Origin of the sequence: Georgenia sp. H159 (assembly GCF_035607575.1) — a bacterium.
GTDB lineage: Bacteria > Actinomycetota > Actinomycetes > Actinomycetales > Actinomycetaceae > Oceanitalea.
The window spans coordinates 115,344-228,752 of record NZ_JAYDZY010000003.1 but is presented as its reverse complement, the minus strand read 5'-3'; the positions used below and the strand labels follow the sequence as shown (position 1 = coordinate 228,752).

Below are 113,409 nucleotides of genomic sequence, written 5' to 3'. Positions count from 1 at the left end.
GCGCAGGTGCAGGATCTTGGCGCCGTGCGCCGCCATCTCCAGCGTTTCCTCACTGGTGATGTCGGTGATCTGGCGCGCCGTGGGGACGATGCGGGGGTCGGCCGTGAAGAGGCCGTCGACGTCGGTGTAGATCTCGCAGACGCTCGCGTCGAGCGCGGCGGCGAGTGCGACGGCGGTGGTGTCCGAGCCACCGCGACCGAGGGTGGTGACGTCCATGGTCTCGGTGACGCCCTGGAACCCCGCGACGATCGCGACGCCGCCGTCCTGGATGGTCCGGGCGATCCGCTCCGGAACGACCCCGACGATCGAGGCCTTGCCGTAGGCGGCGTCGGTGAGGACACCGGCCTGCTGCCCGGTGTACGAACGGGCGGGCACACCGAGCTCGGTGATGGCCATGGCGAGCAGCGACATCGAGATGCGTTCACCGGCGGTCAGCAGGATGTCGAGCTCACGCTCGGCCGGTGTCTCGGTGACCGATGCGGCGAGCTCGAGCAGCTCGTCGGTGGTGTCGCCCATGGCTGACACGACAACGACGACGTCGTTGCCGGCCTCCTTGGTCTCTACGATCCGTTTCGCGACGCGCTTGATACTGGCGGCGTCGGCGACGGACGAACCGCCGAACTTCTGTACGACAAGGGGCACGAGGGAAGCTCCGCTGGTTGGGAACAGGAGCCGGCCGCGAAGGCGCGGCCCCGAGAACGCAGAACAGTGTAGGCCCATCTCGGATGGTGGGCCCAGAGCTGTCCGCTCCGTGGGAGGCCCCCGTTCGGGTCCACTACCCGCTGAGCACGTCCCAGCCGAGCCGGGTGATGAGCGCCAGGACGACGACGAGGAACACCACCCGGATGAAGCCGCTGCCCTTGGCGACGGCCATCCGGGCACCGAGATAGCCACCGGCGAGGTTGGCCGCGCCGAGCGCCAGCCCGAGGCCCCACAGGACGGCGCCGTACGGGACGAAGAAGACGAGGGCACCGGCATTCGTCGCGAAGTTGACGATCTTCGCGATCGCCGACGCCGGGAGGAACGCGTAGCCGAGCACCGAGACGAGGCCGATGACGAGGAAGGTGCCGGTCCCCGGGCCGAGCAGCCCGTCGTAGGTGCCGATGCCCAGCCCGAGGGCCGCGGCGGCCAGGTGGTGTCGACGGCCCTCCCAGCGCAGGTCGGTCTGCGCGCCGAGCCGCGGCCGGGCGATGGTCCAGCCCGCGACGGCGAGCAGGACGACGAGGATGATCGGGGTGAAGAGCTCCGCCGGGATCTGGGCGGCGAGGGCGGCCCCACCGATGGCGCCGCCGAACGCGGTGAGCGCCATGGGTGCCGCCGTGCGGAGGTCCGGGCCGACGCGCCGGTAGTAGGTGAGTGCGCTGATCGAGGTGCCCATGATCGAGCCGAGCTTGTTCGTGGCCAGCGCCTGGACCGGGCTGATCCCCGGGACGAGCAGCAGCGCGGGCAGCTGGATGAGCCCGCCTCCGCCGACGACGGCGTCGACCCATCCGGCGCAGAACCCGGCGAGCAGGAGAAGCACGACGGTCAGGACGTCCAGCTCGAGCGGCACGCCCACATCCTGCCCCATCGCGCGGTGCGCGACGGCAGACGGCCGCCGGGCCGGTCAGTCGGCCCGGACCGAGGCGTCGGGTTGTGCCCGGCTCAGTCGGCCTCGGCGTGGAGCGCGTCGAACTGGGCGTCGGCGGCGACGTCGGCCGGCACGTCGAGACGCACGTGGGCGAGCACCGAGAGCAGCGCGCGCAGTGCGGCAGCCGCGCGGTCACCCCAGTTGGACAGGTAGGAGAACTGCCACCACCACAGGGCCTCGATGACGTTCCCGGCGCGGTGGTGCTGCAGCCCGCGGCGCAGTGCAAGAGCGACCTCGGCGAGATCCGCGGACAGGCTCCCGGTCACGGAGACGTTGTCGACGAGGGGGTCGGGCACCTCCCGGTACTCGTCGAGCCCGTCGAGGGCGTTGACCAGCCCGAGCCGGAGCGGGTCGGCGTCGGGCTCCTCACCGTCGTCGGGCTCGAAACGCTCCGGCGGGAGGACGTCGACGACGGCGCCCAGCCGTGCGCCCGCGGCCGTGAGGTCGGCGACCGCCAGCAGGAGCAGGGAGATCGATACGTCCGGGTGCGCACCCGAGGCCACCTGGGTGAGGCACTCGAGGAAGCGCTCGGACTCGGCCGCCATGGCGCCGGCGAGCGAGTGGAGGTCGGCGACCTCCTGCGCGACGGCCGACTCGTCGGTGTCAGGCATCGATCCTCCTACGTCCCTCGAAGGCACGGCCGAGCGTGATCTCGTCGGCATACTCCAGGTCCCCGCCGACGGGCAGCCCGGAGGCGAGCCGGGAGACCGGGATCCCCATGCCGCGCAGCATCCGTGCGAGGTAGGTGGCGGTGGCCTCGCCCTCGATGTTGGGGTCCGTGGCGAGGATGACCTCGGTGACGCTGCCGTCCGCCAGGCGGGTCATGAGCTCGCGGATGCGCAGGTTGTCCGGGCCGATGCCGTTGATCGGGTTGATGGCGCCGCCGAGCACGTGGTACTTCCCGCGGAACTCGCGAGTGCGTTCGATGGCGACGACGTCCTTGGCCTCCTCGACGACGCACAGCACGTCATCGCTGCGGCGCGTGTCGGTGCAGATGCGGCAGCGCTCGCCCTCGGAGACGTTGCCGCACACCTCGCAGAACCGGACCTTGCTCTTGACCTCGGTGAGCACGTGGGCGAGGCGCTCGACGTCGGCGGTGTCGGCCGACAGGACGTGGAACGCGATGCGCTGGGCGCTCTTGGGGCCGATCCCGGGGAGTCGCCCGAGTTCGTCGATGAGGTCCTGCACTGCGCCTTCGTACACGTGGCCAGCCTACGTCCCCCCACCGACACCCGGGCGCCAGGACCCGGCGTCCCTCCGCCCGTGTCCGGCGGGTTCCGCCGTCGCGGCCGGGACCGCCCGGGCTACTCCTCGGAGATGATCGTTCCGCCGAGCATCCGCTCGATCAGCGGAGCGCCGACCATGCCGGAGTTCTCGGCGTCGGGATCGTCCCTGCTGGGGGTGTCGTCGGCGAGGGCGACGCGCGCGACCGGAGGCTCGGGCGGCGTCCCGGCGCCGCGCGGTGCCATGTCACCCACTCCGGCCGCCGCCGGACCTGCCTCTGCCCGTCCGCCGGGCGGCTGGTGGGAGGGCGACGACGACGCGGCTCCCGGCGAGGCGGCCTCGGTCGGCGACGGCGCGGACTGCGTGGACCACGCCCCCGCTCCCGCTCCGGGCCCCGCAGCCGCCGGGCCCGCGTCCGCCGTGCTGGGCGTCGGTGCGCCTCCGGGCTGCCCGCCCGTCGGAGCCGGCCCGGGTGACCACCCGCCGGCGTCGCGCCCCGCCCCCGGGGCAGCGGTGAACCCACCCGCCGAGGAGCCGGTCCAGGCGTCCGCCGGCGTCTCCGAGGCGGCGTACGGCGCACCGCCCTGTCCGCCGCTCTCAGCCGCCTGGCTGAGCACGGGCTCGATCCGCAGCTGGACGCCGAGCGTCTCGAGGAGCGCTCGCTGCAACGGCTCGACGTGCGCACCGTTGCGGAAGGTGTGGGCGAGGCCGGAGGTCGCGAAGGCGAGGTGGAGCACTCCCCCGGACACCTCGCCGACCTGTGCGTTCTGCGAGACGAGTGCCCACGTCGAGCGCTTGAACTGGGCCAACGTCGCGAGCACCTCCGACCAGCGGCGACGGATGAGGTCGGCGTCGGCGCTCGGGGCCGGGGAGGTGGGCCGTGAGGGGGAGGCGGCCGGCTCCTGGGACCGGGGCCGCACCGGGCCGGCTGCCTCCGAGGCCCACGGCGCAGGCTCCTGCTCGGGCGCGCCGGGCTCGGACGGCAGGTCGGACACCCCCGACGGTGCGGACACGCCCTCGGCGGGTCGGCTCGGCGCCCCAACCTGCGCGGTGCGTCCGCCGTTCGGCGTCGGCGGCGCCGGAGTGTCGTCGACCGCCTCGTCCGCCTCCGTGACGTGAGCAGGCCGGGCAGTGTCCGCGGCGGTGGACGTCGGCGCACCGCCGGGTGCCGTGCCCTGCGCGGGCACGGTCGAGGCGCTGTCGGTCGCCGGGTCCGCCGGCGCGCTGACAGACGTCGCGTGGCCAGGGTGGGCCGAGTGGGCGTCCGCAGGTGCCGGCGTCGACGGTGTCGCGGCGCGCTCCCGGTCCGCCGGCGCCCCGCCCTCCGCCGCGGGTCGCTCGCCGGCTCCGGCATGCCCGGCGGGGGCCCGGCCGCCGGGCCCGGACGCCGCCGAGCCGCTCGCGCCGTGCGCCGACGCAGCTGGAGCAGCCGAGGCGGGTGACGTCTGCGGCCCTGCCGCCTGCGGAGCGGTACTCCCTCCGGACAGGTGCCGCTCGATGCGGTCGAGGCGGGCGGCGTGCCCACGGGCCGCGTCGTCGGCGCCGGGCAGGAGCAGCCGCGCGCACATCAGCTCGAGCTGGAGGCGGGGCGAGGTCGCGCCGCTCATCTCGGTCAGTGCGTCGTTGACGAGGTCGCCGGCCCGCGACAGCTCCGCCGGACCGAGCTGCTGCGACTGCACTCGCATCCGCTCGAACTGGTCCTTCGGCAGCGACCGCAGCACGGTCGCCGCGTGCTCGCCGGAGACCGCGATGACGACGAGGTCACGGATCCGCTCGAGAAGGTCCTCGGCGAACCGGCGCGGGTCGTGGCCGGAGTCGATGACCCGGTCGACGACCCGGAAGAGGCTGGCACCGTCACGTGCCGCGAGCGCATCGACGACGTCGTCGAGGAGGGTCGCGTGGGTGTAGCCGAGCAGGGCGACGGCCCGCTCGTAGCTGACCTCGCCGTCCTGCGCGCCGGCGATGAGCTGGTCGAGCACCGACAGGGAGTCGCGGACCGAGCCGCCGCCGGCGCGCACGACGAGAGGCAGCACCCCGGTGGCGACCGAGACGCCCTCGGCGGCGCACAGCTCCTCGAGGTAGGCCTGCAGCCGCTCGGGCGGCAGGAGCCGGAACGGGTAGTGGTGGGTCCGGGAACGGATGGTCCCGATGACCTTCTCGGGCTCCGTCGTCGCGAAGACGAACTTCACGTGCGCGGGCGGCTCCTCGACGAGCTTGAGCAGCGCGTTGAAGCCCTGGCTCGTGACCATGTGGGCCTCGTCGATGATGAAGACCTTGTAGCGGTCCCGCGCCGGGGCGAAGGCGGCCCGCTCCCGCAGCTCGCGTGCGTCGTCGACGCCTCCGTGCGACGCAGCGTCCATCTCGACGACGTCGAGCGAGCCCGCGCCGCCGCGTGCCAGCTCCACGCAGCTGGGGCAGGTGCCGCACGGGGTGTCGGTGGGGCCCTCGACGCAGTTGAGGCAGCGCGCGAAGATGCGCGCCGACGTCGTCTTCCCGCAGCCGCGTGGCCCGGAGAAGAGGTAGGCGTGGGTGATGCGGTCGGAGCGCAGCGCGGCCCGCAGCGGGTCGGTCACGTGTTCCTGCCCGATGACGTCCGCGAACGTCTCGGGGCGGTAGCGGCGGTACAGGGCGGTGCTCACCCGAAGAACTCTAGGCGCCTTCCGGCGGTGGCTGCGCCCCGTTGTGGACCGGACCCCGCGCCCGTGCCCCGGCATGCAAGGACCCCTCGCGCACCCGCCAGAGCTCACCTGCCCTTGCTGCCTTCCGGCCCTGGGGGAGTTCAGTGAGGTGACGCCGCACGAGGGGTCGGGGACAAGTCTAACGGACGACTGCGGTGGGTCCAGCGGCCTGCCGTCATCCGGAGGCCCAGGTGAGTGATGGCGCACATCGGCCGGTGCGCAGTTCGATCCGCGGCACGACCTCAGGTACCCTCGTCCCGCCAGGAGGATTCGCCTAGTGGCCTATGGCGCACGCTTGGAAAGCGTGTTGGGTTAACGCCCTCGGGGGTTCGAATCCCCCATCCTCCGCCGACCGAAGGGCCCGTGACCTGCGAGAGGTCACGGGCCCTTCGTGGCCGCCGGACGCTCCCCGTAGCGACGGCGTGACGCTCCCCGTAGCGCGGGCTCAGCCCTCGGCGTCGAAGCCCTCCCGTCGGCAGCGGGGTGACGGTCCACACGCGGACATCCCTGCCCGTCCCGTCGTGGTCCTTCTCGTGGACGCGGACGGCACCGTCCTGCGGCTCCTCGCCCGCCCCTCGATGGCAAGACCCGTGGCGATACCGGGTATGCCCTGCCCCTCGGTGGATGCGGCCCCTACTATCGGGGCGTGATCTTCAAGTCTGTTGGCGACGGCCGTCCCTACCCGGACCATGGCGTCGAGACCACCCGTGACTGGGCCGCGGTGGCACCGCGGCAGGTCCGCCTCGACGAGCTGGTCACCACCAAGAGCGAGCTCGACCTGCGCCACCTCCTGGCCGAGGACTCCACCTTCTACGGCGACCTCTTCGCCCACGTGGTGTCCTGGCGGGGGACCCTCTACCTCGAGGACGGCCTCCATCGCGCCCTGCGCGCGGCTCTCCAGCAGCGTCTCCACGTCCACGCGCGGGTGCTCGAGCTGGCGCCGGACGGCACGGTGGCCACCTCGCCGTTGTGAGCCCGCGCCGCACCGGCCGCCGTGGCTGGTTCCGCGTAGGCCCGGCTCAGCCATTACCTTTGCCCTGTGACGACTGACCCAGCAGAGGCCGAGCGCCGGCGCGCCGCCCGACGCCGCCACCTCCAGCAGCGGCAGACGCTCGTCTTCGGGATCCTCATCACCGCGATGCTCGCGGTCGCCCTCGTGGCCGCCGCCGTGTGGAGCAACGTCATCCCCTCGCCGTTCGCGCGCCCGTTCAGCTCACCGGAGCCGACCGAGGCAGCCACCGCCAACGCCCCGTGCCCACCGGCCGACGCGCTCCCGGCGCCGTTCAACGAGATCACCGCCAACGTGTTCAACGCGACCGACCAGACGGGCCTGGCTGCTCGGACCGCCAGCGGGCTCGCGCAGTTCGGCGTGGTCATCTCCCAGGAGGCGAACTACGGCGGCAGCTTCGAGGGGGTGGCGAACGTGGTCAGCGGACCGCGCGGGCTGCAGGCCGCCTACACCGTGGTCGAGCTGCTTCCCGGCGCCACCGTGACCCTCGACGGCCGGGACGACGCCACGATCGACGTCGTCCTCGGTGGTGCGTTCAGCGAGATCCCGGCTCCCGAGGCCGCGCCCGTCGACCCCGAGGTCCCGCTCACTCCCCCGCCCGGGTGCACCCCGGTGGAGGTCCCGGAGGACACCGGCGCCGAGCAGGAGGCACCCGTCGCCGAGGAGGCGACCGAGCGCTGACGCCCGTCGGCGGGCGCGCTCAGTCCGCGCGCCCGCCCGCGGTCGTGTCCGGCACCGAGGCCGGGCTCGCCGGCTCGAGGCTGGTGCCGCGCCACCGCGCCAGCGCCCGCATGACGTGGTAGACGCCCAGGGCGGCGGCGGTGCCGAGCGCGATGCCCTCGAAGCGCATGTCCCCCGCGACCCACGTGTAGTTCGCGATCCCGACGATGAGCGCGATCGCCGCCGTGGTGAGGTTGACGGGGTCGGAGAAGTTCACCCTGTTCTGCACCCAGATCCGGGCGCCGAGCACGCCGATCATCCCGTAGAGGACCGTGGCCGCACCACCGAGCACACCGGCGGGAATGGTGTTGATGAGCTCGCCGAACTTCGGCGACATGCTCAGCAGCAGGGCGACCGCTGCGGCCACCGCGTAGGCGGCCGTCGAGTACACCCGGGTCGCCGCCATGACGCCGATGTTCTCCGCGTACGTCGTCGTCCCGGAGCCACCGCCCGCCCCCGCCAGCGTCGTCGCGACACCGTCCGCGAACAGCGCCCGGCCGGTGACGTCGTCGAGGTTCTCGCCCGTCATCGCCGCGACCGACTTCACGTGCCCGATGTTCTCCGCGACGAGCACGATGACGACGGGGACGAACAGGCCCATGAGGGACAGGTCGAAGGTCGGCGCGGTGAACGTCGGCAGGCCGATCCAGTCGGCCTCGCCGACGTTCGTGAAGTCCACCTCGTCGCGCAGCACCGCCACGACGTACCCGGCGAGGACGCCGACGAGGATGGCGAGCCGTCCGAGGATCCCGCGGAACAGGACGGTGACCAGGACGACGACGGCGATGGTCGCCACGGCCGTCGTCGGGGCTGCGGACACGTTGTTCCACGCGCTCGGGGCGAGGTTGAAGCCGATCAGCGCGACGACCGTGCCGGTGACGATCGGTGGCATGACGACGTCGATCCACCGCGCGCCGGCGACGTGGACGAGCAGCCCCACGAGCGCGAGCAGCACCCCGGTGACGAGCACGCCGCCCAGCGCCGCGGGCATGCCCCCGACCTCGGTGGCCGCGCCGATCGGTGCGATGAAGGCGAAGCTGGACCCGAGGTAGCTGGGCACCCGGTTGCGGGTGATGAGGAGGAACAGGATCGTCCCGACCGCGGAGAAGAACAGGGTGGTCGCCGGCGGGAAGCCGGTGATGAGGGGGACGAGGAACGTCGCCCCGAACATCGCCACGACGTGCTGGGCGCCGATCCCGATCGTCCGCGGCCAGCTCAGCCGCTCACCGGGGGCGACCACCGACCCGGGCCCCACTCGTACGCCGTCGCCGTGCACCGTCCAGATCGCCATGCCCATGCCCTTCGCCGGTGGATCTCGCCGCCGCGCAGACTAGCGGCTGGAGGACCCCACCCGTGCCGCGTCCCAGCGTGCAATCCTTGGCGGGTGAGCGAGGACCAGTGGCGGGCCCCCGGCCGCGAGCGGTCGGCGCACGACGGCGCCGCGCCCGGGCCCTACCCGCCACCCCCCTCCCCCGCAGGGTCACCGTCCCCGTACCTGCCGCCGGACCCTGCCTCGCAGACCGCTCGCCCGGGCGCGTTCGCGACGAGTGACCGGCACCGTGCCCAGGTGCTCGGCGGCCAGGGCTACGACAGCCCGGCGTACCGCAACGACTCGGTCGCGGTCACCGCGATGGTGCTGGGTGTCGTCGGCGTCGTCGTCCCGGGCGTGTGCCTCGTCGCCGTCGCCCTCGGGCACCTCGCGCTGCGCCGGCTGCGCACCTCCTACGAGGGCGGCCGCGGCCTCGCGGTCGCCGCGCTGGTCCTGGGGTACGTCACGACCGCGATCTGGCTGTCCGTGCTCCTCGTCTTCCTCACTGCGCGGTCCTTCCTCTGACGCACCCGTCCGCGCGGGTTAGCCTGCCGCTCGTGAAGCCCTTCCTGCTGCTCGCCACCCGGTCCGAGGACGCGGCCGCCGACTCCGAGTACGCCTCGATGCTCGACCTCGGCGGGCTCGAGGAGCGCGAGCTGCACCGCGTCCGGCTCGAGGCACAGCCGCTGCCCGAGATCGACCTCGACGCCTACTCCGGCATCATCGTCGGTGGCAGCCCGTTCACCAGCTCGGTCCCCGACGAGCACAAGAGCGACACCCAGCGCCGGGTCGAGGCCGAGCTCAGCGGTCTCCTCGACGAGCTGTGGGCCAGGGACTTCCCCTTCTTCGGCGCCTGCTACGGCATCGGCACCCTCGCCCGGCACATCGGCGGGGTCATCGACGGCACCTACGCCGAGCGCATCGGCGCGCCGGCCGTCACCCTCACCGCCGCGGGCGCCGCCGACCCGGTGCTGGAGGGACTGCCGCCGACCTTCCACGCGTATGTCGGCCACAAGGAGGCGTGCACGCACCTCCCGGAGAACGCCGTCATCCTCGCCACCTCCGAGCACTGCCCCGTCCAGATGTTCCGAGTGCGCACCAACCTCTACGGCACACAGTTCCACCCCGAGCTCACCCTGGAGTCGCTCCTCGAGCGGATGGAGATCTACCGGCACTCCGGGTACTTCCGTCCCGAGGAGTACGACGACATCCGCAGCGAGGTGGCGGCGGCGGACGTCGGCCAGGTGGGCCGGATCCTGGGCAACTTCGTCCGGCGCTACGCGAGATGACGAAGGGCCCCGGCAGAGTCGCTGCCAGGGCCCTTCACGCGCGGTAGCGGTGGGATTTGAACCCACGGTGGCTATGAACCACACGGCATTTCGAGTGCCGCACCTTCGGCCGCTCGGACACGCTACCTCGGCGGTTCAGTGTAGCCACAGGCCTCCGGCCCACCCAAGCCGGCCGGTCCCCGCGCGGGTGTGGCCCTCGCCTCAGCCGCGCGGCCCGGTGCGGTCATCGCGGCGGGCGCCTCCCCGAGTGGCCGGGTGGGTCCGGGGTTAACCTCGGCTGCGTGGACCTCCCCCGCCCGCACATCGTGGCGCCGCCGGCACACGCCGTGACGCCCGAGCCCGCCGACGTCCCGGCGGCCCTCGCCCCCGTCGTCACCCTCCTCAGCGGAGCGACGACGGCGGCACTCACCGGCGCCGGCGTCTCCACCGACTCCGGGGTCCCGGACTACCGCAGCCCCGGGTCGCCGCCGCGCCGTCCGATGACCCACCAGCAGTTCCTCTCCGCGGAGTCGCACCGGCGGCACTACTGGGCCCGTAACCACCTGGGCTACCAGCAGATCCGCACCGTGCACCCCAACCCCGGCCACGAGGCCCTGGCGCGCATGGAGCACGACGGCCTCGTCAACGGCCTCATCACCCAGAACGTCGACCTGCTCCACCTCAGGGCCGGCTCGCGCAACGTCATCCACCTCCACGGGCGCTACGACCGGGTCGTGTGCCTGGACTGCGGGAACGTCATCTCGCGCAAGGAGCTCGACGTCATCCTCAGCGAGCTCAACCCGGGGTGGCGCGAGCAGCACGTCGCCGACGTCGAGCTCGCCCCCGACGCGGACGCGGCCCTGGAGAGCACCGCGGACTTCCGCGTCGCACCGTGCCCTCGGTGCGGCGGCGTCCTCATGCCCGACGTCGTGTTCTTCGGCGGCACCACACCCCGTGAACGGGTGGCCAGGGCGCGGGCCATCGTCGACGACGCGGACGCGCTGCTCGTCGCGGGCTCGTCGCTCGCGGTGATGTCCGGGCTGCGGTTCGTCCGGCAGGCCGCCAAGGCCGGCAAGCCGGTGGTCATCATCACCCGCGGACCGACCCGCGGGGACGACCTCGCGACGGCGAAGGTCGCGATGAGCACGACGGTCGCCCTGCCCTACCTCGCGGAGGTGCTCGAGTAGCCTCAGCGGCGCGCGGCGAAGAACTCCCGCAGCAGCGCGGCGGAACGCCCCGCCTCCACCCCGCCGACGACCTCGACCCGGTGGTTGAGCCGCGCGTCCCGCACGACGTCCCGGACCGACCCGCAGGCCCCGGCCTTGGGGTCCCACGCGCCCAGGACCACGCGCTCCAGCCGGGCCAGGACGACGGCGCCGGCGCACATGGTGCAGGGCTCGAGGGTGACGACGAGCGTGCAGCCCTCGAGCCGCGTGGTCCCCGCCGCGGCGGCCGCCGCACGCAGCGCCAGGATCTCCGCGTGGGCGGTGGGGTCGCCGTCGACCTCGCACCGGTTGTGGGCTCGCGCCAGCACCCGGCCGTCGGCGGAGAGCACGACGGCGCCCACCGGCACGTCACCACCCGAGGGGGCGTGCTCGGCGAGCGTCAGGGCGGTCTCCATCGCCGCTGTCCACGGAGCCATGACCTCCATCCTGCCCGGTGGCCCCGTCGGCACGGGTACGTTCTACCCATGCGCCTGCACGTCGCGGACCATCCGCTCATCGCCCACAAGCTCACCGTCCTGCGGGACGAACGCACCGAGTCGCCGACCTTCCGGCTGCTCGTCGAGGAGCTCGTCACGCTGCTCGCCTACGAGGCCACGCGGGAGGTGGCCACGGAGCAGATGGAGGTCCAGACACCGGTGGCCCGCACGACGGGCACCCACCTCGCCTCCCCGCGCCCCATCGTCGTGCCGATCCTGCGGGCCGGACTGGGCATGCTCGAGGGCATGACCCGCCTGCTCCCGACGGCGGAGGTGGGCTTCCTCGGCATGCAGCGCGACGAGCGCACACTCGAGGCCATCACCTACGCCAACCGGCTGCCGGACGACCTCAGCGGCCGCCAGGTGTTCGTGCTCGACCCCATGCTGGCGACCGGCAACACGCTCGTCGCCGCCATCGAGTACCTCCTCGCCCGCGGCGCCCGTGACGTCACGGCGATCTGCCTGCTCGTCGCACCGGAGGGCCTGCGGACGGTGGAGCGCACCGTCGGGAAGCGCGGCGAGGTGAAGATCGTCACGGCAGCCGTCGACGAGCGCCTCGACGAGAACTCCTACATCGTCCCCGGCCTGGGCGACGCGGGCGACCGCCTCTACGGCATCGTCGACTGACCCGGCGCGCGCGGCCCGGCGCCTCACTGGCCCCCGGGCCGCAGGTGATACGTCCCTGTCGATCATCGGTCGCCCCTTTCAGCACCTCGTGCTGAGCGAAAGGGACGACCCACCGACGCACGTCGGTCGCCGGACGCCCCGCAGCCATGCCCTCCTGTGACTGCTGTTACTTGTGTGACAGATGGTGCGCCTGAGGGCTAGAGTGCGTCCTGGATCGGACGACTTCGACGATCGCCGTACCCTCCCGTCGTCGAGGCCTCGCAAACCCGTGGGCTGGGGCGCGCTCGCGCAGGCGGTGAAGGAGCCGTAGCAGTGGCATCTGACGCAGCCGCGCGCCGAGCTGGTCGCACCATGCGCCGTCTCGGTGCCGTGGCCACCTCCTTCGCACTCACCGTCACCGTGCTGGCCAGCACCGTGACCGCCGCCCCGACGCTGCCCGGGTGGGTCCTGCTGCCGCTCGAGGCCAGCGGGATGCCGGCGCACCTCACCGGTCCGGTGGTGGTGACGACCGCGCCGGAGCGCGCCGAGGTCACCATCTCCATCGCCGACTACGCCGCCCAGCAGGAGGTCATCGCGGCGGCCGCCGCGGTGGGCAGCAAGACGCGGTCGGAGGCCGTCACGCGTGCCTCGCGCGGCGACCGGTCCAGCGAACCGCAGAAGGCCCAGCCGGTCGCACCGATCAACCAGGCCGCGACGCCGGTCTCGGTCCCGGACGGCAACGAGGACGTGCTGGTCCCCGACGACGGCGCGGAGCGCATCCCCGAGCCGGAGCCCACCACCGCTCCCGAACCGGACCCCGGGACCACCGAGGGCCCTCTTCCCGCGCCGGAGCCCGACGTCACGCCCGAGCCCGACACGAACGAGGCACTGGAGCCGGCGGACCCGGAGCCCGAGCCGACACCGGAGACCTCGCCGACACCTGAGCCGACACCCGAGGCGTCCCCGACACCGGAGCCGGAGCCGACCGAGGCCTCCCCGACCCCCGAGCCGCAGCCCACCCCCGAGCCGGAGCCGACGCCTCCACCGGCACCCGCGCCCACCCCGACGCCGACGCCGCCCCCCACCCCCGAGCCGGAGCCGACGCCTCCTCCGGTGCCCGCGCCCACCCCGACACCGGCACCCGCGCCCACCCCGACACCGGCACCCGCGCCCACGCCGACACCGACACCCACGCCGACACCGACACCGACGCCCCCGCCGTCATCGGGGACGTGTGACGTGTCGACCGCGCGGGGCACGCTGTTCTCGCTCATCAACTCCTACCGGGGCGCGAACGGTCGGGCGCCGCTGGAGTACAGCACCCACCTGCAGAACGTGGCGCAGGGCTGGGCGGACCAGCTGAGGACGATCGACCGGGTCCAGCACAACCCGAACTACCGCACGCAGGTCGGCTGGTCCCGCTCCAGCGAGCTCGTCGTACGCAACACCGGCGGGGCGAGCATGCAGTGCAACACCCTGCTCACCTGGATGCACACCTGGTGGACGAACTCCCCCAACCATTCACCGTGGATGCTCGACAGGGGCTACACCCACGTGGGCTACGGCTTCGTCTACAGCAACTCCGGGGTGCCCTACGCGGTGACGATCCTGGGCCGCAGCGGCTGACCTACCGCACGTGGAAGCCCTGCTCGCCCTGGGGGTCCTCGGTCCGCACGGAGACGTCGTCGACCCGTGCGGCCGGGGGCCCGCTGTAGAGCCACCGCAGCACGCCGTCCACGGCGCCCTCCTCGCCCTCGAGGACCACCTCGACGCTGCCGTCGGACCGGTTACGCACCCAGCCCGCCACACCCGCCTGCTCGGCCTGTGACGCGCAGGCCATCCGCATCCCCACTCCCTGCACCCGTCCCGTGACGGTCACGTAGCAGCGCCGCATCTCACTCCTCCTCGTTCAGTACCTCGAGGGTCTGGCTGACGACCCCGGCCATCCACCCACCGTCGGGCACCGCGGCGGGGTCCGACGCGGCGAACTGGGTGACGACGACGTACGTGTCACCGTCCGCCGACGTCGCATACCAGGAGCCCGCGAGCTCGCCGGGGGCGCTGCCGCCCTTGAAGCCGACGTAGTCCCACCCGTCGGGCACCTCGATCCCCGGGTTCAGCGCGAGGATGTCCCCGACGTCCTCCGTCTCGGCGTCCTGGAGCGCGACGTGGGCCCGGCACACGTCCTCCGCGGTGGCGAACCAGTCCAGGCCCTGTGGCCATGCGGCCTCCTGGACGAGCGCGGGGTCCACGTCGACGGCGCCGCCCGGCAGCTCCGTGAGGATCCGCTCCCGTTCGGCCATGTCCGCGTCGACCCACCGCTCCCGCAGCCCACGGTCGGTGAAGGCGAGCTGGAAGAGCTCGCGGGTGGTGACGAGGGGGGCGAGCAGGGCGGGGTCGTGGTGCCCGAGGCGCTCGACGGCGGCGAGCACCGCGTCGCGCCCGACGGCGTCGACGAGCAGGTCCGTCGCGGTGTTGTCGCTGATGGAGATCATGAGCTGCGCCGCCTCACGGACCGTGACCTCGTGCCCGGCGGGCTCCTCCTGGAGGATGCCTGAGGGCAGTGAGCGGAGGTCGTCGGTGAGGGTGAGGGTGTCGTCCCACGCGAGGGTGCCCTCGGCCACGGACGCGCGCACGGCGTCGAGGACGTAGAGCTTGACGATCGAGCCGATCGGCCTGGCGACGTCGGCCTCCCGGGCACGGACGGGCTCGCACGTCGCGCCGTCGGCGACGAGGAAGGAGGAGTCGACGCCGAGGTCGGCGAAGGCGTCGTCGAGGTCGGCGAGGGAGGTGACGTCGGGGACGGGCCGCGCAGCCTCGAAGAAGAGCGTGGTCATCCGCCCCTCGACGTCCGTGGCGACGTGCAGGAGGAACCGGTCGTCCGCGCCGGTGAGCGGCACCTGCGCGGCGTCCTCGGCCCCCTCGTAGCCCTCGACGACGTAGGGTCCGACCGCCCGGAGCTGGGCGAAGACGGCCTCGGCCTGGGCGGCGGGGACCTGTGCGAGGAAGGACTCGGCGAAGCGCTCCTCCGCCTCCTGCGGGGACGGCCCGTCGGTGGCGGCGAGCTGCTCGAGCACCCAGTCCGTCGCCTGACCCGCGCGTGTCTCGGGGACCGCCACGCCGGGCGCCAGGCTCACGGCCTCGCTGGGGGCCGCCGTCGTCGCAGTCGGCTCGGCCGTGCTCGGCGCCTCCGGCGCGCTGCTGCACCCCGCGAGCAGCAGGCTCGCGGCCAGCGCCGTCGTCACAGTCCGGTGCCGCATGGGGACCATCGTCGCAGCGTTGGGCGGTGGGCGGCCACCGGCCCTGCGATGATGCGGTCCATGCCCGACGACGTCCCCCGCCTCTCCCCGCCCGTCGCCGACGTCCTCGGCGAGCCGTGGGTCCAGCGCCGCATCGCCCTCGCACCGTCCCCCGACTACGGGGCCGAGCCGGAGGCGGTCCTCGTCCACCATCGTGAGACGACGACGAGCCGGCGTGCCGTGCTCTACCTCCACGGCTTCACCGACTACTTCTTCCAGACGGCGCACGCCGAGCGGTGGGCCGCCGCCGGTTTCGACTTCTACGCGCTCGACCTGCGGCTCAGCGGCCGAGCGATCGGCGAGCGGTCACGCCCTGGGGACGTGCGCGACCTGCGGCACCACGACGAGGAGATCGGGGTGGCGCTGGCCGCCATCCGGGCGGACGGGCACGAGCAGATCCTCCTCCTCGGGCACTCCACCGGCGGGCTCATCGCGGTGAGCTGGGCCGACCGCCACCCGGGCGAGGTCGACGCCATCGTGCTCAACAGCCCGTGGTTCGACCACAACGGGCCGTGGGTGGAGCGGGTGGTTCTCACCGCCCTCATCCGGGTGATCGCGCGCTGGCTCCCGAGCGTGGTCGTCGGGCACCTGGAGCCCCCGTACGGGCGCTACCTCCACGCCTCCACCGGAGGGACGTGGGACTACGACCTCGGCTGGAAGCCGTTCGAGGGCTTTCCCGCGCGGGCAGGGATGTCCGCCAGCGTGCGCAACGAGCACGCCCGGCTCGCCCACGGGCTCGCGGTGGACGTCCCGGTGCTGCTCTGCTGCTCGACCCGCTCGGCCTCGCCCTCCTCACCGACGGCCGAGGAGCTGCGCACCGCCGACTGCGTGCTCGACGTGCGGCACATGGTCGAGCGGGCGCCGCTGGTCGGCCCCGACGTCACGATCGTCCAGGTCGACGGCGGGATCCACGACCTCGCCCTGTCCCCGCAGCCTGCCCGCGACGCCTACGAGCAAGCGGTGATCGACTGGGCGACGGCGCGGCTGGCGGCCTCCCCGACGGGCGCGGCCTAGCGCCGGGAGCCTCGCCGTCCGGGCAGCCGCCCTGCCGGCTCGCTCCGGGGTGGCCGTGCCGGTGCACGTCGTCGGCGGGAGCGGACGAGTGCGACGGCGCGTCCTCGGCAGGAGCTTCGCCGGGAGAGTGCGCGAGGTCGCCCTCGTCGGGGTCGGACGCTGCGGCAGCGTCCCCGGCGGTCCGGACGTCGTCGACGGCGCGCTTGACCTCGAGGTCGACGGTGTCGCGCAGCATCGAGTTGCGCATGAGGACCGCCGCGACGAGCCCGACGAGCGCCAGCACGGCCATGATGACGAAGATGAGCGCGATGCCGTCGCCGTAGGCGCTGCGGACGATCGCCTCGACGTCGCCGGGGAGGGCAGCGACGTCCAGGTCGTCCGTCCCGCTGATGGCGTCGGGTGAGATGCCGGCAGCCGTGAGGCGGGATACGAGCAGGGCGGCGATGTGCGCGGAGAGGACCGCCCCGAGCACCTGGACGCCGATCGCCCCACCGAGGGAGCGGAAGAAGGCGACAGCGGAGCTCGCGGCTCCCATGTCCTTGAGCGCCACGGTGTTCTGCACGGCGAGGACGAGGTTCTGCATCGAGGCGCCCTGCCCGATGCCGACGAGGGCGAGGTAGGCCGCGACGAGCCAGAGCGGCGTCGCCACGCCGACGGTCGCCATGAGCATGACGCCGACGGCCTGCACGGTGATCCCGCCGACGACGTAGCGCTTCCACGTCCCGCGGTTGCTCACGAGGCGCCCGGAGATGGTCGAGGCGAGGAACACCCCGAGCATCATCGGGACCATGAGCAGCCCGGAGGCGGCGGGTCCGTAGCCGCGCCCGATCTGGAAGTACTGCCCGAGGAACACCGGGGCCGCGAACATCACGGTGCCGACGGCGAAGCTCGCCACGATGCTCAGCGCGGTGGTGCGCTCGGTGATGATCCACATCGGGACGACGGGCTCGGCCGCGCGGAGCTCGACGAGGACGAAGACGACCGTCCCGATGAGCGCGCCGCCGACCATGGCGGCGCTCTGCCAGGACACCCAGGCGAAGCTCGTGTTGACGAAGGACAGCCACAGGAGCAGGAGGGTGACCGACGAGACGATGAGGGCGGAGCCCCAGTAGTCGATCCGCGGCTTGCGCCGGGTGCTCGGTGGCACGTGGAGCCGGCGGTGCAGCACCCAGATCGCGATGATCGAGAAGGGGATCGCGCTCCAGTAGGTCCAGCGCCACCCGAGCCAGGGGGTGTCGACGATCAGCCCGCCGATGAGCGGGCCGGAGACGGTGGCGACGGCCATGACCGCGCCCATGTAGCCGTTGTACCGGCCGCGCTCACGCGGGGAGATGATCGAGGCGATCGTCGTCTGGACGAGCGCCATCTGGGCACCCATGCCCACGCCCTGGATCACCCGGTAGGCGATGAGGGTGTTGGCGCTCTGCGCCGAGCCGGCGAGCAGCGACCCGACGCTGAACAGGCCGATCGCCAGCAGCAGCAGCTTCTTCTTGTCGAAGAGGTCGGCGAGCTTGCCGAAGATCGGGGTGCTCGCCGTCGAGGCCAGCAGGGCCGCCGTGACGATCCAGGTGTACTGCAGCTGGGAGCCGCCCAGGTCGGCGATGATCACCGGAAGGGCGTTGCCGACGATGGTGCCGGAGAGCATGGCGACGAACAGCGCGAGCAGGAGACCGGTGAAGACCTTCATGACCTCGCGGTGCCTGGCCTCCTCCTCCGGGCTGCGGCGGTAGCCACCGAAGCGGCCGGACTGACCTTCGGCGAGGGCCATCAGCGGACCACCTCGTGGGTGGCGTCGAGGAAGCGGGCGACCGTTCCGAGCACCTCGGTGAGCTCGGCGACGTCAGCCTCGCTCCACTCGGCGAGGGCGGCCTCGAGGTGGCGGCGGCGCAGGCCGCGGACCTGCGCCAGCGCCTCCTCCCCCTGCGGGGTGAGGCGGACGAGGGCGGCACGCGCGTCCGCCGGGTCCTGGCGACGCTCGACGCTGCCGCTGTGCTCCAGCGGGCTCACGTGCCGGCTGACGACCGACGGGTCGACGAGGAGGTCCTCGGCGAGGTCGGCGATCCGGGACTCCCCCAGGCGCGAGATCGCGGCGAGGACGGCGACCTGCGCGGCGGGCAGACCGGACTCCCGGGAGAGCCGGACGGTGAGGTTGCGGTGCCGACGGACAAGGTCGGCCAGGGCGTCGATGAGGCCCTCGAAGGGGTCGTGCTGAGCTGCGGTCACGATGACCCACGCTAACACTTACATGCAGCATGCATCCTTCTGACCAGTGGTGACGTCGCGCACCGTGCTCCCGGGCACATCGTCAGCGGCGTCAGTGGTCGCGCAGGGCCTCGATGAGCTCGTCCTTGGTCATGCTCGACCGACCCTCGATGCCGACCTCCCGCGCCCGCTGCTGGAGCTCGTCGACCGTCCAGTCGTCGTAGGACCCGGACTGTCCGCCCTTCTCCCCAACCTCGCTGCGCGAGCTGTTGGCCGCAGCGTTGGCGATGCGGGCGGACTTCTCCTTGGAGTTGCCCTCGTCGCGCAGCGACTCGTAGAGCTCCTTGTCCTTGACGCTGGGACCGGGATCCTGCTTGCCGGGCATGGTGCCTCCTCCGTGTCGTCGTCGGGCTCCCAGGATGCGCCGCTCCTTGCACCCCCGCATCCGCACGGACGCTGGGGCGTCCACCCGTCGGTGGACCCGTCACCTCCACCCGGGAGCGGACGACGACGACGCAGGATCAGTCCGGGACCCGACGCGCCGCCGGCACGGTCTGCCGGACGCTGAGGCCATGACCGCACACGCCACCACCCCACCACCGCTCGCACCTGCGACGGTCGCCGTCCTCAGCACCCGCGGCCTCACCAAGACCTACGGGATGACGACGGCGCTCGCCGGCGTCGACCTCGACCTCCTCACCGGCCAGTCGGTCGCCATCATGGGAGCGTCCGGTTCCGGCAAGACGACGCTCCTCCACTGCCTCGCCGGCATCGTGCGGCCGAGCAGCGGACGCGTCGTCCTGTCCACCAGCCAGGGACCCATCGAGGTGAGCGCCCTTCCCGACGGGCAGCGCTCCCGCCTGCGTCGCGAGCGGCTCGGCTTCGTCTTCCAGGAGGGCCTGCTCATCCCAGAGCTCACCGCCGTGGAGAACGTCGCCATGGCGCTCATGCTCCGCGGGGTCGGACGTGCGGCCGCGGAGCACCACGCGGCGCTGTGGCTCCAGCACCTCGGGCTCGCGGGCATGGAGGACCGCCGGATCGGCCAGCTCTCCGGCGGCCAGGCCCAGCGCGTGGCCATCGCACGTGCCCAGGTGACAGGCGCGGAGGTCGTCTTCGCCGACGAGCCGACCGGAGCCCTGGACCACGACACTTCGCGCGACGTCATGCAGGCCCTGCTCCACGCGACCGTCGGGCGCACGCTGGTCGTCGTCACCCACGACGACGCCGTCGCCGCCCAGTGTGCGCGCGTCATCCGCCTCCGGGACGGGCGCATCGTCGGCGACACCGTGGAGCGGTCATGAGCACGACGACGCACCCGACCACCTCCCCGGGGGCCAGTCCCCCGCCCGCACCCGTGGGCCGGAACGGTTGGGTGGCGGTGCGGACGAGCTGGCTGCTCGCCCGCCGCGGCAGCGCCCGCTCCGCGGTGCTCCTCCTGCCCGTCGTCGCCTTCGCCGCGACGACGACGCTCCTGCTCGTCGTCCTCGGCGGCGCGCTGTCCTTCCTCCGGTGGGACGACGACCTGGCAGTGACCTACCAGCTCCTCGCGGCACTCGCCGTCGTCCTGCTCGTCGTGCCGCTCGCCTCCCTCGGCGGGGCCGCGGCACGCCTGTCCGCCCGGCGCCGGGACGACCGGCTCGCCACCCTGCGGCTGCTCGGCGCGAGCACGCCGACGGTCGCCCGGATGACCGTGCTCGAGGCGGCCGCCGTGGCCCTGACGGGCGCCGTCGTCGGCGTCGTCGGCTACCTGGTCACCGGCCCGTTCGTCCAGCTCATCCACTTCCGCGGGGAACCCATCGGTCGCGCGTTCTGGCTCGCGCCCGGGGCGGTGGCGGCCGCCGTGGCCGCGGTCGTGCTGCTCGCGGCGGTGAGCGCGGTCGTCGGGCTGCGGCAGGTGAGCATCTCGCCGCTGGGGGTGCGGCGCAGGCAGGACGTGCCGACGGTGGGGTGGGCGCGGGCCGTCGTCAGCGTCGTCGTCATCCTTGCCGCCGTGCTGGCGATGCAGGGCCAGTACGCCGACCTTGCCGTGGCCGTCGCGGTCGTCCTCGGCGCGTTCGGGGCGGCGCTGGGCGTCCTCAACCTCCTCGGGCCGTGGGTGGTGTCGGTCCTCGCGCGACGGCAGGTACGTCGCGCGGACCGGCCGGAGCGGCTGCTCGCCGCCCGCAGCATGGCGCAGTCGCCCAAGGCCGTGTGGCGCCAGGTCAGCGGCGTGGTCATGGCGTGCTTCGTCGCCGTCGTCGCCGGCAGCGGGGTCGCGACCATGGCGATGGCGGGTGACATGCCCAGCAAGAAAGACCAGCTGCTTCTCGTCGACGTGCAGACGGGGATCCTCATCACGGTCGTGGCCAGCTTCCTCATGGTCGCGGCGTCGGCCGGCGTCACGCAGGCCGCCGAGGTGATGGACCGTGCCGAGCTCTACCGCAGCCTTGACAGGCTCGGCATGCCCGAGGCGACGATGGTGGCAGCGCAGCGGCGCACGATCATGACTCCGCTCGTCGTCATCACGGCCATCTCGGTGACCCTGTCCGGCACGCTCGTGCTCCCGCTGGTCGGCGTCGCCGTCGTGACGGCTCCGGTGAGCGTCCTCCTGACGGCCGGGTGCATCGTCGCCGGGGTGCTGCTCGTCCGGCTCGGGGTGGCGACCTCGCGGACCGTGCTCCGGGGCGTGCTCGCGGAGGGACGGCCGTGATCCACCGTCTCGACACCGCCGAGCCGGGCACCCGCCGGGCACTTCTGCTGCTGCTGCTCTTCGTCCTGAGCTGTGCCGCCGTCGCGGCAGTCACGGCCGCCGGCCTCGGGACCGTCTGGCACGAGCTCTACTCCTGGGCCCTGCCCCAGGTCGTGGGTGACCAGCTCCCTTCCTGACGGCGGGCGACCGCCGGACCGCGACGGGGCCAGGCGTGTGGTCAGGGGCAACCGAGGATGGTCGCCAGCTCCTCCAGGTTCGTCGCGGTCACGTCGAACACGTCCGTCGGTCCGGGCGGGTCCCCGACCGGCCGCTCGACGTAGGCCGTCCGCATCCCGATGGCCTGCGCGCCGCGAAGGTCCCACGCGTGGGCGGCGACCATGAGCAGCCGGTCGGGTGAGGTGCCGGTGGCCGCGACCGCGAGCTCGTACACCTCGGGGCGTGGCTTGTAGCTCCGCACGTCCTCGGCGGACAGGACGAGGTGCCAACGCAGCCCGGCGTGGGCGTTGAGGCGGACCAGGGACGACCGGTCGGCATTGGACAGGCCGACCACCGGGAACCGTGCGGAGATGCGGTCCAGTGCCGCGACGGTGTCGGACCAGGGCTCCGGCCGCTGTGCAGCAGCAGCCAAGGCCCTGACGGCCTCGCCGTCGGTGACTCCGGCGGCCGCGGCGACGTGCGCGGCCGCCTCGAGGTCGACCGCGGTGGTCGCGGCGTACGGCCGGTGACCGGTGAGCATCTGCCGCTGCTGATCGTCGACGTGCGCCTGCCACACGGCCACGAGCTCGTCGGTCCGCGCGTCGTCGAGCCCTGCCGGCAGCGCTTCGACGGCGCGCCGGATGCCGTCGGGCTCGTCGACCATCGTCCCGAGGATGTCGAAGACGACGACGTCGACCTCACGTGCTGACATCACGGGGCGACAGCCTACCGACGGGCCTCGAGGCCCGCTGTCAGCTCGGGGACCGGCGGCAGACCGGTGGGCAGACCGTCGATGCTCACCCGGTTCTTCTGCTGCTGGTAGGCGCGGATCGTCTCGCGGTCACGGCTCTCCGCCCACGACTCCATGAGGGTGCGCTGGTCGACGAAGTCGTAGAGCGGGACTCCGAAGCCGCACGAGGTCTGCACGAGGTCGACGGCGACGTCGAACACGTTCCGGGCGCTGCCCATCGGCGGGAAGAGTGCCACCGCGTCCTCCCAGCCCTGGTCGCCCTCGTGGAGCGTGGTGGCCGTGCCGTACAGGCGCAGGATGAGCGGTTTGCCCGCGAAGGCACAGAACATCAGCGTCATCCTCGGGGAGTCGAGCAGGTGGGCCGCCGTCTCGTTCCCGCTCCCGGTCCCGTTGAGCCACAGCACCCGGTTCGCGCCGACCACGCGCAGCGAGTCCAGGCCCTTCGGGGAGACGTTGACCCTGCCGTCCCGTGCGGCGGTCCCGACGAAGAACATCTGCTGCTCCTCGATGAAGGCCCGGTGCCGGTCGGAGATGCTCTCGAACTGTCTCGCCATGGCGCCAGTGTTCCAGGTCGCGCGGGCCGGCTCGCCGGCTCCGGAGCTCCACGCGAGTCGAGCGTGTGACGTGGACGACGGAACCTCATCAGCCCGGACGTCGGGCCGATGGGGACAGGAGGGCCCCTCCGGGCCCCGTGCCTCGCCTTCGCGGTGGGCGACCACCTGGTGGATCGACCGGCGCGGGAGGGTCATCCACCCCACCTCGACCAGCCGGAGCTACGCGTGCATCACCACATCGGGCGAGCCGTCCTTGCTGTGCTCGCCACCGTCGGGCTGGTCGTGACCGGTGCCGGGGTGTCGGCGTCCGCCGCCTCCACGGACGGGTCCGGTGGTCCGCTGACCGACCGGCTCGACGTGCCGTTCTCGGCGAACGGGTACCGGTCGAGCTACCACGTCTTCGCGTCCGGTCTGGACTGGTCGAGGCCCGTGGGGCTGCTGGTGTACACCGACGGCTCCGGCGGCTACGGGATCGACAACCCGAACCACACCCACCTGCTCGACGCCGACGGCAGTGCGGGCCTCGTGGCGGTGGCCCGCAAGCACAACCTGCTGCTGGTGACGCCGGAGGCACCCGGGCCGAGCTGTGACGGCAGCGACAACTGCTGGTACGACGTCGTGCACGCAGCGGGCAAGGCGCGCTGGTCCTCCGCCCTCATCACCCACCTGCGGTCGCAGTACGACCTCGACCTCGACCGCGTGGTCGTGGGCGGCTACTCCTCCGGTGCGCAGTGGACCACCCGGTTCTTCCTGCCCGCGCACGGTGAGGCACACTCGGTCGACCTCGCAGTGGCCATCGCCTACGGCGGTGCACCGGTGTCGTCCCCGTCGTTCTCGGCCGCGTACCGGGCCGCGACGGTGGTGTCCTTCGACACCGGCACGGCGGACGAGGCGTACACCTCGAACGTGTGGGGCGCGCGTGGCGGGTTCGCCTGGTACACGAAGGCGGGCTTCGTCACCGACGCGAGCTGGCCGTCCCGCGTCGGGCACATCCGCGGTGGTCAGTTCGCCGGCATCATGGACCGCGAGATCACGCAGCACCTGCGTCCCGGCCCCACGTCCGCGGTGCGCTCGGAGCCGGTTCTGCTCGACGACGGCGGAGTCGGCGGGACAGGCGACGAGTACCACCTGACCGACGACGTCACGGGCCGCGCCACCTACATCTTCCGGTACGGCACCACGGCCGGCCGGAGCTACGTCGGCGACTGGGACGGCGACGGCAAGGACACCATCGCCAGCCGGGTGGGCCGGACCTTCTCCATCCGGGACACCAACGACGCGGGCGACCCGACCCGCGCGATCGACTACGGCCGCCCCGGTGACAAGGTGTACGTCGGCGACTGGGACGGGGACGGTGTGGACACCTTCGCCGTGCGCCGCGGCTCCGAGTACCACGTCAAGAACTCCGTGAGCGGCGGAGCGGCGGACCACGTGATCCACTACGGCCGGACGGGCGACGACATCCTCGTCGGGGACTGGGACGGGGACGGTGTGGACACCTTCGCCGTGCGCCGCGGCGCCGAGTACCACGTCAAGAACTCCCTCAGCGGCGGGGCCGCCGACCAGGTCGTCCACTACGGCCGGCCCGCTGACGACGTGTACGTCGGCGACTGGGACGCGGACGGCAGGGACACCCTGACCGTGCGCCGGGACCGCACGTACTACGTCAAGAACGCCATGAGCGGCGGGAACGCGGACGTCGTCGTGACGTACGGGCGCAGCGAGGACACCACTCTGGTCGGCGACTGGAACGGCGACGGCACGGACAGTCTCGGCATCCGGCGCTGAGCCGCGCGCTCATCTGGCGTTGGTCTGGGAGGTCGACTCGGTCGGGTCGAGGGCGGGCACGTCGGGGTGCGCCACCCGCACCGCGTCACGGGCGTCGAGCGTCACGGTCTGCTCGCTGGTGACGATGGTGACCTGCCCGCGGTCGTGGGAGACGTCGCGGACCTCGACCAGGTGCTCACCGGTCCGGTCGACGCCGACGAGGAAGTCGCCGGTGCGGACGGCGCGCGCGAGCCTGACGGCGCTGTCGTAGGTGTCCATCGGTCGTCACGCCCTGGTGGTGCGGCTCAGGACGGCGGTGACCTCGACCACGGTGCTCATGGTCCGGATCCCTTCGGCGTGGGTCGGGCTGCTGCTTCCTCTCGGTTCCACCTCGCTCAACTTTCCCAGACGCGGCACTCCGCGTCCTCTCGAGAGGCGGCCGTGGGCACCAACGAGAACGGCTCCACGCCGATCTTCACCGGTGTGGAGCCGTCTCGTCGCTGTCTCAACGAGCGCGCCCGGAGGGACTCGAACCCCCAACCTTCTGATCCGTAGTCAGATGCTCTATCCATTGAGCTACGGGCGCACGGTCCCGGAGGACCGACGTCGAGCATAGCCGCCCGAGGCCGACCGTGAAAATCCCGGGGGCGGTCCGCGCGGCGTGAGTTCTGCCACGTGGCCGCCGAGCACCCACGTGCGCGCAGGCGGCACGCCGACGCGTGCGCTCCTCAGCCGACCGTGAAGGACCGGGCGAGGGACCACCCGTCCCCCGACCGGAGGTAGACGATCCGCAGATGGTTCCGGTCGGGCGCCCCCTGCCAGAACTCCACCCTGGTCGGCCGGACGCGCCACAGGGTCCAGTCCCCCGGGGCGACCGAGGCCTGCGCCGCGGGGCTGCGCGCGTGCAGGTCCGCCTCGCTCTCCTCGCGCGTCGCCTGGACCACCGGTCCACGCACGCGGACCGCCCGGGCCTGCGGTTGCCACCAGAACGCCAGGGCGGCCTCGGGGGCCGCCGAGAGCTGGGCACCCTTCCTGCTCGACGCCGTCGTGGAGAAGGCCCAGCCCCGCTCGTCGACGTCCTTGAGGATGAGCGCCCGCGCGTCGGGTACCCCGTCGGCGTCGACGGTCGCGAGCGTCATGACGTGCGGCTCGGGCACCCCGGCGGCGACGGCGACCTCGAGCCAGCCGAGGAACAGGGCGACAGGGTCGTCGGGCAGTGGCTCCTCGACGGGCGGCGGGGTGCCGGTGAGCGCACGGAGCGTGCGGAGCCACGCACGGGTGGTGTCGGTCATGCGGCCATCGTCTCGCGCACGCGGCGCCGGCGCGCGGATCCTCAGCCCTGGAAGCGCAGGATGCGCTCGACGGCTTCCTCCACCGCCTGTGCGCCCGCCGCGAAGGACAGCCGCACGTACTCCTGGCCGTGGGCGCCGTCGAAGTCGACGCCGGGGACCAGGGCCACGCCCTCGGACTCCAGCAGGTCGGCGCACCACTGCAGCGACGAGGTGCCCGGCGGGAGACCCGCGTAGAGGTAGAAGGCGCCGTCGGCGGGCGCGACCGGCCCCCAGCCGAGCTCGGGAACCCGCTCGAGGAGCACGCGTCGCGTGGACCGCAGGTCGGCCACGCGCTCGTCGGCCTCGGCGTAGCTGGCCGCGGAGAAGGCGCCCAGCGCGGCGTGCTGCGCCGGTGCCGGCGGGCACAGCGCGACGTTGCCTGCCAGCGCGTCCACCGCCGTCGTCAGGTCTTCGGGCAGGAGGGCCCAGCCGAGGCGCCACCCGGTCATGCCCCAGTACTTGGAGAACGACGAGACGACGACGGCGGTCTCCGCGGCGCCCGGGACGTCCCAGGCACACACGCCGCGGGCGTCCGGGCCGGAGTGGTCGGGCGGGTACGTCACGCCGTGGTAGATCTCGTCGCTCACCAGGCGGACGTCGTGCGCCACGCACCAGCTCACCAGGCTCGTCATCCGGTCGCGGTCGATCATCGTGCCGGTGGGGTTGGCCGGGGAGGCGACCACGAGGCCGGCGACCCTCCCGTGCTCGGCCCGCACGGCGTCGAGCAGTGCAGGGGTCGGCTGGAACCCGACCTCCGCGCCGCAGTCGACCTCGACCACGCGGCAGCCGAGGGCGGTGAGGATGTTGCGGTAGGCCGGGTACCCGGGGCGGGCCAGGACGACGACGTCGCCCGGGTCGAAGGCGGCGAGGAACGCGAGCACGAACGCGCCCGAGGATCCGGTCGTCACCGCCACCCGCTCGGGTGGGACCTCCAGCCCGTACCAGGTGCGGTAGTGGCCGGCGATCGCCGCGCGCAGCGGGCGCAGACCCAGCGCGCTCGTGTACCCGAGGGCCCCGCCGGACCCGTGCGCCTCCACCGCGAGACGACGGACGTCCCGGGGCGCCCCACCGGAGGGCTCGCCCGCGCACAGCGAGATGACGTCACGGCCCTGCGCGCGGAGCTCGGCGACGCGGTCGAGGATCGACATGACCTGGAACGGGGGGACCGCCGACCGTGCCGACACCTTCACGAGGGCCTCCTGTTGGACGCTGCACCGGGCCGCAAGGGCCGTGCACCCGGCTCGAGAGCCGGGACGCACCGGTGGTCCAGCCTACGCGGCCCGGCCGGCGAGGGGTCAGACCCGGATCGTCGCGCCCCTCGGGAGGATCGGTCGAAGGGCGTAGCGGGAGTTGCCCCGGGCGGCGTGGAGCAGCGGGCTGGCGCCTCCCGCCGCTCCGGGCCGTCAGCGGCTCCCGGAGACGACAATGCCCGGACCGCGTGGGTCCGGGCTGTCGCCGATGTCCTGCGACATCACAGAGCGGAGACGGTGGGATTTGAACCCACGGACGGGTTGCCCCGTCACGGCCTTAGCAGGGCCGCGCACTAGACCAGACTATGCGACGTCTCCAAGGGTGGTACCGCGACAGGCTACCCGGTGGCGTGCGCCGAGCCAAAGCCACTGTGTCCAGTACCACCTCGGGTGACGACGGCGGACGGGGGGGTCCGCCGTCGTCGTCAGCGGTCGAAGGCCCAGTTGCGGTCGGTGAGCATGCGGGACAGCGCGAGCCCAGCGCCGATCCCCATGATGACGAACGTCGCCTCGACGCCGTTCCCGAGCGCCGCCGCGACCTCGCCCTCGTTGAGGTGGACGAGCGAGCGGTAGACCATGACGCCCGGCACCATGATGACGACGGCAGGGACGGACAACGTCACCCGCGAGGGTCGGCGACGGCGGGCCACGAGCGCCGCCAGCAGGCCGACGACGCACGCCGCCGCGAGCGACGCCGCCTGCGGCGCCACCCCCGCCTCGACGAGGTAGATCCGCGCGGGGTTGGCGACTCCGCCGATGAGGGCGGCGGTCGCGGCCGCGCGGGGCGAGGAGTTGAACAGCACCGCGAACCCGCCGGCGGCGACGGCGCTGGCCACCACCCGCAGGACGAGGAGGACCGGCCCGGCGAGCGCCGTCGTCGGCCTCCCGTCGAGCTCGAGCGCCGCCAGCCAGGTGACCGCCCACACGCTCATGCCCGCGGACAGCAGCGTGACGGTGACGTAGGCGAGCCGGGCCACACCGGCGGACAGGTCGAGACGGACGAGGTCGAGGACGCCGGTGACGAGCGGGAACCCGGGGACGAGGTAGAGGACGGCCGAGATGAGGCCCGCCTCGTGGGAGGTGTCGGCGCGGCCGAGCTCCTCGAGGCCGAGGACGATGCCGACGTAGACGGCACTCGAGAGTGCCGCCGCGAGTGCCGTCACGGCGAAGGTGTTGAGCTGCGCGTGCTGCAGCCGACGCCGGGCCGTCTGACCCAGGCCTGCGGCGACCAGCACCGCCGCGCACACGATCGGCCCGCCGTTGTTGAGGAACGCGAACGCGGCGCAGGCCAGCGCCACGGCGAGGACGTTGAGCACCGTGCCGTACCGCGGCGGTGTGCGCTCCACCCGGTCCAGGGCCTCCTCGAGGTCCGCGACGCCCGCGCCGGGACCGAGCTGGTTGACGACGCCGGCGATCCCGTCGATCCGGTCGGCGTTCACCCCGACCCGCCGCTGCTCGATGACCTCCGTGCGCACGCGCTCGCCGTCGTGGGCCGTCGTGGTGATCTCGGTGAGCGTCACCTGCGCGCGGTGGTGGTGCAGCCCGAGCGCGACGGCCGCCCGCCGCATCGAGTCCTTCACGCGGTAGGAGCCGGCCCCGGCCCCCAGGAGGAGGGATCCGAGGCGCAGCACTGCCGCCGACCGTCGGACGAGTGACTGGGTCTCCGGGGCGTCCTGCACGCCGACCATCATGCCCGGCCCGGAGCACCGTGCCCGGTTCCGTCCGTCCCGCGACCGCATGGGAGACTTCCCGGATGCGGCGCAACGACCTCCTCACGATCCTGCTCGTCATCGCGGTCGTCGTCCTCGCGTGGTGGCTCGTGGGAGCCCTCTTCTCGGCCGTGTGGCTCCTCGTGCGGCTCGTCGTCGTGCTCGTCGTGGCCGCGATCCTCTACGCGGTGCTGCGGTCGTGGCTCGGCGGGGACCGCCGCCGGCGCTGACACCCGCCCCCGGGTGCGGCCGGTGGGGCGCGCTGATAGGCATGGGGGATGAGACACGGGACACGTGTGTGCGCGATCCTCGCCCTGACCACGGGACTCGTCGTCGGCTGCACGAGCGCGGACGACGCGCCCGAGGACGCGGCCCCCACGAGCGAGGGCATCGTCACCGACCGCGAGCCCGACAACCCCGAGATGACACCGGGCGAGGACCAGTCCCCCCTCCCCATCCCGGGTGAGGACGGCGCCGCCAACGCGCTGAGCACCGCGGCCGAGGAGCTCGACGGCCAAGCCTTCGAGGTGGACCGCTCCGACGACGACGGCGAGGAGCTGTGGCAGGTGAGCGTCGCCGTCGGGCAGGAGCAGGTGGAGGTCTACGTGTCCCCGGACGGCAACGCCGTCGTCCGCGAGGGCGAGACCGAGGACCTGGACGACGAGGACCGGCGCCTGCTGGACGAGGTGGCTGTCGGGGCCTCCGAGGCGGCTCTCACCGCCGCCCAGGAGATGGGCGGGACGGTGGAGGAGCTCGACCTCGACGAGGACGACGGCACGGTCGTGTGGGACGTCGAGCTGCGCACCACGGACGGCGCCAGCACCGACGTCCGGGTGGACGCGGTCACCGGTGAGGTGCTCTGACCCGCGACTCGACGAGGGGACGACGACGATGCGCACGACGACCAGATCGACGACCGGCCTGGTGTGCCTCGGCGCAGCGGCGGCGCTCGTGGCCGGCCCACTGGCCGGCGGCGCGGTGGCGCAGACCGACGCCGGCTTCTTCCTCAACGACTCGTGGGACGGCACCGCCGAGCACGTGTTCGTGTACGGCAAGTTCACCGACGAGGTCCTCATCGGGGACTGGGACGGCGACGGCACGGACTCCATCACCGTCCGCCGCGGCAACGCGTTCTACGTGTCCAACGAGCCGCGGGGCGGCGTCGCCGAGCACGAGGTCGTCTACGGCCGCCCTGGTGACGTCGTGCTGGTCGGGGACTGGGACGGCGACGGCCGGGACACCCTGGCGGTGCGCAGGGGCGCGGAGTACCACGTGAGGAACGAGCTGGCCGGCGGGCCGGCGGACCAGGTGGTGACGTACGGCCGCGCCGGTGACCAGGTGGTCGTGGGCGACTGGGACGGCGACGGTGAGGACACCTTCGCGGTGCGTCGCGGATCGACGTACTACGTGAAGAACTCGATCGGGCCCGGCAGCGCCGACGAGGTGGTCGGCTACGGCCGGGCGGAGGACGTCACGCTGGCCGGTGACTGGGACGGCGACGGGGACGACACGTTCGCGGTCCGTCGGGGTGCGGCGTACTTCGTCAAGAACAGCATCGCCGCCGGGGACGCGGACCTGTCCCTCGTCTACGGCCGCGCCACCGACGAGGTCGTCGTCGGTGACTGGGACGGCGACGGGGACGACACCCTCGGGGTGCGGCGACTCCCGGCGTTCCGGGCCTCGGTCGTCGCGGTCACCGCCGCCGACCTCGGGGCGTCGTGGCGCCCGGGCTGCCCCGTGCCGCCGTCGGCGCTCCGCACCGTGGTGGCCACCCACTGGGACGACGACGGGAACGTGCGCACCGGGCGCGTGGTGGTGGCCGCCGCGCTCGCGGGCGACGTCGCCGCCATCCTCGAGGACCTCTACGACGCACGGTTCCCCATCCACCGGATGGTGCCGGTGGCCGAGTACGGCGCCGACGACGACGCGAGCATGGCGGCGAACAACACCAGCGCGTTCAACTGCCGCGCCGTCACCGGCGGCTCGTCCTACTCCGAGCACGCCTACGGCCGCGCGATCGACGTCAACCCGCTCGTCAACCCGTACGTCACGAGCACGACGGTGGCGCCGCCCGCCGGTGCCCCGTACACCGACCGGTCGCGCGACGCCGCCGGGATGATCCACGCCGGCGACAAGGTCGTGCGCGCCTTCGCGGCACGCGGCTGGAGCTGGGGCGGGGCCTGGAGCAGTCCCAAGGACTACCAGCACTTCTCCACCACCGGCCGCTGAGCCGGTCGAGGCACGTCGAGTCAGTGACCGACCGTGAAGCGCCGGCGCGGGTTCGCGCCCGACTCGATCTCGTCGACGTAGGCCGTGGCAAGGTCGGTGCCGGAGATCTCGGACGAGCCGTCCTCCTTGGTCACCAGGACGTCGCCGCCGGTGCGGTAGCTGCCGGTCGTCTCACCGGGCGCGAAGGAGCCGTAGAGCGCTGCCGGGCTGACGTAGAACCAGTCGAGGTCCTCGGGCGCCCCGCGCATGGCGTCGAGCACCGCGGCGTGCGCCGTCGCCTCGGGCCTCCACTCCTCACGGAAGTCGGGGGTGTCGAGCAGCCGCGGCCCACCCTCGGCGACGAGTGACGAGGCAGCGCCACCGACGAACGAGAGCCGGGCGCCGTGCCTCCGCGCGGCGTCGACGAGCGCCGGCACCCGCTCGACCATCGGCTCGCCGTCCACGTCCTCGGCCTTGAGCGCGACGACGAGCTGGTCGGCACCCTGCGCGGCGGCGTCCACGACGGCCGGGTCCGCCATCGAGCCCGTCCGGTACTCCACCCCGGCCAGCGGCTCGGTCGGTGCGGTGCGCGAGTAGGAGACGACCTCGTGGCCGCGTGCCACCGCCTCCCGCGCGATGTTGCCACCGGAGTAGCCGGTGCCGCCGAAGATCACGATGCGTGCCATTGAGTGCTCCTGAGGACGAGGGTCAGTTGAAGAGACAACAACGTACCCGTCCGGGTTGTTCCCCGACCTGCCGGTGGGAGACGTCCAGGCGTCGGGCGCCTGGCTGGACCTGGCGGAGGGCAAGGGATTCGAACCCTTGGTGGGTTGCCCCACAACGGTTTTCAAGACCGTCACATTCGGCCGCTCTGTCAGCCCTCCCAGCCGCGAGCCTCCCGGCGCACGGCGCGCCCAGTCTACGCAGCGCCGCACGCGGCGATGCGGTAGGCATGAGGGATGCGCGCCATCACCGTCACACCTGACCAGCGTCTCGAGCTCGGCGAGGTCCCCGACCCCGCGCCCGGGCACGGCGAGGTCGTCGTCGACGTCGCCGCCGCGGGGGTCAACCGGGCCGACCTGCTCCAGCGAGCGGGCCACTACCCTCCCCCGCCGGGCGCGAGCGACGTCATCGGGCTGGAGATCTCCGGCACCGTCCGGTCGGTGGGTGAGGGCGTCACGGGGTGGCAGGTCGGCGACCGGGTGTGCGCGCTGCTCGCGGGCGGTGGGTACGCGGAGCGGACCGTGGTGCCTGCCGGTCAGCTGCTGCCGGCGCCCTCACGGCTCGACCTCGTCGACGCCGCCGCGCTGCCCGAGGCCCTCTGCACGGCCTGGTCGAACCTCGTCGACGTCGGTCGCCTGTCCGCGGGCGAGACGGTCCTGGTCCACGGCGGCTCGGGCGGCGTCGGGTCGGTGGCGATCCAGCTCGGTCGTGCCCTCGGCGCCCGCGTCCTGACAACGGCACGCGGCACGGAGCGGGCGGCACGCTGCGAGGAGCTGGGCGCCGACGTCGCGATCGACTACCGAGGGGACGTGCCGGCCGCCGTCGCCGAGGCCACCGACGGCAGGGGCGTCGACGTCGTCCTCGACGTCCTCGGTGCCGGCGGGCTCGCCGACAACACCACGATGCTCGCGACCGGGGGACGGCTCGTCGTCATCGGGACCCAGCGTGGGCGCCGGGCCGAGCTCGACCTCCTGTCGCTCATGGCGAAGCGCGCGAGCGTCCACGGCACGACGCTGCGCAGCCGACCGCTGGAGGAGAAGGCACGGATCGTCGCCGCGGTGCGCGAGCACGTCTGGCCGATGCTCGAGGACGGGCGGGTGCGCGCCGTCGTCCACCAGCGCCTGCCGCTCGCGGACGCCCAGCGCGCCCACGAGCTCCTCGACTCCGGTGAGGTCTTCGGCAAGCTGCTGCTCGTCACGGGGTGAGCGGCGCACACACGTTCCAGCCGTCGGTGGAGTGGGGCCGCCTCCGCGCCTCGCTAGGGCATGGGGTGGCGGACGTCGAGGAGGCCGCGGGCCAGGGCGGGGGCGAGGGCCGGGGCCAGGGGTAGGCGCGGGACGAGCGTCGCCTGCAGCGCGTGGTAGGTGTCCGGTTTGCCGGGCCACGTCCGCGCACTGGGGGTGTTGGTGGCGTCCAGCTCGTGACGCCACGCACCGGGGCGCTCGATGAGGTGGGTGGCCGCGTAGTCCCAGGCACGCTGGTACCACTCGGCGTACTGCTCCTCCCCCGTGGCGGACTCGAGCGCCGCGGCGGCGGCCACCGCCTCGCACACCACCCAGTGCATCCGCTCGTGCACCACCGGCTCACCGGCGAAGTCCACGGTGTAGACGAAGCCGTCCTCGCCGTCGACGGCCCAGCCGTCGGCGACCGCCCGCGCGAAGAGCTCGCGGGCAGCCTCGAGCAGCCAGCCCTCGGTGCTCCTGCCCCGCGCCACGAGCCCCTCGCGCAGGTGCAGTGCCAGTCGGGCCCACTCCAGCCAGTGGCCCACGGTCGCGCCGAAGGGCCGGAACTGGTGGGCGCGGTCGTCGTCGTTGTAGTCGAGGAGCGGCTCCCAGGTCGCCGAGAAGTGCTCGGGGATCCGCCAGTCGTACTCGCGCGCGTACCCGTCGAGGACCCGGCGCGTGATGGTCAGCGCCCGGTCGAGCCACACGTCCTCACCCGTGACGTCCGCCGCGGCGAGGTAGGACTCCACCGTGTGCATGTTGGCGTTGACGCCGCGGTACGCCTCCGCCTCGGTGAACGCGCGGTCCCACGCCTCCAGCGCGGCGCCCTCGTCCTCCCGCCAGAACCGCTGCTCGCTGACCTGCAGTGCCTCGTCCAGCAGCTCACGTGCCCCGGGGCGGTCGGCCGCGGTCGCCGAGGACGTGGCCAGCACGACGAAGGCGTGCGCGTAGGCCTCCTTCGCGTCGTTCACCGGGCCGTCCGGCCCGACGGCGGAGAACCAGCCGCCGTGCTCGGTGTCGCGCAGGTGGGTGGCCAGCGCCCGCACACCGTGGTCCGCGAGCGAGCCCGCCCCCGGGATCCCGAGGAGCGCCCCGAGCGAGAAGCAGTGGGTCATCCGGCAGGTGATCCACAGCTCGACCGGGCGCGACGGGTCGAGCCGCCCCTCGGCGTCGAGGTAGCCGAAGCCCTGCGGGACGGCGGCTGCCCGGGCGAAGTCGAGCAGCGCGCGTGCCTCGTCCTCGAGCCAGCGCGCGTGTGAAGCGGTACCGAGCCAGGCCATCGTCGTCGTCCTCCTTGATCGCACGGCGCCAACGCTACCGGCACCCGTCCACCTGCCGGCCGCGCGCGGCCGGCGAGCGCGCCCGGTCCTCCCGCGAGTGCGCCGCCCAGGGGGCCCGGGCGGCGCACCGGCGGTCAGCCCTTGACCGAGCCCGCGAGGAGCCCGCGGACGAAGTACTTCTGCAGGGAGAGGAACACGACGATCGGCACGATTATCGAGACGAAGGCGCCCGCCGTCAGCAGGTGCCAGTCCTGGCCGCGGGAGCCGGCCATCTCGGCCAACCGGGCGGTGAGCGGCTGGACCGCGTTGTTCCCGCCCGTGAACGTCAGACCCACGAGCAGGTCGTTCCACACCCACAGGAACTGGAAGATCGCGAAGGACGCGATCGCCGGCACCAGCAGCGGGAGCATGACGCGGAGGAAGACGGTCGTGTGCCCGGCGCCGTCCACCCGGGCCGCCTCGATGAGCTCGCGAGGGATCTCCGACATGAAGTTGTGCAGGAGGAACGTCGCGAGCGGCATGGCGAAGCAGGCGTGGGCGAACCACACGGCGAGGTACGGGAAGGCCTCGCCGATGGCCGAGCCGGAGAAGATCCGCAGCAGCGGGATGAGCGCCATCTGCAGCGGCACGATCTGCAGGGCGAAGACGGCGATGAACACCGTGTCCCTCCCCCGCCACTGCAGCACCGAGAACGCGTAGGCCGCCATCGTCGCGACCACGAGCGGGATGACCGTCGCGGGCACGGTGATGACCACCGAGTTGACGAAGAAGTTCGACAGCGCGCCGGAGGAGGCCCGCCCGAACAGCACCTCCTGGTAGTTCTCCATCGTGAACGTCGGGTTGGTGAAGAACGTCCACCACCCGGAGGTGCGGATGTCCGACTCCGGCCGGACGGAGCTGAGGAGCATGCCGATGATGGGCACGGTCCACAGGAGGGCGATGACGATCGCGACGACGGAGCCGACCCGCGACGTGAGCATCGCCTTCGCCCGGCTCGACGACGAGCGTCGCGGAGCGATCGGGTCGGGCAGCGACCGCGCACGGCCGGGCTCGGCGATCGCCGGGTTGGCAGGTGTGACGCTCATGCTCCCCGTACCTCCCGGTTCTTGATCATCTGTCGCACGTTGAACACGACGATGGGGATGACGAGGATGAAGATGACGACGGCGAGCGCCGATCCGGTCCCCGCGTTGCCGAAGGTGAAGGACTGGTCGTACATCATGTTCGCCAGCACCTGGGTGTCGAACCGCGCACCGGTCATGGTCCGCGGGATGTCGAAGATCTTCAGCGTGGCGATCGTGATCGTCGTGACGACGACGACGAGGGTGGGCCGCACGCTCGGCACCGTGATGCTCCGGAACATCTGCCAGGCGCTGACGCCGTCGAGGCGGGCGGCCTCGACGATGTCCGCCGGGATGGCCTTGATCGCCGCCGACAGCAGCACCATGGCGAAACCGGCCTGGATCCAGATCATCACGGCGATGAGGAAGAAGGTGTTCCACGGCGAGTCCTGGAGGAACCGCAGCGGCTCGAAGCCCAGGCCCACGAGGATCGCGTTGAGCAGGCCGATCTGCTCCTGCGCGGCGCCGCGGTACTCGTAGACGAACTTCCAGATGATGCCGGCCCCGACGAAGGAGATGGCCATCGGCATGAAGAGCAGCGTCTTGGCGACCTTCTCGAAACGTGACTGGTCGATGATGATCGCGTAGAGCAGGCCGACACCGGTGGCGACGGTGGGCACGAGCACCACCCACCAGAAGGTGTTGATGAAGGCCTGCAGCGAGTCCGGGTTGGAGAAGACCCAGTCGTAGTTGGCGAAGCCGACCCACGTCTGGCTGGTGCGGTCCATGAACGACATCAGCGTCGTCCGGATCGCGGGGTAGATGAGGCCGACACCGAGAAGGGCCAGTGCCGGGCCGCCGAAGAACAGCACCATCCACCACGTCCGCGTGCGGCCGGCCACCCGGTCGGCGAGGCGGGCGAGGCCGAGGATCACTGCGATGACGACGAGGAAGACCACGACGGCCAGGATCATCTGGCCGAACTTGGAGTAGAGGAAGAAGTCCACGGTTATCAGCTCCCGTCAACGAGACCCGGGCGGGGACCCGGCAGTGCCGCGCCCCCGCCCGTGAGTCGTGGTCGTCAGCTCGCCGGCCAGGCGGCCTCGATGCCGTCGAGCACCGACTGGGTGTCGCTGCCGTTGATCCAGTCGACCATCCCGGTCCAGAACGCACCGGCGCCCACCTCGGAGGGCATGAGGTCCGAGCCGTCGAAGCGGACCACGGTCCCCTCCTGCTGGAACAGCTCGATGGCCTGGCGCAGCACGTCGGACGTCGCGAGCTCGGGGTCCACACCGAGGTTCGCCGACGTCACGCCGCCGATCTCGACGCGGGTGTTGGCCCAGTCCGCGGAGGACATGAACGTCTGGACGGCCTGGGTGGCCTCCCGGTCGTTGAACGCCGCGACGAACTCGCCACCGACGAGCAGCGGGACCTCACCGGCCGCCTCGCCCGGCAGCGGGAAGGCGAAGACGTCACCCTCGGGGCTGACGTCGGTCCCCTCGGGCCACTGCGCCTCGTAGAAGGAGGCCTGGCGGTGCAGGAAGCAGTTGCCCTCGAGGATCGGCAGGCCACCGTCGTTGAAGGACGTCGTCGCGATCGAGCGGGAGTCGCCGATGCCACCGTTGACGTAGTCGTCGTTCTTGAGGATCGCGCCGACGGCCTCGACGGCCTCGGCGATCTGCGGGTCGTTGAAGGGGATCTCGTGCGCGACCCACTGGTCGTAGACGTCGCCGCCGCCGGTCCGCAGGACGAGGTCCTCGATCCAGTCGGTGGCGGGCCAGCCGGTGGCGCCGCCGGACTCGATGCCGGCGCACCAGGGCTTGACCGTGTCGGAGCCGTGGTCCGCGGCGATCTGCTCGGTGAGGGCCATGAGGTCCTCCCACGTCTCGGGGATCTCGTAGCCGCTCTCCTCGAACAGCGACGGGGAGTACCAGACGAAGGACTTCACCGAGGAGAGCATCGGGGCGGCGTAGAACTCGCCGTCGACGGTGCCGTAGGCCTTCCAGTCCTCGGTCCAGCCCTCGTCGACGTTCGCCTCGACGGCGTCGGGTGCGGGCAGGACGTGTCCGTCGCGCACCATGCGCTCGAGCAGGCCGGGCTGCGGGATCGCCGCGAGGTCCGGAGCGTTGCCGCCCTCGGCCTGGACGACGAGCTGCTGCTCGAACTCACCGGAGCCGTTGTGGGTGACCTCGATGCCGGTGCACTCGGTGAACTCCTCGAAGGAGTCCTGCATCTGGTCGGCCTCGACCTCCCTGATCGAGGTGAAGAGGGTGACGCTCTCACCCTCGAAGGTGCCGTACTCCTCGAAGTCGGCGCAGTCGGTCTCGCTCGTGGCGTCGTCGCCACCACCGCCGCCCCCGCCGCCCCCGCCGCCGAGGTCGTCAGCGCCGCCACAGGCGGCCAGGACAAGAGCCAGGGCCGCGGCACCCGCCGCGAGCGTCCCGGCCCGTCGCTGCTTACGAATCCTCATCGATCTCCTCCACACCGTCGTCGGTAACGCGCACACCATGTGTCCGCCTCACCAATCAAGCGGTTGTTGGCGGTTTCTGCAAGGATTTCAGGCGCAACTGCGGTAACGATCTGGTCACGTGCGAAGGAGCGCCTGGAGGACCGGGACGACACCGTCCTCGTGGACGGACCCGGTGACGAGGTCCGCGGCGGCCCGGGTGACGTCGTCCGCGCCTCCCATGGCGACGCCCAGGCCTGCCCACCGGAGCATCTCGACGTCGTTGCGTCCGTCCCCCACCGCGACGGTGGCGCCCGCGGCGACACCGGTGCGCTCGCGCAGCATGTCCAGGGCGCTCGCCTTGGACACGCCGTCGGGCGCCAGGTCGAGCCAGGCGGTCCAGCCGACGGCGTAGGAGACCCCGTGCAGGCCCACCCGCTCGACGAGCGCGTGGAAGTCCTCGGCCGACAGGTGCGGTGCGCGCATCGTCACGCGACTCGCCGGCGCAGCGCACAGCTCCTCGAAGTCGACCACCGTCACCTCCCCGCTCAGCTCGCCGAGCGGGAAGGGGCTGCTCACCTTGAACCCGCGGCCGAGGTCCTCGACGGCGAACAGGCCGTCGGGCAGCTCCTCGCGCAGCAGCCGCAGCGCCGGCTCGGGGTCGAAGGTGACGACGTCGCTGATCTCGTAGCCGCCGTCGAGGTCGGGATCCAGCCGCAGGCACACGGCCCCGTTGGAGCAGACGGCCCAGCCGTGCCTGAGCCCGAGCTCCTCGAGGATCGGCACGACGGCGGACACCGACCGTCCGGTGGAGAGCACCACCCGCGCACCCGAGTCCCGCAGCGCACCGACGATCTCGCGCACCGCCGTCGTCATCCGCTGCTCGTGGTCGATGAGGGTGCCGTCGATGTCCAGGGCCACGAGCAGGTCCGGGCCCGCCGGCGGGAACGCGGCCGGCAGGTGCTCGCGGACGGAGTCGGCGGTGAGGGTCATCGGCCGTCCACCGGGGAGAGGACCTCCAGCCCTCCGAGGTAGGGACGCAGCCCCTCCGGGACGCGCACCGAGCCGTCCGGGAGCTGGTGGTTCTCCAGGATCGCGACCAGCCAGCGTGTCGTCGCGAGCGTGCCGTTGAGGGTGGCGACCGGCTCGTTGCCGGCCGACCCGCGGTGCCTGACGCCGAGGCGCCGGGCCTGGAACGTCGTGCAGTTCGAGGTCGACGTCACCTCCATGTAGCGCTGCTGGCTGGGCAGCCACGCCTCGCAGTCGAACTTGCGCGCCGCCGGCGCACCGAGGTCACCCGCGGCGACGTCGATGACGCGGTAGGGCAGCTCGACCTTCGCGAGCATCTCCTCCTCCCAGGCGAGCAGCCGCTCGTGCTCGTCCTGCGCGTCGTCCTGGGTGGTGTAGCTGAACATCTCCACCTTGTTGAACTGGTGGACGCGGATGATGCCGCGGGTGTCCTTGCCGTAGGAGCCGGCCTCCCGGCGGTAGCAGGTCGACCAGCCCGCGTAGCGCAGCGGCCCGTCCGACAGGTCGAGGATCTCGTCGGCGTGGTAGCCGGCGAGCGCCACCTCCGAGGTCCCGGTGAGGTACAGGTCGTCGGTGGGCAGGTGGTAGACCTCGTCGGCGTGGGCCCCGAGGAACCCGGTGCCGGCCATGACGCCGGGGGTGACGAGCGTCGGGGTGATCATCGGCGTGAAGCCGGCCGCGAGCGCCTGGTCCATCGCCGCGTTGAGCAGCGCGAGCTCGAGCCGGGCGCCGACGCCGGTGAGGAAGTAGAAGCGAGCCCCGGAGACCTTCGCGCCGCGCTTGACGTCGATGGCGGCGAGCCCCTCGCCGAGCTCGAGGTGGTCGCGCACCCGCTCGAGCTCACGGCGCTCCCCCTCGGTGCGCAGCACGACGAAGTCCTCCTCGCCGCCCGGCGGGACGCCGTCGATGACGACGTTGGACAGCTGACGCACGACGGCCTCGGCCTCCTCGGCGGCAGCGGCGGCGTCCCGCTCGGCCGCCTTCACCCGCTCGGCGAGCTCCTTCGCGCGGGCCAGCACGGCCGGCCGCTCGTCGGCTGCGGCCTTGCCGACGGACCGGCTGACCTCCTTCTGCTCCGAGCGGAGCTGCTCGAAGGCCGTGAGCGCGGACCGCCGACGCTCGTCGGCCACGAGCGCGCGGTCCACGAGCCCCGGGTCCTCGTTCCGGGCACGCTGGCTGGCACGGACGGCGTCGGGGTCCTCGCGCATGGCTCTGAGATCGATCACGCGTCCGAGCCTATCCGGGCCGGGGCCCCGCCTCATGTGAGCGGCACCGGTGCCCGTGCCCGGGCCACACCCCGTCGGAACCAGCCTCCACGTCCGGCCCCCACCGCGCACGGCCCCGCCCGCGGCGTGTCGTGCGCGTGTCGCCGACGTCGTGACGAGTTCCGCCCTCCGGCTGGCTAGTCTCTGGCGGATGAGGATTCGCCGTGCCCTCGCCCGGGCCTACTGGCGGGTGAGCCGCTGGTCGCCCGACCCGACACCACCGCCGCCCGGCAGCGGGATTCTCCTGGGGGTGCCGCACACGTCGAACTGGGACTTCGTCCTCATGCTCGCGCTGTCCTGGAACTGGGGTGTCAACGTCCGCTGGCTGGGGAAGAACAGCCTGTTCAAGGCGCCGTTCGGCCCGCTCATGCGGGCGCTCGGCGGCATCCCGGTGCACCGGGACAACCCGGCCGGTCTGGTCGACGAGCTCGTCAACCAGGTGCGCACGAGCGGGCCCAGCTACCTCGTCATCACCCCGGAGGGCAGCCGCTCGGCGCGGGAGTACTGGAAGTCGGGCTTCTACCGGATCGCCCGCGAGACCGGCATGACCGTCACCCTGGGCTACGTCGACCGGCGCGTCATGACCGCCGGCCTGGGCCCCACCCTGTCGATGACCGGTGACGTCAGGGCCGACTTGGACACGATCCGCGCCTTCTACGCCGGCAAGGTCGGCGTGCGGGGCGGCCCTGAGAGGATCCCGCGGCTCCACGCCGAGGACGCGTAGCCGGCGCCGCGTGCGCAGGTCGGGTGACCAGCCAGTACGGTTCGGGACGTGAGTTGGGAACAGTGGGTCGCCGTCATCGCGCTCGTCGTCGCCGTCGCCGGCCTGGTGCTGGGCCTGGTGGTGTGGCGCGCGCTCAAGCGGCGCACCCCGTCCTTCTCCCACGACGACCCCCCGACCGCGCGGGGTGACGGGCCCGTCGGCCCGCCCGCCGTCGTCTTCAACCCCTCCAAGGGCACCGACGGTGCTCGCCTGCGCAGCCTCGTGGCCGAGGTCGCCGCGGACTCCGGGCTTCCTGAGCCGCTGTGGCTGGAGACGACGGTCGAGGACCCCGGTGTCGGCCAGGTCCGCACCGCTCTGGAGCAGGGTGCGTCGGTGGTCATCGCGGCCGGCGGCGACGGGACCGTCCGGGCGGTCGCGGAGGGCCTCGCGGGCACCGAGGTCCCGATGGGCGTGCTGGCGCTCGGCACCGGCAACCTGCTGGCCCGCAACCTCGACCTCCCCCTCACCGGCTACCGCGACATGGTCACCACCGCCCTCACCGGCCGGGACCGGCCCATGGACCTCGGGTGGCTCCGGATCGACCGGCCACGGGCCGAGGAGGAGCCGCAGGACGACGTCTACCGCGAGGCCGCCGGCCGCAGAGAGGTGGCCCCCACCCCGGCCGAGGACAGCCAGGCGCCGGACGTCACGTCCGGTGAGGTGCCCGGCGCCGAGCTGGACGCCGAGCACGTCTTCCTCGTCATCGGCGGCATGGGGTTCGACGCGGAGATGGTCGGCGGCGCCGACGACGACCTCAAGGCCCGCATCGGGTGGATCGCCTACTTCGTCGGCGGGGCCAAGCACCTGCTGGGCCCCAAGATGAACGCCACCCTGGAGCTCGGCGAGTCCCGGGAGAGCTCCTCGTTCAACGCCCGCACGGTGCTCATCGCCAACTGCGGGCGGCTGCCCGGCGGGGTGGTCCTGTTCCCCGACGCCCAGCTCGACGACGGGTGGCTCGACGTCGCCGCCATCGACACCCGCGGCGGGATCATCGGCTGGGCCGACCTCCTGCGCAAGGTCGTGCTCCAGGGGCTCGGCGTGCGCCGCGACCCGCTGCCCTACAGCACCGGCAGCATCGAGTTCCGCCGCGCCCACACGCTGACGATCCGCACCGACGAGCCGCAGCACGTCCAGGTGGACGGCGACCTCCTCGGTGAGGCGTCCGTCGTGCACGCCCGCGTCCAGCACGGCGGGCTCGTCGTGCGGACCTGAGTCACACCCGCCCGGTGCGCAGCCCCTCCACCCAGGCGCGCGCGGCGACGAAGTCGGCGTCGTGGGTGCCGGGAGCCAGGTGCGGGGCGACGCGGTCCCACCGCGGGTAGGAGCCGAGGAACCGCACGAGCGGGCACACCCGGTGCAGGCCGATGAGCGTCGCCGCGACCCGTTCCTCCGCCACGTGCCCCTCGAGGTCCATCGAGAAGGAGTACCGGCCCAGGGAGTCCCCGATCGGCCGGGACTCGATGCGGGAGAGGTTGACCCCGCGGACAGCGAACTGGTCGAGCATGTGGAGCAGCGCACCGGCCTCGTTGTCGGGCAGGTGGACCATGAGCGTCGTCTTGTCCGCGCCCGTCGGCTCGGGCACCGCCCCGGGCCGCGCGACGACGACGAAGCGGGTGACCGCGTGGGGGTTGTCGGCCACCCCCTCGGCGAGCGTCTCCAGCCCGTAGCGCTCCGCCGACAGCGCCGAGCAGAGCGCGGCCTCGAAGCCGGCTCCCTCCCGGCCGCGCTCGGACAGGATCGCGGCACCAGCGGCGGTCGAGGTCGCCGGGACGTGGGCGACGCCGTCGAGCTCCCGCGCCACCCAGCCACGGCACTGTGCCCACGCGTGCGGGTGGGTCGCAATGGTCCTGACGTCCTCGCGTCGGGTGCCCGGCACGACCGCGAGCACGAACGCGACCGGCACGACGACCTCCCCGACGATGACGAGCGGCTCGGCGGAGGTGGCGAGCGTGTCCATGGTGACGTTGACCCCGCCCTCGACGGAGTTCTCCATCGGGACGACGGCGAAGTCGACCAGCCCGTCACGCAGCGCGTCGATCGCGCCGACGACGTCGGCCGCGGGCTCGGCGTGCACCTGCTCCGTCCCGACGAACGCCCGCAGCGCGGCCTCGGTGAAGGTCCCCTCGGGACCGAGGTAGGCGTAGCGGGCGGCAGGCTGGTCCGGCATCGGGTCTCTCCTCGTCGTGAGTGCGCGCGTGCGCACCGACCGAGCCTAGGCCAGATACGCCCGGCTCAGCCGCGCCACGTAGGCTGCCCGGGTGAGGCGTCGACGGAACACCGTGACCCGGGTCGGGTTCATCCTGCTGGCCGTCGCCCTCGTCGCCGCCCTCGTCCTCCCGCTCGCCGGCACCGCCTTCGGTGCCACCGAGGACGACGACGCCACCGCGGCCCGCGCCACGGGACCCGTCGTCCTGCTCGGGACGGGCGGGCTGCGCTGGGAGGACCTCTCCGCGGTCGCCACGCCGTCCCTGTGGGCGCTGGCCGAGGATGCCGGCGTGGCCAACATGGTCGTGCGCTCGGTCCGCTCCAGCACGTGCCCCGCGGACGGCTGGCTCGCCGTCTCCGCCGGGCGCCGTGCCGCGGACGTGCCCGCGGGCGGGTGCCGGCTCCTGGAGGACCCCGACGACGGCGCCGTGCCCGGCTGGTCCGACTACCTCAGCGCCGCGGCCGACGCCTCCTACGACGCCCGCCCGGGCACCCTGGGGGAGCTGCTCGCCGGAGCCGGTGTCCCCGCCCTCGCCGTCGGCCCCGGCGGCGCGATCGCCCTGTCCGACCCGTCCGGCGAGGTCGTCGGGGACTACGTGCCCCGGCCGGACGACCCCGAGCGGCTGGCGGAGGCGGTCCGGGAGCACGTCGGCGAGGCCCGGCTCGCCGTCGTCGACCTCGGCGTCGTCAGGGAGCGTGGCCACCCCCTGCTCCCGGCGAGCGACCCGCGCTTCGCCGGTCCCGAGGGCGACGAGCCGGTCAAGGGCACCACGGGGTGGCCCCTCCCGGGCCTCGACCGCACCGAGCAGGTCGCCGCCGTCGAGGCCCGGGCGGCCGCCGTGCTCGGCGCCCTGCCCGAGGGCTCGACGGTGCTGCTCGCGTCGCTCGCCGACTCGGGCCCCACCCCGGTCATGCAGGTGATGGCGGTGGACGCCGGTCGGGCCGGCATGCTCGAGAGCCGCTCCACCCGCCAGCCCGGAATGGTGCAGGCGACCGATGTCCTTCCGACGCTCCTCGACCACCTGCGGCTCGACGCGCCCACCGGCCTGGCCGGCGCCCCGATGACCACCGTGCCCGCCGGGAGCTCCGGCGCCGGCCGCATCGCCATGCTCATCGACGAGAACCGCCACGCCATGGCCGTGCGGCCGCTCACCGCGCCGTTCTTCTCCGGGCTCGTCCTCGTCAACCTCGGCCTCTACGCGATCGTCACGCTCGGGCTCAACCGGCGCCTGCTCGACCGTGCCGCGCGCTGGCTCGCCCGGCGCCGGTCCAGCGGCTGGACGGGTCTCGCCCGCGCCGCCCGTGCCATCGACCCCGACGCCGCGCTGCGGGTGCTGCGGGGTGTCGCGGTCACCGTCGCGGCACTACCCGTGGCGAGCTACCTCGCCAACCTGCTGCCCTGGTGGCGAACCGGGTCACCCGGTCTCGTCGTCTACACGGCCACCGTGGCCATCGCGGCGCTCGTCGCGGGCCTCGCCCTCGCCCGGCCCTGGCGGCGCCAGCTGCTCGCACCGGTCGGGGTGGTTGCCGGGCTCACGGCGCTCGTCCTGGCGGTCGACGTCGTCACCGGGGCCCGGCTCCAGCTGGCGGCGCTCATGGGCGTCCAGCCGCAGGTCGGCGGGCGGTTCTACGGCATCAACAACTCCTCCTTCGCGCTGTTCGCGGCCAGCACCCTGCTCGCCGCCAGCTGCCTCGTCGAGCCGCTCGTGCGCCGGGGACGACGACGGGTGGCGGCGCTCGTCGTCGGGCTCGTCGGCGTGGTCGTCACCGTCCTCAACGGGGCGCCCGGCATCGGCGCGGACTTCGGTGGCCCGCCGGCGCTGCTGCCGGCCTTCATCATCCTCGCGCTGCTCGCGCTAGGGGTCCGGATGACCTGGCGGCGCGTCGTCGTCGTCCTCGGGGCCGCCGCGGTCGTCGCGCTGTCCTTCTCGGTCATCGACTGGCTGCGTCCCCCGGCGGAGCGCAGCCACCTGGGGCGGTTCGTCGAGACCGTCCTCGACGGCGGCCTCGTCGACGTCGTGCTGCGCAAGCTCGGCCAGAACCTGGCGAACCTGTTCGGCTCGACCCTCACCTTCCTCGCCGTCGGCGGCATCGCGCTCGTCGTCCTCGTCCTCACGCAGCCGCTGCGGCGTGCCGCGCGCTCCGGTGACCACGCCGCGTACGGCTGGCTCGCCGACGGCTCCTCGCTACGCGGTCTGGACGCGGACGCGCGGATGCTGCGTCCGGCTCTGGTCGCCGTCGCGATCGCGCTCGGCATCGGCTTCGCCGTCAACGACTCCGGGATCGTCATCCCGGCGATCGGCATCGCCCTCACCGTGCCGCTGCTCATCGGCGTCATCGCCGGGTGGCTGCTGCGGCTGCGGACCGAGCGGCCCGTGCCTCAGCCGGAGGCGGTCGCCCGGTAGGGAGCGCCCGGCGCCTGCTGCGCCGGCCGGTCCCCGAGCTCCCGCAGGCTCACCCGCACGCCGCGTGCCCGGCGGACCGCCGCGGCGAGCGCCACGTCGCGGTACTGGGCCGCCCGGTGGAGCTGCCCGGAGAGGTCGTTCCTGCTCGGCCGGTGGCTGAGGTCGCAGGGCACCTCGACGAGCGTGAAGCCCTTGACGAGGAGGTCGATCGTCATGCCGGTCTCCACGCCCCAGCCGTTCGCGAGGGGCACCGCCGCCTCGAAGGCCTCCCTGGTGAGGCAGCGCTGCCCGGACAGCGGCTGGGTGGGCAACCATCCTGTCGCCCGCGCGATCGCGCTCCTCGCTCGGCCGACGACGATTCCGCGGCCGCCCGCGCCGGGCTGGGGCGGCAGCGCCGCGATGGCGCAGTCGGCGCGCCCGGACAGGACGGCGTCGACCAGTGGGGCGACGCCGACGGCGGTCTCGCCGAGGTCGGCGTCGAGGAAGAGCAGCAGGCGGGCCGGGCCGCCGGTGACGTCACGCATCGCGACGACGGACGCGCCGGTCTCCATCGCCGAGGCCTTGCCGCGGTTGACGGAGTGGCGCACGACGACGGCGCCCGCTGCACGCGCGATGTGCTGCGTGTCGTCGCTCGACCCGTCGTCGACGACGACGACGAGGTCGACGTGCGGGATGGCGCGGGCAGCCCTGACCGTCGCCGCGATCCGCGCGCTCTCGTCCTTGGCGGGGATGACAACGGCGACCCGCTGGTTCCTCGGGCGCCGGTTCACGCTCCGAGCCTAGCCATGGTCAGGGTTCTCTCGCAGGTCCACGGTGGGGGTGGCGGCGATCAGCGCAGGGTGACCTGGCGGGAGACGATGCCGGCGCGTGCCCGGCGGGCGTCGGCGTCCAGCGGGCCCTCCTCGGCAAGCGCGGCCTGGAGCCGCTCCTCGAAACGCGTGCAGGGCCCGGTCAGCTCGTCCGCCTCGGTCCCGGGCACCAGCTCCCAGACGGGAACGAGGATCCCGCTCGTGCGGAACGCCCCGACGAAGCGTGCACCGTCCTCGAGCTCGGACTCACGGCGCGAGTGCAGGCGCGCGATGGCGTCCAGGACGTCCTCCTGGGGCTCGGGCCGTGCCCAGCGCAGGAACTCGCGGCCCATGCGGCACCAGTAGGCGGAGTCCACGCCGTCGACCTTGACCGTCGGCACGATGCCCTCGCTCGACTGCTCGACGGCGGCGGCGACGTCGGCCTCCTTGTCCTGGTCGGGCGCGAGCCAGAAGCCGAAGTCGTCGTGGACGACCGGCTCGAACGGCACGGACAGGTCCAGCACGTCCTGCAGGCGCGGGCCGGGCTCGAGGATGCCGAGGTTGAGCACCGGCATGCCGGGCTCCGCCTCGAGGGCGAGGAGCAGAGCGGCGGCGACGTCGCGGCTGGCGTCACCGGACTTCGCGGCGGTCTGCAGCCCGACGAGGACCGTGCCGTCGTCGCGGTGCAGGGCCGGCCACAGGTCCGGCAGCATCGTGGCGACGACGACCTCGCGGCCGCCGTACTCCTCGGTCGTGCGGACCGTCGCGGTGGCGGCGGGGACGACCTCGCGCATCGCGACCCAGTCCGTCTCCCCCGGCAGCCCCTCGAAGGGGCGCTCGACGAAGGGAACCTCCACCCGCTTGGGACGCGGGGCCTCGGACTGACGCTTGCGGCTCTTCTTACCCATGGTCCGCAAGCCTATCGGTGACTCAGAGGAGCGTCGGCTCCCGGCCGCCGTCGGCCGTCATCGGCAGGCCCGCGGCGGTCCAGTCGCGCATGCCGCCGTCGAGGTTGCGGGCGGTGAACCCGGTGTGGTTGAGCCAGGCCGACGCGCGCTTGGACCGGCCGCCGGAGCGGCACACGACGAGCAGGTCCTCCTCGGGCAGCTCGTCGAGCCGGTCGGGCAGCTCGCCGAGCGGGATGTGCGTGGCGCCGGCGATGTGCCCGGCGTCCCACTCGTCCTGCTCGCGCACGTCCAGCACGGCGTGGCCGGGCGGGACCGGGCTGGTCTGGTCGAGGTCACGGACCGTGAGGTCCTCAGGCTGGTCGACGTCCTCCATGTCTCCACCGTAACCGCCACCCCCTTCGCGCCGACAGCGGAGTTGTTGCGCGCCCGGTCGGGCGGAATCGGACAATCGGCGGAAACAATCCCGCTGTCGGCGCCGGGGGTGTGCCCACCCGCCGACAGCGGAGTTGTTGCGCGCCCGGTCGGGCGGAATCGGACAATCGGCGGAAACAACCCCGCTGTCGGCGCCGGGGGTGTGCCCACCCGCCGACAGCGGAGTTGTTGCGCGCCCGGTCGGGCGGAATCGGACAATCGGCGGAAACAACCCCGCTGTCGGCGCCGGGGTGGGGGCGTCCATGCCCACCCGAGTGTTGGGGTACGCGGGACCACGCGGGCGACGCCGGAGAGTGGCAGGATCGAGACCATGCACGAGCGAGCCGGAACCCGCGCCCTGCCCGAGGACCTCATCGACGTCGACGCTGTCGTCTCGGCGTACTACGACCGCAGCCCAGATCTCGACGACCCCTCCCAGCAGGTCGTGTTCGGGACCTCGGGTCACCGCGGCTCGAGCCTCGACGGCGCGTTCAACGAGGCGCACATCGTCGCGACGACGGCGGCCATCGTCGAGTACCGCCGCGCGCAGGGCACCGACGGGCCGCTGTTCATCGGCCGCGACACCCATGCCCTGTCCGAACCGGCGTGGCGCACCGCCGTCGAGGTCCTCGCCGGCGCCGGCGTCGAGCTCCGGGTCGACGCCCGCGACTCCTGGACGCCGACCCCCGCCGTCTCCCACGCCATCCTCCTCGCCAACGGCTCCGGCACCGCCGCCGGCGTGCGTGTCAAGGGTCCGGGCCGCGCCGACGGGATCGTCGTCACGCCCTCGCACAACCCCCCGCGTGACGGCGGCTTCAAGTACAACCCGCCCCACGGCGGGCCGGCCGGCTCGGACGCGACGACGTGGATCGCCGCACGCGCGAACGAGCTGCTGCGCAGCGGCGTCGCGCAGGTGCCGCGCCTGCCGCTGGACCGGGCGCTGGCCGCCGAGACCACCCGCCGCCACGACTTCCTCTCCGCCTACGTCGACGACCTTGCCAGCGTCATCGACCTCGAGGCGATCGCGCGGGCCGGGGTGCGCATCGGCGCCGACCCGCTCGGTGGTGCGGCCGTCGAGTACTGGGGCGTCATCGGCGAGCGCTACGGCCTCGACCTCACCGTGGTCAACCCCGAGGTCGACCCGCGATGGTCGTTCATGACCCTCGACTGGGACGGCAAGATCCGGATGGACTGCTCCTCCCCGTCGGCCATGGCCTCGCTGCTCGGCATCATGCAGCCCGAGGACGGCGGCCCGGCGCCCTACGACATCGCGACGGGCAACGACGCCGACTCCGACCGTCACGGCATCGTCACGCCCGACGGCGGGCTGATGAACCCCAACCACTTCCTCGCCGTCGCGATCGACTACCTCTTCGCCCACCGTCCCGACTGGCCGGCTGCGGCGGCCGTCGGCAAGACGCTGGTCTCCTCGGCGCTCATCGACCGGGTGGCCGCGGGACTCGACAGGAGGCTGCTCGAGGTCCCGGTGGGCTTCAAGTACTTCGTCCCCGGGCTGCTCGACTCCTCGGTGGGCTTCGGTGGGGAGGAGTCGGCAGGCGCCTCGTTCCTGCGCCGCGACGGCTCGGTGTGGACGACCGACAAGGACGGCATCATCCTCGGGCTCCTCGCCTCGGAGGTCCTCGCGGTGACCGGGCGCAGCCCGAGCCAGCTGCACGAGGAGCAGGTCGAGCGCTACGGCGCCTCGGCCTACGCCCGCATCGATGCCCCCGCCACGCGCGAGCAGAAGGCCAAGCTCGCGGCGCTCAGCCCCGAGCAGGTCACCGCCACCACCCTGGCCGGTGAGGAGATCACCGCTCGCCTGGTGCGGGCACCGGGCAACGACGAGCCGATCGGCGGCCTGAAGGTCACCACCGAGAGCGCGTGGTTCGCGGCGCGTCCTTCCGGCACGGAGGACGTCTACAAGATCTACGCCGAGTCCTTCCGCGGCGAGGAGCACCTGGCCCAGGTCCAGGCCGAGGCCAAGGCCGTGGTCGACGCTGCGCTGGAGGACTAGCGCAGCCGGGCCGTCGCCCGCGGCACCGTGTGTGGTTCGGGTCCCGACCGGACCCGAACCACCCACGGTCGCCTCAACGCCGTCGACCGGCTAGCTGCGGGTGCTCAACCGTCTCGTCACCGCGCCCGCCGTCAGCAGCAGCAGGACCACGACGACGGCGTAGCCCACGGCTGCACCGGTCGAGGGCAGAGCCCCGCCACCGGTCCCGTCACCGGAGCCGGCCTGGTCGTCGCCACCGCCGGGCCCGTCACCGGTCCCGCTGCCGCCGGTCCCGCCGTCGTCGGTCCCGTCCGGCGCGTGGGTGAAGGTGACCTCCCAGACCTCGGAGCGGACCTCCCCGCCGTGGGCGTCACTGGCCGTGACGTACCAGCCGTGCGTGCCGTCGCCGGGAACCCACGACGTCGTCACCACCGAGCCGCTCTCCACGCCTGCGACCTCGGCGAGGGCCGCCCCCTCACCGACCACGGTGCCGGTGAGGACCTCGGCCGAGAAGGCGTCGGCGCTCAGCTCCTTGACCCTGGGCACGATCCCGGCAGTCTCGTAGGAGATGGTGAAGTCCTGGTTCTCCGGCTCGAGGGACTCGTGGTCGGAGTTGTAGACCTCGAGGGACGGGGAGTAGGTCCGCACGCGGATCTCCCGCTCCTCGTTGTCGAACTGGAGCAGCCGCAGGAAGCCCAGGCCGCCCTCGGGCAGGCCCTGGTAGTCGAAGAGCATCTGCGTGACGGTGCGGTCCTCGACGCCGTCACCGTCGTCGTCGAAGGAGTCGTACCGGGTGTAGGCGTCGTGGTAGTGCCCGGACATCACCATGGAGACGTTCGGGTTGGTCGCCACGACCTCGTCCTGGATCCGCTGCGGCACCGGGCCGAGCCCACCCGTGGTGAGCAGGTACTCGTGGACGTTGATGATCGCCACGCGCTCGGGGTACTGCGCGAGCACCTCGTTCATCCACGCGATCTCCGCGTCACCCGGGTCCCAGCCCATCGACACGACGATGAAGTCGATCCCGCCGGCCGTGAACAGGTCGTAGTGCCCGCGGTTGTCCTCGTAGGAGCCGCCGTACCAGGGATTGTCGGCGAAGCGCCACTCACCGAAGTGCTCGGAGTAGGTGGTGTAGTCGCTGTCGAAGTTCCCGACGTCGTGGTTGCCGGCCAGCACGCCGTAGGGGATGCCGGCGTCGTCGAGCACCGCGTACGCCGGGTCGGCGTTCTCCCACTGGTAGGGCTCGTCGACGTTGTCGACGATGTCCCCGGTGTGGAAGAGGTAGTGGAGGTTGACGTCCTCCCGCTGGTCGAGGAGGTAGTCGTGGATCGCCAGCTGGTGGTCGTAGAACTCCTCGTTGTAGTACTGCGTGTCCGACTCCCACGCGAGCGTGAAGTCGTACTCGCCGCGGGGGGTGTCGTCCGGGTGCGCCGGGTCCACGACCGTGGCCCGGTCGGACAGGTTCGGGCCCGCCCAGCCCTCGGAGTGCTGGACGAGCAGCCGCACCGCGCCGTCGACAAGGTGGTCGGCGGTGGGCACCTCGGCCGCGAGGGTGAAGTCCTCGGCGTCCGCGGTGACGTGGCGGTCGACCTCCTCCCACGCCTCCTCGGCGGTGTTCCACGCGTGCAGGAGCACCTTGGCGGAGGCGTTGGCCGAGCCGTCCCACTGGACCCGTACCGAGGCGTCCGGCCCGGCCGTCTCCGACACTGCCACCTCGAGCAGCTGGTAGGGCAGCGCGTCGGTGCTGGTCCGGTCGACCGACTCGTCGTCGACCGCCGTCAGCGCGGCGAGCTCGGCGTCGCTCAGGGCGGTGGCGTCCCGCTCGACGGCGAGCGCGTCGCGGGTCTCCCCCGCGCTCACCGTGACGGCGGCGTCGGTCGCGTCGTAGGCGCGGGCCTCCCGGAAGACGACGTCGAGGTCGTCACCCGCCGGGTCGCTCACCCGCGCGGAGAGCTCGACGGCCGGTCCATTGACCTCCGCGCCGTCCTCCGGTGAGAGCAGCTCGACGCTCGGGTCCTCCTCCGGGGTGGTGAAGGTGGCCGTGGCCTCACCGGTGTTGCCGGCGACGTCCGTGGCGGTGACGACGAGGGTGTGCTGCCCTGCGGCGAGGTCCGCGGAGGAGGTCTCGTGGGGCAGCGTGACGGGCTCGCCGTCGAGGGTCGCGACGAGGTCGCCGACCTCGGTCGCGTCCGTCACGGTGGCGTCCAGGGTGATGCGGCCCTGGAGCCGGTCACCGGACTCGGTGTCCGCCGTCAGCACCGGGGCGATCACCGGGGCGGTGTTGTCGACGACGACGTCCGCTGTCGCGGTGAACTCGCCGTCCGTCGCGCTCACCGCGTGCTCGCCGTCGACGACGGCGGTGGTGTCCCAGCTGTGGCCGAGGGCGACGAAGGCGTCCTCGGGAAGGGTGAAGACGGCGGGGTAGGTGTCGTACTGGTTGTCGTTGCTGTCCCCCATGCCGAGGCTGCCACCGGAGTAGCCGGCGGGCTTGAGGGTGCGGCCGTCGGGCAGCACGAGCCGCGGGTTGCTGATGGTGAAGTCGTCGTTGTTCTCGTTGGCGTCCTCGCACGGCCAGGCCTTGGTGCCGGAGGAGACGAGCACGGTCAGCTCCTCACCGAGAGCGACGGCACTCAGCGGCACCTCGGCGGTCACGGTCCCCACCTCGGAGTACGTGCCCCGCTCGAAGATCGTCAGCACCTCACCGCTAGTGCACTGCTGGTCCACGGTCTCGCCCTCGCCGGGGAGGATGACCCCGTTGCGGAAACGGTCGTCAGTGGCGGTCACCTCGACGGCGAACACCGGGGACGCCTCGAGCTGCGGTGCCGTGGGCGTCAGCTCCTCGCCGTCGAGCGACAGGGTGAGCTCGGCCGGGTAGTCCTCACCGGCGGCCGACACGGTCGTCGTCCCGGACAGCACGTCCCCGTCGGCGACGCTGAGCCGGACCGGGTCCGTGGAGGCACCCTCGACGGCCACGCGGGCCGTCTCGGTGACGGTCTCGTTGGTGCCGTCGGAGACGACGAAGTGGTACTCGTAGAACGCCTTGCCGATGAGGTCGACGGCACCGACCGTGTGCCGGTAGGTGTCGTCGTCCGCGCGCAGGAGGTTGTGCGCGGTGAACTCCTCCTCGACGTCGGAGCGGAGCTGCAGGGTGACGCTGCGGACGAGCACGTCGTCCGTTGCGGTGGCCTCGATGCTGAGGTCGGTGCTCGGGTCGACGGTGCCGGCCGTGCGGTCGGTGACGACCGGCGCCTGCGTGTCCGCGGCCATCGCGGTCAGCTCGGCCGGGACCTGCTCCGGCGAGACGGCACCCGGCGTGGCGGCACTGGAGCCGAGGAGCCGCTGGAGGGCGAAGTCGGTGGGGTCGGCCGCGTACTGGAGGCCCTGGTCGGTCTGGACGTCACGCACCCCGGCCATGTTGTAGAAGCCGTGGCTGACCGTGACCCCCGTGTCGGTCATGATCTCGACGCCACGTGCGCTGCCGTTGGCCATGCCACCGGCCTGGGTCTCCAGGATCTGGGACTCGGGGACCGCCGCACCCCAGAAGGCGTTGAAGTCGGCGCGGGTGAGGTCGTCGTTCGCCCCGTTCTTCACCCAGATCACGACAGTGCCACCGGGCTCGACCACGGCATCCGCGGGTTCCGCCGGCCACAGCGCGCTGCTGCCGCTGTCGGGGTAGAGGTAGCGGACCTGGTAGTCCGAGAAGGCGATCGGCTCGGTCGTCGTGTTGTAGACCTCGATGTACTCGTACCCGTCGCTGCCACCGACGTTCGTCGAGTCCACCACGAGCTCGGTGAGCATGAGGTTGCCGACGACGGAGTCGGCGGGCAGGCCCGGCACCGGATCGACGGGCGGGTCCGTGGGGGCCTCGCCGTCGTCGTCCCCGTCGCGGTCGGCGAGCTGGGCCGGGTCGACGACGCCGGGCGTCGGTGCGGCGTTGCCCGCGAGAAGCTCCATCGACCGCTCGGCCGGGTCCGCCGGGGCGCGGAACTGTGCCGCCTCGTCGGTGCCCGTGGAACCGGGCGGGTAGAAGGACCAGCCGGTGACCTCGCCGTCGGGGCCGATGACCCGGATCGCGCGGCCCCCGCCGTTGGCGAGCCCGGACTGCCCGGTGAGGCGGACGACGTCGTACTCCTCGGTGGAGCCGCCGCGCTCGGCCCAGAAGGCCCGGAAGTCCGCCTCGTCGTACGCGAAGGAGTTGACGTTGCCGTCCGCGCTCTCGTAGGACACCCACAGTACGAGGGCCCCGCCCGCGGGCACGACCGTCCCGGCCGGCGCCTCCAGCGGGATGGCGGTCCCGCCGTCGGCGGTGTCCTCGTAGGCGTAGGCGAGGGTGTAGCCGCCCTCGCCCACCGTGACGTCCGCGCCGGTCGTGTTGGCGACCTCGACGTACTCGAAGTGGTCGTAGCTGTCCGGGTTGGGCACGACCTCGGTGACGACGAGCGGCCAGCTGTCGGCGGGTGCTGCGGACGCGGGCGGGACGAGCGTGCCGAGCGCCAGCGCGGCGAGAGCCGCCGTGGCGGCCGCGGCGCGGCGTCGGGGGGCGGGTTGGGCTCTCATGGGCCTCGACTTCCTCCTGTGGGCTGGGACGGCCGACGGTAGGAGACCCGGGTGACGCGCTGGTGAACACGGGGCGAACGGCCGTCTCGGCGTGCGGACCCCCGGCAACACCACCAGACTCAACAGCACCATCCGTCGACGGAAGGACGCAAAGATGGGTATCGGTGGAGGAATCTTCCTCATCGTGGTCGGGGCAATCCTGTCCTTCGGGCTGAGCCCGGACACGTGGGACGTCTTCAACATCAACACGATCGGCTACATCCTCATGGCGGTCGGGGTGCTCGCCCTGGTGCTGGCGTTCGTCATGCAGCGTCAGCGGCGCGACACGAGCCACACCGAGTACGTCGAGCGCCGGGACATCGGCAACCCTCCCCCCGGCAGCCTCCCGCCGGCTCGCTAGGTCCGGCGCGCGGCCCGCGGCTCACACTGCCGCGGGCCGCGCGCTGATCTACGGTGCCTCCTATGGCTCGCCCCGCGCTCGGCGCATCCCTCGAGGACGGCTTCAACCGCCGTCTCATCCCCCTCCTCCGGCGGCGCGGCTGGCGCCCCACGACGATCACCTACACCGGGTACGGCAACACCGACGCGCTGCGCGTCCTCGCCCGGGTGCTGCTCAAGGAGGACGACGACGACGCACCCGCCGCCGCCGACGTGGGTGCCACCGGGGCAGAGCTCGCCGAGGCCGAGGAGGCCGAGCGGGGTTGGCGCTCCTTCTTCACGGCGCCGGTCGCCTACCTGCCCGTCACGGTCGAGATCGCGGGCCGCAACCATGCCGCGCGCGCGGACCGCGGCGGCTACCTCGACGTCCTCGTGCAGGACCACGGCCTGCCGCCCGGGTGGCACGACATCACGATCCGCGCCCGTGGGGCCCGCCCCGTGACGGCACGGGTGCTCGTCGTCGGGCAGGAGACCACCTTCGGGATCATCAGCGACATCGACGACACCGTCATGGTCACCAGGGTCCCCCGGCCCCTCGTGGCCGCGTGGAACACCTTCGTGCGCCACACGACCGCGCGGCAGCCCGTCCCCGGGATGGCCGACCTGTTCCGCGACGTCGAGGCGCTGCGCTCGGGCACACCGGTGCTCTACCTGTCGACCGGGGCGTGGAACGTCGTCCCCGCGCTCGAGCGGTTCTTCCGCCGCAGCGACCTCCCGGCGGGACCGATGCTCATGACCGACTGGGGGCCGACGAACACCGGCTGGTTCCGCAGCGGGCAGGAGCACAAGCGCACGACGCTACGGCGCCTGCTCATCGACTTCCCGCACGTGCGCTGGCTGCTCGTCGGCGACGACGGGCAGCACGACCCGGAGATCTACGCCGAGCTGGCCCGCGAGCACCCCGACCGGGTGGTGGCGGTCGGCATCCGCCAGCTGACCCCGAGCGAGCACGTGCTCTCGCACGGCACACCGCAGGCCCTCGACGGCGGCCGCGACGACCACGACGGCGGTCGGCTCGCCGAGGGGCAGCTCGTCCCCGTGGTCCACGGCCCCGACGGGCACGCGCTCTGGCAGAAGCTGCGCCCCCACCTGGGAGTAGCGGGGCGCTAGGCGTCCCCACCCGCCGACAGCCGGATCGCCTCGAGCGGTCCAGCTGTCGGGCGGGTGGTGTCAGGCGCTGGCGGGGCGGCCGCCGAGGTAGAGGTCGCTGAGCTTCGGGTCGGCCAGCAGCTCCTGCGCCGGACCGGTGGCGAACACCCGACCGAGGTCGAGGACGCAGCCGATGTCGGCCATCTCGAGTGCCCGGCGGGCGTTCTGCTCGACGAGCAGCACGGCCACCCCGGCCTGTCGCATGCGGTCGACCTGCTCGAAGATGGTCGTCACGCGCTTGGGGTCCAGACCCATCGACGGCTCGTCGAGGAGCACGACGTCGGGGCGGATGACCAGTGCGCGGGCGAACTCGACCTGCTTCTGCTGCCCGCCGGAGAGCAGCCCGGCCGTGTCCCTCCAGCGCTCGCCGACGAGCGGGAAGACCTCCTTGACGTACTCGCACCGCTCCGCCATGACCGACTGGTCCGGGAGGGAGTACCCGCCGAGCATGATGTTCTCCTCGACGGTCATCTCCTTGAAGACGCTGTGGCCCTGGAGGACGTGCGCCAGCCCGCCGCGGAGCAGCTGCTGCGGGCCCTGACCGGTGACGTCCTTGCCGTTGAGCACGATGGTGCCCTGCCGCGGCTTGAGCATCCCGCTGGCCACCTTGAGGACGGTCGACTTGCCGGCACCGTTGGGCCCGACGAGGCAGACGACCTCCCCCCGGCGCACCTGGATGGACAGGCCCCGGAGGACGAGCGCCGCCTTGCCGTAGCCGGCCTGGATGTCGTCGAGGTCGAGGACGATGTCAGACGCCAAGGTATGCCTCCAGCACCTTCGGGTCGGCCTGCACGACGTCGGGCGTCCCCGCCGCGATCGGCCGGCCGCGGTCGAAGACCACGATGTGGTCGCACAGGCTCATGATGAGCTCCATGTTGTGCTCGACGATGAGGAAGGTCGTGCCCTCCTCGTTGAGCTCCTTGACGAGGACGGCGATCCGCTCGATGAGCGAGGGGTTCACCCCGCCTGCCGGCTCGTCGAGCATGACGAACGGCGGATCGGTCATGAGCGTCGAGCCGAGCTCGAGCAGCTTCTGCTGGCCGTAGGAGATGTCACGGGCCTCGGAGTTCTCCAGGTGGTCGATCCCCACCCGGGCGAGCATCTGCCGGGCCTTGTCCACCGACTCGTGGCTGCGCGAGTTCGCCACGTACTCCCCCAGCGTGCGTGGCTGGACGGCGACGAGCATGTTCTCCAGCACGGTCATCCGAGGGAAGACCCGGCACAGCTGGAAGCTGCGCCCCAGGCCGGCGCGCGCGATCTTGTGCGGTGCCCAGCGGGTGACGTTCCTGCCGTGCATCGTCACGGTGCCCGAGTCGGGCCGGATCAGGCCGGTCACGCAGTTGAAGAACGTCGTCTTGCCCGAGCCGTTGGGCCCGATGAGCCCGTTGATCTTGCCCTCGTAGAACTCCGTCGTCGCGTCGTCGACGGCATGGACGCCACCGAAGGACTTGGTGAGCCCGTCCGTGCGCAGGACGACGCCGGTGTCAGCTGCGGTCATCGCTGGTGCCCTCCTTCGTGGTGGCGGACTGGTTCGCGTCCTGCTGCTTGCGCAGGTCCTCCGCCGAGACCTCCCGGATGGACGCCGCCTCCGGCCGGAAGCGGCGCAGCAGCTGGCTGGCACCGGTGAGCACGCCGTCGGGCAGGAAGAGCACGACGAGGCCGAGGAGCAGGCCGGTGGCGACGAGGTGGAACTGCGACTGGCCGTAGTTGAGCACGAAGTACTCCAGGGCCACCCCGACGACGATCGCGCCGAGCAGCGGGCCGAAGAGGTACCGGACACCTCCGAGCAGTGCCATGAGCACGACGGTGGAGCCGAGCACGATGTCGAACTGGAAGATCGGGTCGAGGTCGCCGAACCACAGGGCGTAGAAACCGCCTGCGACCGACACGAAGAAGGCGGAGATGACGAAGGCGACGAGCTTGAGCTTGCCGGTGGGCGCGCCGAGCGACTCCGCCTTGTCCTCGTCCTCCCGCACCCCCTTGAGGGAGGCCCCGAACCGGGAGCGGTCGATGATCGTCCACGTGAGGAGCGTGACGGCGAGCAGCGCGAGGAAGATGTAGAAGAACGTCTCGTGGTGCTGCGGCCGTAGCATGTCGGGGAACGGCCGTGGCACGACGAGGCCGGCCGACCCACCCGTGACCGTGCTCCAGCTCTGGAAGAGGAGCTGCAGCACGAGGACGAGGGCGATCGTCACGATGACGAAGGACGAGCCGCGGACACGGAGCGCGGCGAACCCGACGGGGATGGTGAGCGCCGCCGTCGCGAGCGCGGCGACGAGCGTGGCAAGGAGCCAGTTCATCCCGGTGTGGATGACGAGCAGCGCCGTCCCGTAGGAGCCGAGCCCGAAGAAGGCGGCGTGGCCCAGGGAGATGTAGCCCGTGAAGCCGCCCATGATGTTCCACCCGGTGGCGAACACCGCGTAGTTGAGCACGATGACGCCGGCACTCATCATGTAGGCGTTCGGTGCGACGGAGGGCCACACCGCGAGCACGGCGATGACGGCGACGATGAAGAGCACGGGCCGCAGGCGGCTCACTCCCCCGCCGCCGACCGCGGCGCTGCGCACTGGCGCAACCGCCTGCTTGCTAGAAGCGCTGGGCAAGTCGACCTCCGAAGAATCCTTGTGGCCGCACCATGAGCGTGAGGAAGAGGGCCAGGTAGAAGATGGTCTGCGCGAGGGTCGGCGTCACACCTGGCACCAGCTCGGCCATCACACGCAGGGTTCCGAGGAGCAGGGCGGCGATGGCAGCACCAGGGATCGACCCGAGACCGCCGACGACGATGATCGCCATGAGCGGGCCGATCCAGTGCCAGTGCAGCGAGGGGAAGATGGTCTGGTTCAGCGCGAGTGCGGTGCCTCCGACCGCTGCCGTGGCCAGACCGAGCCCGAAGCCGAGCCCCGCGGTCATGTTCGTGTCGATACCGACGAGCTGCGCCGCCTCCCGGTGCTGGATCGTGGCCCGCAGCGCCCGGCCGAACCGGGTCTTCTTGAGCACGAGGTACAGCGCGACGAGGCTGAGGCCGGCGAGCGCGAAGGAGATGATCTGGACGACCGGGATCGACGCGCCGAGGACGTCGATGCTCGAGGCTCCGTAGGGCAGGTTGATGCGGCGCTGCGTGCCGGTGAAGATCATGCCGAGCAGGCCCTCGATGATGAGGGCGATGGCGAAGGTGATGAGCACCGACATCATCGTCATCGTCGAGGGCTTCAGCCGGCTGATGAGCCAGCGCTGGATCGCGAAGCCGATGACGAAGAACAGCGGGATCGTCCCGATGAGCGACAGCATCGGGTCCAGCCCGGTGGAGCTGGAGAAGCGCCAGGCGATGTAGCCGGCGAGGATGATGAACGCCGCATGGGCGAGCATCACCACCCGCATGATCCCGAAGTAGAGGGTGAGCCCCGCTGCAAGGAGGGCGTAGAGCCCTCCTTGCAGCACGCCCAGGATCAGGCTCTGGAATATCAGCGACACGGTCGGGTCACCACTCCGGCTTCGGGTAGACGAGCTCCGCCCCGGCGGTGTCCTCGGGCAGCACGATGGCGATCTCCCCGTCGACGTACTGGAGGATCATGTGCGCCCCGTTGGGGCGTCCGGCCTCGTCCCAGGCGAGCGGACCGACGACCGTGTCGACGGTCGCGCCGCGCAGGTAGTCGATGAGCTGCTGCTGGCACTCGCCCTGCTCGGCGCAGCCGACCTCCTCGACGGCGGCCGCGACGACCTGGCCCGTCGTGTAGGCGTTGGCCTCGTCCTCCTGGGGCTCCTCGCCGTGGAGCTCGAGGTGGGCCGCGACGAACTCCTCGTTGGACGGCCAGTCGGCCTCGTTGGAGTAGCCGGTCGGGGAGAGGATCCCCTCGACCGCTCCGCCGATCGCCTCGGGGAACTCGGGGTTGGTCGGCGCCGTGGAGAAGGCGGCCATCCGCGGCTGGTAGTTGAGCTGCTGCAGCGCGAGGATGAGGTTGACGGCGTCCTGGTACTGCGTGCCCCCGACGACGAGGTCGGGGTCCGCGTCGGCGATCTGCGCGGCGATGGCGTTGAAGTCGGTCTGGTTCGGCGGGTAGACCTCGTCGACGACCACCTCGATGCCGGCCTCGGCCAGCTTGTCGCGCAGACCGTAGGCGGTGCCCTGCGCGAAGGGGTCGTCCATCGCGGCGACGGCCATGGTCTGCGGCCGCTCGCCCTCGGGCATCGACAGGATGTGCTCGACGAGGTTGTTGTAGTGGTCCGGCGCGATGGCGGGCGCCGCGTAGAAGATGTTGTCGAAGCCGTTCTCGAAGACCTCGGCCGCAGCGGCGGCCGGCTCGACGAAGAGCATCCCGTACTCGTGGGCCACGCGGGAGGCGGGGACGACGAGGCGGGTGGAGAAGGGGCCGAAGAGGAGGTCGACCTCGTCGCGGGCGATGAGGGACTCGTAGTCGGACACGACGCGAGCGGCGTCCGACGCGTCGTCGAGGATCTTCAGCTCGACCTGCCGGCCGAGGAGCCCACCGTTGTCGTTGGTCACCTGGGCCCAGGTCTCGTAACCGCGCTCGACGCCCTTGCCGGGCTCGGCGAAGTCGCCGGTCAGGGGGAGGGAGACACCGATGACGATGGGGTCCTCGGAGCCGCCGCCCCCACCGCCACCACCGTCCGCGCCGTCGTCGTCGCCGCTCCCGCAGGCCGCCAGGGCCAGCATGGCTACCGCGCCGGCAGCGATTCCCCGGGTCAACCGCTTCGTTGACATCCGTCCTCCTTCATTGGTTCGGACGCGCTCTCGAAAGCGCTTTCCGGACAGTACGGCCTTGTCCGCCGACGACGCAAGGGGGTTACGTGATCGTGATCAGCTCAGGGGGTGCTGCGTAGCCAGCTGCGCCGGAAAGCGCTTGCCCTCCGGTCCCTCTTGGGCCATGATGGCTCAGGGGCGGGCCGCCCTCGGCGACCGGGACGCACCGGTCGCCCCACACTCGACGGAGAGGACGACACGTGCCGAAGGTAGCGATGGTGACCGGCGGGAACCGGGGCATCGGGCTGGGCATCACCACCCGCCTGCTGGACGAGGGCTACGCCGTCGCGATCCTCGCCACCCGCGAGGAACCCGCCGAGCTCATGGCCGAGCTCCGCGAGCGCGGCGAGGTCGTCTACGTGCGCGGCTCCATCTCGGAGCACGACGACCACCAGCGCTACCTCGACGCGACGCTCGCGCAGTGGGGACGCGTCGACGTCCTCGTCAACAACGCCGGGGTGGCGCCCGCGGTCCGCGACGACATCCTCGTCGCCACCCCGGAGAGCTACGACCGGGTGATGGACATCAACCTGCGCGGCCCCTACTTCCTCACCCAGCTCGTCGCGCGGACGATGGTGGAGCGGCGCGGTGAGCTGACCGAGCTGCCGGACGAGCCGGTCGGCACGATCGTCAACGTCTCCTCGACCTCCGCCGTCACCGTCTCGACCAACCGGGGCGAGTACTGCATCTCCAAGGCCGGGATGGCGATGTCCACCCAGCTGTGGGCCGCACGCCTGGCGCCCGAGGGCATCGTCGTCTACGAGATCCGGCCGGGCATCATCGCCACCGACATGACGGCCGGCGTCAAGGAGAAGTACGACTCCTTCTTCGCGGGCGGCGGCGCCCCGATCCCCCGCTGGGGCCGCCCCTCCGACGTGGGTGGCGCCGTCGCCCAGCTCGTCGCCGGCCAGATGCCCTACTCCACCGGCGACGTCATCAACGTCGACGGCGGCATGCACATCCCCACCCTCTGACCCGAGCGAGGTACTTCCCGTGACTTCCCACGAGCCCCAGGGCCTGCACATCGCCGGGCGCGAGGTTCCCGTCGTCACCGCGAACACCGTCGTCGTCGGCACCGGCTCGGCCGGCTACTGCGCCGCCGAGCGGCTGGTGGAGTTCGGGCAGGACGACGTCATCATGGTGACCGACAAGATCGGTGCCGGCGCGAGTCGCAACGCCGGGTCGGACAAGCAGACGTACTACAAGCTCACCCTGTCGGGCGACAACGGCGACTCGGTGCGCGAGATGGCCCAGACGCTGTTCGCCGGTGGCGCGATGGACGGGGACAACGCCCTGGCCGAGGCGGCACTGTCCGCCCGCGCGTTCCTCCACCTCGCCGACCTCGGCGTGCCCTTCCCGCAGAACCGCTACGGGGAGTTCATCGGCTACAAGACCGACCACGACCCCCGCCAGCGCGCGACCTCCGTCGGGCCCTACACCTCGCGGACGATGGTCGAGCAGCTGGAGAAGAAGGTGAACGCCAACGGCACCCGGATCTTCCCCGAGTGCCGCGTCGTCGACGTCATCAGCCACGCGGGGCAGGTCGCCGGGATGCTCCTCCTGCGCACCGACGTCCCGCACGACGGCGAGCGCAGCCCCTACCTCCTCGTCCGGTGCACGAACATCGTCTACGCGACGGGCGGGCCCGCCGGGCTGTACGCCACCCGGGTGTTCCCCAACGGGCAGTGGGGCGCCTCGGGTGCCGCCTACCGCGCGGGGATCGGGGGCAAGAACGTCACCGAGTGGCAGTTCGGCCTCGCCTCGACCAAGCCGCGGTGGAACGTGTCGGGGACCTACATGCAGGTCATCCCCCGGTTCGTGTCGACCGACCAGGACGGCGGCGACGAACGGGAGTTCCTCACCGAGGCGATCCCGGACTACGGGCGCCTCATGTCGCTCGTCTTCCTCAAGGGCTACCAGTGGCCCTTCGACGTCCGAAAGGCGCGCGACGGATCCTCGCTCATCGACCTGCTCGTCTACCGAGAGACGGTGCTGCGCGGCAGGCGCGTGTTCCTCGACTTCCGACGCAACCCGGTGCGGGAGGAGTTCGACCCCTCCGCGCTCGAGCCCGAGGCCTACGAGTACCTCGAGAAGGCCGGCGTCCTGTTCGGCACACCCATCGAGCGCCTCAAGCACATGAACATGCCCGCGTACGACTTCTACCTGAACAAGAACCCGTACGTGGACCTCGAGCAGGAGCTGCTCGAGGTCGACGTGTGCGCCCAGCACAACAACGGCGGCCTGCTCGTCGACGCCTGGTGGCAGTCCAACCTGCCCGGGTTCTTCCCGGTCGGTGAGGCCGGCGGCGCGCACGGCGTGTACCGCCCGGGCGGCGCGGCACTCAACAGCGGGCAGGTCGGGGCGACCCGGGCCGCTCAGTTCATCGCGGCGCAGCGCACTGCCGAACCGGTCGACGAGGCCGAGTTCGCCGCGGCCGCGGAGCCGGCCCTGCGTGACGCCGTCGGGCTGGTCGAGCGGGCCGCGGGACGCGCCGCCGCGGGCGAGAAGGACAACACCGGCGACCTCCTCCGCGAGGTGGGGGAGCTGATGAGCGCCAAGGCCGGCCCGGTGCGGTCGCGCCAGTCGATCGCCGAGGCGCTGGAGCAGGTCGAGGAGTGGCTCGGCAGCTACCGCGAGCTCGTCGTCGCCGACGCCGGGTCGCGCCGCGCCGTCAACCGTGCGTTCCTCGTGCGCGACATCCTCACGACGGCGCAGGTCTACCTCACCGCGATGGCGGACTACGTCGACCACGGCGGACGCTCCCGCGGCTCGGTCCTCTACACCGACCCGTCGGGCTCGCTGCCGCTCGTCGGGTACGGGCCCGACGCCGCGCGCGAGCTGGACCTCCCCGAGCTGTTCCGCTTCTCCCTCGACGACGGCGCGCACGACGACGAGGTCCAGGAGGTCGCCTGGACCCCGCACCGCTCCGCCGACGACGACGCCGCAGCCAGCGAGGCGGGCGACGTCCACCTCACCTGGCGCCCCCGCCGCCCGATCCCGGAGGCCGACGACTTCTTCGAGAACGTCTGGCGCGAGTACCGGGAGCACCAGAACATCTACTGAGGGCGATCGCCCGCCGGCCGGCCCCCGTGACGATCGTGTGTGGTTCGGAGCCTGTGAGGACCCGAACCACACACGGAGTGACCGGTCACTGCGGGCGTTGCTCCACAGGGCGTGGGGCTGACCGGGTTCTCCACCGGAGGACGGGTGCTTGCCGCCGCTGTTCCACCACCTGCGCGACCGTCTCCGCATGTCACCGGACCGGCGCCACATCGACCGCATGGCACGGCAGCGGTATTCCGTCCTCACGCGCACACAGCTTGTCGACGCCGGCGCATCCGTGAAGTGGATCCGCACGCAGGTGGACGAGCGCATCTGGCGGCGGGCCTATCCCGGCGTGTACATCACCCACACCGGACCGGTGTCCTGGGACACCCGGGTGGCCGCGGCGCTCGCGTATGTCGGCAAAGATGCCGCGCTCTCCCACGCAACAGCGGGCGACTGGTGGTTCGAGACGCCCGCCACGCGAAACCAACGCGTCTCCACCACGGTCGAGGTCAGTGTTCCCGCCATTCGTACCGTGGCCCCGCAACGCGGCCTGAAGATCTACCGTCGCCGGACAGTGCCGCCCGTGTGGGACGGGCGCATCCGCGTGACGACGGCCGCCCAGACGGCGGTGGATCTCGCGTGTCGGGCGAATGCCGAGGACGACGTCGTCGGAGTCCTGACCCGCGCCCTCCGCGTGACCGATCCGGCGGACATTCGAGGGGCCGTCTCGGGAAGGTCCCGGGTCCGTCACCGGCCGCTGCTCATGGACATCCTCGCTGAGGTCACGGCGGGTATCGAGTCGCCGCTCGAGCGCCACTACCACCGGGACGTGGAGACGGATCACGGCCTGCCGCAGTCCGAGCTCCAGCTCCGGGAGAAGCTCTCCGGCTCGTGGATCCGAGCCGACTGCCGCCATCGTCGATATCGCGTACGCATCGAGCTGGACGGTCGGCTGGCCCATCCGGGCGGGCGGACCGACCGAGACACCTGGCGTGACAACGAGGCGTTGCTGAGCACCGACGAGGTGACCCTGAGGTACCGCTGGTCGCACGTTGTGGGGGCCCCGTGCCGCACGGCCGTCCAGGTGGTGCGTGCCCTGCGGAAGGGCGGCTGGACCGGCACGCCGCGGAGGTGTGGGCCGAGCTGTCCGGTGCGCTGAGGGCCGGCCTCACCGATCGTGTGTGCTTCGGGTCCCGTCAGGACCCGAACCACACACGCTCGCGGGGAGGTGAGACGGACGCGGGGCACGACGCACACGCGCGGTGCGCCCGGCCTACAGGTAGGGCTGCACCAGCCGCGTGTAGCGCTCGGCGATGGTGCTGACGATCTCGTCGCCGGGCTGGTCCCAGATCGACTGGTTGAAGATCTCCACCTCGACGTCGCCGTCGTAGCCGGTCTCGGCGACCCAGCGGGTGATGGTCGGGAAGTCGATGTAGCCGTCGCCCATGTAGCCGCGGGAGTTCAGCATCTGCGACGCGAACGGCAGGATCCAGTCGCACACCTGGTAGCCGGCGAGCCGGCCCTCGGCGCCGGCCCGGGCGATCTGCGACTGCAGCTTCGGGTCCCACCACACGTGGTAGGTGTCCACGACGACGCCCACGCTCTCCGCCGGGAAGTCGGCGGCGAGGTCGAGGCACTGCTCCAGCGTGGAGAGCACCGCGCGGTCGGCAGCGAAGATCGGGTGGAGCGCCTCGAGGACGAGGCGTACCCCGTGCTCGGCCGCGAAGGGCACGAGCTCGCCCACGCGGTCGGCCACCCGCTGACGCGCGGCGACGATGTCGCGGTCGCCGTCGGGAACGGCCGGCCCCTCCGGTTCCGAGGCGGCCGGTAGCCCACCGACCACCATGACGAGCTCGCGGGTGCCGAGGGTCGCCGCCTCGACGATGGCGGCGCGGTTGTCCTCCAGCGCGGCCCGGCGTCCGTCGTCGTCGGCGGCGGTGAGGAAGCCGCCGCGGCACAGCGAGGAGACCCGCAGCCCGGCGTCCCGCACGATCTGCGCCGACCGCTCCAGCCCGGCCTCGGCGACCCGGTCTCGCCACAGCCCGACGGCCCCCAGCCCGGCGCGGGCGGCGGCGTCGACAGCCTCCTGCAGGGTCAGCGCCTTGGTGGTCGCGGTGTTGAGGGACAGGCGGGACAGGTCGGCGGTCACGCTGCGGCCTTTCATCGGGTGGGCAGGGAGTCGGCGCCGGCCACGGCCAGGTACTGGCCCATCCGGGTGGCGGCGAGGTCGGGGTCGAGCAGCAGGCCCGCCTGGTCGGCGAGGCGGAAGAGCTGGACGAGGTGGGGCAGGGAACGGCCCGCGTGCAGGCCCGCCACCAGCTGGTAGCCGGGCTGCTGGCCGTTGAGCCAGGCGAGGAAGGCCACGCCCGCCTTGTAGTAGTAGGTCGGCGCGGCGAACAGGTGCTCGCCGAGCGGCCTGGTGGTCTCGAGGATCTCGCGGGCGCGCACCGCTCCGCCCGGCCGCTCCAGCTCCTGGAGCGCCGTCGACGCCGCCGGGGCGATCGCGGCGAACACCCCGAGCAGGGCGTCGGAGTGGCCGCGCTCGTCCCCGACGACGAGGTCGGGGTAGTTGAAGTCGTCACCGGTGTACATCCGCACGCCCTGCGGCATCCGGGCGCGCAGCGCGATCTCCCGGTCCGCATCGAGCAGGGACACCTTGACGCCGTCGACCTGCTCCGGCCGGGAGTGCAGCAGCCGCAGGAACGTCTCCGCGGCGGCGTCGAGGTCCTCGCTGCCCCAGTACCCGGAGAGCGCCGGGTCGAAGTCGACGCCGAGCCAGTGCAGGATCACCGGCCCCGGCACCTCCGCGAGGAGGGTCTCGTAGACGTGCTGGTAGTCCTCCGCGCCGCGCGCCACGGCCGCGAGTGCCCGCGAGGCCATGAGGATCGGCTGCGCCCCGGCGTCGAGCACGACGAACAGCTGCTCCCGGTACGCGTCCAGCACCGTGGCGAGCGCCCGACGGCGGTCGTCGGGCAGCGTCGTCAGGTCCAGCTGGTCGGTGCCCGCCCCGGCCGCAATCGCCCCGCCCGCGCTGCGGGCCTCGGCGGACGAGCGCCGGATGAGCTCGACGGTGGCTGGCCAGTCGAGCCCCATCCCGCGCTGGGCGGTGTCCATGGCCTCGGCCACCCCCAGTCCGTAGGACCACAGGTAGTGGCGGAACGCCAGGGTGGAGTCCCAGTCGATCTGCGCGGGAGCCTCGGGGCTGTTGTCCGCCCAGACTGCCGGCACGACGTGTGCGGCGGCGTACGCGACGCGTGCGGTGAGCCGGGCCTGCGGGCGACGCCACGGGCCCGGCTCTCGCAGCTGGTAGGACGAGCGGGCCCCGCGCGAGTCCGGCAGGAGGAGCTCACGCGGGGCCGGGCTCACAGCGTGATCTCCGGGATCTCGATCCGGCGGCCCTCCGCGGAGGACCGGAGGCCGAGCTCGGCGAGCTGGACGCCGCGGGCGGCGGACAGCAGGCCGTAGCGGTGCTGGCGGCCCGCGACGACGTCGCGGAGGAACTCCTCCCACTGGATCTTGAAGCCGTTGTCGAGGTCGGCGTTGTTCGGCACCTCGAGCCACTGGTCGCGGAAGGACTCGGTGACGGGCAGGTCGGGGTTCCACACCGGCTTGGGGGTGTGGGCGCGCTCCTGGGCGACGCACTTGTTCAGGCCGGCGACCGCGGACCCGTGGGTCCCGTCGATCTGGAACTCGACGAGCTCGTCGCGGTAGACGCGCACCGCCCAGGAAGAGTTGATCTGCGCGACGACGGAGTCCCCGCCCGGGGTGGTGACGTCGAAGATCCCGTACGCGGCGTCGTCGGCCGTGGCGGTGTACTCCGTGCCCTGCTCGTCCCAGCGGGTGGGGATGTGGGTGACGGCCTTGGCGGTGACGGCGTCGACCTTGCCGAGGATGCCCTCGAGGACGTAGTTCCAGTGGCAGAACATGTCCACCACCATCCCGCCGCCGTCCTCCTTGCGGTAGTTCCAGCTCGGCCGCTGGGCCGGCTGGACGTCGCCCTCGAAGACCCAGTAGCCGAACTCGCCGCGCATGGACAGGATGCGACCGAAGAAGCCCTGGTCGACGAGGCGGCGGAGCTTGACGAGGCCGGGCAGGTAGAGCTTGTCGTGGACAACGCCGGCGGTCACGCCGGTCTCCTCACCGAGGCGGGCGAGCTCGACGGCCTCGTCGAGCGTCTCCGCGGTGGGCTTCTCGGTGAAGACGTGCTTGCCGGCCTTCATGGCGGCGGTGAGCGTGGCCTTGCGGAGCGAGGTGAGCTGGGCGTCGAAGTAGATGTCGACGCTCGGGTCGTTCATCACCGAGTCGACGTCGGTGGTCCAGTGCTCGACGCCGTGCTGCTCGGCGATCTCGCGCACGGCGTTCTCGCGGCGCCCGACGAGGATCGGCTCCACCTGCACCCGGGTGCCGTCCTCGAGGAGGAACCCGCCCGCGTCGCGGATCGGGAGGATCGAGCGGACGAGGTGCTGGCGGTACCCCATCCGGCCGGTGATGCCGTTCATCGCGATCCGCAGCGTGCGCGTGGTCATGTGCTCTCCAATGAGACGTGCCGGTGAAGTCGGGGAATGCGCTTTCCAACCTAGTAAGCACCGGCGGGACTGTCAAGCGTTCCGCGCATCGACCATCCGTCGACCGGTGGGGTCGGTCACATCGACACGTTCTCGGGAACATAGTTGAAGGTTCATCCATTAACGGGGTATGACCACACACAAGATCGGCGTCATCGTCAGCTCCTCGCGTCCCACCCGCATCGGCCTCAAGGTGGCGGAGTGGGTCTCGTCCCTCGCACCAGAGGGCACCGAGGTCGAGGTCGTCGACCTCGCCGAGGTCGACCTGCCCTTCCTCGCGGAGCCCGAGCAGCCCGCCACGGGCAGCTACACCCTGCCCAGCACCATCGCCTGGTCCGAGCGGGTCCGGGCCTTCGACGGCCTCGTCGTCACCGTCCCCGAGTACAACGCCGGCTACCCGGCCGTGCTCAAGAACGCGATCGACTCCCTCCACGCGGAGTGGAACGGCCTGCCGATCGGCGTCGTCGGCTACGGATGGGGCGCGGCGGCCGGGGCCGTCCGCCAGCTCGGTGAGGTGCTCGACCGCGTCAAGGCCGTCAGCCTCCCCGGGCCGGGCCTCAGCTTCGGCCAGGACCTCACGCCCGAGGGCGAGATCCTCGCGGCGGCACCCGCCGACGACGTCCGCGGGCTCTACGACCAGGTGCTCGCCGCCGCGCGCGAGAAGGTCACCGCCTGACCACAAGCCGATCCCGTCGGTGAGGTGGTGGCCCGTCCGGGCCACCACCTCCGCGCTACCGGCGCCCGGGGGTGGACTCGCGCAGGACCACCTCGCCGCTCACGGTGACGAGCTCGGGCCCCTCGGACTCGGCGAGCGCGAGCGTCGTCACCCGCCGTCCGATGTCGACCATGTCGATCCGCACCGTGGTGAGCGTGGGGGTGACGTCACGCAGGGCGGCGATGTCGTCGAAGCCCGCGAACGCCAGCTCGGTGGGCAGGTCGATCCCGGCCTCCCGGGCGGCGGTCATCGCCCCGAGGGCCATGACGTCGTTGACGGCGAACACCGCCTCCACCTCGACGTCGCGTCGCAGCAGCTCCTTCATCCCCGCGTGCCCGCCGTCGCGGACGAACTCGCTGGGCACGACGGCCTCGTCGGGCACGGGTGAGCCGAGCTCGGCCAGCGCGTCGAGGAAGCCCTCCCGCCGTTCCGCTGCGGTGAGGTGCTGCGCCGGCCCACCGAGCACCGCGAAGCGCCGGTAGCCCAGGCCGTGGAGCGCCCGGGCGAGGTCGGCGGCCGCACCGCGGTTGTCGACGTGGACGGCGTTGACCCCGAGGATCGGCTGACCGACCATCGCCGCCGTGCCGCCGCGCTCCCGGTAGCCGGCCAGCGCCTCCCGCAGCCGCTCGTTGGCGATGGCGTCGTCCTGGCGACCACCGACGACGATGATCGACCGCGCCCGCAGGTTCTGCAGGGTCTGGATGAAGCCGAGCTCGCGGTCGGCGTCGTGGTGGGTGTTGGCCAGCGTGACGGCGAGCCCGGCGGCGTCGGCCGCCTCGGTGACACCGGCCGCGATGGTGGAGAAGAACGGGTCGGAGATGTCGTGGACGATGAGGCCGAGGGTGGCCGTCTTCCCGCGCGCCATCGCCTGGGCGTTGGCGTTGGGTGAGTAGTGCAGGCGTGCGGCGGCGTCGAGCACCCTGTCGCGCAGGTCCGCCCGCACCGACCGGTTCGTGCTGCCGTTGATGGCGCGCGACGCCGTCGCGAGCGACACCCCCGCCTCCCGGGCCACGTCGCTCAGCGTCGCGGCCCGGCCGTTGCCCCCGGCAACAGTCCGTGCCGGTGTCATCCCCGCCGCCCTCCGGGCATCACCGACGACGGCACGAGGCTGTTCATGGTCATCTCCTCGGGGAGGTCATCGCTGCACGCGGGCACTGCCCCCGGCGGCGAGCTTGAGGACCTCGGCCTTGGTCACCATCGAGGTGTCACCCGGGGTCGTCATCGCCAGCGCTCCGTGCGCCGCACCGAACTCTACTGCGGTGGCCAGCGACTCACCGGTGATCAGGCCGTAGATCAGGCCGGAGGCGAAGGAGTCTCCCCCGCCCACCCGGTCGAGGATCTCCAGGCGCTCCCGGTGGGTGGCCTGGGCGAAGCCCTCGTCCTTGGACCATGCGATCGCACCCCAGTCGTTGACCGTGGCGGTGTGCACACCACGCATGGTCGTCCCGATGGCGGCGAAGTTGGGGTAGGCCGCCTGGACGTTCTCGATCATCGCCCGGAAGCTCGCGACGTCCAGGTCGGTGAGGTTCTCGTCCACGCCCTCGACCTCGAAGCCGAGCGAGGCGGTGAAGTCCTCCTCGTTGCCGATCATCACGTCGATGTGGTGCGCGATCTCCCGGTTGACCTCCTGCGCCTTGGCCTGCCCGCCGTTGTCCTTCCAGAGGCTCGGGCGGTAGTTGAGGTCGTAGGAGACGACGGTGCCGTGCTTCTTCGCGGCCTTGACGGCTGCGAGCACGACCTCGGCCGAGCTCTCCGACAGCGCGGCGTAGATGCCCCCGGTGTGCAGCCAGCGCACCCCAAGCTCACCGAAGATGTGGTCGAAGTCGACGTCCTCGGGCCGCAGCTGGGCCGCGGCGGTGTGCCCGCGGTCGGACACCCCGACCGCACCACGCACGCCGAAGCCGCGCTCGGTGAAGTTGAGCCCGTTGCGCGCGCTGCGCCCGATGCCGTCGAAGTCGGCCCAGTGGACCAGCGAGGTGTCCACGCCACCGGCGAGGATGAAGTCCTCGACCAGCCGGCCCACCTCGTTGTCCACCAGCGCGGTGACGACCCCGGCGCGCAGCCCGAACGCCCGACGCAGGCCACGGGCGACGTTGTACTCACCGCCGCCCTCCCACACCCGGAAGCTGCGCGCGGTACGGATCCGCCCCTCGCCCGGGTCCAGCCGCAGCATCACCTCTCCCAGCGACACCACGTCGTACCGGCACTCGGCCGCGTCACGAATCTGCAGGCTCACTCCAGCTCCTTCGTCGTCAGGGACGCGACTCAGCGCGTCAGGGCCACGGCGTCGGCCACCATGGCTGCTACATCATCGAAACGGCCCTCGGCGATCGCGCCGCGCGGCACCATCCAGCTCCCGCCCACGGCCGCCACCGACGGCAGGGACAGGTACTCGGCGAGGTTCGTCGCGCCGATGCCCCCGGTGGGGACGAAGCGCACGTCGCCGAACGGAGCCGACAGCGCCTTGATCGCCGCGGCACCGCCGGAGGTCTCCGCGGGGAAGAACTTCACGGTGGTGATCCCGGCCGCGAACGCCGCCTGGACCTCGGTGGCGGTCACCGCACCGGGCAGCGCCAGCACGCCGCGCTCGGCACACCGGTCCACCACCTCGCGGGAGAACCCGGGGGAGACGACGTACTGCGCCCCGGCGTCGACGGCCTCGTCGACCTGCGCCGGGGTCAGCACGGTGCCGGCCCCCACGAGCACCCGGCCGTCGGCAGCCATCTCGCGGATCGACTCGACGGCCGCGGCCGTCCGGAACGTCACCTCGGCGACCGGCAGCCCACCCTCGACGAGCGCGCCGGCGAGCGGGCGGGCGTGGGCGGCGTCGTCGAGCACGACGACGGGCACGAGTCTGGCGGATGCGAGCTGGTCAAGAATCTCGGGCATCGCCGATCCCCCTGTTCTCCCCGCACCCGGGGCGCGGTCTCTCGTCACTGAGGTGCGGCAGCGGGGCCGCGTTTCCGTCTCGAACCGTAGCAGAAAGCGCTTCCCGTAGGAAGGCGTGTAGGTGAGGCGGCCGGAGATGTCGACGGTCCGGGTGGGGCGCTGCCGCACGGTCAGGCCGTGGGAGGAGTGGACCGCTACGCGTTGTTGAGCGCGTCCCCCACCAGGGTCGACTGCTCGGCCTCCCCCGTGCTGACCGCCCGCTCGTCCGTGAGCGTGCGGCGCTTCGCCTCCTCGATGTGGGCTCGCATGAGCTCGGCGGCAGCAGCAGCGTCACCACGGCGGATGGCCTCGTACACCTGCCGATGCTCCTGCGCAGCCGCCACGGCGTGAGTTCGGCCCGCCCTTCCGCTGAAGCGGAACCGCTGGAGCTGGCTGCCCATGGCCTCGAACGCTCGCTGAGCGAACGGGTTCCCCGTCTGGGCGCTGATGAGCTTGTGGAACGTCTCGTCCGCGAACCAGCTGCCCTTGAGTGCTTCGGGGTCGGTCACGTCACCGGCCTGCTCCATCGCGTCGATCGTGTCGACGAGCTCCTCGAGGAAGTCGGCAGTGGCGTGCTCAGCGGCGGCCGAGGCGAACGCGGGCTCGAGCATGAGGCGGGCATCCATGAGCTGGACGACCTCAGTGGGCGACAGCAGCGGCGCGACCTCGTAGCCGCGCAGGGGGTCTCGACGGACGAACCCGGTTGGCTCCAGGCGGGCGAGAGCCTCCCTGATCGGCGTGGCGGACAGGTTCATCTCGCGCGACAGCGCACCGATGTTGAGCCTCTCCCCGGGGGCACGCCGACCGCTGATCACCTGCAGGAGCAGCTCGTCATATGCACGATCGGCGAGGGGCACTCGGGTGGAACGCCGCCGCGACGGTGGGACGGGTTTGTCAGTCACTCGATCTCCTCGACACTCATTCATCCGACGTGACGCTCCATCCCGTCGCCGTCGGGTCCCCGTGGGCACTCCCCCGCCGCCGAGGTGACCGCCGCGCGCACGAGACGTGGGTGCCAGGTTACTCGGTCCGGCCGCGCCCGTTCGGCGGGACCGCACCGGCCACGGTCAGCGGCGACCGGGTGACGCGAGCGCCGCCGGTGGCGAGGAGCGCACCGCAGTGGTCGTTCCGGGACGTGGGACACGGCAGCGTGGCGCGCACGCCTCGGGGCCGGCGCCATGCGTGGCGCCGGCCCCGAGGATGCATGGGTCAGACGGCCTGCGGGGCCTTGCGGCCGGAACGCCACAGGTTCACGAACTCGCGCGCCAGCTCCCCGCTGACGGGCAGGTCCATGTCGTGGCCCGGCTTGGAGCCGTAGCCGAACACCGCTCCGTCGGCGACCTCTGCATAGGTTGCCGCGTGCTCGGCGGTCATGCCGGAGCCGAGGATGACGGGGGCGTCCGGCATCGCGTCCTTGACGAGGCGCAGTCGGTCCAGGCTGGGGGGCATGGCCGTGTTGTCCCCCGCGAGGATGATCGCGTCGGCCCCGCCGCGGTTGAGCATGTCCTCGGCGATGACGCCGACCGGACGGTCCACGATCGGACGAGCGTGCTTGGTGAGAAGGTCGGCGAGAGTGAGGATGTGCTCCCCACCGATGTGCTTCTTGTAGCGCGCGACGAGGTGCGCCTCGCTGTTGATGATGCCCTGGTCGGTGACGGCGGCGTCCGTGAGGATGTTCAGCCGGATGAACTGGGCGTTGACGGCCGCGGCGATGCCCAGCGACGCCTTCCACGAGTTGCGAAGGATGTTGATCCCCAGGGGCAGCGCCGTGACACGGCTGACCTCCCGGGCGACGACCGCGGCTGCGGCGACGGTCTCGGGCTCCACCGTCGTCGGGTAGAACGGGTAGTCGTGGAAGTTCTCCACGAGCAGGGCGTCGACGCCGCCCTCGGCCTGGCTCGTGGCGTCCTGCACCGCGCGGTCGATCACATCGTTCAGGTTGCCCGAGTATCCGGGTGCGCCGGGCAGGGCGAGCATGTGGACCATGCCGATGACGGGGGCCTTCCCGTCGAACACGCCGTTGAAGCGGGCGAGGTAGGGGTTGCTCATGGACTTCTCCTCAGATGTAGATAGCTAACGACGGGCCGCAGCGGTCATCGGCCAACATCGGCTCTGACGTTGTGTCGTCGCCCTGCGCCGGATGGCAGAGGGCCTGTGCCGCGAGAGACGAGGCGCGGACGAGTGGTCGAGTCTCACCCTCGCGGCTTGTTCAAATAGTATCTGATGCGTACTCCCGAAGTCAATGCCACTGGCGAGCTCACCTTCACGTGGGACCGGCGCCGGCGCCGGCGGCTCCCCGTCCGGAGCAGACCTCAGCGCCAGGAAGAGCACCGGCCCCCGCCGCCTGGGGCGACGGGGGCCGAGCGCGAGGTCACGGCGGGCTCACTTGCCCCGGAAGACGCCGTTCTGGCGCTTGGCGACCAGGTAGAGCACGACGCTGATGGCGCACAGCGTGGCCACGTACACCGGGAAGAGGTGCCCGAGCTCGATGCTCCGGAGGTAGACGAAGAGGTAGGAGGCCGTGCCGCCGAACAGGGCGACGCCGACGCCGTACCCCAGTCCCACCGCCGTGCCGCGGATCTCCTGCGGGAGCATGAGGTTCGCGACGGTGCTGAAGATGGTGAGGTTGAGGACCAGGACGAGCGCCCCGCCCAGGGCGACCGTGGCGTAGGCGCCGATGCCGTTGCCCTGGTACACGAGCACGAGGAAGATGGTCGGGATCGCGAGCAACCGGCCGATGACGAAGGCGCGCGGCAGGGACCACTTGTCCAGCACGCGGCTCAGCCACCACGCACCGAGGGTGAGGATGATGCCGAGCGTGGTCGACACGGCGAACACGCCGGTCGGGTTCTCACCGGATGCCGTCGCCAGCGACGGGAGCCCGGCGAGCCACGTGTAGTTGTACGCCTGCAGGGCGCCGACGATGAACACGACGGCGAGGATGCTGACCCAGTACTTGCGGCAGCCGCGCCAGACGTCCCTGGTGCTGGTGGTGCTGACCGTGCTGGCGGTGCTCTCCCCCGGCGTCAGCGTCTCGGGCAGGATCCGCCGCATCAGCAGCACGATGATGCCGAGGAGCCCGCCGAGGAGGAACGGGATGCGCCAGCCGTACCCCTCCATGTTGACCGTGCCGAGCGTGGCGACCGCGAGGAACGCGGTGAGCGGGGCGAGCATGTTGCCGAAGTTGTTGAAGATGGCCATGAACCCGGCCACGTAGCCCGGCCGGTCGGGCACCAGCTCCACGCCGTACGCGGCGCCGAGCGAGCCCTCGATCCCGGTCGAGAGGCCCTGGAGGATGCGGCAGAACAGCACGATGACACCTGCCCAGACGCCGATCGACTCATGGGTCGGAGTGAGTCCGATCGCGAGGCTGGCGGCCGCCGTGACGCCGATCGCCCCGACCATGACGGGCTTGCGACCCACTCGGTCGGCGACGAGCCCGAACAGCACCCCGCCGATCGGCCGCACGACGAAACCGACGGCGAACACGGCGAGGGAGTTCAAGGTCGAGGCGACCGGGTCGCCACCCGGGAAGAAGGCCTGCCCGAGATATGCGGACAGCAGCCCGAACATCGCCCAGTCGTACCACTCGAGGGCGTGACCGGCGCTCAGCGCGATGAGGTACTTGCGCTGGGTGTTCGTGACCTCGGGCGCAGTCGTTGGAGTGTGCGTGGTGGCGGTTTGGACTTCCGACATGAAGAGAGCTCCTTCGCTCAGTTTCTTCCCGACTCTCGAGGGAGCGGTCAATGACGTTCAAATAGTATAGATCAAACGCCGCGCGTTCAAGATTGTGCGGAGAGGGGACATACCCGTCACCTCCCGGTGGTCACCGCCAGGGCAGCGGCCGGCGCAGCACGTCGCCGATCATGTCGAGCACGCCGTCGAAGTCCATGTCGACGACGACGCGGTGCAGCGGGCGCGTCTCCTCCCGGACGGGGTGCACCCCCGCGAGGTAGCGTTCGCCGGTCTCCGGGTCCTCGAAGGTCTGCAGCGGACGCTGCACCGCTGCGGTGACCAGGTCCGGCCGTAGGAGCGTCGCGACCGCGAGGCTGTCGTTGATCCCCATGACGCGCGCGTCGTCCGGCCGGCCGTAGGAGCGAGAGTAGAAGCCGGCGTAGTCCCGGCTGATCTCGGCGATCAGCGTCGCCGGCGGATGACCGGTCGAGGCCGCGATGTCCCGGAAGAACTGCTCGGGCACCAGGGCTTGACGCGTCACGTACGGCCCGCACCAGGTGACGTTGCCCGGACGCCTCGCCACCTCCTGCGCAGCGTCGATGTCGAAGGAGACGTTCGGGTCACGCGAGACGCGGAACCGTCGGTCGGCCCACGGCTCGGTGTCGTGGTACAGGGCGGGCCCGAGCGTCCCGACGATCGTCGTGCTGGCGAGCCGCTCCAGCAGATCAGGCTGCGCGCGCAGCGCGGTGGCCAGGTTGGTCTGCGGACCGAGGGCGAGATAATCGATCTCCCCCTCATGGGCGTCAACGAGATCCAGCAGGATCGGGACGCCGTTCGGCTCCGCCGGCACCGACTCGGCGGGACGCAGGCCGGTGTTGCCGAAGCCGTCGTCGCCGTGCACACCGGAGGACAGCCTCAGCTCCTGTATCAAGGGCACGTCGCAGCCTCGGTAGACCGGAACGTCCTGCCGTCCGCAGGTGTCCAGCACGTAGCGCGCGTTGTCAGCCGCGCGCTCGCCGTGACAGTTACCGAACACGCTCAGCACCGCGAGGATCTCGACCGTCGGGTCGGCGGCCAGCAGCATCAGCGCCAACGCGTCGTCCACACCCGTGTCGGTGTCCACCACAACTTTTCTCATCAGCACGCTCCTTCGTCGTCGGCCCGGCGTCGTGCCGACGCACGGGCTCTGCTCGTGTCGGGCCTGTCGCAGGCCCGTGCTGCCCCCGGCGCACGACCGGAGCGCGAGATCAGGGGGCGCTCAGCCCCACGTCGGCGAACGCGGCGCGCGCGCGATCGTCCGTCAGGAGCGAGGCGAACGCACTGGCCGCCTCCGGAGCGTCCGGCCGAACTCCGATCGCGAACCGCCCGTAGGACTGCAGCTCGTGCGGGATCGGCTCGACGATGTGCGGGCCGGGGACCGACCGCAGCTCGCTGACCTGCTGGATCGCGACCTCCGCGCGTCCGTCGACCACCGCCTCGGCCGTGAGACCGGAGGGGAACCGCACGGCACGCTCATCGACCTGCTCGAGCAGGCCCCGTTCGCTCATGACCTTCATGAAGTGCAGTCCACTCGCGCCGGAGAGCGTGTACGCGACTGCCCGGGAGCCGACGAGGTAGTCCAGGAAGGTCTGCGCCGACGGGTCGGCGGGCCCCGCCGTCGTCGGCAGCCGAGCGAACCCGACCGCCGACACCGCGATCTCGGTGACGGCATCGGGCGCGAGGATGCCCTGGTCCGCCAGGTCACGGATCGACTGGGTGACTCCGAGGACCATGTCCGGGCGCTCGCCCGCGGCGATCCGCTCGAGCAGCACCGACGTCGGCTCGAACGTCGTCTCGACGCGGGTGCCGGTCGCCGTCTCGAAGTGGGGGATGAGGGATTCGACGAGCGGTTGCCGCACGACGAGTCCGCTGTAGAGAGTGATCATGGGTATGGGTCCATTCCGGGTGACGTGGGTGGTCAACGGGTGAGCGCGGCCAGGCTCTCCGCGGTGAGCGGAGCCGTCGGCAGCCCTCGGGTGATGAAGTACACCTGGGCGGTGTGCTCGAGCTCCTCGAGCGCGTCGAGCGCCGAGTCGAGATCCGACCCGGCGACGACCGGTCCGTGGTTGCGCAGCAGCAGGGCATGTCCCGCGTGACCGGCTTCCTCGACGGCGGCCGTGGCCGCGGCATCCCCCGGCGCGTAGTACGGCAGCAGCCGCAGCCTGCCCACCCGCATGGCGAAGTACGCAGTCAGTGGCGGCAGCGCGGAGTCGGGGTCCAGACCGTCGAGACACGACAGTGCCGCCGAGTAGAGCGAGTGGGTGTGGACGACGGCGTTCGCCGCCGGCCGGGCACGCAGCATCGCCACGTGGAGGAACGCCTCCTTCGTGGGCTTGGGGCCCTCGAGGTGGCGTCCGGTGAGGTCCAGGACGGACAGCGCGTTCGCCTCGACCTCACCGAGGCTGACGCCGGTCGGCGTCATGAGAACGCGCTCACCGTCACGCACAGCGAGGTTCCCGGTGCGGCCGTGGGTGAGCCCACGGCGATGGATCGAGCGGCCGATGCGCTCGATCTGCTGTCGTGCGTCCTCGGCGCTCACACGTCCTCCCCGCTCCGGGCGACGTCGACGAACAGCTCGGGTTCGCCGAAGTTGCCCGACTTCAGGATGAGGTGGAGGTCGCGCCCGGCGTCGTGGATCCAGGGCGCGCCGACGGCGACCTCCTCACCGACCACGGCGGTCTGCGTCCCGAGCGCCCTGACGACCTCACCCGAGGTCTCGCCGCCGGCGATGAGCATCCGGCGCAGGCCACGCTCGGCCAGCTGTGTGGCAATCAGCCCCGCGGCGCGCTCGTACAGACTGCCCGCATCCGGTATCCGAGGGTCGCGCTCGCCTGCCGGGCTGGAGGAGTAGATGAGCCCGGACGCGTCATCGGGCTGCGCGTCCCACCAGGCGAGTGCACGAGCGGCGAGGTCGTCGGCCGACTCCCCCGGCTCGGCGACGAGCTGGTAGGCGGCTCCCCCGCCGTCCCGGAAGCGCGCGATCTGCTCGAGGGTACGGCGCGAACAGCTCCCGGCAAGGAGCGCCGTCCGCCCGGCCGGCGGACGCGCCGCGACCTTGCCCGGGCCGCCACGGCCGAGGGCCATGGCACCGATGAGGCCGGCGGAGCCGGCCGCGAGCACGGCATCCTCCACGGCCGCTGCAACGGACGCGAGGTCTGCCTCGGAGACCGCGTCGACGACGACGTGCGCGTCGCCGGCCTCCTCGGCGGCAGCGATCGCGGCACGCACGGCGTCGGCCCCCTCCCGGACGACCTCCAGTGGCAGCATCCGCACCCCGCCGCCCACCTGCGGAGCGAGGAGCCGCGGGACCGAGGAGTCGCGCATGGGCGTGACCGGGTGGTCGCGCATGTGCGTCTCCTCCAGCAGCAGGTCGCCCACGAAGAGGTACCCGCGGTAGACGGTGCGGCCGTGCAGGGGGGCCGCGGGCGTCGTCACGACGACGCCCGTCCCCAGCTCGGCCGCCAGCGCCTCGGTGACCGGGCCGATGTTGCCCTCCGCCGTGGAGTCGAAGGTCGAGCAGTACTTCAGGTAGAACTGGTCGGCACCAGCGCGGCGCAGCGCGGCCAGGGCCTCGAGGCTCTGCGCGACGGCCTCCGGAACGGGGATCGACCTCGTCTTGAGCCCGATGACGATCGCGTCGGCGTCGGTGTCGCTGTCGTCGATGTGCGTGGTCAGCGAGAGCAAGGTGCGCAGGCCGGCGCGACTCAGGGCAGCGGCGACGTCGGTCGCGCCCGTCATGTCGTCGGCGATGACCCCGATCATCGGCGGCGCCCGTCGATCTCGGCGGCCAGGCGTCGTGCCGCGGCACTCGGCCCGTCGAGGACGGGCACACCGAACCTCTCGGCCAGGGCGGCCGAGGCGGCGGCCAGGGAGAACTGTGCGAGCACGATGACGTCGTAGTCGGCCTCCACCTCGGCCACGGCGTCCACGAGGACCTCGCTGAGGCGGTCCTCAGGCAGCTTCTGCGCCGCGGCGGGGACGACGAGGGGGCGCAGGTCGGTTGCGACGTCGGCAGAGGCGAAAGCGGCGCCGAGGCGCTCGGCACTGTCCGCAGCGGCGGAGTCCAGGGAGGCGACGAGGAGCACACGCGAGGGCCGCCGCGCCACCGTCTCGGCGAAGAGCGGGCCGTCCGCGGACAGCACCGCCACCCCGTCGGCCGAGGCATCGCGGACCTCGGCACGCGCACCGTACTGCGAACAGGTGAGCAGCACCCCGTCCGCGCCCCCGGCGAGCGCGAGCTCGATCAGGTGGTCCATGCGCTCCGCGAGACGCGCACTGATCCCTCCCTCGAGCGTCGCGTCGGCAAGCAGCCGGTCGTCGAGGAGGTTCCAGACGGTGCCGTCCGGGAACGCTGCCCGGATCGCTGCCGCCGCCGGTTCGATCGCCAGCGGCGTCGCGCTGATGAGTGCGATCCTGGCGTCGTTCATGCTGTGATCCTCTCCGTCCATGCCAAGCCCTCCTCGGTTCCGGCGACCGGTCCGTACTCGCAGCCGATCCAGCCGGAGTAGTCGCTGGCTGCTATCCGGGCGAGCACGCGGTCGTAGGCGATCTCCCCGGTGCCGGGTTCGCCACGCCCGGGGTTGTCGGCGATCTGGATGTGGCCGATCCACGGCAGGAGGCTCTCGAAGCGTTCGATGACGTTTCCCCGGTCGACCTGGGCGTGGTAGACGTCGAAGAGCACACCGACGGTGGCGGCATCGACCGCCTCGGCCACCGCGGCGGCCGTCTCCATGGTGCGCAGGCCGTAGGTCGGCTGGTCGCGCTTGTTGATCGCCTCGAGGACGACTCGGACGCCGCTGCCGCGCGCCTGGGCCGCCGCCCAGCCGATGTTCGCGACGTAGGTCGCGAACGCCAGCTCGGGATCGACGTCCTGCGGCCGCAGCCCCGCCATCACGTGAACCACCGGTGCGCCGAGCGTGGTCGCGTACTCCAACGCGGAGCGCACGCCGGCCCGGAACTCCTCGCTGGCGCCGGGGACGTACGCCGCACCCATCGCCGTCGGAGAGCCCTTCGGTCCGGCGGGCGTGTTGATCAGGGCCTGCTCCAGACCGGCCTGATCGAGCAGCCGCCGGATCCGCTCGGCGGGCAGGTCGTAGGGAGAGGCGAACTCGACGCCGGTGAACCCCGACGCCGCGGCCGCGTCGAACCGCTGCTCGAACGGCAGCTCGGTGTACATCCACTTGAGATTGGCCGCGAGGCGGATCCGGCCGGCCGAGGTCTCGATGATCATGCGGAGACCTCGGCGTAGTCCGGGTTCACGACGTACTGGGGGGCGCCGCCACGCAGCACCTCGATGACGTTCTCCGCGGCCATCCGGCCGGACTCTCCCCGGGCCTCGCGGGTCGCACCGCCGACGTGGGTGGTCGCCAGGATCCCCGGCGTGTGGAGCAGCGGGCTGTCCTGGGGCAGCGGCTCGGTCGCAAACACGTCGAGCGCAGCACCGCCGATCTCCCCGCTGCGCACGCCCTCGACCAGCGCGTCCTCATCGACGATCCCCCCGCGCGCGGTGTTGATGAGGACCGCGTCGCTCTTCATCGTCCGCAGCCGCTCGGCGTCGATGAGGTTGCGGGTGGTCTCGTCGAGGAACAGGTGCAGCGTGACGAAGTCCGACTCTGCGAGCACCTCGTCGAGCTCACCGCGGCGGACGCCGTGCGCGGCGGCGAACGCCTCGTCGAAGTACGGGTCGTAGGCGATGACATCCATGCCGAACCCGGCCGCCACCCCGGCAACGGCCTTGCCGATGGACCCCAGGCCCAGGATGCCCAGCGTCGCGCCCCGCAGCTCCCGGCCCGTCAGCTGCTGCCACGTGCCGGCGGCGAGGTTGCCGATGTTCTCCGGCACGCGGCGCGCGAGCGCCAGCATGAGCGCGAACACGTGCTCAGCGACGGCGTTCCTGTTCGCGCCGGCGGTGATGCACACGGGCACCCCGCGTCCACTCGCCGTGGCGACGTCGACGCTGTCGTAGCCGACGCCGGTGCGCACCACGATCTTCAGGCGGTCGGCCGAGCCCAGGTCCTCCGCAGTGAGCGGCATCGTCCCCGCAATGATCGCTCGCACCCCGGACAGGAGCTCACGTCGTTCGGGCGCCGGCAGCGCGGCCAGGTCCGGCTCGTGCCGGGTCGACAGGCCCTCGGCCCGCAGCAGCCGGTCGATCTCGTCTCCCGGGTGCAAGAACGCGGTCGTGATCAGGACGTCGACAGTTCCACTCGTGGTGCTCACCAGATTCCTCCCTCATAGTCGGCGGGGGTGAACCCTCCACCGTGGTACTGCGGCGCTTCAGCGGTCATGTCCACGCCCTCGGCATGGTCCGCGGCGTTGTCCTTCGGCTCGAAGCCGATCGCCGCCCAACCGGCATCGGCGTTCCACCACCCCTCACTGTTCGCGGAGCAGCCGTACACGACCTGGCAGCCCACCGGACCGCTCTCGATCGAGCAACGCACCAGCTCGACGCCGTCGGGCCAGCTCAGCCACAGCGCGAGCTGGCGCCTGTCCTCGGGGGCAGGCCGGAACGTTCCGATGCGGAGCAGCACGGACTCGACGCCCCACTTGTCGTGGTACAGGCTCGCGAGCGCCTCGCCGAACGCCTTGGAGACGCCGTAGTAGGTGTCGGGCCGCAGGGGCACCGTCTCGTCCAGGACCTCACTGGCCGGGTAGAACCCGACGATGTGGTTCGAGCTCGCGAAAACCACTCGCCGCACCCCCGCTCTGCGGGCAGCCTCGTACACGTGGTAGGTGCCGTCGATGTTGGCGGTGCGGATCGCCTCGTACGGGGCCTCGTCCGCGATGCCACCGAAGTGCACGATGACGTCCACCCCGGCCGCTGCCTCGACGAGCCGATCGAGGTCGGCGAGATCGCCGAGCACGACCTCCTCACCGGGGTGGAGAGGCTCTTCTGGCGTGCTTCGGGCGTAGAGCACGACGCGGTCGTACCGCCCCGCGAGACCCTCCCGGAGCACTCTCCCCATGCGTCCGGTGCCTCCGGTGTACAGCACTGTCGTCATCGATCGTCCTTTCGTCAGAGGAGCGGCGTCAGCCGATACTGCGGTCCTGCTCGCCACTGGCGGCGTCGGCGAAGTAGCCGATGCTCGCCCGCTGGGGGTGAACTCGTCGCAGATCGCCTTCGGCCAGCGTCAGCCCGACGTCGTGGCCGGGCACGAGCACTCCCCCGGTGTCGTTGAGGAGCGAGCGCAGGCGGTCGATCGTCGACACGCTCTGCTCCTCGTCCATGGTGAAGTCGGCCCGCGACGTGGCGAGCTCGTAGATGTTCTTCACGGAGTCGCCGGCGAAGATCATCGGGTCGGCGGTTCGCTCGGTGAGGAACGCCAGGTGGTGCGGGGTGTGCCCGGGACTGGCGATCGCGTGGATACCGGGCAGGAGCTCCTGGCCGGGAGACATGCGCTCGACACCCTCCGTCCGGCGCAACAGCTCCTGGACGTGCAGGTCCGGGATGAACTTCGTCCCGGCAGGCTGCTCCGCCGCCCACGCCAGCTCCTGCTCACCGACCCAGGTCGTTGCGTTGCGGAACATGGTGAAGTTCGCGACGTGGTCCCAGTGCATGTGGGTGAGCAGCACGTCGGTCACATCGCCGGCGTTCAGCCCCAGCCGCGCGAGGCCCTCATGGATGAGCGGGATGTACGCGGGCGGTCCGGCGTCGACGAGCACCCGCCGCACGCCGTCGTCGAGCAGCCACAGGCTGCTCCACCCGAAAGCCCCGTGTGACGAGGACTTGCCCGGGAAACCCTCCACGACGGGATGGGCAGTGTAAGAGCTCGAGGCGGCATTCGAGCCGCCGAGATCGTTGTGCATCATCGCCTCCCTGACCTCAACCATGCCCTATAGTATTCGAAGTGGTCAACCCGTCCTGAGCTGGTCGGTAGCTGGGGTGACGCGGCTCAGGACGAGCTCACGTACGTCGCCCGCCGCCCGGGACGGTGGTCAACTGGCTGCCTTTCGTCCCGGCGCCGACTCGACGACGCTGACCTCCAGACCCACACTCTCGAGCGCTCCGACCAGGGGCCTCGTGCATGCGTCCTCCTTGCCACGGGAGGCGCCGATCCGAACAAGATGAGCCGTCGGGGTCACTGGATCGCCGATGTCAACCATGGGGCCGCCCGTCCTCCTGGGCGTCCAGCCGAACGGCCGCTCTCTCCAGGTCCGCGAGCGCTCGCGCCCTCGCGTTCTCCAGGTGCGTCACCATGCCGGCCCGAGCATCCTCCCCCGAGCCCCCCGCGATGGCCGCGAAGATGCGCTGATGCTCCTGCGACGCTGCTCTCGCATGCGAGACGCCGGCGCCACTGATGATCCGGAACCGCTGCAGCTGGCCACCGAGCGAGCGGTACGCCTGTGCCATGAACCGGTTCCCCGACCGCTCGGCGATGAGGGTGTGGAACGCCTCGTCCGCCAACCAGCAGCCGATGAGCGCCTCACCGCCAGGTGTGTCGTCCGCGCGATTCATCGTCTCGATCGTGCTCCGAAGGCTTCCGAGGAAGTTCTCGTCTCCGCGCGTCGCAGCCAGCGCCGCCATCGCAGGCTCCATCGCCAGCCGTGCATCCATGAGCTGAGCCATCTCCGAGCTGTCCAGGAGACGTGCGACGACGTACCCCCGTCGCGCTTGTCGCTCGACGAAGCCCGTCTGCTCGAGCCGTACGAGTGCCTCGCGGACCGGCGTGTGGCTGATGCCGAGCTTCCGGGCGACAGTGTCGATCTTCAGTCTGTCACCGGGCCGCAGGGCGCCACTCATGAACTCGACCATCAGTACGTCATAGGCCCTGTCAGCCAACGGAAGCTGATCCATGAGGTTCATACTTCCCACTCGCTTCGCCTCCCTCGGTCGTGCTGCGACGTCACCCACCCGGCTCGGGCATGAACCTTGCTACATGTGTCTCCGCAAGTTCACCACGAGCGGAGGCTGCACTCCGAAGACGCAACCCGTCGGTTCGCGCTGGGCGTTGCTGGCGTGGACCACCGGCCGACTGCCGGAACCGGTACGGTCTGGCAGTCGGCCGGTGCCCTCCATCTCGCGCGCCTCAGGCAGAGATGTCCCGAACGAACGCCTCAGCGAGCGCGTCGCCGTCGACGTTCAGCAGCACCCTGACATTGGGCTCCTCCCCCCAGAGGCCGTCCATGTCCGCGACGGTCTCTCCCCGCGTCAACGTACTGTGCCGCTCGATACGAACGCGGACATGCGCGACGTCGAACAGCTCGGGGTACAGGACGAACCCCACACACGGTGCGTCGTTGAAGTAGACGCCGGCGACGTTCGACGGGTGTCGACCCTTGGGACGGTCGTACGACGCGTACGTCCCGTTGATCATCTGGAAGAGAATCTCCCCCATACGCCCACCCTTCTCGTTGACCTGGTCCATCCCCGCCTCAGGAACAACGAACCGGCGGCACACGTCCAGGCCCACCTGGACGAGCGGCACACCCGACTCGACGACGACGGCAGCCGCGTCCGGGTCGTTGGCCATGTTGGCGCTGGCGCGCGGCGCCGCATTGCCCCACGTCGTCACGGCACCGCCCATGTAGATGACGCGTCGTACACGTCGGAATGTCTCCGGGGACAACCGGTAGGCAACCGCGAGGTTCGTCAGCGGGCCGAGAGCGAGGATGCTCACCTCTCCCTCGCCGTGACGGCTCAAGGTGTCGAGGATGGCGACCGCGCCGGCCTCCTTCTGCACGTCGACATTCGTCTCGATGTCGCTCACGAAGCCACCGAAGCCGGTGTCGCCGTGCACGTGCTTGGCGAACATCGGCTGACCCACCAGGGGCCCAGCGCAGCCCTCGTACACCGGGACGTCGGTCCGGCCCAGCTCGGAAAGCAGGATCTGGGTGTTCGAGGTGGCGCGCTCCACCTCGATGTTGCCGAACACCGTCGTCATGGCCAGAATCGAGTCCGGATACCGTTTCTGGAGCCAGAAGATGGCCGCGGTGTCGTCCACGCCCGGGTCGGTGTCGATAATAAACTTCTCATCCATTGAGCACCTTCATTCTAGAGAAACAATCGCTTTTTGTTCAGGGCGTCGAAATAGTCTTCCAGTCAGACCTCCGGCGTAGGCCGCTCCTCAGCTACTTGAGTCCCGTCGTCGACAGCCCTCTGATGTAGTAGCGCTGCAGGAACAGGAAGAGCAGGATCGGCGGGGTCATCGTCATGCTCACCGCCGCGAAGAGCGCGCCCCACTGGGTCGTCTCGTTGGAGATGAACGTGGAGATGCCGAGCTGCAGAACCCGCACCTCCTCGGAGCTCGTGGCGATCAGCGGCCACAGGAACTGGTCCCAGCTCTCCTGGAAGCTGAGCAGTGCCGCCGTCACGTGCGCGGGCCAGGTCAGTGGCAGGAAGACGGTCACGTAGATCCGGATCGGACCTGCGCCGTCGAGCCGGGCCGCCTCCTCGTACGCCTTCGGCACGTCCGTGAAGAACTGCCGGAGCAGGAAGATGATGAAGGCGTTGCCGATGAACGGCAGGACCAGCGCCGCGTACGTGTCGAGGAGGCCGAGCTCGCGGACCACGAGGTAGAGCGGGAACGCGATCACCTCGAACGGGAGGATGGCCATGCTCAGCACGAACGCGAATATGTACTTGCTTCCGCGGATATTGACCCGAGCAAGCGCGTAAGCGGCCAGCGAGCACACGATGACGGACAGGACGGTGGTCACCAGCGCGACACCGACCGTGTTGAAGAAGTACCTGTCCCACGGTCCCGAGGCGAACAGATCCCGGAAGTTCTGCAGGGTGAACTCGGTGGGGAAGAACGTCCTCCAGGACATCGGCGAGATGTTGGAGAACGTGTCCGACCGGGGCCGTATCGCTGCGCTCGCCGCCCAGACGATCGGGAAGAGGGCGATCAAGCCCGCCACCACCAGCAGGACGTACCGGACGACTACACCCAACTTCGTCGTGCGTGTTTCGGACATCTCCTAGTACTCCACATCTGTCTTGAAGAGGCGGAACTGCACGAGGAGTACGCCCAGCACCAGGCCGAACAGAACCACTGCACCGGCAGACGCCGTCCCCAAGTTGTAGTAGTGGAATGCCTCCTTATAGACGTAGTAGACGAGCACGGTCGTCGAGTCGTTCGGACCTCCCCCAGTGATGAGCAGGATCGGTGTGAACAGCTTGAAGCTGTTGATCGTGTTGATCACCACGACGAAGAGCATCGTGCGCTTCAGCAACGGCAGCGTCATCTTCCGGAACTGTTGCCATCTGCTCGCACCGTCCATTCGGGCGGCCTCGTACACGTCCTGCGGGATGCTCTGCAACCCGGCAAGGAAGATGATCATCGAGAAGCCGACCCATTTCCACGCCAGCATGCCGGCAACCGAGACGAGCGCCTGGCTGGAGCTTGCCAGGAAGGGTTGCGACGGAATACCGAACAGGTTGAGGAAGGAGTTGATCAGGCCCGCGTCCGGCGAGTACGCGATGCGCCAGATGACCGAGGCCACCACCATCGAGATGACGACGGGCAGGTAGTAGAGCGTGCGAAAGATACCGATTCCGCGAATTGACTTCTGTACGAGCAGCGCCAGCGACAGACCGAGGATCGTCTGCAGCGGTGTCTGGATGACCGCGTACAGGATCGTGTTCCACAGGCTGCGGATGAACGTCGGGTCAGAGAACGAGTCACGGTAGTTGTCGAACCCGGCGAACGCCGCATTGTCCGGGTTCACGAGCGAGATCGACATCATGCTCATCACAAAGGCGAAGAGCAAAGGGAACAGGAAGAAGAGCGACAGCCCGATGAGACCAGGTGCCACGAATACATAACCGGAGAACTTATCCCAGGCGCGGCTCAACCGTTCCGAGGTGGTGTACGTCCCCGCTCTTCTGCGATCCTGCACATCAGCAGGCATGGTCGTGCTCCTTTTCTCGCAACCCGCCGCTGGCTGACGGTCGCGTCGAGGCCGTCGTCCGCCGAAGGAGTGTCATGGTGCCTACTCGGCAGCCGCTTCGAGCTTCTCAGCCGCTCGCTGCAGGCCCGCCTCCGGGTCGGTGCCGCGGGAGGCGTCCCGCAGGACGGCGTCGATCTCGTCCGCGTACAGCTGGAAGCGAGCCGTGCGGGGACGAGGCACCGCGTGCTCGTTCAGGCCCTCCCAGAAGACGGACCACGGCTGCTCCTCGATCCACGACGCGTTCGCGTCGTACGCGGACTGCCGCGCCGGCAGGTAGTGCGTGGCCTCCGACCACCGAGCGGCGCCGTCCACCCCGGCGAGGGCGTCGACGAGCTTCCAGGCCGCTTCCTGGTGCTCGCTCGCCTGGGAGATACCCACGTGCCATCCACCCGAGGCGACGGCGCACTGCTCGTCGCACGGAAGCGGCGCGACACCTAGTTCCACATCCGGGTACTTCTCGTTGACGTCGACGACGACGAAGGGGTTCGTCTCCTGGAAGGCCAGCTGCTTGGTCCCGAGCATGTCGGGCAGGACCTCGGCCGGCGCCAGACCCTCCGTGGTGTACAGGCTCGCCCACTTGCGCACGGCGTCGATGGTCTCGGGGCTGTCCAGGTACCCCTGGAACGCCTCGGCCTCCTGGTTGTAGACGGAGCCTCCCAGCTCATAGATGAACGGGTAGACCGAGTACTGGCCGATCCCATAGGTGGGGGCGTAGCCCCATTCGATGCCCGAGTCGACCACCGCGTGCATGGCCTCGACCATCTCGTCGAACGTCCACCCGTCCTCGTAGGACGTGGGCGGCGTGACACCGGCCTCTTCGACGACGGACTTGACGTAGACCAGCGCCTCGGTCGACTGGTGCAGCGCGAGGCTCTGGATCTCGTCGTTGTACGTCATGTCTTCCAGCGGGTTGGGCAGGAAGTCGTTGACATCCTCTTCGGTGAGGTAGTCGTCGAGCGGGGTCAGCAGCCCCTGGTCGCCGTACGCCGTCGTCATGGTCGAGTCGACCCACAGGACGTCGGGCGGGTTCCCGCCACCGAAGGCAATCGTCACCTTCTCGAAGTACTCGTTGAACGGAAGGGCTTGGTGGTCGACGGTGATGTTCGGGTTGGCGTCCTCGAAATCGGCGATGATCTCCTCGGTCGCGGCCCTGACCTTCGGCTCCGTGGCAGAGGTCCAGTACGACAGCTCGATCGGGCCGTCCCCGCCTTCCTCAGATCCCGAGCCACAGGCGGCCACCGCAAGGAGGCTCGCAGCCGTGACCGCTGCCAGGACCGGCCTGGTCCGCAGCTTCCGGACGCGTGAACGGTCCTCCGCTGAATGCGTTCCACGAATTTTCATGATGTTCCTTCCCAAGATTCACGTGAGTCTGGTGCGGTGCTGTGCTGTGCTGAACAGATTGGTGAGGGCGTAGCCCGGCTCGGCAATTCCCGTCAGGTGGCCGGCACACTCACCAGGAGACGATGGAGAATGTTCCCCACCTCCAACAGCTCAAGGTCGGAATGCGGGCGCCCGATGATCGAGACGCCGACGGGCCATCCCTCCACCGTCAAGCCGGGCACGGTGAGGTGTGGATAGCCGCTGATGCACGGCAGTGCTTGTAGGAGGGACGGCTCTGGGTCGCCTCTGACGAGGTCGATCTTCCAGCTGGGACGCTCGGTGATTCCCACGAGGAAGTCCGCTCCGGAAAGCTGCAGCATGCCTTCGATGATGTCGGCGGCATTCTCGCGCAGCTGATGACGGGTCGCCTTGTAGGCGGTGAAGTTGTCGGGTGTCAGCGGCTCTGCTCCGAGAGCCGACTCCAGCCATTCCTGGTCGTCATACCCGCGAACCCCCGTCCGATTGCCGTCATTGAAATGGATCAGCTCGGACAAGCTCTGGGGGAAGCGCGGAGGCAGGGTCCGGAGAAAACCGTTGTAGGCCGCGTTCGACTCTCGGGACAGCAGTGTCTGCATCACCGCGAGAAGCTCCGCCGGCATGATCTGGCTGGTTGTCCTCACGTCCGTACCGTTCACGCGGAAGAGCTCGAGCAGCGTGTCCACGAGGGACGCCCACACGTCTTCGCAGCCGATCGGACTCGCTGTGACGAGGGTGAGGCTCCGCGGTAGAGGTCGGGGGTCGGAGTCACCTCCCGGCGCCACACGGTCTCCCCGCCCCGCCTCACCGTTGCGGCCCACCGAACGCCCGCTCATGATCTTGAGCAGTGGGGACAGCTGCTCGCCGTCCCGCGTCAGGATCCCGATCGTGCTCTGCCCCAGCGGGCTCACGGAAGGGACGAGGCCATCGCTCGAGACGACGCCGTGCGTCGGCTTGAGACCGAAGATGCCGTTGAGAGACGCCGGTTGGACGACGGAGCCGACCGTCTCCGTGCCGAGTGCCCAGTCCACGAGCCCCAGCGCCACGGCAACCGCGGATCCCGAGCTGGAGCCGCCGGGGCTGTACGTGGTGTCCCGAGGATGCCCCAGCTGCCCACCGATCCCGCTCCATCCTCGGACCTGCCGGCCTGACCGACCGCCGTCCCACTCGCTGAGGTTCGCCTTGCCGGCTATGACGGCGCCGGACTCGCGGAGGAGGCGAACGGCATGGGCATCACGCTTCGGGTACCAGCCCTCGAGGGCGGGGGAACCGCAGGTCAACGGCAACCCGTCCACGGCGATACTGTCCTTGACAATGCCGACGGGGCGGTCGAGCAGCCTGCCGTTCGACGGGCGGCGGCTCCCTCGGGGTTCCACGACAGAGTCAGCGATCGTCAGAGCCACAGGCTGAACGGTGTTGTAGTCATCAAGCCGCTGGAGTGCCGAGTGCCCAGCGAATCCAGGCCGGACGTCAGCCACATCCGTCCCTGTGTGTCTCGACAGTGCTGTCCGCATACATCCTCGTGTGGGGTGTCAGCAGAGTGCGCTCACCGATGAGTTGCATCGTCGCCACTCTGCGTCGGGGGGTCTACGTTGGCCCTTGGTCACTGCGGTAGTTATATATAATATCAACGTCGCGCTCGTGGCGTCAAGGACGAGTTGGCGCGTACCGGTCTGCAGCGGCGGCGGCCCACCCTCGGCGCAGCATGCCCTATAGTATTCGAAGCCGTCAACCGTTCGCGTGCGCCCCACCCGCGACGAGGTCCTGGCGACGGGGCCCCGCGACCGGAGGCCCGTTCACTACTGTCCGAACCAACTCGATGCCGAGGTCAACGGTGAGTGCCACCACCAGTTCCCCGACGAAACCCGACGCCGTCACGAGCAGCGTGTCGAGCCGAGCGCGCCGGGTACTGCCTCCCGAGATCGCCGCGACGATCCTCGCGGTCTGCGCCACCATCCTCGGCGCCGTGTCCGGGCTGCCCGTCTACGGCGTCTTCCTGGGGTGGGCGGCAGCCGGCCTCGCCGGCGGCAGCAGGGCAGTGCGCACCCCTGTCCTCGTCAGCTGCCTGACCACGGGAGCGGTGCTGGGAACCGGGGCGCTCGCGGCTGCATCCGCACTCGGACAGATCGTGGGCCCGGATGTCCCGCAGTGGCTCGGGACCGTGGCTGCACTCATCGTCATCAACCCGCTCATGATCCTGCTGGGCCGGACACGGGCGCTCACCTCCGTGCCGGCGATGTTCATCGGCTTCTCGACGCTGTTCGCGGTGCACCTCGGAGGCACGGCATCGACGTGGGAGGGCATGATCGGCGTGCTGGTCGCCACGGTGCTGACGAACAGCATCGGCGTGGGCTGCCACCGCATCTTCGGCCACCTGACCTGGTCGGGCGGGCCAGCCACCCCTGCATGACCGTGGTCATGGCAGCACCTCCACGACGCCGGGGACGTGCTGCCGCACCACCCGGGGCGGTCCGGCAGCACGTGGCGAACGAACAGGGACCCTGCACCGGTGAGGTGCAGGGTCCCTGATCCTTCAGTGTGGTCGGGTCAGCGTGCCCAGACGGTGTCGATGTCCAGGCCCGGCAGGTAGCCGTGGTCACCGCTGTACACGGCGGTCACGAGCGTGAGCCCACGCAGCGGCGGCAGCTGGACCTCGGCGGTTCCGTCCTCACCGACCGGCACCTCGGCGACCCGGCGGAAGCCGGCAGTCACCGTGACCGTCCCGGTGGGGGTCGGTGCGTCACCGCGGCCGAGCACGTCCACCGTGATGTCCGGGGCCGTGCCCCGCGGCACCGACGACGGAGCGTCGATGTCCACCCGCGCCAGTGCCGGCAGGACCACGTAGGGCATCGTCCGGCTGGTCGACGCCTCGAAGCCGTCGCTGCCCGGGAAGACCGCGGTCAGGCGGTGCGCCCCGGCGGCCAGGCCCCGCGGCAGCGGCACCGTGGCACGTCCGTCGGCGTCGAGCTCGCCGGTCGCGACGACCTCGCCGCCCTCGTGGATCTCGACGGCTCCCGACGGCGTGCCGTCCTCGGCCGTCACGGTCACCTCCGCCGTCGTCACGGCCCCGTACGAGCCGACGTGACGGGACAGCCCGAGCGTCGTCGTCGTGGCGACGGCCTCCTGGGCGGCCGGGACGGAGACGACGAGGTCGCGCATCCGGCCCGTGTTGTCGAAGGAGCCGAAGCCGATCTGGCCGGAGCCGAAGGTGTCGTCGGTCGCCGTCATGAGCGGCACGTCGTGACCGTCGACCCACACGGCGATCTCGCCGGTGCCGGCGCAGTGGACGACGCGCACGTCGTGCCACTCCTCGTCGGTGATCGCGGGGGGCGCACCGATCGACCCGTTCCACTGGTCGTCGATCCGCTCCCGGTCGGCGTTGTTCACCTTGAAGATGCCGTTGTGGGCGTAGATCGCGTTGTCCTGCGAGATGTGCGCGTAGTAGTACTCCGTGTCGGACTGCCAGCCGAAGACGATGATGACGTCCCGGTTGTTCACCGACGACGGCGCATCGAGCCGCACCTCCGCGTCGATCTGGACCGACTCGAACTCACGGCCGTCGAGGACGGCGTACTCGAACGGGCGGCGGATACCGTCGTTCGGGTTGTCACCGGCCTCGGCGAGGATGATCTGGTCGCCGGGCAGCTCCCACTTGGCGGGGGTGCGCGGCGCCCAGTTCTCCGCCGCCATGAGGTCGGTCGTCGACTCCGCGAACTCGCACGACGGCGCGGGCGGGGGCTCGACCGGCTCGGCGCCGTACAGGGCGTAGTGGCTGGCCATCTCCTCGGCCGTCGGGACGGTGTCGAGGAAGTAGAGGTCGTCCATCCGCCCGTGGAACGGGTTCCGCTCCGCGTTGTTCTGCGGGAAGCTGCCACCGATCTTGATGCCGTCCGGCGCGGTCCCGGACGTCGGGCCGGAGCCCCACGGGTTCGCCGCCGTGTACTCCCCCGCGAGCTCCTCACCGTTCATGTAGAGCTTCATCTCACCGCCCACGTAGTCGAACGTGGCGGCGAGGTGGACCCACTCGTTGCGCGCGAGGATCTCGTCCCACGGCTTGTCCGCGGCGAAGGTCCACGAGCTGCCGTCGTCGAGCCGGCGCCCGAGGGCGACGAGCTTGAGCTCCCCGTTCACCTGGATGACCTCGAGCAGGGCACGCACGCCGTGCCCGTCGGAGTTGCCCGAGAGCACACCGGCCAGCCCGATCGCGTTGAAGCGGTCGTCGGGGTTGGAGCTGGTCTCCGAGTTGAGCGCGGGGAGGTCCCCGGTCCGCTTGAACCAGCCCATGACGGTGATCCCGTCGGCGCCGGCGAAGGCGTCGAGGGACTCCACACCGTCGGGGTCGTAGATGCCCGCCTTCCAGTCGTCGTTGCCCTTGACCGTCGGGCTGAGCTGCTGGGTCTGCAGGGCACGGCCCGCACCCGGGTAGGCGGCGTCGGCCACGCGCATGAGGGCGCCGCCGTTGACGAGCTCGATGTCGGTCCCGGAGAAGCCCTGGTCGTCCTCCCACGCGGGGTTGCCCTCGACCGGGTGGTCGAAGTCGTAGTGGGCGACGACGTTGTTCTCCGGCTCCGGCTCGACCACGCGGGCGCCGGTCACCTTCCACACCTTCCCGTCGGCCTTGGAGACGAGGTAGAGCTCGCCGTCGGCGTCGGCACCGAAGCGCAGGTCCACGCGACGGTCGCCGACGAGCTCCTGGAAGGTGGTCTGCTCGCCGTCGTGGAAGACGCGCAGCTCCTCGATCGTGGCGAGGTCCTCGAGGTCGCCGTCGTTGCGAACCATCTCGTCCGCGTTGGTGGCCAGCACCCAGCCGCGTACGAGGTCGGTGAACAGGTACTTGCCCTGCAGCTCGGGGATCGCTCCGCGGTAGACGAAGCCGCCGTTGAGGGCCACGCCCGCGTCACCGGTCTGGCCGGGGTCGCGGTTGTGGTCGTACGCCGCGACCGGGTAGGTGAAGTCGAACTCCTCGGCGTCGTTGGGGGGCAGCGGGAAGATCTGCCGGTTCTCGGCGACGAACGGTCCCTCACGGTCGGACCAGCCGAAGTTGTCACCGGCCTGGACCTCGTAGACGGACTCGACCTGCCACTCACCGATGTGCCCGAGGTACATCGTCCCGGTCTCGGTGTCCCAGCTGATGCGGTGGGGGTCGCGCATGCCGACCGCGTAGATCTCCGGCAGCGCGCCGTCGACGCCGACGAACGGGTTGTCCGCCGGGACGCCGTACTCGCCGTTGGCGCTGTCGTCTGCCAGCGGGTCGACCCGGAAGATCGTGCCCTGCGGGGTGGCCAGGTTCTGCGGGTTGTCGTTGCCGACGCCGTTGCCGCCGTCACCGACGAGGATGTAGAGCATGCCGTAGTCGGAGTCGCCCTCCTCGACGGTCGGGTTGAAGGCGATCTGCTGGACGGTGTGGACCCGACCGGCGAACGGGAAGCGCATGAGCTCACGGCTCGTGCCCTCGAAGGTCTCCGCCGCAGGGTCGCTCGCCGTCCACTCGGTGATGACGCTGTGGTAGCCGGTGTTGCCGAACGCCGGGAAGTCGGGGGTGTCCTCGGTGAGCGCGGAGCCCGCCTCGGTGTGGACCGTGTAGAAGATCCCGTTCTCGGCGAACTCGGGGTGGAACTCGACGAAGCCGAACCCGGTGCCCAGGCCCGCGTGGTTGTGGAAGTTGTCGATGAACTGCTCGCGGACGTCGAGGTAGGCGGTGTACTCGCCGGTCTCCTCGTCGACCATGTAGAGGATGTCGTTCATGTCCGGCACGGCCAGCCGGCCGGAGTCGTCCGGCACCTCGTCGAGGTGCGTGATGCGGTTGTGCCGGATGAGCCGCTGGTCCTGGGTGGCCGGGGTGGTCTGCGACTCCGGCAGCTGGACGAGCTCCTCGACCTCGATGCCGAGGGTGGAGAGCTCCGGGTCGGGCAGCGGGTTGAGCAGCGGCTGGTCCGCCTCGTCGGCGACCTCGCAGTCGGCCGGGTTGCCGGTGGCGATGTCGAGATTGGCGCCGGTGGTGTCGACCGCGACGTCGTCGAGCATGAGCCGGCCGGTGTTCGGGGAGCCGTTGATCCAGAAGAAGCGGTCGAGGGGGCCGTCGACCGGCTGGCGGAAGCCGAAGGTCGCCTCGGCGCCCTCTGGCAGCCGGGTCTGCTCCTCGTAGGGACCGCCCTGGCTGTAGACGGTGACCTCGTCGGTCGCGTTGTCGGCGACGATCCACACGCACTGCCACACGTCGTCGGACCACGTGCCCGCGGTGGCGAAGGCTCCGCCGTTGCGGACCAGCAGCGTGTCGCTGTTCTGGTTGTTGACGTAGGCGCGGCTGTGCGCGAAGTCGGACGGGTTGTCGTTGTCGGTGATGCCGAACGAGGTGTCCACGCTGCCCTCGCGCCGGATCCGGAAGAACACCGTGCCGGTGTCACCGTCCTCGATCGGGGCGACCGCGCGGTGCGCCCGGTGTCCGGCCCCGGTCATCTCCAGCACCCGGTTGTTCTGGTTCACGGGGTCGGGGATCACGGTGGCCGCGGTGGTTGCCGACCAACCGTCCTGGCCGTCGAGGGCACCGGTGGTGTAGCCCTCGAAGCTGAAGGTCTCGGTGAAACCTGGCTCCTCGGTCTGGGCACCGGCCGGCGCTGCGAGCAGGGTCGCGCACATCGCGAGACCCGTTGCGGCCGCAGTCACCGCCCGGCGTCTGGTGGGTTGCCGTACTGACGTCATCGTCACGCTCCTCCGTTGGTAAGCGCTTTCTCTGGCAACCAACCACGCTAGTCCCGCGCGCCGAGGCGGGACCATCCTCCCCAGGGAGGGCGCAATGTCCACTTCAGTAGGAGATGTCCGAGTCACTCGACCCGCGGCCGGGACCCCGGCCTTCTGTGGAAGCGTGGTTCGTCACCGCGCGAGGAGTGGACCGGCGACACCCGTGTCGGCCACTCCGGCGACCGGCAGACCGTCAGCCACCGCCCAAGATCAACCCAGCGTCGTCCCGAACGCCAGCCCGAGCGCGTACGTCACGGCCGCCGCCCCGTACCCGATGGCCAGCTGGCGCAGTGCGCGCTTGAGCGGCGGCCCGCCGGAGAGCACGCCCACGATGGCGCCCGTGAGGAGCAGCGCGACACCCACGACCGCCGCGGACACGACGACCGCCGGCGTCCCTGACATTCCGACCATGTACGGCAGCACCGGCAGCAGCGCGCCGGAGGCGAAGAAGAAGAAGCTCGAGATCGCCGCGGTCCACCCGGTGCCGATCTCCTCGTACTCGGCTTCCGGGCTGTCGGCGGAGCGCAGCGCGGGTGCCGACAGCACCTCGCGGGCGTGGGCGGAGGCCTCGACGGGGTCCATGCCCCGCGCTCGGTAGACCAGCGCGAGCTCGTTGGCGTCGACGTCGAGGTGCGGGATCGCCTCGTGCGCCTGGGGGTCGGGCCGGGAGGCCTCGAGCAGCTCGCGCTGCGAGCGCACCGAGACGTACTCCCCCGCGCCCATCGACAGGGCCCCGGCGAGCAGGCCGGCGATCCCGGTGAACAGCACCGTCTGGCCGGAGACCCCGGTCGCACCGATGCCGAGGACGAGGGCGAGGTTGGACACCAGTCCGTCGTTCGCCCCGAACACCCCGGCCCGGAACATCCCGGACATCCGGCTGCGGCCGCGGGTGGCCAACGAGCGGACGACCTCACCGTGGATCTGCTCGTCGGCGGCCATCGCCGAGGTGGCGTCGTCGTCGGCGGCGTAGCTCGAGCGCGCCTCGGCGCGCTGGGCGAGCGCGAGGACGAAGACCCCGCCGAACCGGCGCGCGAGCCAGCCGAGGACGCGGGTGCGGACCGCACCGCGCTGCGGGTGGCCGACGTGCTCGCCGAGCAGCTCGCGCCAGTGCTCCTCGTGCCGGCGCTCCGCCTCCGCGAGCTCGAGGAGGATCGCCCGTTCCTCCCCCTGACGACGGCTGGCGAGGTCGCGGTAGACAGCCGCCTCCGCGCGTTCGTCGGCGAGGTAGCGGCGCCAGCGGCGCACCTGCGCACGCGTCGGCTCGGGTCGGTCGGAAGTCGTCACGCGGACAAGCCTCACAGGGTTCCGGGCGCTGGGGAAACGAGGGCCGCCTTCCCGAACCCGGACGTTTCGGGCGTCCTCACACCGAGCGGTGGATGCCCGCGATGAGCTCGATCACCGCGAGCGCCTCGCGCGCGTCGACCGGGAGCGGCCCGCCACCCCTCAGCGCCTCGGCGAGCAGGGCGTAGAACTGGTGGTAGGCGCCCGGCTCGCTGGTGACCCGGGCGACGTCGTCCCCGACGCCGACCACACCGGCATCCCCCTCGGGCTCCCGTCCGTACCCGGGCGCTGACGGGAGCATCCCGCCCGCCAGCTGCGCCTCCTGCACGTCCCCGGTGACCTTGACGAACGCACCCCCGGACCCGAGGACGCGCATCCGTGGCCCCGGCTGCGCCGTCGTCGTGCTCACCGTGACGTGGGAGCGGACGCCACTGGTGTGGAGGAGCGAGACGAAGGCGTCGTCGGCCGCGCCGCCACGGTGGGAGGCGAGCTCGGCGTGGACCTCGGCGACCGGCCCGAAGAGCACGAGCGCCTGGTCGAGCAGGTGGGAGCCGAGGTCGTAGAGGACGCCCCCGCCCTCACGCCACGTCGCCGCGGCCTTCCACGGCTTGGTCTCGGCGGTCTTCCACCGCTCGATCCGCGACTCGAACCGGTGCACCTGCCCCAGGGCGCCCTCGGCGAGCAGCCGCCGCAGGGTGAGGAACTCGCTGTCCCACCGCCGGTTCTGGAAGACGGTGAGCGGCCGGTCCAGCTCCTCGGCCCGCTCGATCAGCGCACGCGCCTCGGCGGGGTCAGCACACAGCGGCTTGTCGACGACGACGGCGCAGCCGGCTTCCAGCGCCGCGTGCGCCACCGGTACGTGGCTCGCCGGCGGGGTCGCGACGACGACGAGCTCGGGCCCTGTCGCGAGCGCCTCCTCGACGCTCGCGACCACGCGCGCCCGCGGGTGGAGCCGTTCCGCGTCGGCGACGCGCTCCGGTGCCGTCGCGACGATGACATCGAGGCTGTACCGCGCGTCGTCCCCGAGGAACGGGCCGTGGAATACCCGCCCTGCCAGGCCGAAGCCGACGAGGGCGGTGGGGATCGGCCTCAGATCTCTGGCTGCGGCGGGGTCGGCCGCATCGTGGAGCCGTCGTCCGACGAGCCGCTCGACGAGGAGCCAGAGCTCGACGACGAGCCGCCGATCCGGCTCTTCACCGTCTCCGCGACCCGGTCCGTCACTGCCGAGGCCTGCTCCTTGGCGACCTGCGCGACGCGGTCCTCGACCTTCTGGACGCTGGTCTGGACGCGGGGGTTCTCCCACACGTGCTGGCTGGCGGACTTGATCTTCTCGAACTGCTGGCGCCCAGCCCGGGCGCCGAGCAGGTAGCCGACGCCGGCACCGACGAAGAACGAGAGCTTGCCCATGAACGTCCACCTCCGTGAGTGATGTGCAGGGCACCCACCCTACGGTGACGCCCGCCACCGCGCGCACCCGCAGCAGATCGAACCGCCAACGCGGACGACTAGGATCGCCGGGTGAGTACCGATCAGATCGCCGAGAAAGACGCCGCCGTGGCCGACGCGCTGGCCGACTCCACCTCCGACGCCTCCCTCGAGCGCACGCGACTGCGCTCCGAGCAGATCGAGGCGCAGATCGACGTCGACCCCTCGCGGTTCCGGGTCCTCACCGGTGACCGGCCCACCGGCAACCTCCACCTCGGGCACTACTTCGGCACGCTCACCAACCGGGTGGCGCTGCAGAACCGCGGTGTCGAGACGTGGGTCCTCGTCGCGGACTACCAGGTCATCACCGACCGCGACGCCGTCGGTGAGATCCAGGACCGCGTGCTCTCCCTCGTCGCGGACTACCTGGCGATCGGCCTCGACCCGCAGCGCACGACGATCTTCGCCCACTCCGCGGTGCCGGCGCTCAACCAGCTGATGCTGCCGTTCCTCTCCCTCGTCACCGACTCCGAGCTGCGCCGCAACCCGACGGTCAAGGCGGAGTACGAGGCCACCGGCGGGCGGCCGATGTCCGGGCTGCTCCTCACCTACCCCGTACATCAGGCGGCGGACATCCTCTTCTGCAAGGCCAACCTCGTGCCGGTGGGCAAGGACCAGCTCCCGCACCTGGAGCAGGCGCGGGTCATTGCCAGCCGCTTCGACACACGGTACGGCCGCGCCCACGCGGACGAGCCCGTCTTCCGCGCTCCCGAGGCCCTCCTGTCCGCCGCGACGAACCTGCTCGGCACCGACGGGCAGAAGATGAGCAAGTCCAAGGGCAACACCATCGAGATCGGGATGGACGCGGACACCACCGCCAAGCGGCTGAAGAAGGCCGTCACCGACTCCGACCGGACCATCAGCTACGAGCCGGGTCGGCGCCCCGAGGTCTCCAACCTCGTGCTCCTCGCGGCGCTCGCCACGGGCCGGGACCCGCGAGATGTCGCCGCCGAGATCGGCGACGGCGGTGGCGGCACCCTCAAGCGCGTCGTCACCGAGGCCGTCAACGAGCACTTCGCCCCGATCCGCGCGCGCCGCGCCGAGCTGGTCGCCGACCCCGGCTACCTGCGCCAGGTGCTCGCCGAGGGCAACGCGCGGGCGAACGCCGTCGCGGAGGAGACCCTGACCGAGGTCCGCACCGCGATGGGCATGGTCTACGGCTGAGCCGCCTCGACGGGCAGCTCCGCGCGATGCGCGGCTGAGCGGAGCGGCATACGGTCGGAGCCATGAGCGTGCACCGTGAGGACCGCCCGTTGGACGTCGTCGTCTACGGCGCCAGCGGCTTCGTCGGCCGGCTCGTCGCCGAGTACCTGGCGGAGCACGGCCGGGGCCTGAGGGCCGGTCTCGCCGGCCGCTCCGGGGAGCGCCTCGAGGAGGTGCGGCGCGGGCTCGGTCCCGCCGCCGCGGACTGGCCCGTCGTCATCGCCGACGCCGACGACGACGCCGCGCTCGCCGAGCTCACCCGCTCCACCCGCGTCGTCGTGACCACCGTCGGTCCGTACACACGCCACGGGCTCCCGCTGGTGCGCGCGTGCGCCGAGGCAGGCACGCACTATGCCGACCTCGCCGGGGAGGTGCTGTTCATCCGGGACACCGCGGCACGCTTCCACGAGCGGGCCAAGGAGACCGGTGCCCGCATCGTCCACAGCTGCGGCTTCGACTCCGTCCCCTCCGACCTCGCCGTCCTCCTCGCCGCCGAGCGGGCCCTGGCCGACGGCGAGGGAGAGCTGCTCGAGACCACCCTCACCGTCACCGAGATCGCCGGCGGGGTCAGCGGCGGGACGATCGACTCCATGCGGATCCAGGTCGACGCCGCCCGCGACCCCGACAAGCGCCGCCTCATCGCCGACCCGTACGCCCTCGTGCCCGACCGCGCCGACGCCCCCGACGTCGACCAACACGTCCCCTCGCGCGCGTTCCGGGACGCCGCGACGGGCTCGTGGGTCGCCCCGTTCCCGATGGCGGCCTTCAACAGCCGGATCGTGCACCGCAGCAACGCCCTGCAGGGCTGGCGCTACGGACGTGGGTTGCGCTACCGGGAGGTCGTCGCCACGGGCACCGGTGACCGCGGGCGGCGCCGTGCACGCGCCCTCGCCGCCGGCGTCGACGCCGCCGTGGCAACGCTGGCCCTGCCCCCCACCCGCTGGCTGGCGGACCGCCTCCTGCCCTCACCGGGCGAGGGCCCGGACGCCGAGACGCGGCGCCGCGGACACTTCCGGATGGAGGTCCTCGCCCGCACGACGACGGGGGCGCGGTACCGCACCGTCGTCGCCGCGCAGGGGGACCCGGGGTACGCGGCGACGGCCGTGATGATCGGGGAGGTCGCGGCCGCGCTCGCCCTCGAGGAGAACCACCTGCCCGGCGGCGGTGGCGTGCTCACGCCCGCGACCGGCCTCGGCATGGCCCTCGCCGACCGGCTCGTGACCGCCGGCTTCGAGATCACCACCGAGCGCATCCGCCCGTAGGCCCGAAACAACCCCGCTCTCGACGACGGGGAACCCCCGGGAAACTCCGCCGAGAGCGGAGTTGTTTCAGGCTTCGGTCGACGTGGTCAGGCGGTCGCGGACCTGGCGGGCCGCGGCGACGAGGTGGCGCAGCGAGGGCTCGACCTCCTCGTAGCCGCGGGTCTTCAGACCACAGTCGGGGTTGACCCACAGCAGCCCGGACGGCACCGACTCCGCGGCGAGCGCGACGAGCTCGGCGATCTCCTCCTCGCCGGGCACGCGCGGTGAGTGGATGTCGTAGACGCCGGGGCCCACCCCGCGGGCGAAGCCGGCGGCCTGGAGCTCGGGCAGCACCTCCATCCGCGAGCGCGCGGCCTCGATGCTCGTGACGTCCGCGTCCAGCGCGTCGATCGCGCCAATGACCTCACCGAACTCCGAGTAGCACAGGTGGGTGTGCACCTGGGTGCGCGGCGCGGCGACCGACGTCGCGAGCCGGAACGCGCCCACCGACCACTCGAGGTAGGCAGCGTGGTCCTCCGACCGCAGCGGCAGGAGCTCACGCAGGGCGGGCTCGTCGACCTGGATGACGCCGATACCGGCGGACTCGAGGTCGGCGACCTCGTCCCGCAGGGCGAGCGCCACCTGAGCGGCGGTGTCCGCGAGGGGCTGGTCGTCGCGGACGAAGGACCACGCGAGGATCGTCACCGGCCCGGTGAGCATCCCCTTGACCGGCTTGTCGGTCAGCGAGGCCGCATAGCTCGACCACTCGACGGTGATCGGCGCCGGCCGCGCGACGTCGCCCCACAGGATCGAGGGCCGCGTGCACCGCGTGCCGTAGGACTGCACCCAGCCGCGCTCGGTCACCGCGAAGCCCTCGAGGTGCTCGGCGAAGTACTGGACCATGTCGTTGCGCTCGGGCTCGCCGTGGACGAGGACGTCCAGGCCGAGCTCCTCCTGCAGCCCGACGACGCGCGCGATCTCCTCGCGCATCGCCGCGGTGTACTCCGCGGTGCTCAGCTCGCCCCTGCCGTGGCGCGACCGCGCCCTGCGGATCTCGACGGTCTGCGGGAAGGAGCCGATCGTCGTCGTCGGCAGGGGCGGCAGGTCGAGGACAGCCGCCTGGGCGGAGGCCCGCTCGGCGAAGTCCGCACGCCGGTAGTCCGCCTCACCGAGCGCCGCCACCCGCTCACGCACCTCCGCACGCCGGACCCCGGGGTGCTCGAGCCGGCTGCGGCGCCGGTCGGCCGCCGTCAGGAACGCCCCCTCGGCGGCGTCCCGTCCCTCGATGAGCGCAGTCGCGAGCGCGATGACCTCCTCGACCTTCTGGTCGGCGAAGGCCAGCCACGCGCGCAGCTGCGGGTCGAGCGACGTCTCGGCCCCGACGTCGTAGGGGACGTGCTGGAGGGAGGTCGACGTGGTGACGGACAGCGTGCCCTCTCGTCCCGCTCCCGGCCGCAGGCCGGCCTCGAGCTCCTGCAGCCGGGTGAGGGCGGCGTCGAGGTCGGTGCGCCAGACGTTGCGCCCGTCGACGGCCCCGGCGACGACGGCGGTGTCGCCCAGCTCCCCCAACACCTCACCGGACGGCACGCCGCCCCGGACCAGGTCGATGCCCACGGCCTCCACCCCGGCGCGCGCGAGCACCGGCAGCGCGTCCTCCGCCGGTCCGTAGGCGACGGGCACGAAGAGCGCCGGACGCTCCGGACGGCTCGTCTCCGTGGCGAGCGCCGCGTACGCCCGCTCGACGGCGGCCAGCACCCGATCGCGGTCGACGCCCCAGTCGACGGCGAGCGCCGGCTCCTCGACCTGCACCCACGGCGCACCTGCCTGCCCGAGCGAGCGGAGCAGCTCGACGTAGACCGGCAGGACGTCGTCGAGGCGGTCCAGCGGGGTGAAACCCTCCGGCGGGGCAGCCGTCGGCGCGGCTCCGTCACCCTCGGTCTCCTCGACGCCGACGGCCTTGCTCAGCAGCAGGAAGGTCACCGGCCCGACGACGACGGGACGGGTCGTCACGCCCTCGGCCGCCGCCTCGAGGAAGAGCCGCACCACACGGTCGTCACTCAGGCGGAACGCGGTCTGCGGGCTGATCTCGGGGACGAGATAGTGGTAGTTCGTGTCGAACCACTTCGTCATCTCCAGCGGCGGCCGCTCCTCCGACCCCCGCGCCAGGGTGAAGTAGCCGGGCAGGTCGAGGGCGCCGTCGTCATCCAGGAGGTGGGCGAACCGTGGCGGGACGGCACCGAGCGTGACCGCGATGTCGAGGACCTGGTCGTAGTAGGAGAAGTCGCTGGGGATGGACGCGTCGTCGGGCGCCAGACCGAGCTCGACCAGCCGGGACCGCTGGCGACGGCGCAGGTCCGCCGCCTTGGCCTGGAGGTCGTCGAGCTCGCTGCGCCCCGCCCAGAAGGCCTCGATCGCGCGCTTGAGCTCGCGGCCGGGCCCGATGCGCGGGTACCCGAGGATGGTGGCGGCGGGCAGCGTGGGCGTGGTGCGGTCGGTCATCGCGGAGTCCTCGTGGTCGTGGCGGTCAGCGGCCGGCGGAGGCGCTCGACGACGTCGAGGGCCGGCCGGTGCTGGTTGAAGGTGTACAGGTGGAGACCGGGGGCGCCCGCGGCGACGACGCCCTCGACGAGCTCGACGGTGGCGTCGATCCCCACCCGGTGCCGCTCCTCGTCATCGGCTGCGTCGGCGAGGCGGGCGAGCAGGTCGGTGGGGACCGGGACGCCGGTGAGCTCGGCGAGGCGGGTGAGCCGGCGCGGGTCCGTCATCGGGATGACGCCCGCGACCAGGGGCAGGTACACGCCCGCCGACCGCGCGTCCTCGACGAGGCCCGCGTAGGCGGCGGTGTCGTAGAAGACCTGGGTGACGGCGAAGTCGGCGCCGGCGGCCTGCTTCTCGAGCAGGGCGGCGACGTCCTGGGCGCGGGTGTGGCTGGAGCCGGCCGGGTAGGCGGCGACCGCGACGCTCAGCGCACCCGTGGCACCGAAGCGCGCCCGCTCGACGTCGCGGATGAGTGCGACCAGCTCGCTCGACCCGTTGAGGCCACCGGGGTGCGGCACCCACCCGCTCTGCCCCGCGGGTGCGTCGCCCCGCAGCGCCAGGAAGTCGCGCACACCGTCGTCGACGAGCTCGCCCACGACGCGTCCGAGCTCCTCCCGGGTGGCACCCACGCAGGTGAGGTGGGCGATCGGGGGCACCGAGGTCTCCGCGAGGATCCGGCGCACCACGTCCCGCGACGCGTCCCGGGAGGACCCCGAGGCACCGTAGGTGACCGAGAAGAAGTCCGGCCCGGCGGCGGCCAGGCGCTCGACCGTCTCCCACGCCGCCGCCGCACGGGCGGGCGTGCGCGGCGGGTAGAGCTCGAAGGAGACGGTCGGTCGTCCAGACGGCACGGTCACGAGGCTAGCGGTGCTCATCAACTCTCTCCCATCGGACCTGGCGGAAGCACCCGCACCCGAGGACCGGGGGGTTGCTGCGGCGTCGGGGAGCCAGGACTCTCGACCGCTCTGGATGGTGTGGTGATCGTGGCGAGCCGTCGGCCTGCTGGACAAGCACCGTCCATCTGCCGAGACCTCCCGCGTTCCCCGCCCACGCGGTGAGACGTCGACGCACCGGGCGTACCGTGGGACGCATGGCAACCAGGCGCCACGACGAGCAGATCGGGTCCGAGACGACCACCCTGCGGACCGGCCGCACCCGCGAGCAGTGGCACGAGCTGCTCGACGCCGCCGGGGCGGCCCGGTGGCCCCACAAGCGCATCGCCGAGTGGCTCGTCACCGAGCACGACGTCGACGGCTGGTCGGCGCAGAGCCTCACGGTCGGCTACGAGCAGGCCCGCGGGATGCGGCTGCCGGGGCAGCGCCCCGACGGCACCTTCGAGGCCAACGCCTCGAAGACGGTCGCCCGGGGGGCCGACGACGTCTTCACACACCTTCTCGACGACGCCCGCAGGGCCGCCTGGGCCGGCCCCGGCTGGCGGGTCGCCAGCGCGACCGCTCCCAAGCGGGCACGGCTCGAGCACGACGACGGGTCACGGGTCCACGTCGAGGTCACGACGGTGTCGGCCGGCAAGGTCCGCGTCTCCGTCCAGCACGTCCGACTGCCCGACCCGGACGCCGTCGCGAGGTGGAAGGCCCACTGGCAGGAGGCGCTCGGCATGCTGGCCGACGCGACCGGCTGAGCGGGGCGCCGCGGCAGTCGTCGGCGGCGAGGCGGTCCGGGCGTCGACCGCGGGCGGTCAGGAGGCGGGCGAGATCTGCGCGACCACCGCGCGGTGGTCGCTCTCACCGACGTCCAGCACGCTGGCGGCGTCCACGACGTAGCGCTCGCCGTCGAGCAGGACGTGGTCGATCTGCGCCCCGATCAGCCGCGGCATGTGCGCCGGCCACGTCGCCACCCCACCGACGCCTGCCTCGGTGGCCGCGTCGACGCACACGCCGATGTCGCGCATGGGGGCGTGGTCCAGCGTGGCGTTGAAGTCGCCGGCGACGATGAGGTCCGACTCCGTGCGGCAGGGGTCGGTGGCGGCGTCGAGGTCCGCGCGCCACCGGTCCATCGCCGGCCCCGGCGCGTGCGGGCTCCTCGGGTGCACCGAGAGGAACGCCGGGCCCTCGCCGGAGACCGGCTCCGCGCGCACGGCGCCGTGCGCCGTCTCCGGTGCCTGCGCCTGCGCGTACTCACCGACCCCGGCGCTGATGAGGAGCGCCGTCGAGCTCGCGTCCCAGGGTCCCGTCGCCTCGACGAACACCTGGAACTGCGTCCCGGACCGCTCGGTCAGCACCGTGGCGACGGCTCGCGCGCTCGACTCCGACGTCTCCGCCAGGGCCAGCACGTCGGCCCCGACATCCACGGCCGCAGCGGTGACCTGCTCGACGCTCGCCCCTCCACCGAGGGTGTTGAGCGTCAGCACGGTGACCGCACCGTCGCGCGCCGCGGGAAGCGGGTCGTCACCGAGCCCGCGGTCGTACAGCACCCACGCGTGCCCGAGGCCGACCGCGAGCATCACCACCGACAGGAGCGTCACGCGCGGCCACCGGCGCCCCACGAGTGCGGCGACGAGGATCGGGAGGAGCACCACGGCTCCGCCGACGACGAACCCGGCCACGAGGTAGGGCCGCATCGCGATGGCCTGGGCCACCGGCGTCACGGTCGACAGCCCGAGCCGGGCGGGGTCGAGGGTAGCGACCGCCGCAGCAGCGAGCGCGAGGGTGAGCACCCAGCCGAGGAGCTTGAACACCGGGACATTGTGGCTCAGGTGGATGACGTCCGAGGCTCCCGTGCCAGGCCGTCACACACTGCGCACAAGGCCCGCCCACCTCCTGCAGGTCTCCCGGGCCGGGGTCGCTCGGTCCACCACGAGGAAACCGAGGTGCCCCGGCGGGCGGGCATCGGAGAGAATGGTCGATCGTGAGTGAGGAGCGGGGCGCCAGGGAGCGCACAGGCGGGGGTGGTGGCGACCGTCAGCGGTCGGCCGGCACCCGCCGTCGTGGCCGTCGGCGGCCCGATACGCGTCACCCGCAGGAGCACCGCGGCTACTCCCCCGAGCAGCTGGCGACCCGGCGCGCCGCTGTCCCGACGATCGCCTACCCCGAGGAGCTGCCGGTCTCGGCACGCCGGGAGGAGATCGCCGCGGCGATCCGGGACAACCAGGTCGTCATCGTCTCCGGTGAGACCGGGTCGGGGAAGACCACCCAGCTGCCGAAGATCTGCCTCGAGCTGGGCCGCGGCGTCGACGGGATGATCGGCCACACCCAGCCGCGCCGGATCGCCGCCAGGACGGTCGCGGAGCGCATCGCCGAGGAGCTCGACGTCCAGCTCGGTGGCGCGGTCGGCTACCAGGTGCGCTTCACCGACGAGGTCGGCCCCACCACCCTCGTGAAGCTGATGACCGACGGCATCCTGCTCGCGGAGATCCAGCGCGACCCGATGCTGCGGCGCTACGACACGATCATCGTCGACGAGGCCCACGAGCGGTCCCTCAACATCGACTTCATCCTCGGCTACCTCGCCCGACTCCTCCCCCGCCGCCCGGACCTCAAGGTGGTCATCACCTCCGCAACCATCGACTCCGCACGCTTCGCGGCCCACTTCGGCCGCGAGGAGCATGGCGAGCGGGTCCCGGCCCCCGTCGTCGAGGTCTCCGGGCGGACCTACCCAGTCGAGGTCCGGTACCGGCCGCTCGTGGCCGACACGGACAGCGAGGACGAGCAGCCCACCGAGGAGCTGGACCAGCCCACCGCGATCTGCCGCGCCGTCGACGAGCTCATGGCCGAGGGGCCGGGCGACGTCCTCGTCTTCCTCTCGGGCGAGCGGGAGATCCGCGACACCGACGTCGCGCTCGCCGAGCACCTCGGCCCCCGGTACGCCGGCCGGGCGGCGCCGGGCCAGCCCGGCGTCGTCGAGGTCGTCCCGCTCTACTCCCGGCTCTCGGCTGCCGAGCAGCACCGCGTCTTCGAGCCGCACCGCCACCGGCGGGTGGTGCTGGCGACGAACGTCGCGGAGACGTCGCTGACGGTGCCGGGGATCCGCTACGTCGTGGACCCCGGCACGGCACGCATCTCGCGCTACTCCAACCGCACCAAGGTCCAGCGGCTGCCCATCGAGCCGATCGCCCAGGCGAGCGCGAACCAGCGCTCGGGGCGCTGCGGGCGCGTTGCCGACGGCATCGCTATCCGCCTCTACTCGCGCGCGGACTACGAGTCACGCCCGGAGTTCACCGAGCCGGAGATCCTGCGCACGTCCCTCGCCTCGGTCATCCTGCAGATGGCGGCGCTCGGGCTCGGTGACGTCGAGAACTTCCCGTTCGTCGACCAGCCCGACACCCGGGCCGTGCGCGACGGCGTCCAGCTCCTCACCGAGATCGGCGCGCTCGAGGACGACGACGGTGGTGGCCGGGCGGGCCGGTACCGGCTCACCGAGGTCGGGCGGCGGCTGGCGCGCCTGCCCATCGACCCGCGGCTGGGCCGGATGCTGCTCGAGGCGCAGACCAACGGCTGTGCCGCCGAGGTCATGGTCATCGTCGCCGCGCTGTCGGTGCAGGACGTGCGCGAGCGTCCCACCGAGCACCAGCAGGCGGCCGACGCCAAGCACCGACGCTTCACCGACCCGACCTCGGACTTCCTCGCCTACCTCAACCTGTGGCGCTACCTGCGCACCCAGCAGCGCGACCTGTCCGGCTCGGCCTTCCGCAGGCTGTGCCGCGCGGAGTACCTCAACTACCTGCGCGTGCGGGAGTGGCAGGACGTCGTCGCCCAGCTGCGCCAGCTGGCCAAGCCGCTGGGGCTGACGATGCGACCGCTGGCCCTGCCGCACCGCGAGGAGGTCGGGGAGGACCCGGCGGCGGCAGCCGTCGCCGTCGGGCGCTCGTCGGACGCCGCGAGCGCCGACGCGATCCACCAGTCGCTGCTCGTGGGGCTGCTCTCGAACCTCGGGACCTACGACGAGCGGCGCCGCGACTACACGGGTGCGCGCGGCACCCGGTTCGTCATCTGGCCCGGATCGGGGCTGTCCAAGAGGACCTACGACTGGGTCATGGCCGCGGAGCTGGTCGAGACCTCGCGACTGTTCGCGCGGACGGTCGCCAGGATCCAGCCCTCCTGGGTCGAGCCGGCGGCCGCGCACCTCGTGAAGAAGGTCTACTCCGAGCCGTACTGGTCCAGCCGGCAGGGCGCGGCGATGGTCCACGAGAAGGTGCTGCTCTACGGGATGACCCTGGTCGCGGACCGGACGGTGCCACTGGCCCGCGTCGGCACGGCCGAGGCACGGGCGCTCGCGCGGGAGATGTTCATCCGCCAGGCGCTCGTCGAGGGCGAGTGGCGCACGCACCACGCGTTCTTCGCGCGCAACCGGGAGCTGCTCGCCGAGGCGGAGGAGCTGGAGAACCGCACCCGCCGCCGCGACCTCGTCATCGACGAGAACGGGCTGTTCGACTTCTACGACGAGCGCGTCCCCGAGGACGTCGTCAGCGCCCGGCACTTCGACTCGTGGTGGAAGAAGCAGCGCCACGCCGACCCGGACCACCTCACCTTCACGCGCGAGCTGCTCTTCGGCGGGGAGCCGGACGTCTCCTCCGCCGATTTCCCCGACACGTGGAAGCAGGGCGACCTCACCCTCCCGCTCACCTACCAGTTCGAGCCGGGGACGGCCGCCGACGGCGTCACCGTCCACGTCCCGATCAGCGTGCTGGGGAGGCTGCGCCCCGAGGGCTTCGACTGGCTGGTGCCGGGGCTGCTGCCCGAGCTCGCCGTCGCGACCATCCGCTCGCTGCCGAAGAAGGTGCGGGTCCAGCTCGTGCCGGCACCCGACGTCGCCCGCGAGGTGCTCGCGCTGCTGCCCGCATGGTCGGAGGTCGCGCCGGCGCCCTTCGGCGCTCCCTCGTTCCGCGAGGCCTTCACCTCGGCCGTCGCGATGGCGAAGGACGTGGAGGTCCCCGCGGACGCCTGGGACGAGGAGAGGCTGCCCTCGCACCTGCGGATCACCTTCCGGGTGGTCGACGACAAGGGCAAGGTCCTCGGCGAGAGCACCTCGCTCGCCCACCTCCAGCGACGGCTGGCTGCCCAGACGCAGCAGGCCGTGCGCAGCGCCGTCAAGGGCGCCGTCCAGCTGGCGATGGAGGAGGCCCGGCAGCAGGGCGCCGGGCCTGCCACCATGGACGGCTCGTCAGCGGCGGACGGCGGGCGCACCGGCACGGCACCCGGAGACGACGCGACGCCCGGGAGCGGGGACGGCACCCGGACGGCCGGGGCCGGCCGCGCCACCGGGCTGAACGAGGAGCACGGCCTCACCGGGTGGCCCGCCGTCGGGACCATCCCCGCGCAGGTCGAGTCGACCGGGGTGCAGGGGCTGATCGTGCGCGGCTACCCGGCCCTGGTCGAGGTGCGCGGCGAGCGGGGCGCGGCCCCACGGGTGGACCTGCTGGCCCTCGCCGACTCCGGCGAGCAGCGGCGCGCGCACCGGCGCGGGGTGCGCCGCCTGCTCCTGCAGGAGACGGCACTGGCGACCTCCCGGGTGACCACCCGCTGGACCGGGCGCGAGGCCCTGACGCTGGCCGCGAGCCCCTACCCGAACACCGAGGAGCTCGTCGCCGACGTGCAGCTGGCCGCCGTCACCGCGCTCGCCGACGAGTGGGTCACCGCCCGCGGCGGTCGCGAACCGATGGACGCCGCGGAGTACGAGGAGCTGCGCCGTGCCGTGCGCGCCGGCCTCGAGGAGCGCGTCTACCGGGTGATCGGCCAGGTGGTCGCGGCGCTCGAGGCGCAGCGCGAGCTCGAAGCCACCGTCAAGGACGCGACGTCGATGTTCCTGCTCAACACCCTCACCGAGGTCCGCGACCAGGCCGCCCGGCTCGTCTACCCGGGCTTCGTCTCCCACACACCCCCGGAGCGGCTGGTGCACCTGCCTCGGTACCTTCGGGCGGCCCGCCGCCGGATCGAGCGCGCGCAGGACAACGTCCACCAGGACGCCACCAACGCCTGGCGGGTGAACGAGCTGGAGGAGGAGTACGACGCCGCCGCCTCCGCCGCTCGGCACGCGACGTCCGACCCGTCGCGCGCGGCCACCCTGGAGGAGGTCCGCTGGCTGCTCGAGGAGCTGCGGGTGAGCATCTTCGCCCAGCAGCTCGGCACACCGGTCAAGGTGTCCGAGAAGCGCATCCGCAAGCTCCTCGCGAGCGCCTGAGGAGCCAACCGCCGCCCCGGTGGCGTCAGAACCAGGGCGCGGTGACCACCGCGTGCGCCTGCTCGACGTCGAGGCGACGCTGGTCGCCGTCCCGGGCGGTCGCGGCGGCGCCGTAGATCATCCGCAGTGCGAGCGCGACGTCGTCGACCGTGACGCCCGCCGCGACGCGGCCCGCCTGCCGTGCCCGCTCCAGCGGCGGGGCGACGAGCTCGGCGAGCCGGCGGTCGCCGTCGTAGTCCTCGACGGCGCCGCTCGAGCTCATGGACGACGCCTGGTGGGGTGCCTCGATCGAGGCGCTGCCCGGCGGCTCGCCGTCGTTCATCGTCGGTGAGCGGTCGATGCCCTACTCGATCATCGTCGACTCCACCGGCGAGCGGTTCGCCAACGAGTCCGAGTCCTACGTCGACCTCGGGCACCACATGCTCGAGCACGACAAGGACGGCCCGTACTGGCTGGTCACCGACGTCCGACACGCCCGTCGCTACCTGCGCACGTACGCCATGGACCCGCGGGCGAACAAGAAGATGCAGGACGCCGGGGTCATGGTGAAGGCCGACACACTCGAGGAGCTCGCCGCCAAGCTCGGGCTCGACAAGGGCCGCTTCGCCGCGACGGTCAAGCGGTTCAACGGCTTCGCCCGCTCCGGCGTGGACGGGGACTTCGGGCGGGGCAACTCGGCCTACGACCGCTACTACAGCGACCCGACCGTTCGCCCCAACCCCAACCTCGGTCCGATCGAGAAGGGGCCGTTCACGGCCTTCAGGCTCGTCGTCGGTGACCTGGGCACCAAGGGCGGCGTGGTGACCGACGCCGAGGGCCGCGCCCTGCGTGAGGACGGCTCGGTCATCGAGGGGCTCTACTCCGCCGGCAACAACTCCGCCTCGGTCATGGGCCGCACCTACCCGGGACCGGGCTCGACGATCGGCCCGGCCGCCGTCTTCGGCATGCGGGCCGCCCGGCACATGGCCACCGTCGGTGCCCTGACGACGACGGCGGCTCGCTGACCGCTCCGTCGTCGCCGCGCTGGTCGCGGGCGCCGGGGCCGGTGGACGGCAGGACGTGGTGCGCGGACGTCAGGATGACTCGTCTGGTGAGTCACTCTGACGTCCGCCACACGGTCACCCTGGCACCCCGCTCCCGCCGTCCCGGCGGCCGCTCAGCTCCGGGAGAGCAGCGCGTGGATCTCCCGGACGGCGGCGCGGCCGGCACGGTTCGCGCCGACGGTCGACGACGACGGTCCGTAGCCGATGAGGTGGACGCGCGGCTCGGCGGCCACCCGGGTGCCGTCCATGGCGATGCCTCCACCGCGGCCGCGGAGCCTCAGCGGTGCGAGGTGGTCGAGCTGCGCACGGAACCCGGTCGCCCACAGGATGACGTCGGCCCGCTGGACGGTGCCGTCCGACCAGCGCACACCGTCGGGCTCGACCCGCTCGAACATCGGCCTGCGGTCCAGCGCGCCGCGCTCGGCCGCGGCCCGCAGCGCGGGCGTCCACAGCAGCCCGGTCACCGACACGACCGACCGCGGCGGCAGTCCGGCCCGCACCCGCTCCTCGACCATCGCCACCGCCCTGCGCCCCTCCTCCGGGCCGAACGGGCCGTCGCGGAAGACCGGCTGACGGCGGGTGACCCACGTCGTCGTCGTGACCTGGGAGATCTCGTCGAGGAGCTGGACGGCCGAGATCCCACCACCGACGACGACCACGTGCTGGCCGCGGAACTCCTCCGCACCGACGTAGTCGGCGGTGTGCAGGTGACGCCCGAGGAAGGTCTCCCGTCCCGGGTAGTACGGCCAGTGGGGCCGGCCCCACGTCCCCGTGGCGTTGACGACCGCGCCGGCGAGCCAGCTGCCGCGGTCGGTGCGGACGCGCAGGGGACCGTGCGGGTCGTCGTCGACGCGCTCGACGGCGTCCACCCGCACGGGCCGCAGCACGGGGAGCTCGAAGCGTCGCTCGTACTCGGCGAAGTAGCGCGGGAGGGCGGAGTTGGACGGCTCACAGTCGTCCGGCGGCGGCTGCTCCAGTCCGGGCAGGTCGTGGATGCCGTTGACGGTGGCCATCCGCAGCGAGTCCCACCGGTGACGCCACGCACCGCCCGGTCCGTGCTCGGAGTCGAGCACGACGAAGCCGCCTCCGTCCTCCTCGAGCGCGGCGCGGTAGCCGCGGCGCCGAAGGTGGTAGGCGGCCGACAGTCCCGCCTGCCCGGCCCCGATGACGACGACGTCCGCGGTGCGCTCACCGCGTGCCGACGCACGGGGCACGGCTGTCGTCACGGTGGTCATGTGCGGGTCAACGCGTCCACGCGCACGTTCCTTCCGTGACGTGGGCGACGTCCTGGGTCAGAGGTAGTCGCGGGGGATCGTCGTCGTCCAGCTCTTCGCGAGGACGCGCTCCTCCCCCTCGAAGGCGTCGAGCTGGGCGTGGAGGTGGAAGGCCGTCGGACTGGAGGTGAGCACCGTCCGCGTGGTCGTGCTGACCTGCCAGGCACCCCGGGCGAAGCCCATGGTCCACTCGGTCTCCCCGCGTACCGAGGTGACGTCCGAGCCCCTGAAGCTGTACCGCTCGAACGCCCGGCGCACGACCGAGAGGTCGATGTCCGGGAAACGGACCGTGCCGAGGTCCTTGACCACCTCGAGCGTGCCGGTGAGGTCGACCAGGTTGCGACTCACCCTCCAGTCCTGCGCCCCGGGCTCCAGCCGCACCACCTCGATCGGGTCCGCCCCCTCGGGCTCCTCGAACGAGGGTGCCGGCTCCCCGGGAAGGTAGGGACGGACCGGCAGGACGAGGTGACTGTCAGCGGGGTAGAGGGTCAGCCGCACCGGCTCCGGTGAGGGCCAGACCAGCGGCCAGTACGACGTCGAGACGGACAGCCGCAGCCGGTGCCCGGCCCTGAAGGACTGGGCCATCCCGTTGAGCTGGACCGTCACGGTCTGACGATCCCCCGGCACCAGCGGCCGGGGTCTGTCCGACCCGGCGTGGTGGTTGAGGTTGTACACCCCGTAGCTCACCCGGGTGGCCTGACCGTCAGGAGCGACGTCCGAGAGGCGCACGGCGACCATG

At 71.9% G+C, this 113,409-nt stretch carries 100 protein-coding genes, 5 tRNA genes, 1 other RNA gene and 1 pseudogene (2 of these 107 running past the window's edge); 33 read left to right on the top strand and 74 right to left on the bottom strand.

Annotated features, from left to right (window positions below):
- The 6 genes from VR894_RS05640 to ffs form a co-directional block, all read right to left on the bottom strand.
- Nucleotides 1-642, bottom strand: partial view of an aspartate kinase gene (locus VR894_RS05640; protein ID WP_324650360.1) — the 5' portion only. The gene continues 633 nt to the left of window position 1, outside the view; 642 of the gene's 1,275 nt are visible here — the first part of the coding sequence; the start codon lies at nt 640-642; the stop codon falls past the left edge of the window.
- A gap of 133 nt (nt 643-775) precedes the next feature.
- Complete coding sequence (locus VR894_RS05635) at nt 776-1,570, bottom strand: sulfite exporter TauE/SafE family protein (protein ID WP_324650359.1); 795 nt, start codon at nt 1,568-1,570, stop codon at nt 776-778.
- 74 nt (nt 1,571-1,644) lie between these two features.
- Nucleotides 1,645-2,241 (bottom strand): DUF5063 domain-containing protein, encoded by a 597-nt coding sequence (locus tag VR894_RS05630; protein ID WP_324650358.1) that lies wholly within the window; start codon nt 2,239-2,241, stop codon nt 1,645-1,647.
- Nucleotides 2,234-2,833 carry a recombination mediator RecR gene (gene recR, locus VR894_RS05625; protein ID WP_324650357.1) on the bottom strand — a complete coding sequence of 200 codons (600 nt, stop codon included), beginning with the start codon at nt 2,831-2,833 and terminating at the stop codon, nt 2,234-2,236. Before recR ends, VR894_RS05630 begins: the two co-directional genes overlap by 8 nt.
- A gap of 101 nt (nt 2,834-2,934) precedes the next feature.
- The gene (locus tag VR894_RS05620; RefSeq protein WP_324650356.1) at nt 2,935-5,493 is read right to left on the bottom strand and encodes a DNA polymerase III subunit gamma and tau; all 2,559 of its coding nucleotides are present in this window, start codon (nt 5,491-5,493) and stop codon (nt 2,935-2,937) included.
- A 74-nt stretch (nt 5,494-5,567) separates the two neighbouring features.
- Nucleotides 5,568-5,664, bottom strand: an RNA gene (gene ffs / locus VR894_RS05615) — signal recognition particle sRNA small type.
- A 131-nt stretch (nt 5,665-5,795) separates the two neighbouring features.
- Between ffs and VR894_RS05610 the strand changes: the two genes are divergently transcribed.
- From VR894_RS05610 to VR894_RS05600, 3 genes are all read left to right on the top strand, one after another.
- Nucleotides 5,796-5,880, top strand: a tRNA-Ser gene (locus tag VR894_RS05610).
- Between the two features lie 298 nt (nt 5,881-6,178).
- Nucleotides 6,179-6,505 (top strand): type II toxin-antitoxin system VapB family antitoxin, encoded by a 327-nt coding sequence (locus tag VR894_RS05605; RefSeq protein ID WP_324650355.1) that lies wholly within the window; start codon nt 6,179-6,181, stop codon nt 6,503-6,505.
- Between the two features lie 66 nt (nt 6,506-6,571).
- Entirely contained in the window at nt 6,572-7,222 is a 651-nt protein-coding gene (locus VR894_RS05600; protein WP_324650354.1) for a LytR C-terminal domain-containing protein, read from the top strand.
- A gap of 19 nt (nt 7,223-7,241) precedes the next feature.
- Here the strand turns inward: VR894_RS05600 and VR894_RS05595 are convergent, their stop codons facing one another.
- Nucleotides 7,242-8,552 (bottom strand): uracil-xanthine permease family protein, encoded by a 1,311-nt coding sequence (locus VR894_RS05595; protein ID WP_324650352.1) that lies wholly within the window; start codon nt 8,550-8,552, stop codon nt 7,242-7,244.
- A 93-nt stretch (nt 8,553-8,645) separates the two neighbouring features.
- Between VR894_RS05595 and VR894_RS05590 the strand changes: the two genes are divergently transcribed.
- Nucleotides 8,646-9,095 carry a DUF4190 domain-containing protein gene (locus tag VR894_RS05590; RefSeq protein WP_324650351.1) on the top strand — a complete coding sequence of 150 codons (450 nt, stop codon included), beginning with the start codon at nt 8,646-8,648 and terminating at the stop codon, nt 9,093-9,095.
- A gap of 32 nt (nt 9,096-9,127) precedes the next feature.
- Complete coding sequence (locus tag VR894_RS05585; RefSeq protein ID WP_324650350.1) at nt 9,128-9,859, top strand: glutamine amidotransferase; 732 nt, start codon at nt 9,128-9,130, stop codon at nt 9,857-9,859.
- Between the two features lie 41 nt (nt 9,860-9,900).
- Here the strand turns inward: VR894_RS05585 and VR894_RS05580 are convergent.
- A tRNA-Ser gene (locus tag VR894_RS05580) sits at nt 9,901-9,986 on the bottom strand.
- Nucleotides 9,987-10,140: 154 nt separating this feature from the next.
- On the opposite strand from VR894_RS05580, the gene VR894_RS05575 reads away from it, so the two are divergent.
- Nucleotides 10,141-11,025: a Sir2 family NAD-dependent protein deacetylase gene (locus VR894_RS05575; RefSeq protein ID WP_416380816.1), complete on the top strand. Its 885-nt coding sequence runs from the start codon at nt 10,141-10,143 to the stop codon at nt 11,023-11,025.
- Between the two features lie 2 nt (nt 11,026-11,027).
- On the opposite strand, the gene VR894_RS05570 is transcribed toward VR894_RS05575, so the two are convergent.
- A complete protein-coding gene (locus VR894_RS05570) occupies nt 11,028-11,480 on the bottom strand; it encodes a nucleoside deaminase (RefSeq protein WP_416380815.1) in 453 nt (150 codons plus the stop codon).
- Nucleotides 11,481-11,528: 48 nt separating this feature from the next.
- Between VR894_RS05570 and upp the strand changes: the two genes are divergently transcribed.
- Nucleotides 11,529-12,167 (top strand): uracil phosphoribosyltransferase, encoded by a 639-nt coding sequence (gene upp / locus VR894_RS05565; RefSeq protein WP_324650349.1) that lies wholly within the window; start codon nt 11,529-11,531, stop codon nt 12,165-12,167.
- A gap of 312 nt (nt 12,168-12,479) precedes the next feature.
- A complete protein-coding gene (locus VR894_RS05560; protein ID WP_324650348.1) occupies nt 12,480-13,772 on the top strand; it encodes a CAP domain-containing protein in 1,293 nt (430 codons plus the stop codon).
- A gap of 1 nt (nt 13,773) precedes the next feature.
- Here the strand turns inward: VR894_RS05560 and VR894_RS05555 are convergent, their stop codons facing one another.
- Both VR894_RS05555 and VR894_RS05550 read right to left on the bottom strand, forming a co-directional pair.
- Complete coding sequence (locus VR894_RS05555) at nt 13,774-14,040, bottom strand: acylphosphatase (RefSeq protein WP_324650347.1); 267 nt, start codon at nt 14,038-14,040, stop codon at nt 13,774-13,776.
- 1 nt (nt 14,041) lies between these two features.
- The gene (locus VR894_RS05550; protein ID WP_324650346.1) at nt 14,042-15,406 is read right to left on the bottom strand and encodes a serine hydrolase; all 1,365 of its coding nucleotides are present in this window, start codon (nt 15,404-15,406) and stop codon (nt 14,042-14,044) included.
- A 60-nt stretch (nt 15,407-15,466) separates the two neighbouring features.
- Here VR894_RS05550 and VR894_RS19115 point away from each other — a divergent pair, with 60 nt between their 5' ends.
- Nucleotides 15,467-16,459 (top strand): alpha/beta hydrolase, encoded by a 993-nt coding sequence (locus VR894_RS19115; RefSeq protein WP_416380814.1) that lies wholly within the window; start codon nt 15,467-15,469, stop codon nt 16,457-16,459.
- 490 nt (nt 16,460-16,949) lie between these two features.
- Here VR894_RS19115 and VR894_RS19110 read toward each other — a convergent pair.
- From VR894_RS19110 to VR894_RS05530, 3 genes and pseudogenes are all read right to left on the bottom strand, one after another.
- Nucleotides 16,950-18,146, bottom strand: a pseudogene (locus VR894_RS19110) (MFS transporter); the annotation flags it as partial.
- A gap of 80 nt (nt 18,147-18,226) precedes the next feature.
- Nucleotides 18,227-18,682 (bottom strand): MarR family winged helix-turn-helix transcriptional regulator, encoded by a 456-nt coding sequence (locus VR894_RS05535; RefSeq protein ID WP_324650344.1) that lies wholly within the window; start codon nt 18,680-18,682, stop codon nt 18,227-18,229.
- 91 nt (nt 18,683-18,773) lie between these two features.
- Nucleotides 18,774-19,046, bottom strand: a complete 273-nt coding sequence (locus VR894_RS05530) for a DUF7218 family protein (RefSeq protein ID WP_324650343.1) — start codon at nt 19,044-19,046, stop codon at nt 18,774-18,776.
- A 187-nt stretch (nt 19,047-19,233) separates the two neighbouring features.
- On the opposite strand from VR894_RS05530, the gene VR894_RS05525 reads away from it, so the two are divergent.
- The 3 genes from VR894_RS05525 to VR894_RS05515 are packed head-to-tail and all read left to right on the top strand — an operon-like array spanning nt 19,234 to nt 21,526.
- Entirely contained in the window at nt 19,234-19,962 is a 729-nt protein-coding gene (locus tag VR894_RS05525) for an ABC transporter ATP-binding protein (RefSeq protein ID WP_324650342.1), read from the top strand.
- On the top strand, nt 19,959-21,350 hold the full coding sequence (locus VR894_RS05520; RefSeq protein WP_324650341.1) for an FtsX-like permease family protein: 1,392 nt from the start codon (nt 19,959-19,961) through the stop codon (nt 21,348-21,350). Before VR894_RS05525 ends, VR894_RS05520 begins: the two co-directional genes overlap by 4 nt.
- A complete protein-coding gene (locus tag VR894_RS05515; RefSeq protein ID WP_324650340.1) occupies nt 21,347-21,526 on the top strand; it encodes a hypothetical protein in 180 nt (59 codons plus the stop codon). The genes VR894_RS05520 and VR894_RS05515 overlap by 4 nt, the downstream gene beginning before the upstream one ends.
- 41 nt (nt 21,527-21,567) lie before the next feature.
- On the opposite strand, the gene VR894_RS05510 is transcribed toward VR894_RS05515, so the two are convergent.
- Both VR894_RS05510 and VR894_RS05505 read right to left on the bottom strand, forming a co-directional pair.
- Nucleotides 21,568-22,257, bottom strand: a complete 690-nt coding sequence (locus VR894_RS05510; protein ID WP_324650527.1) for a haloacid dehalogenase type II — start codon at nt 22,255-22,257, stop codon at nt 21,568-21,570.
- Between the two features lie 14 nt (nt 22,258-22,271).
- Entirely contained in the window at nt 22,272-22,850 is a 579-nt protein-coding gene (locus tag VR894_RS05505; protein ID WP_324650339.1) for a pyridoxamine 5'-phosphate oxidase family protein, read from the bottom strand.
- A gap of 225 nt (nt 22,851-23,075) precedes the next feature.
- Between VR894_RS05505 and VR894_RS05500 the strand changes: the two genes are divergently transcribed.
- Nucleotides 23,076-24,638, top strand: coding sequence for a hypothetical protein (locus VR894_RS05500; protein WP_324650338.1), 1,563 nt, complete (start codon nt 23,076-23,078; stop codon nt 24,636-24,638).
- A gap of 9 nt (nt 24,639-24,647) precedes the next feature.
- Here VR894_RS05500 and VR894_RS05495 read toward each other — a convergent pair whose 3' ends face one another.
- From VR894_RS05495 to VR894_RS05470, 6 genes are all read right to left on the bottom strand, one after another.
- Nucleotides 24,648-24,896, bottom strand: a complete 249-nt coding sequence (locus VR894_RS05495; protein ID WP_324650337.1) for a hypothetical protein — start codon at nt 24,894-24,896, stop codon at nt 24,648-24,650.
- Between the two features lie 234 nt (nt 24,897-25,130).
- A tRNA-Arg gene (locus VR894_RS05490) sits at nt 25,131-25,203 on the bottom strand.
- A 142-nt stretch (nt 25,204-25,345) separates the two neighbouring features.
- Nucleotides 25,346-25,909: a pyridoxine/pyridoxamine 5'-phosphate oxidase gene (locus VR894_RS05485; RefSeq protein ID WP_324650336.1), complete on the bottom strand. Its 564-nt coding sequence runs from the start codon at nt 25,907-25,909 to the stop codon at nt 25,346-25,348.
- A gap of 41 nt (nt 25,910-25,950) precedes the next feature.
- A complete protein-coding gene (locus tag VR894_RS05480; RefSeq protein ID WP_324650526.1) occupies nt 25,951-27,096 on the bottom strand; it encodes a pyridoxal phosphate-dependent aminotransferase in 1,146 nt (381 codons plus the stop codon).
- A gap of 331 nt (nt 27,097-27,427) precedes the next feature.
- Nucleotides 27,428-27,516 (bottom strand) — tRNA-Ser (locus VR894_RS05475).
- 107 nt (nt 27,517-27,623) lie between these two features.
- The gene (locus VR894_RS05470) at nt 27,624-28,886 is read right to left on the bottom strand and encodes a threonine/serine ThrE exporter family protein (protein WP_416380820.1); all 1,263 of its coding nucleotides are present in this window, start codon (nt 28,884-28,886) and stop codon (nt 27,624-27,626) included.
- Between the two features lie 65 nt (nt 28,887-28,951).
- On the opposite strand from VR894_RS05470, the gene VR894_RS05465 reads away from it, so the two are divergent.
- Genes VR894_RS05465 through VR894_RS05455 form a run of 3 tightly spaced genes read left to right on the top strand, consistent with a single transcriptional unit; the run spans nt 28,952 to nt 31,136 of the window.
- Entirely contained in the window at nt 28,952-29,137 is a 186-nt protein-coding gene (locus VR894_RS05465) for a hypothetical protein (protein ID WP_324650334.1), read from the top strand.
- 48 nt (nt 29,138-29,185) lie between these two features.
- Nucleotides 29,186-29,770, top strand: a complete 585-nt coding sequence (locus VR894_RS05460) for a PepSY domain-containing protein (protein ID WP_324650333.1) — start codon at nt 29,186-29,188, stop codon at nt 29,768-29,770.
- A gap of 28 nt (nt 29,771-29,798) precedes the next feature.
- Nucleotides 29,799-31,136 carry a M15 family metallopeptidase gene (locus VR894_RS05455; RefSeq protein WP_324650332.1) on the top strand — a complete coding sequence of 446 codons (1,338 nt, stop codon included), beginning with the start codon at nt 29,799-29,801 and terminating at the stop codon, nt 31,134-31,136.
- Between the two features lie 20 nt (nt 31,137-31,156).
- On the opposite strand, the gene VR894_RS05450 is transcribed toward VR894_RS05455, so the two are convergent.
- Nucleotides 31,157-31,801, bottom strand: a complete 645-nt coding sequence (locus VR894_RS05450) for an NAD(P)-dependent oxidoreductase (protein WP_324650331.1) — start codon at nt 31,799-31,801, stop codon at nt 31,157-31,159.
- Nucleotides 31,802-31,911: 110 nt separating this feature from the next.
- Nucleotides 31,912-31,999 (bottom strand) — tRNA-Ser (locus VR894_RS05445).
- 75 nt (nt 32,000-32,074) lie between these two features.
- Between VR894_RS05445 and VR894_RS05440 the strand changes: the two genes are divergently transcribed.
- On the top strand, nt 32,075-33,043 hold the full coding sequence (locus tag VR894_RS05440; RefSeq protein ID WP_324650330.1) for an NAD(P)H-quinone oxidoreductase: 969 nt from the start codon (nt 32,075-32,077) through the stop codon (nt 33,041-33,043).
- 53 nt (nt 33,044-33,096) lie between these two features.
- On the opposite strand, the gene VR894_RS05435 is transcribed toward VR894_RS05440, so the two are convergent.
- The 6 genes from VR894_RS05435 to serS form a co-directional block, all read right to left on the bottom strand.
- Nucleotides 33,097-34,365 (bottom strand): AGE family epimerase/isomerase, encoded by a 1,269-nt coding sequence (locus VR894_RS05435; RefSeq protein ID WP_324650329.1) that lies wholly within the window; start codon nt 34,363-34,365, stop codon nt 33,097-33,099.
- A gap of 110 nt (nt 34,366-34,475) precedes the next feature.
- Complete coding sequence (locus VR894_RS05430; protein WP_324650328.1) at nt 34,476-35,426, bottom strand: carbohydrate ABC transporter permease; 951 nt, start codon at nt 35,424-35,426, stop codon at nt 34,476-34,478.
- A complete protein-coding gene (locus VR894_RS05425; protein WP_416380819.1) occupies nt 35,423-36,418 on the bottom strand; it encodes a carbohydrate ABC transporter permease in 996 nt (331 codons plus the stop codon). The genes VR894_RS05430 and VR894_RS05425 overlap by 4 nt, the downstream gene beginning before the upstream one ends.
- A gap of 65 nt (nt 36,419-36,483) precedes the next feature.
- Nucleotides 36,484-37,872, bottom strand: a complete 1,389-nt coding sequence (locus tag VR894_RS05420; RefSeq protein ID WP_324650327.1) for an ABC transporter substrate-binding protein — start codon at nt 37,870-37,872, stop codon at nt 36,484-36,486.
- A 114-nt stretch (nt 37,873-37,986) separates the two neighbouring features.
- A complete protein-coding gene (locus VR894_RS05415; protein ID WP_324650326.1) occupies nt 37,987-38,841 on the bottom strand; it encodes an HAD family hydrolase in 855 nt (284 codons plus the stop codon).
- Entirely contained in the window at nt 38,838-40,103 is a 1,266-nt protein-coding gene (serS, locus tag VR894_RS05410) for a serine--tRNA ligase (protein ID WP_324650325.1), read from the bottom strand. The genes VR894_RS05415 and serS overlap by 4 nt, the downstream gene beginning before the upstream one ends.
- Before the next feature lie 190 nt (nt 40,104-40,293).
- Here serS and VR894_RS05405 point away from each other — a divergent pair, with 190 nt between their 5' ends.
- Both VR894_RS05405 and VR894_RS05400 read left to right on the top strand, forming a co-directional pair.
- Nucleotides 40,294-40,866, top strand: coding sequence for a 1-acyl-sn-glycerol-3-phosphate acyltransferase (locus VR894_RS05405; RefSeq protein ID WP_324650324.1), 573 nt, complete (start codon nt 40,294-40,296; stop codon nt 40,864-40,866).
- A 48-nt stretch (nt 40,867-40,914) separates the two neighbouring features.
- Nucleotides 40,915-42,117 carry a diacylglycerol/lipid kinase family protein gene (locus tag VR894_RS05400; RefSeq protein ID WP_324650323.1) on the top strand — a complete coding sequence of 401 codons (1,203 nt, stop codon included), beginning with the start codon at nt 40,915-40,917 and terminating at the stop codon, nt 42,115-42,117.
- 1 nt (nt 42,118) lies between these two features.
- On the opposite strand, the gene pheA is transcribed toward VR894_RS05400, so the two are convergent.
- On the bottom strand, nt 42,119-43,072 hold the full coding sequence (gene pheA, locus VR894_RS05395; RefSeq protein WP_324650322.1) for a prephenate dehydratase: 954 nt from the start codon (nt 43,070-43,072) through the stop codon (nt 42,119-42,121).
- Nucleotides 43,073-43,163: 91 nt separating this feature from the next.
- Here pheA and VR894_RS05390 point away from each other — a divergent pair, with 91 nt between their 5' ends.
- Complete coding sequence (locus tag VR894_RS05390) at nt 43,164-45,515, top strand: hypothetical protein (RefSeq protein ID WP_324650321.1); 2,352 nt, start codon at nt 43,164-43,166, stop codon at nt 45,513-45,515.
- Here the strand turns inward: VR894_RS05390 and VR894_RS05385 are convergent.
- From VR894_RS05385 to VR894_RS05375, 3 genes are read right to left on the bottom strand one after another with little or no spacing between them, the layout of a single operon-like run.
- The gene (locus VR894_RS05385) at nt 45,491-46,285 is read right to left on the bottom strand and encodes a glycosyltransferase family 2 protein (protein ID WP_324650320.1); all 795 of its coding nucleotides are present in this window, start codon (nt 46,283-46,285) and stop codon (nt 45,491-45,493) included. The two genes, VR894_RS05390 and VR894_RS05385, sit on opposite strands and share 25 nt — an antisense overlap.
- 59 nt (nt 46,286-46,344) lie before the next feature.
- Nucleotides 46,345-47,211, bottom strand: coding sequence for a DUF5926 family protein (locus tag VR894_RS05380; RefSeq protein ID WP_324650319.1), 867 nt, complete (start codon nt 47,209-47,211; stop codon nt 46,345-46,347).
- Between the two features lie 22 nt (nt 47,212-47,233).
- Nucleotides 47,234-47,584 carry a rhodanese-like domain-containing protein gene (locus VR894_RS05375; RefSeq protein WP_324650318.1) on the bottom strand — a complete coding sequence of 117 codons (351 nt, stop codon included), beginning with the start codon at nt 47,582-47,584 and terminating at the stop codon, nt 47,234-47,236.
- Nucleotides 47,585-47,953: 369 nt separating this feature from the next.
- Here VR894_RS05375 and pgm point away from each other — a divergent pair, with 369 nt between their 5' ends.
- The gene (gene pgm / locus VR894_RS05370) at nt 47,954-49,636 is read left to right on the top strand and encodes a phosphoglucomutase (alpha-D-glucose-1,6-bisphosphate-dependent) (RefSeq protein WP_324650317.1); all 1,683 of its coding nucleotides are present in this window, start codon (nt 47,954-47,956) and stop codon (nt 49,634-49,636) included.
- A gap of 90 nt (nt 49,637-49,726) precedes the next feature.
- On the opposite strand, the gene VR894_RS05365 is transcribed toward pgm, so the two are convergent.
- Nucleotides 49,727-54,172 carry a lamin tail domain-containing protein gene (locus VR894_RS05365; protein ID WP_324650316.1) on the bottom strand — a complete coding sequence of 1,482 codons (4,446 nt, stop codon included), beginning with the start codon at nt 54,170-54,172 and terminating at the stop codon, nt 49,727-49,729.
- A gap of 154 nt (nt 54,173-54,326) precedes the next feature.
- Between VR894_RS05365 and VR894_RS05360 the strand changes: the two genes are divergently transcribed.
- Together VR894_RS05360 and VR894_RS05355 are read left to right on the top strand one after the other, a co-directional pair.
- Complete coding sequence (locus tag VR894_RS05360; RefSeq protein ID WP_324650315.1) at nt 54,327-54,572, top strand: DUF6458 family protein; 246 nt, start codon at nt 54,327-54,329, stop codon at nt 54,570-54,572.
- A 62-nt stretch (nt 54,573-54,634) separates the two neighbouring features.
- Nucleotides 54,635-55,720: an App1 family protein gene (locus VR894_RS05355; protein WP_324650314.1), complete on the top strand. Its 1,086-nt coding sequence runs from the start codon at nt 54,635-54,637 to the stop codon at nt 55,718-55,720.
- Between the two features lie 60 nt (nt 55,721-55,780).
- On the opposite strand, the gene VR894_RS05350 is transcribed toward VR894_RS05355, so the two are convergent.
- The 5 genes from VR894_RS05350 to VR894_RS05330 are packed head-to-tail and all read right to left on the bottom strand — an operon-like array spanning nt 55,781 to nt 60,479.
- Complete coding sequence (locus tag VR894_RS05350; RefSeq protein ID WP_324650313.1) at nt 55,781-56,518, bottom strand: ABC transporter ATP-binding protein; 738 nt, start codon at nt 56,516-56,518, stop codon at nt 55,781-55,783.
- The gene (locus tag VR894_RS05345) at nt 56,508-57,257 is read right to left on the bottom strand and encodes an ABC transporter ATP-binding protein (RefSeq protein ID WP_324650312.1); all 750 of its coding nucleotides are present in this window, start codon (nt 57,255-57,257) and stop codon (nt 56,508-56,510) included. The genes VR894_RS05350 and VR894_RS05345 overlap by 11 nt, the downstream gene beginning before the upstream one ends.
- Entirely contained in the window at nt 57,244-58,326 is a 1,083-nt protein-coding gene (locus VR894_RS05340; RefSeq protein WP_324650311.1) for a branched-chain amino acid ABC transporter permease, read from the bottom strand. Before VR894_RS05340 ends, VR894_RS05345 begins: the two co-directional genes overlap by 14 nt.
- Before the next feature lie 19 nt (nt 58,327-58,345).
- Nucleotides 58,346-59,230: a branched-chain amino acid ABC transporter permease gene (locus VR894_RS05335; protein WP_324650310.1), complete on the bottom strand. Its 885-nt coding sequence runs from the start codon at nt 59,228-59,230 to the stop codon at nt 58,346-58,348.
- Nucleotides 59,231-59,237: 7 nt separating this feature from the next.
- A complete protein-coding gene (locus VR894_RS05330) occupies nt 59,238-60,479 on the bottom strand; it encodes an amino acid ABC transporter substrate-binding protein (protein WP_324650309.1) in 1,242 nt (413 codons plus the stop codon).
- Between the two features lie 239 nt (nt 60,480-60,718).
- On the opposite strand from VR894_RS05330, the gene VR894_RS05325 reads away from it, so the two are divergent.
- From VR894_RS05325 to VR894_RS05315, 3 genes are all read left to right on the top strand, one after another.
- On the top strand, nt 60,719-61,492 hold the full coding sequence (locus tag VR894_RS05325; protein ID WP_324650308.1) for a 3-ketoacyl-ACP reductase: 774 nt from the start codon (nt 60,719-60,721) through the stop codon (nt 61,490-61,492).
- Nucleotides 61,493-61,511: 19 nt separating this feature from the next.
- Nucleotides 61,512-63,581 carry an FAD-binding protein gene (locus tag VR894_RS05320; protein ID WP_324650307.1) on the top strand — a complete coding sequence of 690 codons (2,070 nt, stop codon included), beginning with the start codon at nt 61,512-61,514 and terminating at the stop codon, nt 63,579-63,581.
- 148 nt (nt 63,582-63,729) lie between these two features.
- Nucleotides 63,730-64,725, top strand: coding sequence for a hypothetical protein (locus VR894_RS05315; protein WP_324650306.1), 996 nt, complete (start codon nt 63,730-63,732; stop codon nt 64,723-64,725).
- A 114-nt stretch (nt 64,726-64,839) separates the two neighbouring features.
- Here VR894_RS05315 and VR894_RS05310 read toward each other — a convergent pair whose 3' ends face one another.
- The 3 genes from VR894_RS05310 to VR894_RS05300 are packed head-to-tail and all read right to left on the bottom strand — an operon-like array spanning nt 64,840 to nt 68,092.
- Complete coding sequence (locus VR894_RS05310; protein ID WP_324650305.1) at nt 64,840-65,730, bottom strand: sugar phosphate isomerase/epimerase family protein; 891 nt, start codon at nt 65,728-65,730, stop codon at nt 64,840-64,842.
- On the bottom strand, nt 65,727-66,932 hold the full coding sequence (locus VR894_RS05305; RefSeq protein WP_324650304.1) for a dihydrodipicolinate synthase family protein: 1,206 nt from the start codon (nt 66,930-66,932) through the stop codon (nt 65,727-65,729). Before VR894_RS05305 ends, VR894_RS05310 begins: the two co-directional genes overlap by 4 nt.
- On the bottom strand, nt 66,929-68,092 hold the full coding sequence (locus VR894_RS05300; protein WP_324650303.1) for a Gfo/Idh/MocA family oxidoreductase: 1,164 nt from the start codon (nt 68,090-68,092) through the stop codon (nt 66,929-66,931). Before VR894_RS05300 ends, VR894_RS05305 begins: the two co-directional genes overlap by 4 nt.
- A gap of 169 nt (nt 68,093-68,261) precedes the next feature.
- Between VR894_RS05300 and VR894_RS05295 the strand changes: the two genes are divergently transcribed.
- The gene (locus tag VR894_RS05295) at nt 68,262-68,807 is read left to right on the top strand and encodes an NAD(P)H-dependent oxidoreductase (protein WP_324650302.1); all 546 of its coding nucleotides are present in this window, start codon (nt 68,262-68,264) and stop codon (nt 68,805-68,807) included.
- 55 nt (nt 68,808-68,862) lie between these two features.
- On the opposite strand, the gene VR894_RS05290 is transcribed toward VR894_RS05295, so the two are convergent.
- From VR894_RS05290 to VR894_RS05190, 21 genes are all read right to left on the bottom strand, one after another.
- Nucleotides 68,863-69,915: a LacI family DNA-binding transcriptional regulator gene (locus VR894_RS05290; protein ID WP_324650301.1), complete on the bottom strand. Its 1,053-nt coding sequence runs from the start codon at nt 69,913-69,915 to the stop codon at nt 68,863-68,865.
- 66 nt (nt 69,916-69,981) lie between these two features.
- Entirely contained in the window at nt 69,982-71,082 is a 1,101-nt protein-coding gene (locus tag VR894_RS05285; RefSeq protein ID WP_324650300.1) for a sugar kinase, read from the bottom strand.
- A gap of 29 nt (nt 71,083-71,111) precedes the next feature.
- Nucleotides 71,112-71,735 carry a bifunctional 4-hydroxy-2-oxoglutarate aldolase/2-dehydro-3-deoxy-phosphogluconate aldolase gene (gene eda / locus VR894_RS05280; RefSeq protein WP_324650299.1) on the bottom strand — a complete coding sequence of 208 codons (624 nt, stop codon included), beginning with the start codon at nt 71,733-71,735 and terminating at the stop codon, nt 71,112-71,114.
- 194 nt (nt 71,736-71,929) lie between these two features.
- Entirely contained in the window at nt 71,930-72,676 is a 747-nt protein-coding gene (locus VR894_RS05275; protein ID WP_324650298.1) for a GntR family transcriptional regulator, read from the bottom strand.
- Nucleotides 72,677-72,983: 307 nt separating this feature from the next.
- On the bottom strand, nt 72,984-73,823 hold the full coding sequence (locus VR894_RS05270; RefSeq protein WP_324650297.1) for a BtpA/SgcQ family protein: 840 nt from the start codon (nt 73,821-73,823) through the stop codon (nt 72,984-72,986).
- Between the two features lie 333 nt (nt 73,824-74,156).
- The gene (locus tag VR894_RS05265; RefSeq protein WP_324650296.1) at nt 74,157-75,470 is read right to left on the bottom strand and encodes an MFS transporter; all 1,314 of its coding nucleotides are present in this window, start codon (nt 75,468-75,470) and stop codon (nt 74,157-74,159) included.
- Between the two features lie 130 nt (nt 75,471-75,600).
- The gene (locus tag VR894_RS05260; protein WP_324650295.1) at nt 75,601-76,587 is read right to left on the bottom strand and encodes a nucleoside hydrolase; all 987 of its coding nucleotides are present in this window, start codon (nt 76,585-76,587) and stop codon (nt 75,601-75,603) included.
- A gap of 109 nt (nt 76,588-76,696) precedes the next feature.
- On the bottom strand, nt 76,697-77,374 hold the full coding sequence (locus VR894_RS05255) for a substrate-binding domain-containing protein (RefSeq protein ID WP_324650294.1): 678 nt from the start codon (nt 77,372-77,374) through the stop codon (nt 76,697-76,699).
- Nucleotides 77,375-77,406: 32 nt separating this feature from the next.
- On the bottom strand, nt 77,407-78,027 hold the full coding sequence (locus VR894_RS05250) for a class II aldolase/adducin family protein (RefSeq protein ID WP_324650293.1): 621 nt from the start codon (nt 78,025-78,027) through the stop codon (nt 77,407-77,409).
- Nucleotides 78,024-79,250 carry a 3-oxo-tetronate kinase gene (gene otnK, locus VR894_RS05245; RefSeq protein WP_324650292.1) on the bottom strand — a complete coding sequence of 409 codons (1,227 nt, stop codon included), beginning with the start codon at nt 79,248-79,250 and terminating at the stop codon, nt 78,024-78,026. The genes VR894_RS05250 and otnK overlap by 4 nt, the downstream gene beginning before the upstream one ends.
- Nucleotides 79,247-79,915 carry an aspartate/glutamate racemase family protein gene (locus VR894_RS05240; protein ID WP_324650291.1) on the bottom strand — a complete coding sequence of 223 codons (669 nt, stop codon included), beginning with the start codon at nt 79,913-79,915 and terminating at the stop codon, nt 79,247-79,249. Before VR894_RS05240 ends, otnK begins: the two co-directional genes overlap by 4 nt.
- Nucleotides 79,912-80,718 carry a hydroxypyruvate isomerase family protein gene (locus tag VR894_RS05235; RefSeq protein WP_324650290.1) on the bottom strand — a complete coding sequence of 269 codons (807 nt, stop codon included), beginning with the start codon at nt 80,716-80,718 and terminating at the stop codon, nt 79,912-79,914. The genes VR894_RS05240 and VR894_RS05235 overlap by 4 nt, the downstream gene beginning before the upstream one ends.
- Complete coding sequence (locus tag VR894_RS05230; RefSeq protein ID WP_324650289.1) at nt 80,715-81,707, bottom strand: phosphoglycerate dehydrogenase; 993 nt, start codon at nt 81,705-81,707, stop codon at nt 80,715-80,717. The genes VR894_RS05235 and VR894_RS05230 overlap by 4 nt, the downstream gene beginning before the upstream one ends.
- A complete protein-coding gene (locus VR894_RS05225; protein WP_324650288.1) occupies nt 81,704-82,489 on the bottom strand; it encodes an NAD(P)-dependent oxidoreductase in 786 nt (261 codons plus the stop codon). The genes VR894_RS05230 and VR894_RS05225 overlap by 4 nt, the downstream gene beginning before the upstream one ends.
- A 28-nt stretch (nt 82,490-82,517) precedes the next feature.
- Entirely contained in the window at nt 82,518-83,318 is an 801-nt protein-coding gene (locus VR894_RS05220) for an MBL fold metallo-hydrolase (protein ID WP_324650287.1), read from the bottom strand.
- 265 nt (nt 83,319-83,583) lie between these two features.
- The gene (locus VR894_RS05215) at nt 83,584-84,282 is read right to left on the bottom strand and encodes a GntR family transcriptional regulator (RefSeq protein WP_324650524.1); all 699 of its coding nucleotides are present in this window, start codon (nt 84,280-84,282) and stop codon (nt 83,584-83,586) included.
- Between the two features lie 232 nt (nt 84,283-84,514).
- The gene (locus tag VR894_RS05210; protein ID WP_324650286.1) at nt 84,515-85,465 is read right to left on the bottom strand and encodes a nucleoside hydrolase; all 951 of its coding nucleotides are present in this window, start codon (nt 85,463-85,465) and stop codon (nt 84,515-84,517) included.
- A 91-nt stretch (nt 85,466-85,556) separates the two neighbouring features.
- Entirely contained in the window at nt 85,557-86,402 is an 846-nt protein-coding gene (locus VR894_RS05205; RefSeq protein ID WP_324650285.1) for a carbohydrate ABC transporter permease, read from the bottom strand.
- A 3-nt stretch (nt 86,403-86,405) separates the two neighbouring features.
- Nucleotides 86,406-87,338 (bottom strand): sugar ABC transporter permease, encoded by a 933-nt coding sequence (locus tag VR894_RS05200; RefSeq protein ID WP_324650284.1) that lies wholly within the window; start codon nt 87,336-87,338, stop codon nt 86,406-86,408.
- Nucleotides 87,339-87,419: 81 nt separating this feature from the next.
- A complete protein-coding gene (locus tag VR894_RS05195; protein ID WP_324650283.1) occupies nt 87,420-88,616 on the bottom strand; it encodes an extracellular solute-binding protein in 1,197 nt (398 codons plus the stop codon).
- A gap of 194 nt (nt 88,617-88,810) precedes the next feature.
- Nucleotides 88,811-90,136 (bottom strand): amidase family protein, encoded by a 1,326-nt coding sequence (locus VR894_RS05190; protein ID WP_324650282.1) that lies wholly within the window; start codon nt 90,134-90,136, stop codon nt 88,811-88,813.
- Between the two features lie 431 nt (nt 90,137-90,567).
- Between VR894_RS05190 and VR894_RS05185 the strand changes: the two genes are divergently transcribed.
- Nucleotides 90,568-91,143, top strand: coding sequence for a DUF1097 family protein (locus VR894_RS05185; protein WP_324650281.1), 576 nt, complete (start codon nt 90,568-90,570; stop codon nt 91,141-91,143).
- A 137-nt stretch (nt 91,144-91,280) separates the two neighbouring features.
- Here VR894_RS05185 and VR894_RS05180 read toward each other — a convergent pair whose 3' ends face one another.
- The 4 genes from VR894_RS05180 to VR894_RS05165 form a co-directional block, all read right to left on the bottom strand.
- Nucleotides 91,281-95,432: an Ig-like domain repeat protein gene (locus tag VR894_RS05180; protein ID WP_324650280.1), complete on the bottom strand. Its 4,152-nt coding sequence runs from the start codon at nt 95,430-95,432 to the stop codon at nt 91,281-91,283.
- Nucleotides 95,433-95,681: 249 nt separating this feature from the next.
- Nucleotides 95,682-96,755 carry a VIT1/CCC1 transporter family protein gene (locus VR894_RS05175; RefSeq protein WP_324650279.1) on the bottom strand — a complete coding sequence of 358 codons (1,074 nt, stop codon included), beginning with the start codon at nt 96,753-96,755 and terminating at the stop codon, nt 95,682-95,684.
- Nucleotides 96,756-96,831: 76 nt separating this feature from the next.
- Nucleotides 96,832-97,836 carry a Gfo/Idh/MocA family oxidoreductase gene (locus tag VR894_RS05170; RefSeq protein WP_324650523.1) on the bottom strand — a complete coding sequence of 335 codons (1,005 nt, stop codon included), beginning with the start codon at nt 97,834-97,836 and terminating at the stop codon, nt 96,832-96,834.
- A 5-nt stretch (nt 97,837-97,841) separates the two neighbouring features.
- A complete protein-coding gene (locus tag VR894_RS05165) occupies nt 97,842-98,159 on the bottom strand; it encodes a YtxH domain-containing protein (protein ID WP_324650532.1) in 318 nt (105 codons plus the stop codon).
- A gap of 147 nt (nt 98,160-98,306) precedes the next feature.
- On the opposite strand from VR894_RS05165, the gene trpS reads away from it, so the two are divergent.
- Nucleotides 98,307-99,401, top strand: a complete 1,095-nt coding sequence (gene trpS, locus VR894_RS05160) for a tryptophan--tRNA ligase (RefSeq protein ID WP_324650522.1) — start codon at nt 98,307-98,309, stop codon at nt 99,399-99,401.
- 62 nt (nt 99,402-99,463) lie between these two features.
- On the top strand, nt 99,464-100,702 hold the full coding sequence (locus tag VR894_RS05155) for a saccharopine dehydrogenase family protein (RefSeq protein WP_324650278.1): 1,239 nt from the start codon (nt 99,464-99,466) through the stop codon (nt 100,700-100,702).
- A 66-nt stretch (nt 100,703-100,768) separates the two neighbouring features.
- Here VR894_RS05155 and metE read toward each other — a convergent pair whose 3' ends face one another.
- Complete coding sequence (gene metE / locus VR894_RS05150; protein WP_324650277.1) at nt 100,769-103,180, bottom strand: 5-methyltetrahydropteroyltriglutamate--homocysteine S-methyltransferase; 2,412 nt, start codon at nt 103,178-103,180, stop codon at nt 100,769-100,771.
- Entirely contained in the window at nt 103,177-104,094 is a 918-nt protein-coding gene (locus VR894_RS05145) for a methylenetetrahydrofolate reductase (protein WP_324650276.1), read from the bottom strand. The genes metE and VR894_RS05145 overlap by 4 nt, the downstream gene beginning before the upstream one ends.
- Before the next feature lie 215 nt (nt 104,095-104,309).
- Here VR894_RS05145 and VR894_RS05140 point away from each other — a divergent pair, with 215 nt between their 5' ends.
- Nucleotides 104,310-104,858 (top strand): hypothetical protein, encoded by a 549-nt coding sequence (locus tag VR894_RS05140; protein ID WP_324650275.1) that lies wholly within the window; start codon nt 104,310-104,312, stop codon nt 104,856-104,858.
- Nucleotides 104,859-104,915: 57 nt separating this feature from the next.
- Here VR894_RS05140 and VR894_RS05135 read toward each other — a convergent pair whose 3' ends face one another.
- Nucleotides 104,916-105,914, bottom strand: coding sequence for an endonuclease/exonuclease/phosphatase family protein (locus VR894_RS05135; protein WP_324650274.1), 999 nt, complete (start codon nt 105,912-105,914; stop codon nt 104,916-104,918).
- A gap of 170 nt (nt 105,915-106,084) precedes the next feature.
- On the opposite strand from VR894_RS05135, the gene hrpA reads away from it, so the two are divergent.
- Nucleotides 106,085-110,353: an ATP-dependent RNA helicase HrpA gene (gene hrpA / locus VR894_RS05130; protein ID WP_416380813.1), complete on the top strand. Its 4,269-nt coding sequence runs from the start codon at nt 106,085-106,087 to the stop codon at nt 110,351-110,353.
- Nucleotides 110,354-110,378: 25 nt separating this feature from the next.
- On the opposite strand, the gene VR894_RS05125 is transcribed toward hrpA, so the two are convergent.
- Nucleotides 110,379-110,615: a hypothetical protein gene (locus VR894_RS05125; protein ID WP_324650273.1), complete on the bottom strand. Its 237-nt coding sequence runs from the start codon at nt 110,613-110,615 to the stop codon at nt 110,379-110,381.
- Here VR894_RS05125 and VR894_RS05120 point away from each other — a divergent pair.
- Nucleotides 110,614-111,357, top strand: a complete 744-nt coding sequence (locus VR894_RS05120) for an FAD-binding protein (RefSeq protein ID WP_324650272.1) — start codon at nt 110,614-110,616, stop codon at nt 111,355-111,357. The genes VR894_RS05125 and VR894_RS05120 overlap by 2 nt on opposite strands.
- A gap of 152 nt (nt 111,358-111,509) precedes the next feature.
- Here the strand turns inward: VR894_RS05120 and VR894_RS05115 are convergent, their stop codons facing one another.
- Together VR894_RS05115 and VR894_RS05110 are read right to left on the bottom strand one after the other, a co-directional pair.
- A complete protein-coding gene (locus VR894_RS05115; protein WP_324650271.1) occupies nt 111,510-112,631 on the bottom strand; it encodes an NAD(P)-binding domain-containing protein in 1,122 nt (373 codons plus the stop codon).
- 57 nt (nt 112,632-112,688) lie between these two features.
- On the bottom strand, nt 112,689-113,409 hold the final stretch of the coding sequence (locus VR894_RS05110; protein ID WP_324650270.1) for a CocE/NonD family hydrolase. Its footprint extends 1,295 nt past the window's final position; only the last 721 of its 2,016 coding nucleotides appear in the window; the start codon falls outside the window, past its right edge; its stop codon occupies nt 112,689-112,691.

What these genes read in the sequence shown, in the direction of transcription:
- VR894_RS05635 (WP_324650359.1), bottom strand. Translation starts at nt 1,570, where the DNA reads ATGGGGCAGGATGTGGGCGTGCCGCTCGAGCTGGACGTCCTGACCGTC.
- VR894_RS05630 (WP_324650358.1), bottom strand. Translation starts at nt 2,241, where the DNA reads ATGCCTGACACCGACGAGTCGGCCGTCGCGCAGGAGGTCGCCGACCTC.
- VR894_RS05595 (WP_324650352.1), bottom strand. Translation starts at nt 8,552, where the DNA reads ATGGCGATCTGGACGGTGCACGGCGACGGCGTACGAGTGGGGCCCGGG.
- VR894_RS05570 (WP_416380815.1), bottom strand. Translation starts at nt 11,480, where the DNA reads ATGGCTCCGTGGACAGCGGCGATGGAGACCGCCCTGACGCTCGCCGAG.
- upp (WP_324650349.1), top strand. Translation starts at nt 11,529, where the DNA reads ATGCGCCTGCACGTCGCGGACCATCCGCTCATCGCCCACAAGCTCACC.
- VR894_RS05555 (WP_324650347.1), bottom strand. Translation starts at nt 14,040, where the DNA reads ATGCGGCGCTGCTACGTGACCGTCACGGGACGGGTGCAGGGAGTGGGG.
- VR894_RS05550 (WP_324650346.1), bottom strand. Translation starts at nt 15,406, where the DNA reads ATGCGGCACCGGACTGTGACGACGGCGCTGGCCGCGAGCCTGCTGCTC.
- VR894_RS19115 (WP_416380814.1), top strand. Translation starts at nt 15,467, where the DNA reads ATGCCCGACGACGTCCCCCGCCTCTCCCCGCCCGTCGCCGACGTCCTC.
- VR894_RS05530 (WP_324650343.1), bottom strand. Translation starts at nt 19,046, where the DNA reads ATGCCCGGCAAGCAGGATCCCGGTCCCAGCGTCAAGGACAAGGAGCTC.
- VR894_RS05525 (WP_324650342.1), top strand. Translation starts at nt 19,234, where the DNA reads ATGACCGCACACGCCACCACCCCACCACCGCTCGCACCTGCGACGGTC.
- VR894_RS05520 (WP_324650341.1), top strand. Translation starts at nt 19,959, where the DNA reads ATGAGCACGACGACGCACCCGACCACCTCCCCGGGGGCCAGTCCCCCG.
- VR894_RS05510 (WP_324650527.1), bottom strand. Translation starts at nt 22,257, where the DNA reads ATGTCAGCACGTGAGGTCGACGTCGTCGTCTTCGACATCCTCGGGACG.
- VR894_RS05505 (WP_324650339.1), bottom strand. Translation starts at nt 22,850, where the DNA reads ATGGCGAGACAGTTCGAGAGCATCTCCGACCGGCACCGGGCCTTCATC.
- VR894_RS05495 (WP_324650337.1), bottom strand. Translation starts at nt 24,896, where the DNA reads ATGGACACCTACGACAGCGCCGTCAGGCTCGCGCGCGCCGTCCGCACC.
- VR894_RS05485 (WP_324650336.1), bottom strand. Translation starts at nt 25,909, where the DNA reads ATGACCGACACCACCCGTGCGTGGCTCCGCACGCTCCGTGCGCTCACC.
- VR894_RS05480 (WP_324650526.1), bottom strand. Translation starts at nt 27,096, where the DNA reads ATGTCGATCCTCGACCGCGTCGCCGAGCTCCGCGCGCAGGGCCGTGAC.
- VR894_RS05470 (WP_416380820.1), bottom strand. Translation starts at nt 28,886, where the DNA reads ATGGTCGGCGTGCAGGACGCCCCGGAGACCCAGTCACTCGTCCGACGG.
- VR894_RS05465 (WP_324650334.1), top strand. Translation starts at nt 28,952, where the DNA reads ATGCGGCGCAACGACCTCCTCACGATCCTGCTCGTCATCGCGGTCGTC.
- VR894_RS05460 (WP_324650333.1), top strand. Translation starts at nt 29,186, where the DNA reads ATGAGACACGGGACACGTGTGTGCGCGATCCTCGCCCTGACCACGGGA.
- VR894_RS05455 (WP_324650332.1), top strand. Translation starts at nt 29,799, where the DNA reads ATGCGCACGACGACCAGATCGACGACCGGCCTGGTGTGCCTCGGCGCA.
- VR894_RS05450 (WP_324650331.1), bottom strand. Translation starts at nt 31,801, where the DNA reads ATGGCACGCATCGTGATCTTCGGCGGCACCGGCTACTCCGGTGGCAAC.
- VR894_RS05440 (WP_324650330.1), top strand. Translation starts at nt 32,075, where the DNA reads ATGCGCGCCATCACCGTCACACCTGACCAGCGTCTCGAGCTCGGCGAG.
- VR894_RS05430 (WP_324650328.1), bottom strand. Translation starts at nt 35,426, where the DNA reads ATGAGCGTCACACCTGCCAACCCGGCGATCGCCGAGCCCGGCCGTGCG.
- VR894_RS05420 (WP_324650327.1), bottom strand. Translation starts at nt 37,872, where the DNA reads ATGAGGATTCGTAAGCAGCGACGGGCCGGGACGCTCGCGGCGGGTGCC.
- VR894_RS05415 (WP_324650326.1), bottom strand. Translation starts at nt 38,841, where the DNA reads ATGACCCTCACCGCCGACTCCGTCCGCGAGCACCTGCCGGCCGCGTTC.
- VR894_RS05405 (WP_324650324.1), top strand. Translation starts at nt 40,294, where the DNA reads ATGAGGATTCGCCGTGCCCTCGCCCGGGCCTACTGGCGGGTGAGCCGC.
- pheA (WP_324650322.1), bottom strand. Translation starts at nt 43,072, where the DNA reads ATGCCGGACCAGCCTGCCGCCCGCTACGCCTACCTCGGTCCCGAGGGG.
- VR894_RS05380 (WP_324650319.1), bottom strand. Translation starts at nt 47,211, where the DNA reads ATGGGTAAGAAGAGCCGCAAGCGTCAGTCCGAGGCCCCGCGTCCCAAG.
- VR894_RS05375 (WP_324650318.1), bottom strand. Translation starts at nt 47,584, where the DNA reads ATGGAGGACGTCGACCAGCCTGAGGACCTCACGGTCCGTGACCTCGAC.
- pgm (WP_324650317.1), top strand. Translation starts at nt 47,954, where the DNA reads ATGCACGAGCGAGCCGGAACCCGCGCCCTGCCCGAGGACCTCATCGAC.
- VR894_RS05365 (WP_324650316.1), bottom strand. Translation starts at nt 54,172, where the DNA reads ATGAGAGCCCAACCCGCCCCCCGACGCCGCGCCGCGGCCGCCACGGCG.
- VR894_RS05360 (WP_324650315.1), top strand. Translation starts at nt 54,327, where the DNA reads ATGGGTATCGGTGGAGGAATCTTCCTCATCGTGGTCGGGGCAATCCTG.
- VR894_RS05355 (WP_324650314.1), top strand. Translation starts at nt 54,635, where the DNA reads ATGGCTCGCCCCGCGCTCGGCGCATCCCTCGAGGACGGCTTCAACCGC.
- VR894_RS05345 (WP_324650312.1), bottom strand. Translation starts at nt 57,257, where the DNA reads ATGACCGCAGCTGACACCGGCGTCGTCCTGCGCACGGACGGGCTCACC.
- VR894_RS05330 (WP_324650309.1), bottom strand. Translation starts at nt 60,479, where the DNA reads ATGTCAACGAAGCGGTTGACCCGGGGAATCGCTGCCGGCGCGGTAGCC.
- VR894_RS05310 (WP_324650305.1), bottom strand. Translation starts at nt 65,730, where the DNA reads ATGAAAGGCCGCAGCGTGACCGCCGACCTGTCCCGCCTGTCCCTCAAC.
- VR894_RS05300 (WP_324650303.1), bottom strand. Translation starts at nt 68,092, where the DNA reads ATGACCACGCGCACGCTGCGGATCGCGATGAACGGCATCACCGGCCGG.
- VR894_RS05295 (WP_324650302.1), top strand. Translation starts at nt 68,262, where the DNA reads ATGACCACACACAAGATCGGCGTCATCGTCAGCTCCTCGCGTCCCACC.
- VR894_RS05290 (WP_324650301.1), bottom strand. Translation starts at nt 69,915, where the DNA reads ATGACACCGGCACGGACTGTTGCCGGGGGCAACGGCCGGGCCGCGACG.
- eda (WP_324650299.1), bottom strand. Translation starts at nt 71,735, where the DNA reads ATGCCCGAGATTCTTGACCAGCTCGCATCCGCCAGACTCGTGCCCGTC.
- VR894_RS05270 (WP_324650297.1), bottom strand. Translation starts at nt 73,823, where the DNA reads ATGAGCAACCCCTACCTCGCCCGCTTCAACGGCGTGTTCGACGGGAAG.
- VR894_RS05265 (WP_324650296.1), bottom strand. Translation starts at nt 75,470, where the DNA reads ATGTCGGAAGTCCAAACCGCCACCACGCACACTCCAACGACTGCGCCC.
- VR894_RS05260 (WP_324650295.1), bottom strand. Translation starts at nt 76,587, where the DNA reads ATGAGAAAAGTTGTGGTGGACACCGACACGGGTGTGGACGACGCGTTG.
- VR894_RS05255 (WP_324650294.1), bottom strand. Translation starts at nt 77,374, where the DNA reads ATGATCACTCTCTACAGCGGACTCGTCGTGCGGCAACCGCTCGTCGAA.
- otnK (WP_324650292.1), bottom strand. Translation starts at nt 79,250, where the DNA reads ATGATCGGGGTCATCGCCGACGACATGACGGGCGCGACCGACGTCGCC.
- VR894_RS05240 (WP_324650291.1), bottom strand. Translation starts at nt 79,915, where the DNA reads ATGAACGACGCCAGGATCGCACTCATCAGCGCGACGCCGCTGGCGATC.
- VR894_RS05235 (WP_324650290.1), bottom strand. Translation starts at nt 80,718, where the DNA reads ATGATCATCGAGACCTCGGCCGGCCGGATCCGCCTCGCGGCCAATCTC.
- VR894_RS05225 (WP_324650288.1), bottom strand. Translation starts at nt 82,489, where the DNA reads ATGACGACAGTGCTGTACACCGGAGGCACCGGACGCATGGGGAGAGTG.
- VR894_RS05220 (WP_324650287.1), bottom strand. Translation starts at nt 83,318, where the DNA reads ATGGTTGAGGTCAGGGAGGCGATGATGCACAACGATCTCGGCGGCTCG.
- VR894_RS05215 (WP_324650524.1), bottom strand. Translation starts at nt 84,282, where the DNA reads ATGGATCAGCTTCCGTTGGCTGACAGGGCCTATGACGTACTGATGGTC.
- VR894_RS05210 (WP_324650286.1), bottom strand. Translation starts at nt 85,465, where the DNA reads ATGGATGAGAAGTTTATTATCGACACCGACCCGGGCGTGGACGACACC.
- VR894_RS05205 (WP_324650285.1), bottom strand. Translation starts at nt 86,402, where the DNA reads ATGTCCGAAACACGCACGACGAAGTTGGGTGTAGTCGTCCGGTACGTC.
- VR894_RS05200 (WP_324650284.1), bottom strand. Translation starts at nt 87,338, where the DNA reads ATGCCTGCTGATGTGCAGGATCGCAGAAGAGCGGGGACGTACACCACC.
- VR894_RS05180 (WP_324650280.1), bottom strand. Translation starts at nt 95,432, where the DNA reads ATGACGTCAGTACGGCAACCCACCAGACGCCGGGCGGTGACTGCGGCC.
- VR894_RS05165 (WP_324650532.1), bottom strand. Translation starts at nt 98,159, where the DNA reads ATGGGCAAGCTCTCGTTCTTCGTCGGTGCCGGCGTCGGCTACCTGCTC.
- VR894_RS05155 (WP_324650278.1), top strand. Translation starts at nt 99,464, where the DNA reads ATGAGCGTGCACCGTGAGGACCGCCCGTTGGACGTCGTCGTCTACGGC.
- metE (WP_324650277.1), bottom strand. Translation starts at nt 103,180, where the DNA reads ATGACCGACCGCACCACGCCCACGCTGCCCGCCGCCACCATCCTCGGG.
- VR894_RS05145 (WP_324650276.1), bottom strand. Translation starts at nt 104,094, where the DNA reads ATGAGCACCGCTAGCCTCGTGACCGTGCCGTCTGGACGACCGACCGTC.
- VR894_RS05140 (WP_324650275.1), top strand. Translation starts at nt 104,310, where the DNA reads ATGGCAACCAGGCGCCACGACGAGCAGATCGGGTCCGAGACGACCACC.
- VR894_RS05120 (WP_324650272.1), top strand. Translation starts at nt 110,614, where the DNA reads ATGGACGACGCCTGGTGGGGTGCCTCGATCGAGGCGCTGCCCGGCGGC.
- VR894_RS05125 (WP_324650273.1), bottom strand. Translation starts at nt 110,615, where the DNA reads ATGAGCTCGAGCGGCGCCGTCGAGGACTACGACGGCGACCGCCGGCTC.
- VR894_RS05115 (WP_324650271.1), bottom strand. Translation starts at nt 112,631, where the DNA reads ATGACCACCGTGACGACAGCCGTGCCCCGTGCGTCGGCACGCGGTGAG.